We start from the raw sequence: 112,358 nt of genomic DNA, 5'->3' as shown, positions 1-112,358 counted from the left end.
GTGGACGAGACGCTGCTCGAAGGCATCGCCGACACCGCGCGCAAGTTCGAGCAGGAAACCATCGCCTACTGGCGCACCTGGAGCAAGCGTCTGGCCATTCCCTTCGAGTACCAGGACGCGGTGATCCGCGCGGCCATCACGCTCAAGCTCTCGCTGTACGAGGACACCGGCGCCATCGTCGCCGCCATGACCACCAGCATCCCCGAGGCGCCGGGCAGTCAGCGCAACTGGGACTACCGCTACTGCTGGTTGCGCGACGCCTTCTTCGTGGTGCGCGCGCTCAACTCGCTGAGCGAGGTGGGCACGATGGAAGACTATCTGCGCTGGCTCGGCAACGTGGTGATCGGCTCGCACGGCGAGCACATCCAGCCGCTGTATGGCATCGGGCTGGAGCGCGAGTTGCCCGAGTCCTTCGTCGAGGGCCTGCCCGGCTACCGCGGCATGGGCCCGGTGCGCGTGGGCAACCAGGCGCAGGAGCACTTCCAGCACGACGTGTACGGCAACATCGTGCTCGGCGCAGCGCAGGCTTTTCATGACCACCGGTTGCTGAGCCGCGCCGGCGTGGCGGAGTTTCCGCACCTGGAAGCGGTGGGCGAGCAGGCCGTGCGCGTGTACGGCACGCCCGACGCCGGCATGTGGGAGCTGCGCACGCGCGCCCGCGTGCACACCAGCTCGGCGCTCATGAGTTGGGCCGCTTGCGACCGCCTCGCCAAGATCGCGCGCACGCTGGAGTTGCCCGAACGCGCCGCGTACTGGCACGGCCATGCGGCACGCATGAAGGAAGAAATTCTTGCCAAGTCGTGGTGCGAAGAGCGCCAGGCCTTTGCCGAAAGCTTCGGCGGGCACGAGCTCGACGCGAGCATCCTGCTGATGGTCGAGGTGGGCCTGATCGATGCGCGCGACCCGCGCTTCATCTCCACCGTCGACGCGATGGAAAAGTCGCTGTGCGACGGCCCCTACATGCGCCGCTACGAAGCGGCCGACGACTTCGGCAAGCCCGAGACCGCCTTCAACATCTGCACCTTCTGGCGCATCGACGCGCTGGCCAAGATCGGCCGCAAGGCCGAGGCGCGACAGATCTTCGAGACCATGCTCGCCGCGCGCAACCCGCTGGGCCTGCTGTCGGAAGACACGCACCCGGTCACGGGCGAGATGTGGGGCAACTTTCCGCAGACCTATTCGATGGTCGGCATCATCAATGCGGCCGTGCGCCTGTCCGCTCCCTGGGATTCGTGCATATGAGTCGTCTCGTCGTTGTTTCGAACCGCGTGGCCGACCCGCGCAAGCCCGCCGCCGGCGGCCTGGCCGTGGCCCTGGGTGAGAGCCTGCAGCAAAGCGGCGGCCTGTGGTTCGGTTGGAGCGGGCAGATCGTCGAGGGCGGTCCCACGGGCGAAGGCGAGCTGCACAAGCAGCAGGCCGGCAAGGTGACGCTGGCCACGCTCGACCTGAGCCGCGACGACCATGACAGCTACTACCTGGGCTACAGCAACGACGTGCTCTGGCCGGTGTTCCACAACCGCCTGGACCTGGCGCATTTCGATGCCGGCTTCATCGGCGGCTACCGCCGCGTGAACCAGCTGTTCGCGCGCAAGCTGATGCCGCTGCTGAAGGACGACGACATCATCTGGATCCACGACTACCACCTGATGCCGCTGGCCGCCGAGCTGCGCGCCATGGGCTGCAAGCAGCGCATCGGCTTCTTCCTGCACATTCCGCTGCCGCCGCAGATCATCATCGCGGCCATTCCGCAGCATGAATGGCTGATGCGCTCGCTGTTCTCGTACGACCTGATCGGCTTCCAGGCGCAGCAGGACGTGCAGCACTTCGAGCACTACGTGCGCAACGAGGCCCATGGCGAGTACCTGGGCAACGACATGTACCGCGCCTACGGACAGACGGTGCGCTGCAACGCCTTCCCCATCGGCATCGACGTGGACGAGTTCGCGGCGCTCACGCACGCCAAGGAATCGCGCGACATGTACGAGACCATGAAGCGCGAGTACTCGAGCCGCCGGCTGCTGCTGGGCATCGACCGGCTCGACTACTCGAAGGGCATTCCGCAGCGCGTGCGCTCGTTCCGCGAGCTGCTGGCCAACTACCCCGAGAACCGCCGCAGCGCCACGCTGATCCAGATCGCCTCGCCCACGCGCGAGACGGTCGATGCCTACGCCGACATCCGCAAGGAGCTCGAGTCGCTGTGCGGCGCCATCAACGGCGACTACGGCGAACTCGACTGGATGCCCGTGCGCTACATCCACCGCATGGTGGCGCGGCGCCGCGTGCCCGGCCTGTGCCGCGCGGCGGCCGTGGGGCTGGTGACGCCGCTGCGCGACGGCATGAACCTCGTGGCCAAGGAATACATCGCGGCGCAGGACCCGGCCGACCCGGGCGTGCTGGTGCTGTCGCGCTTCGCTGGCGCGGCCGAGCAGCTGAAGGAAGCGCTGCTGGTGAATCCGTACGACACGCACGGCACCGCCGAGACGGTGCAGCAGGCGCTGCAGATGCCGCTGGAAGAGCGGCGCGAGCGGCACCAGAAGCTGCTGTCGCGCATCCGGGCGCAGGACATCCACTGGTGGCGGCGCACCTTCCTCGAAGCGCTGCGCGAGGCGGCGAGCGAGCGCTGATCGCGACCGGAGCCTGCGTCAGCCCAGTGGCACGCGGGCCCCGAACTTCGCGCGCTTCAGGCTGAAGAACGCCTTCACGTTGCGCACGTTGGCGTCGGCCGTGAACAGCCGCTGCGTCAGCGCGCCGTAGCCGGGCATGTCGCGCGCCACCACCACCAGCACGAAATCGGGCCCCGGCGACACGCGCCAGCACTGCTGCACCGCGTCGTCCGCGATCACGCGGGCCTCGAAGGCGTCGAGCGCGGCGGCGTCCTGCCGGTCGAGCGAAATCTCCACCACCGCCTGCAGCCCATGGCCCAGCACCGTGGCGAGGCGGTCGGGCGAGAGCAGGGCGACCTGGCGCTCGATGAGGCCTTCCTGCCGCAGGCGCTGCACGCGGCGCAGGCAGGTGGGCGGCGAGATGCCCACCTCGGCGGCCAGGCGCTGGTTGGTCTGCGAAGCGTCGTGCTGGAGCGCGTCGAGCAGCTTGAGGTCGATGGCGTCGAGGGAGATTGATTCCATATGAGTTGAAATTATGGAATAAAACTCCATCTATGGGTTTCAGTGAAATAAAAGTCCGAAATTGAGGAAATTTAGACGCCATATTTCTTGGTCGTCTCCCTACCATCGAGCCCTTCTGTTCTTCAAGACAAGGTACACCCCATGTGCGGCATCGTCGGCGCAGCCTCCCATCGCGACATCGTTCCGGTCCTGGTCCAGGGCCTTCAGCGGCTCGAATACCGCGGCTATGACTCCTGCGGCGTCGCGGTGCATGCCGGCGGCCTGAGCCGCGCACGCACCACCTCGCGCGTGGCCGACCTGCTGACGCAGGTGCGCGACGACAAGGTCGAAGGCCTCACCGGCATCGCCCACACGCGCTGGGCCACCCACGGCGCACCGGCCGTGCACAACGCCCATCCCCACTTCAGCCACGGCGTCGGCGCCGACGCGCCCGCCGCGCGCCCGGGCCGCATCGCGCTCGTGCACAACGGCATCATCGAGAACCACGAGCCGCTGCGCGCCGCGCTCGAGGCCAAGGGCTACGTGTTCGAGAGCCAGACCGACACCGAGGTCATCGCCCACCTCGTCGACAGCCTATACAACGGCGACCTGTTCGAAGCCGTCAAGGCCGCCGTGCTGCAGCTGCACGGCGCCTACGCCATCGCCGTCATCTGCCGCGACGAACCGCAGCGCGTGATCGGCGCGCGCGCCGGCTCGCCGCTGATCCTGGGCGCCGGCAAGGACGGCACCGAGAACTTCCTGGCCAGCGACGCGATGGCGCTGGCCGGCGTGACCGACCAGATCGTGTACCTCGAAGAAGGCGACGTGGTCGACCTGCAGCCCGGCAAGTACTGGATCGTCGACAAGAACCACAAGCCCGTCACCCGCACCGTGCGCACCGTGCACGCCCACAGCGGCGCGGCCGAGCTGGGCCCGTACCGCCACTACATGCAAAAGGAAATCTTCGAGCAGCCGCGCGCCATCGGCGACACGCTCGAAGGCGTCGAGGGCATCGTGCCCGAGCTGTTCGACGGCATCGGCCAGGACGGCGCCACGGGTGCGAGCGCGCACCGCGTGTTCCAGGACATCGACAAGATCCTCATCCTGGCCTGCGGCACCAGCTACTACAGCGGCTGCACCGCCAAGTACTGGCTCGAGAGCATCGCGAAGATCTCCACCCAGGTCGAGATCGCCAGCGAGTACCGCTACCGCGACTCCGTGCCCGACCCCAAGACGCTGGTCGTCACCATCAGCCAGTCGGGCGAAACCGCCGACACGCTGGCCGCGCTCAAGCACGCGCGCTCGCTGGGCATGGAGCAGACGCTGACCATCTGCAACGTCGCCACCAGCGCCATGGTGCGCGAGTGCAAGCTGGCCTACATCACGCGCGCCGGCGTCGAAATCGGCGTGGCCTCGACCAAGGCCTTCACCACCCAGCTCGCGGGCCTGTTTCTGCTCACGCTGGCCATCGCGCAGTCCAAGGACCGCCTGAGCGCGCTCGACGAAGCGCGCTACCTGAAGGAAATGCGCCACCTGCCCGTCGCGCTGCAGTCGGTGCTCGCGCTCGAGCCGCAGATCATCGGCTGGGCCGAAGACTTCGCGCGCAAGGACAACGCCCTGTTCCTGGGCCGCGGCCTGCACTACCCGATCGCGCTCGAAGGCGCGCTCAAGCTCAAGGAAGTGACCTACATCCACGCCGAGGCCTACGCCGCCGGCGAACTCAAGCACGGCCCGCTCGCGCTCGTCACCAGCGAGATGCCCGTGGTCGCCGTGGCGCCGAACGATGCGCTGCTCGAAAAGCTCAAGAGCAACCTGCAGGAAGTGCGCGCCCGCGGCGGCGTGCTCTACGTGCTGGCCGACGGCGACACGCAGATCGCCAGCGGCGAAGGCCTGCACGTGATCCGCATGCCCGAGCACTACGGCGCGCTGTCGCCGCTGCTGCATGTGGTGCCGCTGCAGCTGCTGGCGTATCACACGGCGTGTGCGCGCGGGACGGACGTGGACAAGCCGCGCAACCTCGCTAAAAGCGTGACGGTGGAGTGAGCGTGCGTGGGCGGCGTGATTCCAATGATCTCGCCAAATAAAGTCTTGAACGCGCAAATAGCGTCGTAAATACTCTGCATTTGTTGATTTCCGTTTACGAGTAATCCAGTCCTCCATGCGAACAACGGCCGCAAGACATTGCGGCCGGTCAGTTCGCGATGGAAAGGTGGATCAAGCGTCCACGGAAATCAACAGGGAGCGATCCGACGAGCTGGATATTTTCCAGCGCTGTCGTCGAATGCAACTCACAGAGGCGAAAGCACCCAAGGGCTCCGCGCATCGGTCATGAGATCTTCGGCAATACCGATGATTCCGCCCAGCGTCATATTCTGACCCGCCCAGCTGGCCCGGCCGATGATGTAGCTCTTTGCAAACTGCGGCCAGGACGAAAAATTCGAGCGCAATTCTTTGTCTGCATGGGCAAGAACTCGATCGAATTCGGCCTGCTCGATGTATTTGCAGTCCAATGACATCCTCGCAACCGTGACGAGGCGGCCCAGATCCCAGGCAAGGATGCCGGCGCTGTAATCCTTGGGAAGGTACGAGCCATTGACCTTGTCTTCGAGAAGACGAAAAACGGATCGCAGATTCTCCAGCATCTCCAAGGCCTGCTCCAAAGCCGAGAAAACGAGATCTTTTTTCTCACTCGGCCCCTGCACGGCAATCTGCTCGCGCACCGTTTCCGGGGAACCGTAGCGCCCACTGGCGATCAAGGCCTCGAGAACCTCCTGGCGCTCCTCTCCTGAAGCACCATCGCTGTAAATACGAAAAACAATGTCGTAAAAAAAGCGATGGCCATGGCGGCCGAGTGACGCCAGGGTTTCAGCAGCGTCCTGAGGCGAGCGTATGCCCCAATGCGAGCCAAGTCCCTCGGCGAGCGCATCGTCCGACAGCCCCGTTGCGTAGCTGTCGCAATACGCCATGATCTGTTCGGAGTTGATGAGCCCCGCTTGAAGTGCTCGCTGCGCCGCCGGATCCGCTGCGGCCCCATCGGGGCAATTTCTGTATTTTTTGCCAGAAACTATCTGGAGCAACTTCTTCAAGAAACCCATGGGTCAGATTTGCTTGAAGGTGGCATTGACGGCGCGATGCTTGAGCGCATTCACAAGAACTTCAAAGTCTGAATCCTTCACCATGTGAATGGCATCGAACTCGTGCTTCTTGGGGGCCATCGACGGCGTGCTGATTTCTATTGTTTTCTCCGCACTCGATGTGGAGGTTTCCGGGATGTCCGTGATGGTGACTTGATTGATGGCGTCATAGCCCACAGTGGTCAGTACGCCCGAGAATTTCTTGACGGTCGTGAAAGACATGCCCTTTTCATCAAGAACAATGCTGGCGCCCTGGCTGTTGGCTGCGCGCTTCTTGAAAAGTGTTCCGACCGTAAGGTACGTGACGTACACCCCGATCAACATGAGAACGCCATTGGCCACGCCGGTCGGCAGGTGAAGCCGAAGGGTGCCTATTTTCAGATCCGCAATCGGATAAAAAATGGCGGCAATGATAATTGCCGGGCCAATCAGGCCGAAAACGTACTCGAGAATCGAGTACTCCATCTTGTAATTGATGGTGTGCATGTAGCATTTTTCCTTATAGTTGATTTGGCCGGGCGATCGCCCGGTAGGTAGTCGGTCCTGCAAAATTCCTCCAACCCCCGGACTAATGTAACAAATCGCGTCTTGATGCCGCCGGCCTGCTTTACCTCTAATGCGCCTGCAGAGGCTTCGCCTGCCTTCGTGCGCAACACGTGCATCGCGATGGCGGTAAGCGCACTTCTGGCTGCTTGCGGTTCACACGATTCCCAGCCGCCCGAGCGAACGCGACCCGCGCCTGCTGCCTCCACCACGGTGGTGCTGCCGCCCGTCGCGTACGGGCATGACCAGGGCCGCCAGCTGTCCGAAGCCGATGACGCGTGCGGCGTGCCGGACCCGCTGCGTCAGGCCGTGCAAGATCAGTTGAAGGCGCGGTATGAGGTTGTGCGCCCTGTGCCGGGTCCCGGCAGGGAGGCCGCCCTTGTGCTGAAGATCGACATCATGGACATCGTGACCGTCAGCGCTGGCGGCCCCACGATCGTGGTCATCCATGCTGTGCTTGAACGACCGGGACTGCCCCCTGCGCAATTCAAGGCCCTGCGCCAGGTGCACACCCCCTACGCTGATATCACGGCGGAGACGACCGAATGCAGCGCAATGGATGCAGTGATTCACGGGTTGGGCGTGGACGTTGCGAAATGGATGCGCAAGCCGGCGGACGGGGTGTCTCTGGTGAACGGAGAGTGAGTGTGGTCTTCGACTGGATGGGGCCAGATCAGCTCCTCGCACACGCGACCGCGCGACCGCGCGGCCTTCATGGACAAACGGTAATGAAACGTGGGCTTTTCCCGCTTCCACCTGGGCTAGCATTTGCGTTGCAGGCCCCCGCATCCCAGGGGCCGCAATGTGAGCACAACCGCACCGCCATCCATGGGTATTTCTTGCCGTGGCCGCACCGACTGACGTGCTCGGCCCCACCGTCATCTGGAACTGCCTCATCGTCGAGGACGATGCCGACAACGCGCGCTACATCGCCGAAGGCTTCCGTTCGCTCGGCCATGTGGCGGTGATCAGCCGCGACGGCGCGGATGCGTTCGCGCGTGCCACGGGCGAGACGTGGGACCTGGTCATCCTCGACCGCATGCTGCCCAACGACGTGGACGGCCTGTCGATCCTCACCACGATGCGCGCCCTCGGCAAGAAGACGCCGGTGCTGGTGCTCAGCGCATTGAGCGCGCTCGACGAGCGCGTGCGCGGGCTCAAGGCCGGCGGCGACGACTACCTGGCCAAGCCCTTCGCCTTCTCCGAACTCGCGGCGCGCGCCGAGGCGCTGGTGCGCCGCTCGCGCACCGGGCCCGAGATCCGCACGCTGCAGCTGGCCGACCTCACGCTCGACCTGGCGCGCCGCCACGTGGAGCGCGGCGGCCGGCCGATCGCGCTGCAGCCGCGCGAGTTCAGGCTGCTGGCCTACCTCATGATGCATCCGGGCCAGGTGGTCACGCGCACCATGCTGCTCGAGGCCGTGTGGGACTACCAGTTCGATCCGCAGACCAACGTGATCGACGTGCAGGTGAGCCGCCTGCGCGGCAAGCTCGATGCGGGCGGCGCGCCGACGCTGATCCACACCGTGCGCGGCGTGGGCTACACGCTGGCCGCGCCGCAATGACCCGGGCCTTGCGCCAGCTGTGGCGCTCGGTCGGCTTCCGGCTCGCCTTCTACTACGGCCTGCTCGTGGCCATCACGATGCTGGCCGCACTGGCCATCGTCTACATGCAGACCGTGGGTGTGCTGCAGCAGCGCATGGTGCGGCAGGTGGCCGCCAGCATGCAGCAGCTGGTGGTGCGCTACGAAGCGCGCGGCGCCGAAGGCGTGGCGGGCGAGATCGCCCATGCGCTTTCCGACGGACGCAACTCCGACAACGAGATCTACCTGCTCACCGACCGCGACGGAAACAAGCGCGCGGGCAACCTCGACCAGATGCCCTCGCTGGCGCCCGATGCGGGCGACGGCGTGCACCGCCGCGTGGTGCGCGCGGGCCAGACTGTCATCGCCTACCTCGTGATGCGCCCGCTGCCCGACGGCGGCATGCTCGTGGTGGGGCACGACCTGCGCGACCAGGAGTCGATCGAATCATTGGTGGCCAGCGCCAGCGCGGCGGCGGGCATCGTGGCGGTGCTGCTGCTCATCGGCGGCACCTTCGTCTTCCGCCAGGAACTGGAGCGCAGCGTGGGCGCGGTGCGGCGCACGGCCGCGCGCATCGCGGCGGGCGAGCTGCAGGAGCGCGTAGCGCCCTCGGGCCAGGAAGACGAGTTCGCGCTGCTGGAAGGCGACATCAACGCGATGCTCGACCGCATCCAGTCGCTGATGGACGGCGTGCGCCATGTGTCCAACACCATCGCGCACGACCTGCGCACGCCGCTCACGCGCGTGCTGGTGCGCCTGCGTGCGGTGGAGGCGGGGCTCGGCGACGCCCACCATCCGCAGCGCGAGCCCGTGGCCACCGCCATCCGCGAGCTCGAGGAGCTGGCGGTGATGTTCGAGAAGCTGCTGCAGATCGCCGAGGTCGAGGCCGGCGCACGGCGCCAGCAGTTCGCGCCGGTGGCGCTGCACGTCATTGCCGACGACGTGGCGGAGCTGTACGAGGCGGTGGCCGAGGTGCGGGGCATCGCGCTGCTGCGCGAGCCTTCCGACCGCGCCATCGCGCTCGGCGACCGCGACCTGCTCGCGGGCGCTGCGGCCAACCTGCTCGACAACGCGCTGAAGTACGGCGGGGCCGGCGCCACCGTGCGCATCGGCACGCACACGGTCGACGGGCGTGCGCAGCTGTTCGTGCAGGACGACGGCCCCGGCATTCCGAGCGCCGAGTACGAGCGACTGGGCGTGCGCTTCCATCGGCTGGACCACAGCACGCCGGGCCACGGCCTGGGGCTCGCGAGCGTGCAGGCGGTGGTGGCGCTGCATGGCGGGCGCCTGCAGTTCGGCGATGCCCGACCGGGCCTGCGCGCCTGCATCGACCTGCCGACGGCAGACGCCTGAGCGGCACCTTCTTCGTCTCGTCGCGCCTCGAACATTGCCGAATGGCAATGCTTTGTTCATACACACCGTGGCGCTGAATTCCTAGGATCGCTGACGCACATCCTGTGCCGATCAACGCAGTTCCAGGAGACATCAACGGTGAGAATCAAGAGTCAGAGAGACTTCTGCTCGGGCGTGCTTTTCAGCGCCTTCGGCGTGGCCTTCGCATGGGGCGCCACGACCTACAACGTGGGCACCGGCGCCCGCATGGGCCCCGGCTACTTTCCGCTCATCGTGGGCATCCTCATCGCCTGCATGGGCGTGCTGATCACGTTCAAGGCCCTCACGGTCGAGACCGCCGACGGCGAACCCGTGGGCCGCATCGCATGGAAGCCGCTGCTGTTCATCATCGGCGCCAACCTGGTGTTCGGCGTGCTGCTCGGCGGGCTGCCGAGCATCGGCCTGCCGTCGATGGGGCTCATCGTCGCGATCTACGCACTGACCTTCATCGCGAGCCTGGCGGGCGACAGCTTCGGCTGGAAGGGCGTGACCCTCCTGGCGACCGTGCTCGCGCTCGGCAGCTACCTGGCCTTCGTGGTGGCGCTGAAGCTGCAGTTCCAGGTGTGGCCCACCTTCATCGCCGGCTGACCCGCGCAGAACAACAAGAAATCCAAGAGAACAATGGACCTGATTACCAACCTCTCGATCGGCTTCGGCGTGGCTTTCACCGCGCAGAACCTTGTCTATGCCTTCGTCGGCTGTCTGCTGGGCACGCTGATCGGCGTGCTCCCGGGCATCGGCCCCGTCGCGACCATCGCGATGCTGCTGCCCGCCACGTACGCGCTGCCGCCCGTGTCGGCGCTGATCATGCTGGCCGGCATCTACTACGGCGCCCAGTACGGCGGCTCGACCACGGCCATTCTGGTGAACCTGCCGGGCGAATCGTCGTCGGTGGTGACCGTGATCGACGGCTACCAGATGGCGCGCAAGGGGAGGGCCGGGCCGGCGCTCGCTGCGGCGGGCCTGGGCTCGTTCTTTGCAGGCTGCGTCGGCACCTTGATCCTTGCGGCCTTCGCACCGCCGCTGACCGAGCTGGCTTTCAAGTTCGGCCCGGCCGAATACTTCTCGCTGATGATCCTGGGCCTGATCGGCGCCGTGGTGCTGGCCTCGGGCTCGCTGCTCAAGGCCATCACGATGATCCTGCTCGGACTGGCACTGGGCCTCGTGGGCACCGACGTGAACTCGGGCGTGGCGCGCTACAGCTTCGACATTCCCGAGCTGACCGACGGCATCGGCTTCATCGCGATCGCGATGGGCGTGTTCGGCTACGGCGAGATCATCGCCAACCTGGCCGTGCCCGAGCATGAGCGCGAGGTGTTCACCGCCAAGGTCAAGGGCCTGTGGCCGACCAAGGAAGACTTCCGACGCATGACGCCCGCTGTGCTGCGCGGCACCGCGCTGGGTTCGGCCCTGGGCATCCTGCCGGGCGGCGGCGCGCTGCTGTCGGCCTTCGCGGCCTACACCATCGAGAAGCGGATCAAGCTCAAGCAGGGCGAGGTGCCCTTCGGCAAGGGCAACATCCGCGGCGTGGCGGGACCGGAGTCGGCCAACAACGCCGGTGCGCAAACGTCATTCATTCCGCTGCTGACGCTGGGCATTCCGCCCAACGCCGTGATGGCGCTGATGGTCGGTGCGATGACCATCCACAACATCCAGCCGGGTCCGCAGGTGATGACCAGCAACCCCGAACTCTTCTGGGGCCTGATCGCCTCGATGTGGATCGGCAACCTGATGCTCATCGTGCTGAACCTGCCGATGATCGGCATCTGGATCAAGCTGCTGACCATTCCCTACAAGTGGCTCTTTCCGTCGATCGTGCTGTTCTGCGCGGTGGGCGTGTACTCGGAGAACAACAACACCTTCGACGTGTGGATGGTCGCGATCTTCGGCATCGTGGGCTACCTGTTCCTCAAGCTCAAGTGCGAGCCCGCGCCGCTGCTGCTGGGCTTCATCCTCGGGCCGATGATGGAAGAGAACCTGCGCCGCGCGCTGCTGTTGTCGCGCGGCGACTGGAGCGTGTTCGTCATGCGCCCGCTATCGGCGGGGCTGCTGGCTGCCGCGGCGCTGCTGCTCATCGTGGTGCTGCTGCCTTCGGTGAAGGCCAAGCGCGAAGAGGCTTTTGTCGAGGAGTGACGCGGCGCGTCACCCGCCGAACAAGCGTCGCATCCAGCCCATCTTGACCTGCCCCGCGGCGCCGCCTTGCTGCACCGCCTTGCGCACCTGCGCATGCACCAGCACTTCCGCCGACGAATCCGTGGTGTGCAGGTGCGCCTTCACGGTCGGCACGTACGCGCCGTCTTCGTGGCGGATGTGGTTGAACAGCCAGCGCGAGAGCATGTCGTGCAGCTCGGCCAGCACCTCTTCGCCGTGCTCGAAGCGCGCGCGGAATTCGGTGACGCGGCGCACGAAGATCTCGTGCACCTTCCGGTGCGGGCCCGTGAAGGGGTAGCCCGCGTCCTCGATCATGGCCTCCTCGAACGCGAAGTGCGAGGCGGTGTAGTCGATGGTCTCTTCGATGATCCGGCCCACGGCCTGGCGGTCGTTCGTGCGCCGCGCATCGTCCAGCGCATTGATGTACTGCACGATGCGCTGGTGCTGCGTGTCGATCTCATGGATCCCCGTATTGAGCTCGGTCTTCCATACAAGGTGGGCCATGGTCTTCAGAACTTTGCAGGTGGATGTAAAAGTCCAGTATCGGCAGCCGAAAGCGGCGCGCGGTTGATCTGAATCAAGCGCGTCGGTGCGGTGAAAGAGAAAGAAAGACAATCGGCCCGTGACGCCCGCCGAAGACCCCCAGAACCCGCCCGCTGCCGTGGAGCCCCGGCCGTTGCCGCTGGTCGTGCGCTGGCTGCTGATGGTCTTCGCCGCGCTGTGCCTCGTGCTGGCCGCCATCGGCGTGGTCGCGCCGGGCATGCCGACCACGGTCTTCGTGCTGATGGCCGCCTGGGCCGCGGCGCGCAGCTCGCCGCGGCTGCACCGCTGGCTGCTGAACCACCGGCTCTTCGGGCCGCTGTTGCGCAACTGGGAAAACGGCCGCACCGTGAGCCGGCGCGCCAAGTGGAGCGCCACTGCGGCGATGGCGTTCTGCGCGGTCGTCATCGTGTTGACCGCGCACAAGCCGTGGCTCGCAGGCGTCGCCATCGGCTCGATGGCGGTCGTGCTGGCGTGGCTGTGGCGGCGGCCGGAGCCGCCGCCGGGCGGCTGATCGGCTGATCAGCCCTTGGCCAGCTCCGCGCAGATCGCCGGGTTCCAGTGGAAGCTGCGCGCCTTGTAGGCCGTGTCGAAGATCACCTTGTAGCGGCAGCTCGTCGCACCGCCGCCCGAGCGGAAGTGAAAGACGTAGTCCCACTCGCGCACGGCGGCCATGCCTTCGTCGAAGTGCGGGCGGCCGATGAGCGCGTACAGCTGGTCCTTGGTGGCGCCGGGGCCGATGGCGCGCAGGTTCTCGCGGTTCGGAAAGCTGCCTTCGGTCTGCCAGGTCTGCTGCTGGTCGGCGCCGGGCCAGACGAGTTCGGCGGCTTTGCCGTCGCTGTCGATGCCGCGGCTCACGTACGAGGTGCAGCCGGCGAGGGTGAGCAGGGCCAGCAGCGCGGCGGTGGGCAGAAAAAAGGTGCGTGTCATGAAGGAAGAATGCGTGGGGCCTGGAGCGATGTCGGTGCTGGGGTTCATGCGGCTCACCACTGGTAGCCCGCGCCGGCCGAGACGCCGACCTTGCCGCGCGAGTTGGCCGAGCCGGTGAACTTCATCACCCACTTGCCGTTGTCCGAGATGCTCGAGAAGCCGACCGCGAGGGCGCTCTGGCCCTCGTAGCCGGCGATGCCGGCCGCGATCATGTTCTTGCCCGGCATGTAGGCCTGCGGCATGCCGGCCATGGCCATCGCACCGGCGGTGCCGGCGTTGGCGTCGCGCTGGTTCACGCGGATGGCGTCGCGCCACTGCGCGCCCTGGGCGTTCAGCTGGTTGACGTTCACGGCGTCGGTGCCGGCCACGCCGGGCGCCACGTTGGACACGGTGGTGCCGTTGGGCGCCTGTCCGTTGCCCAGCACGATCTGGTTGTGGTTCACGCTGCCGTCCACGTTGGTCACGTAGTTGACCGCGCCGGCCTGCACGGCCTGCAGCTGGCGCACGTTGACCGCGTCGGTCGCCTGCGTGCCGCCCGCGACGTTCGTGATCTGCCGTTCGCCGCCCGCGCTGCCGACCGAGACCGCGCCCTGCGTGGAGCCCACGGCGACGTTCGAGAAGCGCTCTTGCTGGCCGTTCATGCCTGCGCGGTCGGCGGTGGCGCCGGCGCCGAGTGCCACGCCATTGACGGCGCTCGCCGTCGCGCCCGTGCCGATGGCGACGGCCGAGGCGGCCGAGGCCGTGCTCTGGCGGCCCACGGCCACGGCCGACTCGGCGCCCGCGGTGGCGCGGTCGCCCACGGCCACGGCGCTGTCGGCCAGTGCCTGCGTGTTCGCGCCCAGCGCGGCGGCGTTGATGCCGTCGGCAATCGCCTTGTCGCCGGCCGCCAGGCTGCTCTTCTTGCGCGCCTGCGTGTTGGCGCCGAGCGCGGTCGAATTGATGTCGCTCGCGGTGGCGCGGTCGCCCACGGCGACGCTGCTGGTGGCCACGGCCGTGCTGTTGGCGCCGATGGCGGTGGCGTTGGTGCCGAAGGCCTGGGCCACGTTGCCCACGGCCGTGCTGCTGACGCCCGCGGCCACGGTGGTGGAGCCGATGGCGGTGGCGTAGGTTTCGGTGGCGCGTGCGTCGGAGCCCGCCGCCACGCTGCCGAAGCCGGTGGCCTTGGCGGCGGTGCCGCCGAGCAGCAGCGCGTCGCCGCCGAGGTTGCCGCTCACCATGCCTTGCAAGGCCGCGGCATCGGGGCCGCCGTTCACGGGGTCGGTCGGCACGCCGGTGATGAGCGCGAAGCCGCCGCTGGCGTTGGGCACCTGGCAGGCCCACGTGGGACCGGCGCCGCCCGAGCTGCACACTGCGCCCGAGCCGGTGGTGTAGCTGGCACCGCCCAGGCTCACGTCGGCCCAGGCCGACGGGCCTGCGAGGCCGGCGGCCAGTGCGAGCACGGCGCCCGCGATGCCTCGGGTTTTCTTCTTGCAGACGAATGCGGCGCGCGCACCGCCCCCCACGTGCTGTGTGACGTGTTCCATGGTTCTCTCTTCTCCCTGAGATGGCGCCTGATGGCGCGCTTGATGTGTGACGCTTCGACTGTATGAACCGCAGGGCGCGTGAACCTAGGACCTAATTCACAATAAATGTGAAGGTACCGAAAGCAAATGTTGCTTTGCATCGCACATTCACACTTCAGGAGATCGCATGAAACCCCAGCCCATCGAGCACGCCGCCGCTTCCGACGAGGTCCGCGCGGTGTTCGACGACATCAAGGCGTCGCGCAACGTGCCCGACGTCAACAATTTCTGGAAGTACCTGGCCAACGATCCGGCCACGCTGAAGCGCACCTGGGCCAGCCTCAAGGAGGTGATGGCGCCGGGCGCGCTCGACCCGGTGGTCAAGGAAATGATCTATCTGGCGGTGAGCGTCACCAACAACTGCGGCTACTGCATCGCGAGCCACCACGCGGGCGCGGAAAAGGCCGGCATGACGCCGGCCATGTTCGCCGAGCTGATGGCCGTGGTCGGCATGGCGAACGAGACGAACCGGCTGGTGAACGGCTACCGCGTGCCGATCGACCCAGCCTTCGATCGTTGAACCTGCTCAGCCGATCGTCATCAGGCTCGCATTGCCGCCGGCCGCGGCCGTGTTGACGCTCAGCGCGCGCTCCAGCACCAGGCTTTCGAGCGGAATGCCGGTGTCGCCCGGCGCGAAGCCGCGCACGCCGACGAGGGGGCCGGGCCGCGCCGCCACCTGCTGCAGCACGCCGGCAAGGTGGCCGGCGTCGCCGTGGTGCAGCACGGCGTCGAAGACCACGGTGGGCGCGCGCCAGTCGTTGGCGAGCACGACCGCGTGGCGCGCCTCGTCGGGCAGCGCCGCCAACAGCGCGTGCGCGCCGGGCGCATCGGCGGGCCAGATGGCGGTGCTGCCGACCGACAGCACCGCCGCCAGTTGCACGAGCCGGTCGGCTTGCGCATCGGCGAGGCACAGCACGGCTTCGCGCGGCTGCAGCGTGTAGACGTTGCGCTCGCCGGTCGGGCCGGCCAGCGTGCGTGCACGGCCCACGTGGGCCAGGCCGGCGAAGCGGCGGCACTGCGCGGCGAGTGCGTCGCGGCCCGTGTCGCGCGCCCAGCCTTCGAGCGCCGCGAGGCCACTGGCAGGTGCCACGGGTCGGTCTTCGGCCACGGCGCGCGCCAGCACGTCGTCGGGCCGCGCCGACAGCAGGCGCGCCATGTACAGCGGCCCGCCGGCCTTCGGCCCGGTGCCCGACAGCCCTTCGCCGCCGAAGGGCTGCACGCCCACCACGGCGCCGACCATGTTGCGGTTCACGTAGACATTGCCGGCCTGCGCCTGTGCCACCACCTGCGCAATGGTCTCGTCGATGCGCGTGTGCACGCCCAGCGTGAGGCCGTAGCCGCTGCCGTTGATCTGGCCGATGAGCGCGCCCAGGTCGCGGCGGCGGTAGCGCAGCAGGTGCAGCACGGGGCCGAACACCTCGCGCTGCAGCTCGCCCAGGTGTTCCAGCTCGACCAGCGTGGGCAGCACGAAGGTGCCGTGGCGCGTGTCGTGGCCGAACTCGCGGCCCTGGCGGAACACGCGCCGGCCGCGCCCGCGCATGCCGGCGATGTGGCGCTCGATGCCGTCGCGCGCCTCGTCGTCGATGACCGGGCCCACGTCCACCGCGAGCCGCGCGGGGTTGCCGATGCAGCTCTCGGCCATCGCGCCCTGCAGCATCGCCACGAGGCGGTCGGCCGCTTCTTCCTGCACGCACAGCACGCGCAGCGCCGAGCAGCGCTGGCCCGCGCTGTCGAAGGCGGAGGCCATCACGTCGGCCACCACCTGCTCCACGAGCGCGGACGAGTCCACGATCATCGCGTTCTGCCCGCCGGTCTCGGCGATCAGCGGCACCGGCGCGCCGTGCGCACCGAGGCGCGTAGCCAGCGTCTTCTGCAGCAGGCGCGCGACCTCGGTCGAGCCCGTGAACATCACGCCCTGCACGCGCGCGTCGCCGACCAGCGCGGCGCCGACGGTCTCGCCGCGCCCCGGCAGCAGCTGCACCGCCGCGCGCGGCACGCCGGCCTCCCACAGCACGCGCACCGCTTCGGCGGCGACCAGCGGCGTCTGCTCGGCCGGCTTGGCCAGCACGGGGTTGCCGGCCGCGAGCGCCGCGGCCACCTGGCCGGTGAAGATCGCGAGCGGAAAATTCCACGGGCTGATGCACACCACCGGCCCGAGCGGGCGGTGCGTGGCGTTGGCGAAGTCGGTGCGCGCCTGCGCCGCGTAGTAGCGCAGGAAGTCGACCGCCTCGCGCACCTCGGCGATGGCGTTGGCGCCGCTCTTGCCGGCCTCGCGCATCAACAGGCCGAGCAGGCGCGGCTGCTGCGCTTCGAGCGATGCGGCGGCACGGTCGAGGGCGGCGGCGCGCTCGGCGGGCGGCGTGGCGGCCCACGCGGCGGCGACGGCTTCGGCCTGCGCAATGGCCGAGGCCACGTCGCCCGGCACCGCGTCCTGCACCTGGCCGACGAGGTCGCGGCGGTCGGCGGGGTTGCGCACCTCGGCCCAGCTGCGGCCGGCTTCGTCTTCTGCGCGTGGCGCGGCGAGCATCGGCGCCGCGCGCCAGGGCTCGCTCGCGCTGGCCTGCAGCGTGGCGGCGAGCGCATGCAGCGTGGCTTCGCTCGCGAGGTCGAGGCCTTGCGAGTTCGCGCGCTGTGCACCGTAGAGCGCGGCCGGCAACGGAATGGCCGCGTGCGGCAGGCCCATCGCGCCTTCCTGCGCAGCCATGCGCTCGACCGTCGCGACCGGGTCTTCCACCAGCGTGTCGAGCGGAATCGACGCGTCGGCGATGCGGTTCACGAACGAGGTGTTGGCGCCGTTCTCCAGCAGCCGCCGCACCAGGTAGGCCAGCAGCGTCTCGTGCGTGCCCACCGGCGCGTAGATGCGGCAGGGCCGCCCGAGCGGGCCCACCACCTGCTCGTACAGCGGCTCGCCCATGCCGTGCAGGCACTGGAACTCGTACTGGCCCGGCGTGTAGCGCGACGGGTCGGCCATGGTGTAGATCGCGGCCAGCGTGTGGGCGTTGTGCGTCGCGAACTGCGGGTACACCGCGTCGGGCGCATCGAGCAGCCGGCGCGCGCACGCGAGGTACGACACGTCGGTGTAGGCCTTGCGCGTGTAGACGGGGTAGCCCGCCAGCCCGTCGAGCTGCGCGCGCTTGATTTCGCTGTCCCAGTAGGCGCCCTTCACCAGGCGCACCATGAGCCGGTGGCCGCTGCGGCGCGCGAGGTCGATCACCCAGTCGATCACGAAGGGGCAGCGCTTCTGGTAGCCCTGCACCACGAAGCCGATGCCTTGCCAGCCCGCGAGCGCGGGCTCGAAGCACAGGCGCTCCAGCAGGTCGAGCGAGAGTTCGAGCCGGTCGGCTTCTTCCGCGTCGATGTTCAGGCCGATGTCGTAGTGCAGCGCCAGCAACGCCAGGTCGCGCAGCACCGGGTACAGCTCGGCCATCACGCGCGTGTACTGCGCGCGGCTGTAGCGCGGGTGCAGCGCCGAGAGCTTGATCGAGATGCCCGGCCCGCCGTACACGCCGCGCCCGTTCGAGGCGCGGCCGATGGCGTGGATGGCGTCTTCATACGCGGCGCGGTAGCGGCGCGCGTCGTCGGCCGTGAGCGCGGCCTCGCCGAGCATGTCGTACGAATAGCGAAAGCCCTGCGCCTCGAGCGTGCGCGCATGCGCCAGCGCCTGGGCGATGGTTTCGCCGGTGACGAACTGCTCGCCCATCATGCGCATCGCCATGTCCACGCCCTTGCGGATCAGCGGCTCGCCGCCCTTGCCGATCAGCCGCGTGAGCGTGGCCGACAGGCCCGTCTCGCTGTGCGTGGCCACCAGCCTGCCCGTGAGCAGCAGGCCCCACGTGGCGGCGTTGACGAACACCGACGGGCTGTGCCCCGCGTGCGCCTGCCACTGGCCCTGCGCGATCTTGTCGCGGATGAGCGCGTCGCGCGTGTCGGCATCGGGAATGCGCAGCAGCGCCTCGGCCAGGCACATCAGCGCCACACCTTCCTGCGACGACAGCGCGTACTCCTGCAGCAGGCCTTGCACCAGGCCCGAGCGGCCGCCGCCATTTTTGCGCTGGCGCAGCTGGTGGGCGATGCGATGGGCCAGGGCGTGGGCTTCGGCGGCCTGATCGGCCGGCAGCCGGGCCTGCGTGAGCAGCGGTGCCAGCGCTTCCGATTCGGGCGGCCGGCAGGCGGCCGTGATGCGGGCGCGCAGCGCGGACGGCGCGGCGGGCCCGTCGGCGAAGGTGGCGAAGGCCGAGGGCAGGGGGGCGGGATCGTTGGCGCTCATGGTGCGTCGGTGGTGGTGATGTGTTGGATGATTTCAGCGATCGGCATGAATATTTCTCCAAAGAACAGTCACTTCGACGAGCAAGTCTCTGCGGCCGAGACGGCCAGCTTTCAGCCCGGGGTTGACTGAATTTCTATTTCATTGGATATTTAATCCAATATGAAAGAAGAATCAGCGTCACCCCCCAGCCTCAACGACCGCATCGCCCAGCGTGTGCGCGCGCTGCGCGCCGCGCGCGATCTCTCGCTCGACGCCCTGGCCACGCACTGCGGCGTCAGCCGCTCCATGATCTCTCTGATCGAGCGCGGCGAGAGCAGCCCGACGGCCGTGCTGCTCGAAAAACTCGCGACCGGCCTGGGCGTGCCGCTGGCCTCGCTGTTCGAGTCCGACGCGCCCACCGCCAGCCCGGTGTCGCGCCGCGCCGACCAGCTCGAATGGCGCGATCCGCATTCGGGCTACCTGCGCCGCAACGTCTCGGCCGGCGGCGACGCCTCGCCGATCCAGATCGTCGAGGTGCTGTTTCCGCCCGGCGCGCGCGTGGCCTACGAAACCGGTGCGCGCGAGCCGCGCATCCACCAGCAGGTGTGGGTGCTCGAAGGCTGCATCGAACTCGCGGTCGGCGACGCCCAGCACCGGCTCGAGGCCGGCGACTGCCTGGCGCTCGTGCTCGACCAGCCGACGAGCTACTTCAACCCCACCCGCGAGACGGCGCGCTACGCGGTCGTCATCACCAGCGCGCCTTCTCACGCCAACCGGAAATGACCATGACTGCTGCCACCATCACCCCGCGCCTGCGCGCCCTTTCTTCCGTCAGCGAGGCCGAGCTGAACGCGCTGGCCGACGTGCTCATCGACTGCGTCGACGGCGGCGCCTCGGTGAGCTTCATGCAGCCGCTCACACCCGAGCGCGCGCGGGCCTTCTGGCGCCACGTGGCCGACGGCGTGGCGCGCGGCGAACGTGAGCTGCTCGTGGCCGAGGACGACGCCGGCATCGTCGGCACCGTGCAGCTGGTGCTGGCGCAGCCCGAGAACCAGCCGCACCGCGGCGAGGTCGCGAAGATGCTGGTGCACCGCCGCGCACGCCGCCACGGCCTCGGCGCGCTGCTGATGAAGGGCGCTGAACAGCGCGCGCGCGACCATGGCAAGACCCTGCTGGTGCTCGACACCTCCAGCCCCGAGGCCGAGCGGCTGTACACCCGCTGCGGTTGGCAGCGCGTGGGCACCATCCCCGGCTACGCGCTGCTGCCCGACGGCACGCCGTGCGGCACCACCTACTTCTACCGCGCGCTCGGCGACTGACGGCCGTGCGGTCTACAGTCGGCCGGTCCGTTCATTTCCCGTCGCCATGAAACACCCCTTCGCCGAACTGATCGACCTGCACTGCGAGCAAGCCACCGCCGGCGCCAGCACCATGACGCTGGTCGTCGCGCCGCAGCACCTGAACCCGCACGAGGTGGTGCACGGCGCCGTGCTGTATGCGCTGGCCGACACGGGCATGGGCACGGCGCTGTACCCCACGCTCGAGGCGGGCGAGATCTGCGCCACCATCGAGATCAAGATGAACTACTTCAAGCCCGTGTTCGAAGGCCAGGTCGTCTGCAGGACCACGCTGCTCAACCGCGGGCGCACCGTCGCCAACCTGGAATCGCGGCTGTACGTGGGCGAGGTGCTCGTGGGCATGGCGAACGGCAACTACGCGATCTTCCGGCGCAGCCGCGCCGAGGGCTGATGTTCATGGCGTGACGCCGCAGGTGCGTTGACCCGGCGCCGACGCGCGGACCGGCGCCACCGGCGTCGCCGCGCGCTTCGCTGCCGCCACATGCAGCAGCAGCGCCACCACCACCATCGCCACGCCGACGATCTCGTGCGTCGCGGGCGGCTTGCCCAGCGCCACGCCCATCAGCAACGCCGACACCGGCACGAAGTTCAGGAAGGCCGTGCCCGTGACCGCGCCGAGCGCGCGCACGCCGTGGTTGAAGGCCAGCACCGCGAGTGCTGACGGCACCAGCCCCACGTACAGCAGCACCTGCCACGACAGGCGCAGCCCCTGCGCGTCGGGCGCGGGCGATGCGCCCAGCACGGTCATGCCCACCGCCACGGCCAGCAGCAGCGGCCACGAAGCCAGCACCGTGAGCGCGGTGTAGTCCACCGTGTCCAGCGTCGGGAAGCGCGCCGCGCCGCGCGTGTAGACCACCCAGCCCAGCGTGCCGACGAAGGCGATGGCGTCGCCGAGCAGCGTGTCGTGCGACAGGCCTGCGCCACCCGGCGACAGCAGCCCGGCCACCGTGGCCACGCCGGCCAGCGCCAGCGCGGCGGTCAGCAGCGTCGTGCGCGTCGGGCGCACGCCGTCGAGCCACCAGCGCAGCAGCTGCGTGGTGATCGGCGTGGTGGCGATCAGCACCGCGCCGTGCGAGGGCACCGAGTGCGAGAGCCCGACGAACAGCAGGATGCTGAACACGCCGAAGCCCGCAAAGCCGTGCAGCGCCAGCGGCACCGCATGCCGCCGCAGCTTGTGCCAGCCGCCGCTGCCGCGCAGGCCCAGCAGCGCGGCGAACACCAGCGCCGACAGGGTGTAGCGGATGAGCGTGAGCCACACCGGCGCCACGTGCTGCAGCACGCCCTTGCCGACGAGGAACAGGCTGCCCCAGCTGGCGGTGGCGAAGAGCAGGGCCGCGATGCCCGGCAGGCGTGAGGAAGGGGAGGACACGGGAAAACCTTTCAAGAAAAAAGAGGGAGCGCGTGGCCTGAAGGATGGGGACGCCTCGCCGCGAAGGCCATTCGTTTCTTTGGACAGGGGCTTCCGAAAAAGCGAACGGACCGCTGCGCCGCACGCGCTCACAATCCGCGGTCATGGAGCTGTACCAACTGAAGACCTTCGTCGCCATCGCGAAGGAGGGCAACCTGACCCGCGCCGCCGAGCGCGTGTTCACCAGCGCCCCGGCCGCCAGCGCGCAGCTCAAGGCGCTCGAAGACGAACTCGGCGTGCGCCTGTTCGAGCGCACGCCGCGCGGCATGTCGCCCACCGCGGCCGGCCGGCGCCTGCTCGAAGAGGCCGAGCGCACCCTGGCCTCGGCCATGCGCATGCAGTCGGCCGCCGACCAGCTGCGCGGCGCGGCGCAAGGCGTGGTGCGCTTCGGCACGGTGGTCGATCCGGTGGCGCTGCGCCTGGGCAGCGTGCTGGTCACGCTGGCGCAGCAGCATCCGCAGGTCACGCTGCAGCTCAAGCAGGGGCTGTCGTACGAAACCCTGGCGGCCGTGCAGCGCGGCGAACTCGACTGCGCCTACGTGCTCAGCGATGCCGAGCGGCTCGAAGGCTTCGAGCTGCGGCGCCTGGGCGTGGTCGACCTGGCCGTGGGCCTGCCGCTGGCGGTGGCGCAGGCGCACCCCGAGCTCACGCTCGCGCAGCTCACCGACCTGACCTGGGTCGGCACGCCACCCTCGTGCATCCTTCGCGCGCACCTCGAAAAACTGTTCGCCTCGGCCGGGCGCGACTACCGCCAGGGCGTCACCGCCGACGGCGAGAGCGCCATCCGCAGCATGGTCGCCAGCGGCATGGGCGCGGGCCTGATGCGGCTGGACCAGGCCGAGCAGGGCGAACGCCAGGGCGAACTGAAGATCTGGAACGGTTGGCGCTCACACACGTGGCTGTGCTGGATCGCGCCGGCCGGTGGCCAGCGCTCGGCGGCGGTCGAGGCCGTGCGCGGCGCGGTGTTCGACGCCTGGGCCTGACCCGGGTCTGACCCGGGTCTGACCCGGGTCCGACGCCGCCCCGGATTTCCGCAGTGGCAGGCCGCGCCGTGGCCTGTCATCATTCGCGGCGCATGACTCACCAAGCTCCCGTCCCCCTCGCCGATCTGTTGAACCGCGCCAGGCAGGCCCTGGCCACCCCGGACGGGGCGCTGCCCCCGGCCCCGCCCGCCACCGACGAGGCCGGCTGCGTGGTGTTCCTCGCGATGGGCGAGGGCGAAAGCCGCGCCCGCGTCGTCATGGGCCGCGGCCCCGACACCGAGGCCGCGTGGCAGGCCGCGGCCGAGGCGCTGGCGGTGAAGGCGAAGCGCGCCGAGCGGCCCGCGCAACGGCTGCGCGCGGAGATCGTCGAGCACGCCACGCCCATGACCTGGGGCGAACTGAAGGCGCGGCTGGCGCAGACCAAGCGCAACTACTTCAACGAAGGCATCGCGCTCGACGCGCGCTTCGAGACCGCGCTGCTCGCGCAGGAGATGCACGGCAGCGCCGTGCTCTACAACGGCACGGTCGACCACGCGGAGCCCAACAACGGCAACCTGCGCACGCACACCAAGCGCCGCTTCGGCGACGAGCGCGACTTTCCCACCGACGACGCCGTGCCCGTGTGGTGCTTCACCACGTGCGCCGTGTACGTCGATGCCGAGGGCGCCTGGCCGCTCACGGCCGAAGGACAGGCCGCGGGCTTTCGCACGCTCACCGACTGGAACGCGGCGCAGGTGCGCGCGCTGGTCGATTCGGCGAGCGACTACCTGGCCGAGCAGGTCAAGCCCACGGGCGAGTTCCACTACGGCTGGTTCCCCTGCTTCGACCGCGCGATTCCCACCTACAACACGCTGCGCCACGCCAGCTCCACCTACGCCATGCTCGAAGGCTGGGAGCTCACGCGCAGCGACGTGCAGAAGGCCGCCATCGACCGCGCGCTGGCCTTCCTGAGCCAGCGCCTCATCCGCCGCGCCACGCTGGCCGACGGCACGCAGGCCGCGTTCCTGGTCGACATCGGCAACGAGATCAAGCTCGGCGGCAACGCCGTGTGCCTGCTGGCGCTGGTGAAGTACACCGAGCTCACCGGCGATGCGCAGTACCAGCCGCTGATGGAGCAGCTGGCGCTGGGCATCCGCTCCATGCAGGACCCCGAGACCGGCCGCTTCGTGCACGTGCTCAACCACCCGGGGCTCGACGTGAAGGAGCCGTACCGCATCATTTACTACGACGGCGAGGCGGCCTTCGGGCTGATGCGGCTGTACGGCCTCACGCGCGACGCGCGCTGGCTCGCGGTGGTCGAGAAGGCCTTCGAGCATTTCATCGCCGCGGGCCACTGGCGCGCGCACGACCACTGGCTGAGCTACTGCGTCAACGAACTCACGCGCTTCAAGCCCGAAACGCGCTACTACCAGTTCGGCCTGCAGAACATGGCGGGCCACCTGGACTTCGTGCTGGAGCGCATCACCACCTTCCCCACGCTGCTCGAGCTGATGATGGCCGCGCGCGAGATGGTGCTGCGGCTGGAAGCCGACCCGGCGCTGCGCCCGCTGCTTGCGGGGCTGGATCGCCACAAGTTCGACCGCGCGCTGGAGCACCGCGCGCGCTACCTCGCCAACGGCCACTTCTGGCCCGAGCTGGCGATGTTCTTCCGCCATCCCGACCGCATCGCGGGCTCGTTCTTCATCAAGCACCACAGCTTCCGCGTGCGCATCGACGACGTGGAGCACTACCTGTCGGGCTACGTGGCCTACCACCGGCTGCTCGAGGCGCGCGAGGCGCAGCAGCAGAGCGCGCAGCTCACGCAGGCCACGGCCGAGCCGGCCGCACTGCGCGGTGCCGAGGGCATCGTGCTGTGGGGCGGCGACGTCAACCTGGGCCGGCGCCAGCACTACCGCATGCACGACCTCGGCGGCCCCGCCCGCATGCTCGGCGACATCGCCGCGCTGCGCGAGGCCGACCTGCGCATCGTGAACCTCGAATGCGTGGTCGCCACCACGGGTGAGCAGGGCGTCGAGAAGGACGAGGGTGGCCCTTATTACTACCGTGCGCGGCCCGAGATGCTCGCGGTGCTGACCGAGGCCGGCATCGACATGGTCGCCACGGCCAACAACCACAGCGGCGATTACGGCCCCGAGGCGCTGCTGGAGCAGCACGGGCTGCTCAACGCCGCCGCCATCGCCTTCGCAGGCACCGGGCCTGATCTCGACGCGGCGCTGCGCCCCGCTTTCCGCCAGGCCGGTGGGCTGCGCGTGGCGCTGTTCTCGCTCGACGCCACGCAGCCGCGCTTCGCCGCCACCGCGCAGCGCCCCGGCGCGGCCTGGCTGTCGCTCGACGACCCGGCGGCATGGCGCGCCACGCTCGCGCCGCGCATCGCCGCCGCGCGCCATGAAGCCGACGTGGTGCTGGTGGCCGTGCATTGGGGCGAGAACCTGGAGACCGCGCCCTCGCGCGCCGAGATCGCCGTCGGCCATGCCATCGTCGAAGCCGGCGCCGACGCGGTGCTCGGCACCTCGGCCCACGTGCTGCAGGGCATCGAGGTCTACCAGGGCCGGCCGATCCTGCACGACGCGGGCGACCTGCTGTTCGACGCCATCCGCAACGACCTCGCGGACTCCGGCGTGTTCTCGCTGCGCCTGGGACCGCACGGCGTGGAAGAGGTGGTGTTCACGCCGGTGGGCGTGGGCTTCGGTTTCTCGCAGCAGCTCGCGGGCGAGGCGGCGCAGGCCGCGAGCGCGCGCTTTGCCGAGCTGTGCCGCGCGCTCGGCACCGAGATGACGGCGCGGCCCGACGGGCGTTGCGCGCTGCAGCTGTCGCCGCCCGAACGCACCGCGCCGGCCGGGCGCCCGCCGCTGGCGCCGCTGTCGGCGTCGCGCCCGCCCGCGCTGGTCGGCCCCGTGCTCGCGGCCCGGCCCGAGTGGTCGGTCGATGCCGTGCCCGAGGACGCCAGGATTCGCCCGCTGCAGTTCGGCCCGCTGCGCCTCGTGGGCATCCGCCTCGCGCCGACGCAGATCATCGGGCGGCGCCTGCTGTGGGTCGAGTCGTTCTGGACTGCCGATGCGCCCGTGAGCGCCGACCTGCGCGTGCAGTTCCGCGCGCTGCCGATGCGCAGCACCACCATGCCGGCCTGGGGCGAGGCCATGGACCACGACCCCTGCGACTGGATGTGGCCCACCAGCCGCTGGACGCCGGGGCGCATCTACCGCGACCGCTACGGCCTGCGCGCGCCGCGCCTGGGCCTGCTCGAGAACGACGTGCTGCAGATCGAGGTGCGCGTGCGCGGCAGCGTGCCCGACCTGCCGGGCGCGCGCCGGCTGCCCGTGTGGTGCGGCCTGCGCGTGCCGAAGTTTCCGACGCCGCTGCCCGAGCGCCCGGCGCCCGTGCTCGCGGCGCTGCGCCCCGGCGCCCCGGCGCAGCCGTCGCCCGTGTGGACCGCCGACGAGCTGCAGCGCGTGGTCGGCGGGCAGTGGCTGGTGTCGCCGCCGCCGGGCTGGTTCGTCAACGCGGTGGTGCGCGGGCCGACGCACATGGCGCGGCTGCCGAAGCCGGCGCTGTTCATTGCATCGGACTACCGCACGCTCGCCAAACACGAGAACTACAGCAAGCCGCGCGCCGACAACCCCGACCGCCACGAAGACGTGCCCGTGCTGCAGCACGCGCTCGCGGGCGCCGTGGTCGCGCACCCGGTGGACGGGCTCGACCCGTCGTTCCCGCTGCTGCAGGTGGACGACCCGATCCGCGCCATGATCGAGCTGGGCGTGGCCGCGCGTGCGCGCTTCCAGGGCCGCGTGGTGGGCGTGACCGGCACGGTCGGCAAGTCGTCCACCATCGCCATGCTGCGCGACCTGCTGCCCGAGGCGGCGCGCGTGCACACCACCATCGACAACTACAACTCGCGCGTGGGCGTGCCGGCGATGCTGGCCAACCTCGCGGCCGACGCCGACGTGTGCGTGCTCGAGATGGCGCAGAGCGCGCTGTGGATGGACCGCGGCCCGATCTCGCTCGTGGCGCGCCCGCACGTGGCCATCCTCACCGAGATCGGCCTGTCGCAGACCCGCCAGACCGCCACGCTCGAGCAGACGGCCGAGTTCAAGTCGCGCATCTTCCTCGGGCTGGAGCCCGGTGGCGTGGCCATCGTGCCTGACCACATCCCCTGCCTGCTGCAGGTGGTGCGGGCGGCCGCGCGCACGGCGGGCGCCATCTGGGTCGTGGGCAGCAGCCCCGACGCCAACATCCGCATCGTCGACACGCGGCCCGAGCCCGACGGCGGCTGCCGCGTGCGCATCGCGCTGCCGGGTCGCACGGTCGAGTACCTGTTCCCGATCGCGAGCGCCGGGCTGGTGCGCAATTCGGCGCTGGCCTTTGCGGCGCTGCTGGCGCTGGGCTTCGACGCCGAGGCCGCGTGCGCGCGCATGCCCTTCGTGCGCCTGCCGGCCTCGGTGATGCAGCTGCGCCCGCTGCGCACGCAGGGCGGCGTGCAGGCCACGCTGATCGACGACAGCTGGAACGCCGAGGTCATGTCGATGCGCAACGCGATGGAGTTCGTGCGCACCTGCCAGCATGCGGCGCACGGGCCGGTGACGCGCAAGATCGGCGTGCTCGGGCGCATCATCAACCTCGACAAGGAAGCCGAAGCGATGCACCGCAGCCTCGCCGCGCCGCTGCTGGCCTCGGGCATCCAGCACCTCGTGACGCACGGCGCCGAGATGCGCTGGCTGCGCGAGGAGGTGCCGGCCGAGCTGCTCGGCCCGCACTTCGAAGACGCGGCACAGCTCACCGGCTACCTCGGCGAGTTCCTGCGCGATGGCGACCTGGTGCTGGTGAAGGGCGACCGCCAGCAGTCGGACTTCGGCCTCATCTCCGAACTGTTGCAGAAGCTATGACCCCGAGCGCGCGCCTGGCCTGTGTGCTCCTTGCCCTCGTGCAGACGGCCTGCGCGCAGCGTGCCGATGCGCCGAAGGCCGCGGTGCCGCGCGAGCCGGCGGCCTCCGCGTCGGCCGAGGGCGCACTGCTGCACTGGAACCAGCCCGCCGTGCGCGCCAACTGCCCCGACCGCCCGGGCTTTCTCTGGGTGCTGGCGGTCGAGGGGCCGTCGTGCATCCGCTACTTCGCCAGCCGCGACATCGACGACGCGCGCATCGCCATCGTGCAGTTCTCGGGCGACCGCGACAGCGTGATGAACCTGTCGCCCACGCGCATCCCCGGCAACACCGAACCGCTGCGCACGCTCGACGCGCAGGCCGCGAGCGACCGCGCGGGCATGCCGTGGATCTTCATGGCGCGCCCCGGCACCTACGGCTCGTCGGGCGACCACCGCCGGCGGCGCGAGGCGGTGGAGTTCCATGCGCTCGATGCGGCCCTGGAGGCGCTGATGCAGCGCCACCGGCTGCAGCGCGTGGTGCTCTTCGGCCACAGCGGCGGCGCCACGGCCGGCGCCGCGCTGCTCACGCTCGGGCGCACGCGCGTGGCCTGCGCGGTGCTCACCTCGGGCGCCTTCGACCTGCTGGAGCGCGCGCGGCTGCTCGGCCGCTCGAAGAACGGACGCACCGACACCACGGGCAGCGCGCAGGTCTACGACCCGCTGGACCATGTGGCCGGCATCCCGCGCGACCCGCAGCGGCGCATCGTGCTCATCGGCAATCCCGGCGACCGCAACACGCCGTTCGCGCTGCAGCAGCGCTTTGCCGACGCGGTGGGCAAGGCGGGCCACCGCGTCGAGGTGATGACGCACGACGCCGAGCCACCGACCTTCCACGACCTGAAAGACCGCATCGGCCTGCGCACCGCATCGCAGTGCGCGCGCGAGGCGCTGCAGTCGCAAGCCCGATGATCGAACCCCTCACTTCGCGCCCCTTCGGCGCCATGCCCGACGGCCGGCCCGTCACCGAGTACACGCTCGACAATGGCCACGGCCTGCGCCTGAGCGCCATCAACCTCGGCGGCATCGTCACCGCGCTGCACGTGCCTGATCGGCAGGGGCGCAGCGCCAACGTGGTGCTTGGCTTGCCCTCGCTCGATGACTACCTGAAGCCGCACCCGCACTTCGGCACCATCGTCGGCCGCTACGCGAACCGCATCGCGGCGGGCCGCTTCACGCTCGATGGCACCGCTCACCAGCTGGGCCTGAACGACGGCGTGAACACGCTGCACGGCGGCGCCACGAGCTTCGGCAAGCGCTACTGGGAGATCGTGCCGGTGCCTCACGAACTCGCCCTCGAGCTGCGCTACACCAGCGCCGACGGCGAAGAGGGCTACCCCGGCGAGGTGCAGCTGACGGTGCGCTACACCTTGAGTGCCACGGCCAACACCTGGCGCATCGACTACCGCGCCACCACCGACCGGCCCACGGTGCTGAACCTGAGCCACCACGACTACTTCAACCTCGCCGGCAGCGGCTCGGTGATGGACCATGTGCTGACGCTGCCCGCGAGCCGCTACTGCCCGGTCGATGCCACGCTCATTCCGCTCGGGCTGGGCGAGGTGGCCGGCACGCCTTTCGATTTCCGCACGCCGACACGCATCGGCGCGCGCATCCGCGAAGGGCACGAGCAGCTGCTGCGCGCGCATGGCTACGACCACAACTGGGTTCTCGACGGCGATCGCAGCGGTACCGGGCTGGCCCTGGCCGCACGCCTCGCCCACGAAGTCTCGGGCCGCGTGATGGACGTGCACACCACCGAGCCCGGCGTGCAGTTCTATTCGGGCAACTTCCTCGACGGCAGCCTGCTCGGCAGCGCGGGCGCGAGCCTGCGCCAGGGCGACGGCCTGTGCCTGGAGACGCAGCACTTTCCCGATGCGCCGAACCGACCGGAATTTGCATCGACCGTGCTGCGCCCCGGCGAGGTGTTCGCCAGCGCGACCGAGCACCGCTTCGGCATCGGCTGACCACGGATCAGCGCTGCGGGCTCTGCACCGTCGCCGCGACGATCCGGCGCACCACCGGCAGCACCACGAGCAGCGAGGGAAACGCGGCCAGCCATGACACGCCCCATGCGGCCATCCACATCTGGAAGAGGCCCGAGGCCAGCCCCACGCTCTTGAGCGTGGAGATGCCCGCCACGATGCACGACATGAAGATCGACAGCAGGAAGGGCATGGCGATGCCCGCATAACGGGCCGGCAGTTTTCGGGTGGTCATGATGGGGCAAGCTCCTGGATGTAGGGGGTCAAGGTGCGCGGACGAGGTTGCAGCCCATCTGTGCCGTCGGCGCCGACCACCCGCACGGTGGGTCTGTGTCGTTGTTTCATGGAATGATTCCTTCGTTTTTTGGCAATGCGGCCTGCGACCGCGAGGCCTCGAAGATACGAACGGCAGGCGCCATCGGGAATCCACGCGCGCCGCCATAGACCTTCATCCAGACCGAGAGAATCCATGGACCAGATTCAGGACATCCGGGCCTTCGTGGCCATCGTCGACCACGGCAGCCAGAGCGCGGCGGCACGGCACCTGGGGCGCTCGGTGCAGTCGATCAGCCGCTCGCTGAGCGTGCTCGAGCGCAGCCTCGGCGTGCAACTCCTTCGCCGCACCACTCGGCAGTCGTCGGTCACCGAAGTGGGGTTGGCCTACCACCGGCGCGTGCGGGCCGCGCTGGCGGAGTTCGATGCGGCGGCCGTCGAGGCCAGCAGCCAGCTCGACTCGCCACGGGGGCTGCTGCGCGTGGCCGCGCCGGTGCAGTTCGCGCCGGCCTTCGTGGTGCCGCTGATCGGCGCGTTCATGCAGCGCTACCCGGACATGGAGGTCGAGCTCACGGCCTCCGACCGTTTCGTGGACCTGATCGAAGGCGAGCTGGACCTGGCCATCCGCATCGGCGAACTGCCCGATTCCGAACTGGCGGCCAAGCCGCTCGGCGAGCTGCGGCTGGTGGTGTTCGGCTCGCCGGCGTACTTCGCGCGCCACGGGCGGCCGCAGCGGCCCGAAGACCTGGCCGACCACCAGTGCGTGGTGCGCACCACGCACGGCAGCGACGCGCACTGGCCCTTCACGGTCGACGGCACGCTGCAGCGCGTCAAGGTGACGGGGCGCTTCCGGGCCGACAACACCGCCGCGATCTATGCGGCCGTGCTGAGCGGGCTGGGCTTGTTCTTCACGCCGCTGTGGCAGATCCGCGACCTGCTCGACAGCGGGCAGGCCGAACTGGTGCTGACCGAGTTCGAGTCGCCGAGGATTCCGGTCCACGCGGTGTGGCCTTCATCCCGTGGCAGCTTCGCGCGGGCCAGGCTGTTCGCCGATTTCGCGGCGGCGCACCTGCCGTCGCTGCAGCCGCGCGAGGGGCCCGGGGCGGCCTAGCCCGCGAACAGCGCCGCCGGCACGCCCGGGCTGTCGATGCGCACCGAGAAGAGCCCACCGGCCAGTGGTTCGCTCTGCAGCTGTGCTTCGGTGCGGCTGTTGCGCGCCGTCGTGATGTAGAGCGTCTGCATGTCTGCACCGCCGAAGGCGCAGTCGGTCACGTTGCTCGCGGGCAGCGCGATGCGGCACAGCTCGGCGGCGCTCACCGGGTCGTGGCAGGTGACGCAGGCGCCGTCCCAGTGCGCGATCCACAGGCGGCCGGCCGCGTCGGTGGTCATGCCGTCGGGCAGGCCGTCGCCCTTCGGGAAGCGGTGCCACACGCGCTTGTTCGACACTGCGCCGGCTTCCATGTCGAAGTCGTAGGCGTACATCGTGTTGATCGCGGTGTTGTTGAAGTACATGGTGCGGCCGTCGCCCGACCACGTCGGCCCGTTGGTCACCTCGAAGCCGTCGTCGTGCCGCGTGCAGTGGCCGTCGGCGTCGAAGCGGTAGAGCGCGCCGGTGGGCGCCTTGCAGTCGAAGTCCATGCTGCCGGCCCAGAAGCGGCCGCGGCTGTCGCACTTGCCGTCGTTGAAGCGGTTGCCGGTGCGCTCGGGCTCGGGCTGGTGCAGGTAGCGCGGCTTCGTGGTGTCGCCGGGTGCGGTGGTGTCGAACAGCGCGAAGCCGCGGCGCAGCGTGAGGAACAGGCCCGGCGCCGACGCGCGCTCGGAAATCGCGGTGATCTCTTCGTCGAAGTGCCAGGTGCGCTGCGCGCCCGTGGCCGGGTCGTAGCGAAACAGGCGGGGCTGGAGGATGTCGATCCAGTACAGCGCCTGCTCGCGCACCGACCACAGCGTGCCTTCGCCGAGGTCGGCGGCGGCCGGCCAGAGGCATTCGGGCGTGCCGAGCACGCGGGGCGCTGCGAGCGGCGAAGAAGGGGCGCTTGTCTCTTGCATGTTCATTTGTTCTTTCTGTAGGTCATGTCGCCTTGACGCGGCGGATCGTATCAAGGCATATTGATAATAGAAATTGAAAATAACTGCATCGATTGATATTTATTTTGCAATGTCATGAGATGCCCCCTGGAGACCTTTTCCTTGAATTCCCCTCAGCTTTCCATCCATCCCAGCCTGAAGGGCCGCACCGTGTTCGTCACCGGCGGCGGCAGCGGCATCGGCGCGGCCATCGTCGCTGCTTTCGCAGCGCAGGGCGCGCGCGTGGCCTTTGTCGATATTGCAGAAGCTGCCAGCGCGGCGCTCGCCGCGCAGATCGCCGAAGCCGGCCACGCCGCGCCGTGGTGGCGCGCCTGCGACGTGCGCGACATCGGCGCGCTGCAGCAGGCCGTGGCCGATGCGGCCGCCGAGCTCGGCGACTTCGCGGTGCTGGTCAACAACGTGGCCAGCGACGACCGCCACACGCTCGCATCGGTCACGCCCGACTACTACGACAACCGCATGGCCATCAACGAGCGGCCCGCGCTGTTCGCGATCCAGTCGGTGGTGCCGGGCATGAAACGCCTGGGCTTCGGCTCGGTGATCAACCTCGGCTCCACGGGCTGGCAGACCAAGGGCTCGGGCTACCCCTGCTACGCGATCGCCAAGTCGTCGGTGAACGGCCTCACGCGCGGGCTCGCGGTGGAGCTGGGCAAGGATCGCATCCGCATCAACACCGTGTCGCCCGGCTGGGTGATGACCGAGCGGCAGGTGGCACTGTGGCTCGACGAGGAGGGCGAGAAGGCGCTGCACCGCAACCAGTGCCTGCCCGACAAGCTGATGCCGGAAGACATCGCGCGCATGGTGCTGTTCCTCGCATCGGACGACGCGAAGATGTGCACCGCGCAGGAGTTCACGGTCGACGCGGGCTGGACCTGATCAGTCCATCTCGAGTTTGCGTCCGTAGACGCTCATGCTCGCCGTCTTCAGCGCCTTCATCATCACCTTCGCGGCGGGCGACAGCAGCCGGTCGGTGCGCGTGATGATGCCGAAGGCGTCCATGTGGCAGGGCATGTCCAGCGGCAGCAGCGACACGATGCCGTGCGCCGCGTAGTAGCGCGCCACGTCGGTCGCCAGCACCGCGACCATGTCGCTTTGCTGCAGCATGCGCGTGATGAACAGCAGCGCCGGGCTTTCGATGATGTTGCCCGGCGGTGCCAGGCCTTCCTCCTGGAACATCAGCTCGAAGCGGTGGCGCAGCACGCTGCCCGCGGGCGGCACGATCCAGCCGGCGCCCACCACGTCGCGCAGCGTGAGGCCGCTCACGCCCAGCAGCGGATGGCCGGGGCGCACCAGCGCGCACACGGGTTCCTCGGTGAGCGCCTCGTAGCGCAGCTGCGACTTGTCGTGCTCGGCGAACAGCCGCGCCACGAGGATGTCGAGCTTGCCCTGCTCGAGCCGCTCGAGCAGCACCGGGCTGGTCTCGATCTCCAGTGACACGCGCAGGTCGGGCTGCTCGCGCTTGACCATCGCCACGGCCGGCGGCATCAGCGTGAGGCCCGGCGCGGTGATGGCGCCCACGTTCACCTGGCCGAGGCGCCCGGCCTTCAGCGCCGTGAGCTCGTCGTGCGCCTGGTTCAGGCTGGCCAGCGCCACGCGGGCGTGGCGGATCATGGTCTCGCCGTACCAGGTGGGGCGCATGCCGCGCGGCAGGCGCTCGAACAGCGGCACCTCGAGCACGTCTTCCAGGTCCTTCAGCAATTTCGACGCGGCGGGCTGCGTCATGTTGAGCACCTGCGCCGCGCGGTGGATGTTGCCTTCCTCGGCCAGCGCCACCAGCAACAGCAGTTGGCGGGTCTTGAGGCGGGCGCGGATGAACCAGTGGTTGTAGGTGTTCATGAAGAGGGTGCGAACGAAGGTCTGACGGGGTTTTCCAGAATCCATCGATTGATATGCATTTTGTCTAAAAAACGATTGGATCGATATCGAAATCGTTTCTAGACTTCCGCCCCAGTCCCATAACAACAGAGACAAGGCAACGCCACGGTGATCCACGGCGAGCTTCGGCAGAGCGTGCGCCAGTACATCAACGGCCGCTGGGAAACCAGCGCGACCACCGGTGTCAGCGTCAATCCTTCCGACACCAGCGAAGTGGTGGCCGAGTACGCACGTGCCGACCGGCGCCAGGTCGAGCTGGCGATCCGCGCGGCCAGCGAAGCCTTCGTGCACTGGAGCCACAGCACGCCGCAGCGGCGCGCCGACGTGCTCGACCGCATCGGCGCCGAGCTGCTGGCCCGCAAGGACGAGCTGGGCCTGCTGCTGGCGCGCGAGGTCGGCAAGACGCTGCCCGAGGCCGTGGCCGAGGTGGCGCGCGCCGGCCAGATCTTCAAGTTCTTCGCGGGCGAGGCCCTGCGCGGCGGCGGTGGCGAGAACGTGGCCTCGGTGCGCGCCGGCGTGCAGGTCGACGTGACGCGCGAGCCGGTCGGCGTGGTGGGCCTCATCACGCCGTGGAACACGCCCTTCGCGGTGCCGGCCTCCAAGATCGCCGCGGCGCTGGCGCACGGCAACAGCGTGGTCTTCAAGCCGGCCGAGCTGGTGCCGGCCTGCGGCTGGGCGCTCACAGACATCATCGGCCGCGCCACGCTGCCGGCCGGCGTGTTCAACCTCGTGATGGGCAGCGGCCGCGAAGCGGGCCAGGCGCTGGTCGACAGCCCGCTGGTCGATGCGCTGAGCTTCACCGGCTCGGCCGCCAACGGCGAGCGCGTGCTGCAGGCAGCCGCCGCACGGCGCGCCAAGGTGCAGCTGGAGATGGGCGGCAAGAACGCGCTGGTGGTGCTGGCCGATGCCGACCTGGACCGCGCCGTCGACTGCGCGGTGCAGGGCGCCTACTTTTCCAACGGCCAGCGCTGCACCGCGTCGAGCCGCCTCATCGTCGAAGCCGCCGTGCACGACGCCTTCGTGGCGCAGCTGCGCCAGCGGTTGAAGACACTGAAGATCGGCCACGCGCTGGAACGCGGCATCGACATCGGCCCCGTGGCCGACGAAGAGCGGCTGGCGCAGAACCTCGCGTGGATCGACATCGCGCGCGAAGAGGGCGCAGAGCACGTGTGGGGCGGCGAGGCGCTGCAGCGCGCCACCGCCGGCCACTACATGAGCCCCGCGCTCTTCCTGGCCCAACCCGAACACCGCATCGCACGCGAAGAGATCTTCGGGCCGCTGGCCTGCGTGCTGCGCGCCGGCGACTACGACGAAGCGCTCGCGCTGTGCAACGACACGCCCTTCGGCCTGTGCGCAGGCATCTGCACCAATTCGCTCAAGCACGCGATGCACTTCAGGCGCCATGCCGTGGTCGGCATGACGATGGTCAATCTGCCGACCGCGGGGGTGGACTTTCATGTGCCCTTCGGCGGCCGCAAGGGGTCGGGCTACGGGCCGCGCGAACAAGGGCGCCACGCCGCGGAGTTCTACACGACGGTGAAGACCGGCTACATGCTGGCCTGACCGAACACATCACAGACTCATCAAGAAGGAGACAACCATGACCATGAATCGCCGCACCCTCAACACCGCGCTCGCCGCCGCAGCCCTGGGCAGCATGCTGCCCGTGTCCGCCCTCGCGCAGAAGAAACTCGTGCTCGGCTTCGCGCAGGTGGGCGCCGAGAGCGAATGGCGCACCGCCAACACCGAGTCGATCAAGTCCTCGGCCAAGGAGGCGGGCATCGAGCTCAAGTTCTCCGACGCGCAGCAGAAGCAGGAAAACCAGATCAAGGCCATCCGCTCGTACATCGCGCAGAAGGTCGACGTGATCGCGTTCTCGCCCGTGGTCGAGTCGGGCTGGGAAACCGTGCTGCGCGAAGCCAAGGCCGCCAAGATCCCGGTCGTGCTGACCGACCGCTCCGTGAACACCAAGGACGACTCGCTCTACGTGACCTTCATGGGCTCCGACTTCACCGAGGAAGGCCGCAAGGCCGGCCGCTGGCTGGTCGAGAAGATGAAGGACCAGAAGGGTGACGTGAACATCGTCGAGCTGCAGGGCACCGTGGGTTCGGCCCCCGCCATCGACCGCAAGAAGGGCTTCGAGGAAATCATCAAGGCCGACCCGAAGTTCAAGATCACCCGCTCGCAGACCGGCGACTTCACGCGCGCCAAGGGCAAGGAGGTGATGGAAGCCTTCCTCAAGGCCGAGGGCAAGAAGATCAACGTGCTCTACGCGCACAACGACGACATGGCCATCGGCGCGATCCAGGCGATCGAAGAGGCCGGCATGAAGCCCGCGAAGGACATCACCATCATCTCGATCGACGGGGTGAAGGGCGCCTTCGAAGCGATGATCGCCGGCAAGCTCAACGTGTCGGTGGAATGCAGCCCGCTGCTCGGGCCGCAGCTCATGAGCGCGGTGAAGGACATCAAGGCCGGCAAGACGCTGCCCAAGCGCATCGTCACGGAAGAAGGCATCTTCCCCATGGAAGTCGCCGCCAAAGAGTTTCCGAACCGCAAGTACTGAGGACCGACCGACATGAAACGCAACTTCCTCAAGGCCTCGCTCGCGGGCCTGGCCTTCGCCGTCGTCGGCTTTACGCCGCTGGCCCATGCGCAGGACAAGGGCCTCATCGCCATCTCGATGCCCACCAAGTCATCGGCACGCTGGATCGCCGACGGCGCCAACATGGTCAAGTACTTCAAGGACAAGGGCTACAAGACCGACCTGCAGTACGCGGACGACGACATCCCGAACCAGCTCGCGCAGATCGAGAACATGGTGACCAAGGGATCGAAGGTGCTGGTCATCGCGGCCATCGACGGCACCACGCTGTCCGACGTGCTGCAGAAGGCCGCTGACAAGGGCGTGAAGGTCATCGCCTACGACCGGCTCATCAAGGGATCGAAGAACGTCGACTACTACGCCACCTTCGACAACTTCCAGGTCGGCGTGCTGCAGGCACAGTCCATCGAGGCGGCGCTGGGCCTGAAGGGCGGCAAGGGTCCGTTCAACATCGAGCTGTTCGGCGGCTCGCCCGACGACAACAACGCCTTCTTCTTCTACAACGGCGCGATGTCGGTGCTCGACCCGTACATCAAGAGCGGCAAGCTCGTGGTGCGCAGCAAGCAGATGGGCATGGACAAGGTCGGCACGCTGCGCTGGGACGGCGCGGTGGCGCAGGCGCGCATGGACAACCTGCTGTCGGCCTACTACACGAAGGACCGCGTGGATGCGGTGCTGTCGCCCTACGACGGCCTCTCCATCGGCATCCTGTCGTCGCTCAAGGGCGTGGGCTACGGCTCGGGTTCGCAGGCGATGCCGATCGTGTCGGGCCAGGACGCCGAGGTGCCGTCGGTCAAGTCGATCCTGCGCAAGGAGCAAAGCTCCACCGTGTTCAAGGACACGCGCGAGCTGGCCAAGGTGACGGTGGCCATGGTCGACGCCATGCTCTCGGGCAAGGCGCCCGAGGTGAACGACACCAAGACCTACAACAACGGCATCAAGGTCGTGCCCTCGTACCTGCTCAAGCCGGTGAGCGTGGACGGCTCCAACTGGAAGCAGGTGCTGGTGGACAGCGGCTACTACAAGGAAAGCCAGGTCAAGTGAGCCCGACCGGCGAAGCGCGCACGATCCTCGAGATGCGCGGGATCACCAAGACGTTCCCGGGCGTGAAGGCCCTGAGCAACGTCAACCTCGCCGTGCGCGCGGGGGAGATCCACGCGGTGGTCGGCGAGAACGGCGCGGGCAAGTCGACGCTCATGAAGGTCTTGAGCGGCGTCTACCCGTGCGACTCGTACACCGGCGAGATCCATTTCGAGGGCGAGCTGCGCCGCTTCAAGGGCATCGCCGACAGCGAGAAGCTGGGCATCATCATCATCCACCAGGAGCTGGCGCTGGTGCCGCTGCTGTCGATTGCCGAGAACATCTTCCTGGGCAACGAGATCGCCAGCGGCGGCGTGATCGACTGGTTCGCCGCCTACGCGAAGACGCGCGAGCTGCTCGCCAAGGTGGGCCTGAAGGAGCCGCCCACCACGCTGGTGACCGACCTGGGCGTGGGCAAGCAGCAGCTGGTGGAAATCGCCAAGGCGCTGGCGAAAGAGGTGAAGCTCCTGATCCTCGACGAGCCCACCGCGAGCCTGAACGAGAACGACAGCGATGCGCTGCTCGCGCTGCTGCTCGAACTGAAGCGCCAGGGCATCGCGTCGATCCTCATCTCGCACAAGCTCAACGAGATCGCCAAGGTGGCCGATTCCATCACCGTGCTGCGCGACGGCGCGACGGTGGAGACGATGGACTGCCGCAGCGCGCCGATCAGCGAAGACCGCATCATCCGCGGCATGGTGGGCCGTGACATGGAACACCGCTATCCGCAGCGTTCGCCGAAGATCGGCGAGACGGTGCTGGAGGTGCGCGACTGGCGCGTGCACCACGCGCTGCATGCCGACCGCGAGCAGATCAAGGGCGTGAACCTGCAGGTGCGCCAGGGCGAGATCGTCGGCATCGCGGGTCTCATGGGCGCGGGGCGCACCGAGCTCGCGATGAGCGTGTTCGGCAAGTCGTACGGCCAGCGCATCAGCGGCTCGGTGCTGATGCACGGCAAGCCCGTGGACGTGAGCACCGTGCGCAAGGCCATCGACCACGGCATTGCCTACGTCACCGAAGATCGCAAGGGTCTCGGGCTGGTGCTGGAGGAAGGCATCCGCAAGAACATCAGCCTCGCGAACCTCGACGCGATCTCCGAACGCGCGGTGATCGACGACGGCCGCGAGTTCAAGGTGGCCAACGACTTCAGGAAGGCGCTGAACATCCGCTGTTCGGGCGTCGAGCAGCTGGTGGTCAACCTGTCGGGCGGCAACCAGCAGAAGGTGGTGCTGAGCAAGTGGCTCTTCACCAAACCCGAGCTGCTGATATTGGACGAACCCACGCGCGGCATCGACGTGGGCGCCAAGTACGAGATCTACACCATCATCGACCAGCTCGCGAGCGAGGGCAAAGGCATTCTCATGATTTCTTCCGAACTGCCCGAGCTGCTGGGCATGTGCGACCGCATCTACGTGATGAACGAGGGGCGCTTCGTGGCCGAGTTCACCGCGGCCGAGGCGTCGCAGGAGCGCATCATGCATGCGATCGTGAGCGCAGGGAGCACCGTCCATGTCGCAGCCTGAAGCCAACGCGGTGCAAGGCGCCGCACCCGCCGCCACCCCGAAGCTCCATGTGGGCTTCCTGAAGAACAACCTGCGCGAATACGGCATGCTGATCTCGCTGGTCGCGATCATGGTGCTGTTCCAGGTGCTGACCGACGGCACGCTCTTGCGCCCGCTGAACCTCACCAACCTGCTGCTGCAGAACAGCTACGTCGTCATCATGGCGCTGGGCATGCTGCTGGTGATCGTGGCGGGGCACATCGACCTGTCGGTGGGTTCGGTCTGCGGCTTCGTCGGCGCGCTCGCGGCGGTGCTGATGGTGGAGTACGAGTGGCACTTCGTGCCGACCGCGATCATCAGCATCGCGGCAGGTGCCGTCATCGGCGCCGCGCAGGGCTGGTTCGTCGCGTTCCGAAAGATTCCGTCGTTCATCGTCACGCTCGCGGGCATGCTGGTGTTCAAGGGGCTCACGCTGGCACTGCTGGCCGGGCAATCGGTGGGGCCGTTTCCGGTGGAGTTCCAGCGCCTGAGTTCGGGCTTCATTCCCGATCCGCTCGGCGGCGACACGGTGCGCACCACCTCGCTGATCGTGGGTGCGCTGGCGGCCGCGGCGCTGGTGTTCTTCAAGCTGCGCGGGCGCGCCAAGCTCAAGGCGCACGGCATGGAGCAGGAGCCGTACGCCTTCTTCCTCGTGAAAAACCTGTTCTTCGCGGCGATCATTCTTTTCTTCAGCTACCTTCTCTCCACCTACAAGGGCCTGCCCAACGTGCTGGTGGTGATGGCGGTGCTGATCGTGGTGTACGACTTCGTCACCAACCGCACCACCATCGGCCGGCGCATCTATGCGCTGGGCGGCAACGAGAAGGCCGCGCGGCTGTCGGGCGTGAAGACGCAGCGGCTCGCGTTCCTCACCTTCGTGAACATGGGCGCGCTGGCCGCGTTGGCGGGGCTCGTGTTCGCGGCGCGGCTCAACACGGCCACGCCCAAGGCGGGCCTCGGTTTCGAGCTCGATGTGATTGCTGCCTGCTTCATCGGCGGCGCCTCGGCCTCGGGTGGCGTGGGCCGCGTGATGGGCGCGGTGATCGGCGCCTTCATCATGGGCGTGATGAACAACGGCATGTCGATCCTGGGCATCGGCATCGACTACCAGCAGGTCATCAAGGGGCTGGTGCTGCTGGCCGCGGTGTTCATCGACGTCTACAACAAGAACAAGTGAACGCATGACCGACAGCGGCGTCACCCCCGTGCTGGAGTTGCGGGGCATCCACAAGCAGTTCGCCGGCATCCCGGTGCTCAACGGCGTGCAGCTCAAGCTCTACCCGGGCGAGATCCACGCGCTCATGGGGCAGAACGGCGCGGGCAAGTCCACGCTCATCAAGGTGCTCACGGGCGTGTTGCCGTCCAGTGGCGGCGAGATGTTCCTGGGTGGCGAAGCCATCCGGCCCGGCTCGCCGCTGGAGGCGCAGAAGCTGGGCATCAGCACGGTCTACCAGGAGGTGAACCTGTGCCCGAACCTCTCGGTGGCGGAGAACGTGTTCGCGGGGCGCTATCCGCGCTGCGGCGCGCTGCAGGGCTTTCGCATCGACTGGGCCGCGGTGAACCGCCGGGCTTCGGAGCTGCTGGCGCGCATCGGGCTCGACATCGACGTGACGCGGCTCTTATCGAGCTATTCGGTCGCGGTGCAGCAGATGGTGGCGATCGCACGGGCGCTCGGCGTGTCGTCGAAAGTGCTGATCCTCGACGAGCCGACGTCGAGCCTCGATGACGACGAAGTGGAAAAGCTGTTCGAGGTGCTGCGGCGCTTGCGCGGCGAGGGCCTTGCCATCGTCTTCGTGACGCACTTCCTGAACCAGATGTACGCGGTGTCCGACCGCATCACCGTGCTGCGCAACGGCAACTGGGTGGGCGAATGGAAGGCTGCGGACCTCGGCCCGCAGGCGCTGATCGCGGCGATGCTGGGTCGCGAGTTGGCTGCGCAGTCGGCACGACCCGCCGCGCTGCCCGCGTTCGATGAAGCGGCGCCCGCGCTGCTGCAATCCGAAGGACTGGGGCAGGCCGGGCAGTTGCAGGCGACCGATCTGCGCGTGCGTGCCGGCGAGGTCGTCGGCATCGCCGGCCTGCTCGGCGCGGGCCGCACCGAACTCGCGCGCCTGCTGTTCGGCCTCGAATCGCCCGACCGTGGTGTGCTGAAAATCGACGGCCGCTCCGTCAGCTTTTCGAATCCCGCCGACGCGATCCGCGAAGGCCTTGCGCTGTGCCCCGAAGAGCGCAAGACCGACGGCATCGTGGCCGAGCTGTCGGTGCGCGAGAACATCGCGCTCGCCCTGCAGGCCCGCCTGGGCACGCGGAAATTTCTCTCGCACGCGGAGCAGACCGCGATGGCCGAGCGCTTCGTCGCCTCGCTGGGCATCAAGACCGCGAGCGTCGAAACCCCCATCGGCCTGCTCTCGGGCGGCAACCAGCAGAAAGCCATGATCGCGCGCTGGCTCGCGACCGAGCCGCGCCTGCTGATCCTGGACGAGCCCACGCGCGGCATCGACGTGGCGGCCAAGCAGGAAATCATGGAAGAGATCCTGCGGCTCGCGCGCGCCGGCATGGCGGTGATCTTCATCTCGTCGGAGATGAGCGAAGTGGTGCGTGTGGCGCATCGCATCGTGGTGCTGCGCGACCGGCAGAAGGTGGGCGAACTGCCGGGTGGTTCGACCGAAGACGAGGTCTACGAAATGATCGCAGCAGCATGAACCGCCTCTCGTCCCTCATGAGCCACCGGCTCGCCTGGCCGGTCATCACGCTGCTGTTGCTGCTCGCCATCAACACCGCGTTCAACGCGAGCTTCCTGCACCTCGAATGGCGCGAAGGCCATCTCTACGGCAGCCTGATCGACATCGTGAACCGCGCGGCGCCGCTGGTGCTGGTCTCGCTCGGCATGACGCTGGTGATCGCCACGCGCGGCATCGACATCTCGGTGGGCGCGGTGGTGGCCATCGCGGCGGCGGTCGCGGCCTGGATGATCGGCGGCTCGGTGTCCAGCGACGTGAGCCGCTTCCCGATGCCGCTCGCGATCCTCGCGGCGCTCGGTGTCGCGCTGCTGTGCGGCCTGTGGAACGGGTTGCTGGTCGCCAAGGTCGGCATGCAGCCGATCATCGCGACGCTGATCCTCATGGTGGCGGGGCGCGGCATCGCGCAGCTGGTCGCGGACGGGCAGATCATCACGATCTACTACAAGCCCTTCTTCTTCCTCGGCAGCGGCTACCTGCTGGGGCTGCCGTTCTCGCTGTTCATCGTGGCGGCGGTGTTCGCGCTGCTGTACCTGGCGATCACGCGCACGGCGCTCGGCCTGTTCATCCAGGCGGTGGGCATCAACCCGACGGCCGCGCGCGTGGCGGGCATCCAGGCGCGGCGGCTGGTCGTCGGTGCGTATGCGTTCTGCGGCGTGTGCGCGGGCGTGGCGGGCCTGCTGATCAGCTCGAACGTGAAGAGCGCGGACGGCAACAACGCGGGCCAGCTGCTGGAGTTGGACGCGATCCTCGCGGTCACGCTCGGCGGCACGGCGCTCACGGGCGGGCGCTTCAGCCTCGTGGGCAGCGTGATCGGCGCGCTCATCATCCAGACGCTGACCTACGCGATCTATTCGCTGGGCGTGCCGCCGGAGATCAACCTCGTGGTGAAGGCGGTGGTGGTGTTCGTGGTGATGCTGATGCAGTCGCCGGAGTTCCGGGCGGAGGTTCGCACGCTGGTGCAGCGGCCGGTGCATGACGGGAGCAGGGCATGAGCGCGGTGATCGAGGCGGCGCCTGCTGCCCAGCCCACTCCCGCGCGCGGGAGCAAGGCAAGGCTCAATCCGAAGTACCTGCCGCTCACCGCGACCATCTCGCTGTTCGTGCTGATGGCGACGCTGGGCTCGGTGTTCTACGACGGCTTCTTCTCGGCGCAGGTGTTCCTCAACCTGCTGATCGACAACGCCTTCCTGATCGTCGTCGCGGTCGGCATGACCTTCGTGATCCTCTCGGGCGGCATCGACCTGTCGGTGGGCTCGGTGATCGCGCTCACGACGATGGTGTCGGCCTCGCTGGTCGAGAAGCACGGGTGGAGCCCGGCGGTGGTGATTCCGCTGGTGCTGGCGATGGGCACGGCCTTCGGCGCGTTCATGGGGCTGCTCATCGAGCGCTTCCGGCTGCAGCCTTTCATCGTCACGCTCGCGGGCATGTTCCTCGCGCGCGGGCTGTGCTACCTCATCAGCATCGACTCGATCAGCATCACGAACGCGTTCTATTCGGAGGTCTCGCAGATCCGCATTCCGATCTGGGGCGAGGCCTCGGTGTCGGTCAGCGCGGTGATCGCCATCGCCGTGCTGCTGGCTGCGATCTTCATTGCGCATTGCACGCCGTTCGGGCGCGCGGTGTATGCCATCGGCGGCAGCGAGCATTCGGCGATGCTCATGGGCCTGCCGGTGCGGCGCACGCTGGTGGGCGTGTACACGCTCTCGGGCTTCTGCTCGGCGCTCGCGGGCGTGATCTTCACCTTCTACATGCTCTCGGGCTACGGCCTGCATGCGCTCGGGCTGGAGCTCGACGCCATCGCGGCGGTGGTGATCGGCGGCACGCTGCTCACCGGCGGCGTGGGCTACGTGGCGGGCACGCTCTTCGGCGTGCTGATGCTCGGGATCATCCAGACGCTGATTTCCTTCGACGGCACGCTGAGCTCGTGGTGGACGCGCATCGTGGTCGGCGCGCTGCTCTTCGTGTTCTGCCTGCTCCAACGCTTCTTCACCTCGCGCGCCCCGCGCCGCTGACCATTTCCCCATGACAAAGAAACTGCGCTCGACCGAATGGTTCGGCTCCGCCGACAAGAACGGCTTCATGTACCGCAGCTGGATGAAGAACCAGGGCATCCCCGACCACGAGTTCGACGGCCGCCCCATCGTCGGCATCTGCAACACCTGGTCGGAACTCACGCCCTGCAACGCGCACTTCCGCAAGATCGCCGAGCACGTGAAGCGCGGCATCTCGGAGGCGGGTGGCTTCCCGGTGGAGTTCCCGGTGTTCTCGAACGGCGAATCGAACCTGCGGCCCACCGCGATGCTCACGCGCAACCTCGCGAGCATGGATGTGGAAGAGGCCATCCGCGGCAACCCGGTCGATGCGGTGGTGCTGCTCACGGGTTGCGACAAGACCACGCCGGCGCTGCTGATGGGCGCGGCCAGCTGCGACATCCCGGCCATCGTGGTCACGGGCGGGCCGATGCTCAACGGCAAGCTCGACGGCAAGGACATCGGCTCGGGCACGGCCGTGTGGCAGCTGCACGAATCGCTGAAGGCGGGCGAGATCAACCTGCACCAGTTCCTCTCGGCCGAGGGCGGCATGTCGCGCTCGGCGGGCACCTGCAACACGATGGGCACGGCCTCCACCATGGCCTGCATGGCCGAGGCGCTGGGCACCTCGCTGCCGCACAACGCGGCGATTCCGGCGGTCGACGCGCGGCGCTATGTGCTCGCGCAGATGTCGGGCGCGCGCGCGGTGCAGATGGCCAAGGACGGGCTCACGCTGTCGAAGATCCTCACGCGCGAGGCCTTCGAGAACGCGATCCGCGTGAACGCAGCCATCGGCGGATCGACCAACGCGGTGATCCACCTGAAGGCGATCGCGGGGCGCATCGGCGTCGAGCTCGAACTGGAAGATTGGACGCGCATCGGCAGCCACACGCCGACGATCGTCGACCTCATGCCCTCGGGGCGCTTCCTGATGGAAGAGTTCTATTACGCGGGCGGCCTGCCCGCCGTGCTGCGCCGCCTCGGCGAGCACGGACTGCTGCCGCACCCCGGCGCGCTCACCGTCAACGGCCAGTCGCTCTGGGACAACGTGCGCGAGGCGCCGAGCCTGAACGACGAGGTGATCCGCCCGCTCGACAACCCGCTGATCGCCGACGGCGGCATCCGCATCCTGCGCGGCAACCTGTCGCCGCGCGGCGCGGTACTCAAGCCCTCGGCCGCCACGCCCGAGCTGCTCAAGCACCGCGGCCGCGCCGTGGTGTTCGAGAACCTGGAGCACTACAAGGCGCGCATCGTCGATGAAGACCTCGACATCGACGCGAGCTGCGTGATGGTGCTGAAGAACTGCGGCCCCAAGGGCTACCCCGGCATGGCCGAGGTGGGCAACATGGGCCTGCCGCCGAAGCTGCTGCGCCAGGGCGTGAAGGACATGGTGCGCATCTCCGACGCGCGCATGAGCGGCACGGCGTACGGCACGGTGGTGCTGCATGTCGCACCCGAAGCCGCCGACGGCGGGCCGCTCGCGGCGGTGCGCGACGGCGACTGGATCGAGCTCGATTGCGATGCGGGGCGGCTGCACCTGGACATCAGCGACGAAGAGATGGCGTCGCGCCTGGCCTCGTTGTCCGCGTCCGATGCGCAGCCGATGAGCACGCGCGGCGGCGGCTACCAGAAGCTCTACGTGAACCACGTGCTGCAGGCCGACGAAGGCTGCGACTTCGATTTCCTGGTCGGCTGCAGAGGCTCGGCCGTTCCCCGTCACTCCCACTGATCACACGCCATGACCCCCCGATACCGCGGCATCTTCCCGGTGGTGCCCACCACCTTCACCGAACAGGGCGCGCTCGATCTCGAAAGCCAGAAGCGCTGCGTCGATTTCATGATCGACGCGGGCTCCGACGGGCTGTGCATCCTCGCGAATTTCTCCGAGCAGTTCGTGCTGTCCGACGAGGAGCGCGAGGTGCTCACGCGCACGATCCTCGAGCACGTGAAGGGCCGCGTGCCGGTGATCGTGACCACCACGCACTACAGCACCCAGGTCTGCGCCGAGCGCAGCCGCCGCGCGCAGGACATGGGGGCGGCGATGCTGATGGTGATGCCGCCGTACCACGGCGCGACCTTCCGCGTGCCCGAGCCGCAGATCTACGAGTTCTACGCGCGGCTCTCGGATGCGGTGACGATTCCGATCATGGTCCAGGACGCACCCGCGAGCGGCACGGTGCTGTCGGCGCCGTTCCTCGCACGCATGGCGAAGGAGATCGAGCAGGTCGCGTACTTCAAGATCGAGACGGCCGGCGCCGCGTCGAAGCTGCGCGAGCTGATCCGCCTGGGCGGCGATGCCATCGAAGGGCCGTGGGACGGCGAAGAAGCCATCACGCTGATGTCCGACCTCGATGCAGGCGCGACCGGTGCGATGACCGGCGGCGGCTACCCCGACGGCATCCGCCCGATCATCGAGGCGCACCGTTCAGGCGACCGCGACCAGGCCTTCGCGCTGTACCAGCGGTGGCTGCCGCTCATCAACTGCGAGAACCGCCAGGCGGGCCTGCTGGCTTGCAAGGCGCTCATGAAGGAAGGCGGCGTGATCGCCTGCGAGGCGCCGCGGCATCCGCTGCCCGCGCTGCATCCCGAGACGCGCGCCGGCCTCATCGAGACCGCGCGGCGGCTCGATCCGTTGGTGTTGCGCTGGGGGAAATGAAAAAGGCGGGCCCGGGTACGCCAGGTACCGGACCGCCATGGGACGGGCTCAGGAAGCGGCGCTGTTGCCCGCTTCGAGCTCGGTGACTTGCAGCGAGAGATCGAACAGCTTGGACTTGCTGGCGTAGTAGCGGTCCAGGCGCCACTCCTTCAGGATGTCCATCGCAAGCTGGAAGCTCTTGTAGTCGAGGCTGTAGAGCGTGATCAACTCGAAGCTGCGTTCGGCTTCGAGCGCCAGCACGAGTTGGGCAAGGATCTTGGCCGATTCGTTGGCCGGGTCCGTTTCAATGAATCGGCGAGCGACCTTGATGGCATTCATGGGAAAGTGTTCCTCGGTTGGCAGGGACCGGGAACTATAGCTAGCACATGCCTGTATTTTGTGACGATTTGATGACAAACGAGGGCATCGCCCGCGAACGTGTCGTCGGTGTTATCACCGAGGCGCATTCCGGGCGATGCGCACCGGGTCACTGCACCGGCACGGGGCGCGGCATGGGCATCGGCATCGGTTCCGCAGGCATCGGTGCCGGCATCGGGGCGGCCATCGGCGGCGGCAGCGTGGCGGCCGGTATGTTCACCACGCGGGTCGAGACCGATTCGCGGATCACGCCGCCACCCATCACGCTGCCATCGACATTGCTGCGGATGTTGCCTGCGCTGCCCAGCACGCGGGCCTCGCAGTCGGCACGCTCGGCCGGCGGCTGCAGGCCGCAGCGGGCCACGGCGTTGGCGCGGTAGTCGGGCGCGGAGGTGAGGCCGCCGCGCGCCGCGGCCTGGCGCGCGGCCCCGGCTTCGCGGATGCAGGCGGCACGGTCCTGCTGGTTGTGGCCGCAGACCGCAACCTCCTGCTGGTAGGTGCTGCCGCCGCCGTCGCCACGGGCGGCCGTGGCGATGGTGGTGGTGGCCAGCCCGCTGAGTGCGAGCAGGGCAAAGATCATCGAACGCGCATTGTCTGGCATGGTGTGCTCCTTGTTGGCGTATCGGGGTGAAGGCCGGCCTCGCTCGGTCAGCGCGCCGGCTGCACGGGCTGCGGCGGCAGCGGGGTGACGGTTTCGCGGATCACGCCGCCGCCCATCACGCTGCCTTCGGTGGAGGTGCGCGCACCGCCGCGGATGCGCGCTTCGCAATCGGCGCGGTCGGCCACGGGTTGTTCGCGGCAGCGTGCGAGTGCGTTGGCGTCTTCGCGTTCCGCACCGGGGGTGGTCAGGCCGTGGCGACCGGCTTCCTGGCGCGCGGCGCCGGCTTCGCGCAGGCAGGCCGCGCGATCCTGTTGCACGCCGTCACAGGTGGCGCGTTCCTTTTGCATCCGCGCATCGCTGCCGGGCGCCTGGGCCGAGGCCAGCGGCGCACAGGCCATGAAGAAGCCGCCGAACGCCACGAGGGCGGCGGTCGACACGGTGGAACGGAGGGAATGGGTCGTCATCGGGGCTCCTGGAAAGGCGCGCCGTGCGAGCGGACAAGAGGAAGACAAAAGCACGCAGGGCGCGACCGGTCCCCAGTGTGGGCCGGGCGCCCGGGCCGGGCTGTGGGACAAGCCGCATGCCGTGGAGCGGGCCGGACGCGCCCCTGCGTGTGGGACACGTCCGTCAGCGCAAGGAGGGCGGGCCTCCTGCGCTGCGGGGCGGGTGGATCAGCCCTGCGCGATGCGCTGCGCGAGGTGGGCCAGCGCCTCTTCGACCTGGTCGACGAGGATGAGCGACAGGTCGCCCGGCTGCAGCCGCGCCAGCGCGGCGTCGATGGCGACGAACTCGCCGCGGATCTCGTCGATCTGGCGCGTGCGCGAGGCACCCTGCAGGCCCTGGCGCAGCAGCGCCATGACTTCGCCGTCGGCCCGGCCGCGCTGCGCCGCGTCCTGGTACAGGATCACGTCGTCGAAGGCCTGGCCGAGGATCGCGGTCTGGTCGCGGATGTCGGAGTCGCGCCGGTCGCCCGCGCCGCTGATGACCACCGAGCGCTTGTTGGCGGGCATGGTGTCCACGGCCGACACCAGCGCCTTCATGGCGTCGGTGTTGTGGCCGTAGTCGGCGATCACGGTGGCGCCGCGGTAGTCCATGACGTTGAAGCGCCCGGGCACGCCGGCCGCGTCGTTCATGAAGCTCGACAGGCCGCTGCGGATGGTGTCCCAGTCCAGGCCCACGGCCCACGCGGCGGCCACCGAGGCCATCACGTTGTCGACCTGGAAGCCGATGGTGCCGCCGCGCGTGATCGGCACGTCGCGCAGCGCGATGCGTTCGCGCCACGAGCCTTCGGCGGCCACCAGCGTGTCCTGGTCGACGTACACGGTGCGCTTGCCCTGCGCGCGGTGCGTGGCCATCACCGGGTGCATGCGGTCGGCGGTGAAGAAGATCACGTTGCCGGGGCAGCCAGCCGCCATGGCGGCGACGTTCACGTCGGCCGCGTTGAGCACCGCGTAGCCGTCGGGCGCCACGTTGCGCACGATCACGCGCTTGAGCACCGCCAGGTCTTCCACCGTGGTGATGTAGTTCAGGCCCAGGTGGTCGCCGCTGCCGATGTTGGTGACCACGGCCACCTCGCAGCGGTCGAAGCCCAGGCCCTCGCGCAGTACGCCGCCGCGGGCCACTTCGAACACGGCCGCGTCGACGTCGGGGTGCATCAGCACGTTGCGCGCGCTCTTGGGGCCGCTGCAGTCGCCGCTGTCGGTCTGGCGGCCGTTGACGTACACGCCGTCGGTGTTCGTCATGCCGGTGCGCAGGCCGCTGGAGGCAATGATGTGGTTGATCAGGCGCGCGGTGGTTGTCTTGCCGTTGGTGCCGGTGACGGCCACCACGGGAATGCGGCCGTCGTCGCCGGGGGCGAACAGCGTGTCCATCACGGCCTCGCCGACCGCACGGCCGCGGCCGAACGAGGGCGAGATGTGCATGCGCAGGCCGGGCGCGGCGTTCACTTCGACCACGCCGCCGTGCTGCTCTTCGAGCGGACGCAGCACGTTCTCGCAGACCATGTCGACGCCGCAGATGTGCAGGCCGACCATCTGCGCCGCATCGACCGCGCGCGCCGCCACTTCGGGGTGCACGGTGTCGGTGACGTCGGTGGCGGTGCCGCCGGTCGAGAGGTTGGCGTTGTTGCGCAGCACGACGCGCTGGCCCAGCTCGGGCACGCTCTCGGGCGTGAGGCCCTGCGATTCGAGCCGGCCGATGGCGATGTCGTCCAGGCGGATCTTGGTGAGCGAGGTGGCGTGGCCCTCGCCGCGGCGCGGGTCGAGGTTCACGGTGTCGACCAGCTGGCGCACGGTGGAGCTGCCGTCGCCGATGACCTGCGGCGGGTCGCGCCGCGCGGCGGCCACGAGGCGGTCGCCCACCACCAGCAGGCGGAAGTCGAAGCCGGGCAAGAATTTCTCGACCATCACCTCGCCGTACACGGCGGCCGAGTCGTAGGCCGAGTTCAGCTGCTCGCGCGTGGTGATGTTCACCGTCACGCCCTTGCCCTGGTTGCCGTCCTGCGGCTTCACCACGACCGGCAGGCCGATTTCTTCGGCGGCAGCCCAGCCGTCGTCGGCGCTGGTCACGGGGCGGCCCAGCGGCACCGGCACGCCGGCGGCGTTGAGCAGCTGCTTGGTGAGTTCCTTGTCCTGCGCGATCGATTCGGCCACGCCGCTGGTGCTGTCGATCTCGGCGGCCTGGATGCGGCGCTGCTTGGAGCCCCAGCCGAACTGCACCAGGCTGCCGCTGGTGAGGCGGCGGTACGGAATGCCGCGCGCCACGGCGGCGTCGACGATGGAGCCGGTGCTCGGGCCCAGGCGCTCCGATTCGTCGAGGTCGCGCAGCTCGGTGATGGCGGCGTCGGCGTCGAAGGCGGTGTCGGCCAGCGCGGCCTGGATCAGCTCTTCGGCCAGCGCGAGGGCGCGGCGGCCCACGTCTTCCTCGGTGTACTGCACGGTGACCTGGTAGACGCCTTCTTCGGTCGTGGGCGCGGTGTTGCCGAAGTTGACGGCGCAGCCGGCCTGGGCCTGCAGCGCTACGGCGGCGTTCTCGAGCACGTGGGCCAGCGCCAGCGGCTGGCCGAGCACCATCGGATGCAGCTCGCCGATGGTCGGGAAGCGGGCGCGCAGGCGGGCTTCGAACCCGTCGAGCTTGCCGACGGCGTTCTCGTCGCCTTCGCAGGCCACGACGGCCTCGATGGTGGTGTGGCGGCTCCAGAGATTGGGGCCGCGCAGGGCGCGGATGCGGGTGACTTTCATGGGGCTACGGCACGGGGCGCGCGGTTGCGGTGATCTTGCGGTGTGACCAGGGCGCCGGCCCCGCGGGTGGCGGGGCGGCGCATCGTGTCATGCCAGTTGTAGTTGGGGCGAAAGGGGCGAGGCCTGCGACAGCTGCAGCGAGGCCAGGGCCGCCTGCAGGTCGGCTTCGAAGGCTTCGACACCGGCGCCGATCAGGTTGAGCGGAATGCCCATGGCCCAGGCGGCGGCCACGGCGGCCAGCAGGCTTTCGAGGCTCACGCCGACGTGGGTCGCGCGCCAGATGGTCAGTCGGCCCAGGCCGGGCAGGAACGATTCGCTCGTGCCGTTGGCCAGCACCACGCGGTCCTGGCGCACCAGCACGGCCTTGCCGCCTTCGGCCTGGTGCGCGGCGAGCGCGGCGGCCTGCGGGTCGGCCGCATAGAGGATGACGGCGCCATCGCACAGCGGCGCCAGCGCGGCGATGCGCGGCTCGTCGGCGTTGAGCACGGCCGTGCCTTCGCCCAGCACCACGTCGACCTGGGTGCGCAGCACCTTGACCATCTGGTCGCTCTCGGTGATGTCGTAGTCGGCCAGGGCTTCGCAGCCTTCGAGGTCGGTCACGATGCCGACTTCGCAGCGGTCGTAGGCCAGGCCGTCGCGCAGGATGGTCTCGGCGCCGTTCTCGATCACCACGGCCTCGACGGCGCGGTTCACGAGCAGGCGGTGGCCGGCGTCCCAGTTGGCGCTGTCGCGTGCGTCGACGCGGCGGCGTTCCAGGAACAGGCCGTCGCGGCAGGCCAGGCCGGTGTGGCGCCCGCCGAGGTTGATGAGCCAGGCCACCAGCCGTGCGAGCACGGCGGTGTCGCGCGAACCGGCCACGCCCACCACGGGGATGCGGCCGGGCGCGTCGTTCGGGAACAGGTGGTCGCAGATGGCGCGGCCCACGGGGCGCGGCGAGCCGATGGCCGGCTTCAGGTGCATCAGCAGGCCGGGGCCGGCGTTCACTTCGACGATCGCACCGCCCTGCGGGCCCAGCGGCTTGGAAATGTCTTGCGCGACCATGTCGATGCCCGCGATGTCCAGGCCGACCACGCGGGCGGCGAGCACGGCAGCGTGCGCCACCTCGGGGTGCACGAGGTCGGTGCAGTCGTAGGCCATGTTGCCGTTGCGCTGGATCGTGACCACGCGGCCGGCGGCGGGCACCGAGTTGCCGTCCAGTTCCTGGCGCTTGAGTTCGAGCTGCAGCTTGGCGTCGGTGGCCAGCACGATCACGTCGAGCGGGAATTCTTCTTCGGCGCCGCGGCGCGGGTCGCTGTTGAGCTGCTTGTCGATCAGCCCGGCCACGGTGTTCGTGCCGTCGCCGGTCACGGTGATGATCTCGCCGCGCGCGGCCGCCACCACCTCGCCGCCCACCACCAGCAGGCGGTGTTCGTGGCCGCGGATGAAGCGCTCGACCATCACGTCGCTGCCCTCGGGCTCGGCGACCGCGAAGGCGGCCATGACTTCCTCGCGCGTGGTCAGCTCGAGCGACACGCCGCGGCCATGGTTGGCGTCCGACGGCTTCACGACCACGGGCAGGCCGATGTCCTCGGCGGCTTCCCAGGCTTCTTCGGGCGACTCCACCACCTGGCCGTGCGGCACGGGCACGCCGCAGCTGGCGAGCAGCGACTTGGTCAGTTCCTTGTCGCTGGCGATCGATTCGCCGATGGCGCTGGTGTAGTCGGTTTCCGCGGTCCAGATGCGCTGCTGGTTGGCGCCGTAGCCCAGCTGCACCAGGTTGCCGCTGTTCAGTCGCATGTGCGGAATGCCGCGGTCGGTGGCGGCGGACACGATGGCCGCGGTGCTCGGGCCGAGGTAGCAGTCCTCGACCTTGGCCTTGACGGCCTCGACGGCGGTCTGCACGTCGGCCGCGGTGAACGGGTCGTTGTTGATGGCTGCCATCAGCAGGCGGTGGCCTTCGGCCAGCGCCACGCGGGCGACCTGCTCGTCACGCGCGCGGAACACCATGCGGTACACGCCGTGCTCCGAGGTGCTGCGGGTTTGCCCGAAGCCGGTCGGCATGCCGGCCAGGTTCAGCAGTTCGATCACGACGTGCTCCAGCACGTGGCCCGACCAGGTGCCTTCGGTCAGGCGCTGGATGAACCCGCCGCGCTCGCCCACGCCGCAGTGGTGCTCGATGAGCGCCGGCAGCAGGGTGGTCAGCCGGTCGGTGAAACCGTCGATCTTGTTGGAGGGGAAGTCTTCCAGTTGGCCCAGGTCGAGCCAGACTTCGAGCACCGGACGGTAGGTCCAGAGGTTGGGACCGCGCAAATAGTTGATGCGCAGCAATTGGATGTCGTCGAAACGGGTCATGCAAACGTTCGATGTGCTTTGGCCGAGCACCACGGCGCCTTCAAGCGCACCCATGGCGATCAGTCAGAATCGGCGCCCGACCAAGGACGCCATGACGCGGTCCCTGCGGCCCGCGACGGGCAAGAGTCAAATAAACACAATGCAACATCACGATCCAGTCGGCGCCCAGGCGGGCGAAACGGAGGCGGTCTCAGGCGTGCTGAAAAGCCGACTCGCAGGCGCTGAAAACGTTTCGGTAACACTTGCGGTTGACCTCGACGACCAACTTCGCTTCGCCACGGGCCTCGTCGCCCTGACCGACCAGCGGCTCATCGCCCTGGAACCCGGCGGCGAGTGGCGTGAGTGGCCACTCACCGATCAAGCCTTGGAAATGCGTCTTTCCGACCACGCAGGCGTCGGAACCCTCGACCTCATCGGCCCCGCCGGACAGCTCGCCCGCTGGCGCTACACCCTGGCCGGCCAGCCGGCGGCGCTGAAGCTGCTCAAGCTGTTCGGCCAGCGCGCCGCGCCCGCTGTCGCGAAGGCGACAGAAGAGGTGCCCGAACTTCTCGACGTGGACGGCACCGACACCGAGCTCCAGACCCCGCCCTCGACCTGGGTGCTGCTGCGCCTGGGCCGCTTTGCCGGGCCGTACCGCAAGCAGCTGATCCTCGGGTTTGTCCTGACCCTGATTTCCACGGCCGCCACGCTGGTCCCGCCGTACCTGACCATCCCGCTGATGGACGACATCCTGATTCCGTTCCAGAACGGGCAGAAGATCGATTCCGGCCGGGTCGGCCTGTACCTGGGCGGCCTGCTGATTGCGGCGCTGGTCGGCTGGGGGCTGGGCTGGGCGCGCACCTACCTGCTGGCGCTGGTGTCCGAGCGCATCGGCGCCGACCTGCGCACCACCACCTACGAGCACCTGCTGACCCTGCCGCTGGACTACTTCGGCGGCAAGCGCACCGGCGACCTGATGGCGCGCATCGGCTCGGAAACCGACCGCATCAACGTCTTCCTGTCGCTGCACGCGCTCGATTTCGCCAACGACGTGCTGATGATCGTCATGACGGCGGCCATCCTCATCTCGATCAACCCGCTGCTGGCTGTGGTCACGCTGGTGCCGCTGCCCTTCATCGCCTGGATGATCCACGTCGTGCGCGACCGCCTGCGCACCGGCTTCGAGAAGATCGACCGCGTCTGGTCCGAAGTGACCAACGTGCTGGCCGACACCATTCCCGGCATCCGCGTGGTGAAGGCCTTTGCGCAGGAGCGCCGCGAAGCCGAGCGCTTCCGCGTCGCCAACGCCTACAACCTGCAGGTCAACGACAAGCTCAACCGCACCTGGTCGCTGTTCACGCCGACCGTGTCGCTGCTGACCGAAATCGGCCTGCTCGTGGTCTGGGCCTTCGGCATCTGGCAGGTGGCGCGCGGCAGCATCACGGTGGGTGTGCTCACCGCCTTCATCGCCTACATCGGCCGCTTCTACACGCGGCTCGATTCGATGAGCCGCATCGTCTCGGTCACGCAGAAGGCCGCTGCCGGCGCCAAGCGCATCTTCGACATCCTCGACCACGTGAGCAACGTGCCCGAGCCGGCCAACCCGGTGAAGGTGGAGCGCGTGCAGGGCCGCATCGAGATGAGCGGCCTCGGTTTCCGCTACGGCTCGCGCGCCGTGATCCACGACCTCGACCTGACCATCGAGCCCGGCGAGATGATCGGCCTCGTGGGCCACAGCGGCTCGGGCAAGAGCACGTTGGTCAACCTGATCTGCCGCTTCTACGACGTGACCGACGGCGCCATCAAGGTCGACGGCACTGACATCCGCCGCTTCGCCGTGGCCGACTACCGCCGCCACGTCGGGCTGGTGCTGCAGGAGCCGTTCCTGTTCTTCGGCACCATCGCGCAGAACATCGCCTACGGCAAGCCCGACGCCACGCGCGAAGAGGTGGTGGCCGCAGCCCGCGCGGCCCACGCGCACGACTTCATCCTGCGCCTGCCGCATGGCTACGACTCGCTGGTGGGCGAGCGCGGCCAGGGCCTTTCGGGCGGGGAGCGCCAGCGCATCAGCATCGCGCGCGCACTGCTCATCGACCCGCGCATCCTGATCCTCGACGAGGCCACCTCGGCCGTCGACACCGAGACCGAGAAGGAAATCCAGAAGGCGCTCGACAACCTCGTGCAGGGCCGCACCACCATCGCCATCGCGCACCGTTTGTCCACGCTGCGCAAGGCCGACCGCCTCGTGGTCATGGACCGCGGCGAGGTGGTCGAGGTCGGGCCGCACGACGCGCTCATGGCCAAGCAGGGCGCCTACTGGCGCCTGTACCAGGCGCAGCTGCGCCAGGGCGACGAAGACGATGTGAGCGAAGGCGCCGCCGACGAGCGCGCCAACGCCCAGGCGCCGCTGGCCGTGAGCCATGCCGCCCATCCGGCAGGGGACGTGTGATGAGCAGCACCAATACCAACATCAGCTTCGAACTCGCACGCGACACCTTCGGGCGCCTCGTGCTGACCGACGCGCAGGGCGAGCACCACGTGGGCGTGACACCCGTGCGCGCCTTTCCGCTGAGTGCGCCCAACGAGGGCGTGTCGCTGGTCGGCAGCGAAGGCCGCGAACTCGTGTGGGTCGACCGCGTCGACCAGCTGCCCGCGCCCACGCAGGCGCTGCTGACCGAAGAACTTGCCGTGCGCGACTTTGCGCCCACCTTGCTGAAGCTGCACGGCGTGTCGAGCTTCGGCGTACCCAGCACCTGGACCGTGAGCACCGACCGCGGCGACACCAGCTTCGTGCTCAAGGCCGAGGAAGACATCCGCCGCCTCGACGGCGGTGCGCTGCTCATCGCGAGCGCGCACGGCGTGCAGTTCCGCATCCCCGATGCGAAGGCGCTGGACCGCGCGTCGCGCAAGCTGCTGGAGCGCTTTCTCTAGAAGCACCGCAGAACAGGGCGGCCCGCAGCATCGATCGGCTGCGAAAATCATGCATTTGCACTACAACGGCCCCGCCGTTGACGGACATGCCCCTGCACACCACCGCCCTCGTTCTCTTCTCCGGCGGCCAGGACTCGGCCACCTGCCTGGCCGAGGCCCTGTCCAAGTACCAGCGTGTCGAAACGCTGGGCTTCGACTACGGCCAGCGCCACCGCGTCGAACTCGACGTGCGCGGCACCGTGCTCGCGAAGATGCGCGAGCGCTTTCCCGAATGGGCGCCGCGCCTGGGCGAAGACCACGTGCTCACGCTGGCCGCGCTGGCGCAGCTCGGCGGCTCCTCGCTCACCGAAGAAGTCGCCTTCGCCATGCAGGCCGACGGCCTGCCCAACACCTTCGTGCCGGGGCGCAACCTGCTGTTCCTCACGCTCGCGGGCGCGCTGGCCTACCGGCGCGGGCTGCAGGTGATCGTCACGGGCGTGTGCGAAACCGACTTCTCGGGCTACCCCGACTGCCGCGACGACACCATGAAGGCCATGCAGCTGGCGCTGTCGCTCGGCCTGGAGCGCCGCCTCGTGATCGAGACGCCGCTCATGTGGATCGACAAGGCCGAGACCTGGGCGCTGGCCCACCGCCTGGGCGGCCAGCCGCTGGTCGACCTGATCGTGGAAGAAACCCACACCTGCTACCTCGGCGACCGCGAACACCGCCAGGCCTGGGGCTACGGCTGCGGCGAATGCCCGGCCTGCGACCTGCGCAAGAAGGGCTGGGAGCGTTACGTCGCTGCGGCCTGAGCCGCTGTAGAGGTATCGAGCCGGTAGCGCGCGCCGCCGGCTGCGCTTTCGTCCTGCGGCACCAGCGTCCACCGCTGGCCATGGAAATCGCCCACCGCCGGACGGTGCGCGATCGACACCATCGCACCGCCGCCCGCGCGCACCGTGTCGGCCAGCCGCTGGTAGAGCACGGCTTCGGCCGGTGCATCGAGCGCGCTGGTCACTTCGTCGGCGAAGAGCCACGCCGGCTTCTTCAGCAGCACCCGCGCGATGGCCAGCCGCTGCTGCTCGCCGCCCGAGAGCTTCTGGCTCCAGGCGTCGCTGTCGTCGAGCCGGTTCACCAGGTCGGGCAGCAGCGCATCGGCCAGGGCCTGGCGCAGCTGGTCGTCGCTGAAGCCGGCGGCCGGGTGCGGGTAGGTCAGCGCCTCGCGCAGCTTGCCGTCGGGCAGGTAGGGGCGCTGCGGCATGAAGACCGCGTCGGCCGGGGCCTGCACCTTGCCGCGCGCAAACGGCCAGATGCCCGCGAAAGCGCGGAACAGCGTCGACTTGCCGCTGCCCGAGGGGCCCTGCAGCAACACGCTGTCGCCGGGGCGCACCGCCAGCGCGGCGCCGGCCAGCAGCTGCGTGCCGTTGGGCAGCGCGAGCGTGAGGTCGCTGGTGCCCAGCGCGGCGGCGCCTTCTTCGCGCTGCAGGGCGTCCTCGCGCGCGGCGTGGGCGCGCATCGCGTCGTCGAAGCTGATCAGGCGGTCGGTGGTGGCGCGCCAGACGGCCACGCGGTCGTAGTTGGCGACGAACCAGCTCAGCGACTCCTGCACCTTGTCGAAGGCCGATGAAATCTGGATCAGCGCGCCCAGCTGGATGGCGCCGCTGAAGAAACGCGGTGCCGACACGATGAACGGAAAGATCACCGACGCCTGCCCGAACATCGCGGTGAAGGTGACCAGGTTCTTCTGCTTCTTGATCAGTTGCAGGTAGTTGCGCAGCACCGCGCCGAAGCGCGTGTCGAGCTGGCCGCGCTCCACCGTCTCGCCGCGGTCGAGCGCGATGGCTTCGCTGTACTCGCGCACGCGCACCAGATGGTGGCGGAAGTCGGCCTCGAAGCGCTGCTGGCGAAAGTTCAGGCCGATCAGCGGCCGGCCGATGAAGTGCGTGATGACCGTGCCGACCACGCAGTAGACCAGCGCCAGCCACACCATCGAGCCGGCGACCTGGTAGGTGCTGCCGCCCAGCGACAGGTCGAAGGTGCCCGACAGGCCCCACAGGATGCCGATGAAGCTCAGCAGCGTGACCACCGCGTTCAGCAGCTCCATTGACAGCGTCATCGTGGCGTTGGTGAACATCTGCATGTCTTCCTGGATGCGCTGGTCGGGGTTGTCGGGCGTGGCGCCGTCGGCCTGCGCGTAGCGCGCCAGCTCCAGGTGATAGAAGGTCCGGTCGGCCATCCAGCGGCCGAGGTAGTGGCGGGTCATCCACGAACGCCAGCGCAGCTGCAGCAGCTGCGTCAGGTAGAACTTCGCCACCTGGATCGCGATGTTGAAGAAGGCCAGCCAGGCGAACACGCGGATCTCGCGCCAGAAGACCACCGCGTCCTTGTTCTGCAGCCCGTCATAGAAGCGCCCGTACCACTGGTTGAAGAGCACCAGCGCGTACACGTACGCCAGGTTCAGCGCCACGATGCCCGCGAACATGAGGCGCGCCCGCCATTTTTCTTCGTCCGAACTGAAGTAGGGCGCCGCGAGCCGCAGCACGCGGCGCAGGACCTGGACGAACGCGCCGGCACGCGCCGCGATGGTGGGGGATGGAGCAGATGACATGCGGATTTCCTCGCAGGCGCCGATGCGCCGGACCTCGTGAGGCGCCCATCGTAGACAAGTGCGTCTTAAGCGGGGCTGAAGGCGGCTCCCGCCGCCCCGCCAGCCCTCAGCGCAGCATCACGCGCGCCGCCGTCGCCAGGAAATGCGCGAGCGGCGGCGTTCGCAGCCCCTCGGCCTTGGCGGCCTCGTCCCACAGCCGCAGCCGCACCGCGTCGCCCGACCACGGCAGGCCCGCAAAGCGCTGCGCCGCCTCGTCGTCCATCACGCCGCCCTGCAGCGCCAGGCTGCGCACCGAATCGGGCGAGAGCATCGACACGTAGCCCGGTCGCGTCGCGCACAGGTAGCGCTTGGCGTCCACGTGCAGGCGGATCGGTTCGCGCACTGCCACGTCGAAGGCGCCGCGCAGCAGCGGCAGCGCGATGTACTGGTGGCGGTCGTCAATGCCCAGTTCGGTGGGCGAGAGCGACAGCGTCTGGTGCTCGGCGATCAGCAGGTGCCCCAGGTCGTGCAGCAATGCGGCCGTCACGAGCGTGTCGCCGGCGCCGGCCTGTTCGGCCAGCCAGGCGCATTGCAACGCGTGTTCGAGCTGCGACACCGGCTCGCCCGCGTACGCCAGCGCGCCGCGTTCGGCGAACAGGCGAGCGATCTCGGCGAGGTCGAGTGTCATGAAATTGCAAAAGAACGGGTGCGACAGCCTGTACAGGCTCGCGCCGCTCGATGACAGCCGTGTGACGAAAGTGCAAACGCCGCAGCGCGGGTACGGCCGTGTGACAAACCTTTGTCACATAGCGCTGCGAGCATCGCTGCGTTCACGGCCCCGGCCGTGTTTTCTTTTTGCGTACACCGCCTGTTCTTACCTCGAGGGAATCTCCCATGCTGCATCGTCGTCTGATGTGGGCCGCCGTGCCCGCCGCCTTGTTCTCGCTGGCTTTCGCCGCCTCGGCCCAGGGCCGCACCGAGCTGCTGGTCTACACCGCGCTCGAAGCCGACCAGGTGCAGGCCTACAAGGCCGCCTTCGAAAAGGAGAACCCGGCCATCGAGCTGAAGTTCGTGCGCGACTCCACCGGCATCGTCACCGCCAAGCTGCTGGCTGAAAAGGCCAACCCGCAGGCCGACGTGGTGTGGGGCCTGGCCGCCACCTCGCTGATGCTGCTGGACAAGGAAGGCATGCTCCAGCCCTACGCCCCCAAGGGCCTGGACGCCATCAAGCCCACCATGCGCGACACCGCCAACCCGCCCAAGTGGGTCGGCATGGACGTGTGGTCGTCGGCCATCTGCTTCAACACCGCCGAAGCCACGAAGAAGAACCTGCCCAAGCCCACCAGCTGGGCCGACCTCACCAACCCGGTCTACAAGGGCCAGATCACCATGCCCAACCCGGCCGCCTCGGGCACCGGCTACCTCATGGTGTCGGGCTGGATCCAGATGATGGGCGAGGACAAGGCCTGGAAGTACATGGACGCGCTGCACCAGAACATCGGCGTGTACAGCCTGTCGGGCAGCAAGCCCTGCCGCCAGGCCGGCGCCGGCGAGTTCGCGCTGGGCATGTCGTTCGAATACCGCGCCAACAAGACCAAGCGCGACGGCGCCCCCATCGACATCGTGCTGCCCAAGGAAGGCCTGGGCTGGGACATGGAAGCCACCGGCATCATGAAGACCAGCAAGAAGCAGGACGCCGCCAAGGCCCTGGCCGACTGGGCCGTGACCAAGCAGGCCAACGAGCTGTACGCGAAGAACTTCGCCGTGCTCGCGCTGCCGGGCATCCAGGAAAAGCTCGAGTTCGTGCCGGGTGACGTCGAGAAGCTGCTGGCCAAGAACGACTTCAACTGGGCTGCCGCCAACCGCGACCGCATCCTGACGGAATGGTCGAAGCGCTACGACGCCAAGGCTGAAAAGAAGCCGATGTAATGGGCTCTCCCCCAGTCTTCGCGCACTTCGTGTCGCTACGCCAACCCCCTCACCGGGGGCAACACCAGCGGCCCGGCAAAGCCGGTTCCGCGGTGTTTCTCGACTGGGGCCACTGAACATGACCAGCTTTCTTTCCCTTCGCGGCATCGGCAAGTCCTTTGGCGCCACGCGCGTGCTCGACGGCATCGACCTGGACATCGAGCCCGGCGAGTTCGTCTGCCTGCTCGGTCCTTCGGGCTGCGGCAAGACCACGCTGCTGCGCATCGTGTGCGGCATCGAGCGCGCTGACAGCGGGCAGATCCTGCTCGGCGGCCAGGACATCGCGGGCCTGCCGCCGGCGGCGCGCGGCTTCGGCGTGGTGTTCCAGTCGTACGCGCTGTTCCCCAACCTCACGGCGGCGCAGAACATCGCCTACGGCCTGCACCCCACGGGTGCCTTGGCGCGCGAGATGGCCAAGCGCTCGCGCGAAATGCTCGATCTTGTCGGCCTCACCGCGCATGCCGACAAGTACCCCGTGCAGCTCTCGGGCGGCCAACAGCAGCGCATCGCGCTCGCGCGTGCCCTGGCGCCCAACCCGCGCCTGCTGCTGCTCGACGAGCCGCTCTCCGCGCTCGACGCGCAGGTGCGCGCCACGCTGCGCAGCGAAATCCGCGCGCTGCAGAAGCGCCTGGGCATCGTCACCATCATGGTCACGCACGACCAGGAAGAAGCCCTCTCGATGGCCGACCGCGTGGTGCTGATGCACAACGGCCGCATCGAGCAGGCCGGCACGCCCGACGAGCTGTACCGCAAGCCGCGCACCCGCTTCGTGGCGGGTTTCGTGGGCCGCATGAACATGCTGCCCGCCACCGTGCTGGCCGACGGCAAGGTGCGCGTGCGCGACAGCGAACTGTTCTGCGCGCCCGGCAGCCTCAGCGTCGGCTCGCAGGCCACCGTGGGCATCCGCCCCGAGCATGTGGTGGTGAAGCGCTTCGGTTCCGAGCTCGGCACCAACAGCTTCGCCGCGCGCCTGCTCGACACCGAGTTCTTCGGCAACCGCACCTCGGCCCGCCTGGCCTGCGAGCCACTGGGCATCGAGATCGAGGCCGAGCTGCCCGCCGATGCACGCAGCGGTGGCGAAGAGCCGCTGGTGCCCAGCAGCATGGTGCACATCCAGCTGCCTTTGAACGCGCTGTCGGTCCTGGCGCAATGACATGACATCGCGCGTGCGATGCCCTTGTCGCGCGGGGCGCAGTCTTTCGGGACGCGCTCCCGCCGACGGGGTACCTTGCTCCGCGAATGTCCCCCGCCCTTCGGGCTCCTCCTTGATTTCGCTGCGCAAGGCACCCCATCGGTGTGAGCGTTGGGCAGTGCGGCTGTTGATCGAACAGCGCAACGACCGCGCCCATCGTGCGCAGGACACCGGGTGCTTCCCGCAGCGAAATCAAGGAGGAGGGGCGAAGCCCCGGGGGACATTCGCGGAGGGAAGTACCCGGTGGCCTGTGCACGCGCCCTGAACAACGAAACCAAAACAAGAACAACATGAGCAGTTCAACAGAAGCCCTCGCCCCGATCGCGATCCCGCGTTCGAATCACTTCGACCGCGAACGCTGGCTCACCGGCGCCGCCGTGTTGCTGGTCGTGCTGTTGCTCGTCGTGATCGTCGCGCTGCCCGTCGGCGCGCTCGTTGGCCAGAGCTTCTACGACCGCGCCGGCGCATTCGTCGGCCTCACCAACTTCGCGCGCTACCTCGAGAGCCCCGCGCTCGTGCAGTCGGCCTTCAACAGCGTGCTGCTCGCGGTGATCAGCGCCGTGCTGTGCACCGCCATCGCCTATGTGTACGCCTACGGCCTCACGCTCTCGTGCATGCCCGCCAAGGGCCTGCTGCGCGCTGTGGCGCTCATGCCGCTGCTGGCGCCCTCGCTGCTGCCGGCCATCAGCCTGATCTACCTGTTCGGCAACCAGGGCCTGTTCAAGGGGCTGCTGGGCGACCTGTCGATCTACGGACCGCTGGGCATCGTGCTCGGCTCGGTGTTCTGGACGCTGCCGCATGCGTTGCTGATCCTCACCACCGCCATGGCCACGTCCGACGGGCGTTTGTACGAAGCCGCGCAGACGCTGGGCGCTTCGCGCTGGCGCATCTTCCGCACCGTCACGCTGCCCTCGTCGCGCTACGGCCTCATCGTGGCCGCGATGGTCGTGTTTGTGCTCGTCATCACCGACTTCGGCGTGCCCAAGGTCGTGGGCGGGCAGACCGGCGTGCTCGCGACCGACATCTACAAGCAGGTGGTCGGCCAGCAGAACTTCCAGATGGGCGCGGTGGTCGGCCTCGTGCTGCTGATTCCGGCCGTGCTGTCGTTCCTCGTCGAGCGGCGCGTGCGGCGCAAGCAGGCCGCCGCGTTGTCGGCGCGCGCCACGCCCTACCAGCCCGAGCCCGTGAAATCGCGCGACCGCGCACTGCTCGTGTTCTGCACGCTCACCGCCATCGCCATCGTCGTGATGATCGGCATGGCCGTGTTCGCCTCGCTCGCCAGCTACTGGCCCTACAAGCTCACGCCGTCGCTGAAGAACTACGACTTCAGCAACATGGACGGCGGCGGCTGGGGCAGCTACGGCAACTCGCTGCGCCTGGCGCTGTGCGCGGCCGTGGCGGGCGCGCTCGCCACCTTCGTGTCGGCCTACTTCGTGGAGAAGCCACGCCACTTCGGCCTGCTGCGCGAGCTGCTGAACCTGCTGGCCAACCTGCCGCTCGCCGTGCCGGGGCTCGTGCTCGGCGTGGGCTACATCTTCTTCTTCAACTCGGCCGCGAACCCACTGCACGGGCTGTACGGCGGCATGGCGATCCTCGTGATCTGCACCGTGGCGCACTTCTTCTCGGTGGCGCACCTCACCTCGCTCACCGCGCTGCGCCAGCTCGACCGCGAGTACGAGCTGGTGTCCGAGTCGATGGGCGTGCCGTTCTGGCGCACGCTGTGGCGCGTGCACCTGCCGGTGGCGCTGCCCACCGTGCTCAACGTGGCCGGCTACTTCTTCGTCAACGCGATGACCACCGTGTCGGCCGTCGTGTTCCTCTACTCGCCGCAGACCACGCTGGCCGCCATCGCCGTGCTCAACATGGACGACGCCGGCGACGTGGCACCTGCCGCCGCCATGGCCTCGCTCATCATGCTCACGGCCGCCGTCGGCCGCGGCCTGTTCGCGCTGGCCGGGCACTGGGCGCTGAAGCGCACGCAAGCCTGGAGACAACGTTGATGAACCCCAGCATGTCCGTCGACAGCTTCGATGTGATCGTGGTCGGCGCCGGCATCGTCGGCCTGGCCCATGCCTACACCGCCGCGCAGCGCGGCCTGCGCGTGTGCGTGGTCGAGCGCGATGCGGCGTGCCTGGGCGCCTCGATCCGCAACTTCGGCTTCATCACCGTCACCGGCCAGGCGCCGGGCGACATGTGGCGCCGCGCCATGCATTCGCGCGATGTGTGGCAGGCCGTTGCGCCGCAGGCCGGCATCGACATCGTGCACCGCCACCTCTGGCTCGCGGCCTACCGCCCCGAGGCGCATGCCGTGCTCGAAGCCTTCCTGCGCACGCCGATGGCCGAGGCCTGCGCGCTCATCGACGCCGCCGATGCGCAGGCGAGGGCGCCCGGCCTCAACCTCGCGCAGGCGCGCTCCGTGCTGTTCAGCCCGCACGAGCTGCGCGTCGAATCGCGCACCGCCGTCGGCCTGCTCGCGCGCTGGCTGGCCGAAGTGCACGGCGTGGTGTTCCGCTTCGGCGAGACCGTGCACGAGGTCGAAACCCCGCGCGTGCGCACCTCGCGCGGCACCCTGCGCGGCGAGCGCGTGGTGGTCTGCACGAACACCGAATTGCACGGCCTGTTCGCCGGCCGCATCGCCACGCACGACCTCACGCTGTGCCGCCTGCAGATGCTGCGCGTGCAGCCCGAGGCCGGCTTTCGCCTGCCGGGCGCGGTCATGACCGACCTGAGCCTGGTGCGCTACGAGGGCTACAGCAGCTTACCCGAAGCGGCGGCGCTGCGCGCGCGGCTGATGCAGGAAGAGCGCGCTTCGCTCGACCACGGCATCCACCTCATCGTGGTGCAGAGCGCCGACGGCTCGCTGGTGGTCGGCGATTCGCACCACTACGGCGATGCGCCCGAACCCTTCGCCATCGAAGCGGTCGACCAGCTCATCCTGCGCCACCTGCGCAGCACGCTGAATCTCGAGACCGCGCAGGTCACGGAACGCTGGACCGGCGTGTACCCGTCGTCGAAGACCACGCCCTGCGTGATCGACGCGCCCGACGACGCCACGCGCGTGGTGCTGGTCACCAGCGGCAGCGGCGCGAGCACGGGCTTCGGCATTGCCGCCGACGTGTTCGACGCGTGGTGAGCATCACCGCCTTCTTCATCCCTTTTCTTCTTTCGTCGCCATGAACGCCCATCACCATGCCAGGCTGCAGGCCGTCGTCTTCGACTGGGCCGGCACCATCCTCGACTTCGGTTCCTGCGCGCCCATGGGCGCCTTCGTGAAGCTGTTCGCACAGTCCGGCATCGACATCACCATCGACGAGGCGCGTGCCCCGATGGGCATGGCCAAGTGGGACCACATCAAGGCCCTGGGCACGCAGCCGCGCATCGCCGCGCAGTGGGAAGCCAGGCACGGCCATGCCTTCAGCGACGCCGACGTCGACCGCCTGTACGAGGTGTTCACGCCCATGAACGCGGCCAGCGTGCGCGACCGCACCGACTTCATTCCGGGAGCGATCGAGGCCGTCAGCGCGGCGCGCGCGCGCGGCCTGAAGATCGGTTCGACCACCGGCTACAACCGCCCGATCATGGACGTCGTCACGCCCATCGCCGCGGCCGGCGGCTATGCGCCCGACAACCTCGTGTGCGCGGGCGACCTCGCGGCGGGGCGTCCGTCGCCGCTCATGATGTACCGCTGCTTCGCCGACCTCGGCGTGTGGCCGCCGCACACCGTCGTCAAGGTCGACGACACCGGCGTGGGCCTGCAGGAGGGCCTCAACGCCGGCACCTGGGCCGTCGGCGTGTCGGTCAGCGGCAACGTCAACGGCCTGACGCTGGCCGAATGGCAGGCGCTCGACGCCGACAGCCAGCAGGCCCGCCGCGCCCGTGCCACCGCCGAGCTGCAGGCCGCCGGCGCGCACTACGTGATCGACAGCGTGGCCGACCTGCCGAACGTGCTCGAAGACATCGAGCGCCGCCTGCAGGCCGGCGAGCGGCCGGAAGTCCTCTTGCGCTGAAGCAGAAAGTTCGTTTTACCGACGGTGGCTGGCGCTGCCGTCCGACTTGACGAGCCACTTCGCGGGCTTAGCATGCGCCGCATGCGAAGCACAGCCCTTGTTCTTCTGCTCTGTCTCGGCCTGCTGACCGCGGCCTGCGACGGCAAGCGCAAGCCCGGCATTCCGATGCCGAAGGCCTTCTTGTCGTCGAGCGTCGTGGTGGTGATGGCACCTGCGCCGTTCGTGGGTTGAGGCTGCCGGAGCGTTCAGCGCACCGGCCGCGGCGAACGTCTCAGGACGGGACGTACGCCAGCACTTCATCGCCCGCCGCGTCGAAGGCGCCCGTGGGCTTCCAGCCCAGGTGCCGGTAGAAGCCGTGCGAGCGCACCCGTGGATCGGGCGAGCAGCCCAGGAAGAGCCGCTGGAAGCCCAGCCCTTTGAACTCCTCGACCATCCGCGCGAGCAGCGCCTTGCCGATTCCCAGACCTTCGTACGCGGGCAGCAGGGCCAGCACGGCGATCTCGCCGGTGTCGCGGTCGCCGAAGCAATAGCCCGCCAGCTCGCCGTCGACGAGCGCGACGTAGCCGGGCAGGGAACCGTCGGCAATGCCGGCCCGCCAGCTCTCCAGGGTGATGCCGAGCGCCTCGAGCTCGTCGACTGAGAAGGCGTTCTCTCGCGTGCGGCCTCGCAGGTCGAGGCACGCGGACGTGTCTTCGGGAATGGCTTGTCTGTAGGTGATGGGCATGCGTCGGGTGCTCGAGGGCGCACGCAGCAGGCGGCGCGGCCTTCCGCGAGAATGCCACACGACGTGCGCCACCCGATGCACGCGTGGAGACAAGAAGAATGAAGACCCCAGAGACAACCATCGTCCATCAGCCCGACTCGCGCTACGCCATGGTGCGCCTGGCGCTCACGCTGCTGGTCATGACGGTCGGCAGCAGCGGCATGTACGTGGTGTCGGTCATGCTGCCCGCGGTGCAGGCCGAGTTCGGCGTGGCGCGCGCCGATGCCTCCATGCCCTACACGCTGCTGATGCTGGGCTTCGGTTTCGGCGGCGTGCTCATGGGCAAGCTGGCCGACCGCATCGGCGTGATGAAGCCGCTGCTGATGGGCTCGGTCTTCCTGGCCGCCGGCTACATCGCCACGGGCCTGTCGCAAGGCATCGTGTCCTTCACCATCGCGCAGGCGCTGCTGGTCGGCCTGCTCGGCAGCTCGGTGGCCTTTGCGCCGCTGGTGGCCGACACCTCGCTGTGGTTCGTCAAGCGGCGCGGCATCGCGGTGGCGGTGTGCGCCAGCGGCAACTACCTCGCAGGCGCGGTGTGGCCGCCCATCGCACAGCACTTCGTCGAGCAGGTGGGCTGGCGCCAGACCTACATCGGCATGGGCATCTTCTGCGGCGTGACGATGGCGCTGCTGGCGCTGTTCTTCCGCGCACGGCCGCCCGCACTGGCCGAGGTGGCGCCGGTGTCGCAGGTGGCGGGCAGCACCCTGGTGCGCGACATGACGCGCCCCTTCGGCCTGAGCATGGGCACGGCGCAGGGCCTGCTGTGCGTCGCGGGCGTGGCCTGCTGCGTGGCGATGGCGATGCCGCAGGTGCACATCGTGGCCTACTGCGGCGACCTGGGCTACGGCCCGGCGCAGGGCGCGATGATGCTGTCGCTGATGCTGGGCTTCGGCATCGTGAGCCGGCTGGTGTCGGGCGCCATCTGCGACCGCATCGGCGGGCTGCGCACGCTGATGCTGGGCGGCGTGCTGCAGTGCGTGGCGCTGCTGCTGTTCCTGCCCTTCGACGGGCTGGTGCCGCTGTACGTGATCTCGGCGCTGTTCGGCCTGTTCCAGGGTGGCATCGTGCCCTCGTACGCGATCATCGTGCGCGAGCACTTCCCGCCCAGGGAAGCCGGCGCGCGCGTGGGCACGGTGCTGATGTTCACGCTGTTCGGCATGGCGCTGGGCGGCTGGATGTCGGGCAAGGTGTTCGACCTGACGGGCAGCTACCACGCGGCCTTCCTGAACGGCATCGGATGGAACCTGGTGAACGTGAGCATCGCGGCGTTCCTGCTGTTCAGGGTGAGCCGGATGCGGCGGGGTGGGGTGGCGGTGGCGGCTTGAGGCCGAGAAAGATCGCGCCGCCTAGCTCTCGCACCACGTGATCGATTCGGGCCGCGCGCCGTCGCGGTCGCGGAAATCGACGAGGGCCTGAAGGCACTGTGCAAGATCGATGCACCACGCGCGCGGGTACTCGTCGACCTGTCCGTTGCCCAGCGTGAAGACTTCCACGCCCGGCCGGTGCGTGTCGCCCACCGATCTGAAGCCGCTGTCACCCGGCTCTCGGAGGTACATCAGCCATGCGTTCTCGCCGTTTCGCAGCATGCACATCGACGGGCCGTCGGGCACGGAGACCCACAGCTCGAACCGGGAGGTCGACTGCATCAGATCGAGCGCACGGGCCCATGGGCCCGGCGCCGAAATGTCCAGCAAACGATCGTCGAGCGTCATCTGAATCACGTGCGGCATCTCGTGTCTTGCGTCCGGACGGGCGTTCCTAATTCATCGTCGGCTGCTGCGGCGGCGACGTGATGAAGAACCGGATCGGCACCTCGCGCCACACCACCGTGCCATCGTCCGGCGTCGGCTTGAAGCGCCACGTGCGAACGGTCTCGACGGCCGAGCGGTCCAGCCGTGCGTGGCCGCTCGACTCTTTCACCTCGACGCTCGCGGGCAGGCCGGCCGGCGTGGTGCGCACGCGCAGCAGCACCATGCCTTGCTCCCCGTTCATCCGCGATTCGGCGGGGTAGGGCGCGTTCGGGTTGGGGGGCTGCGGCGACCATTCGCCGGGCGGCGGCGGCGGCGGCGGCGGTGCCGCGCAGGCGGCGAGCAGCGCGGCGGTGGCAGCGACCGCCAGGAGCGCGTGTCGGGCAGCGTGGCGTGGTGTCTTCATCGGTGTTCCGCAATCCTTCGAAAGGAGGCCCCGCGCATTGTGACCCGGGCGCGTTCACCGCCTTCGCGCCCGGTACGTAGTTCCCCTCGCGCCTGCGTCAGATTCCGATCAGCTTGCAAAAAGAGCATCGATCCGTCCGGAACTTCCCTCCGGACGGAGACACGCCCGCGCCGGTTTTGCCGGTCGCGGGCGCATTCGAATCACAACACTCCGTGAGCGTATGAATGAAAAATAGAAACCTTGTCAGAGGTCTGTTCCTCATGGCGATCGCGCTGGCCTTCGGCCTGACCGCGCTGCGCTATCCCATCGGCGACTTCAGCCGGGCGGGGCCGGGCCTGTTCCCCGTGATGGTGAGCAGCCTGCTGCTGCTGATCGGCGTGGCCACCGTGGTCCGGTCGTTCGTGGTGGCGCCGGTGACGCTGGACCTGAACTTCAAGAACATCGGACTCATCCTGTCGAGCCTGTGCGGGTTCGCGCTGATCTCGATGTACGTGAACATGATCGCGGGCATCGTCTTCATGGTGTTCTGTTCGGCCTTCGCGGGCAGTTCCAACTCGTGGCTGCGCAACGTGAAGATCTCGGCGGGCCTGATCGCCATGGCGCTGGCGCTGCAGAAGCTGCTCGGCCTGAACCTGCCGCTTTTCTGAGGCCACGACCATGACGGAAGTCCTGAACAACCTGGCGTTCGGTTTCTCGCACGCCCTGACACTCCACAACCTGATGTACTGCGCCATCGGTTGCACGGTGGGCACGCTGGTCGGCCTGCTGCCCGGCCTGGGCCCGCTGGCCACCATCAGCCTGCTGCTGCCGCTGACGTATTCGATTCCCACCACCGGCGCACTCATCATGCTGGCCGGCATCTACTACGGTGCGCAGTACGGCGACAGCGTGAGCGCGATCACGATGAAGATCCCGCACGCCAGCAGCATCGTGGCCTGCATCGACGGCTACGCGATGACGCTCAAGGGCAAGACGGGCCTGGCACTCTTCACGGCGGGTTTCTCCAGCTTCATCGGCGGCACGGTCGCGATCCTGGTGCTGTCGTTCCTGGCGCCGACGCTGGGCGAGGTGGCCTTCCTGTTCGGCCCGGCGGACTACGTCGCGATGATGCTGGTGGGCTTCGTGTGCGTGAGCTTCGTGACCACGGGCAGCCTGCTGAACGGGCTGGCGATGTGCATGATCGGCGTGCTGCTGGGCACCATCGGCACCGACGTGAACAGCGGCATGGCGCGCTTCACGATGGACATGCCGGTCCTGACCGACGGCGTGGGCATCGTGAGCATTGCGCTGGGCTGCTTCGGCATCGCCGAGATCACCAAGAACCTCGACTCGCGCGAGGAGCGCTCGCCCTTCAACGGCAAGATCAACCTCATCCCGACCTGGGCGGAGTTCAAGCGGATCATTCCGAGCGCGCTGCGCGGCAGCGTGGTCGGCTCCATCCTGGGCATCCTGCCCGGCGGCGGCCCGACCATTGCGCAGTTCGCGGCGTACGCGCTGGACAAGAAGGTCAGCAAGTACAAGCACGAGATCGGCACCGGCTGCATCGAAGGCGTGGCCGGCCAGGCGGCGGCCGACGAGGCGGCGGCGCGCACGAGCTTCATTCCGCTCATGAGCATCGGCATTCCCGAGAACGCGGTCATGGCGCTGATGCTGGCGGCCTTCATCATCAAGGGCATCCAGCCGGGCCCGAACATGATCGCCAGCCACCCCGAGCTGTTCTGGGGCCTGGTGGCCAGCATGTGGATCGGCAACGTGTTCCTGCTGGTGCTGAACGTGCCGCTGGTGCGCTACTGGCTCTCGGTGTTCAAGATCCCGTACAGCGTGCTGTTCCCGTCGATTTTGTTCTTCTGCTGCATCGGCACCTACAGCGTGAACAACAACCTGCAGGACGTGTTCATCACCGCCGCGTTCGGCTTCATGGGCTACATGTTCATGCGGCTGGAGCTCGACGCCGCGCCGCTCATGCTGGGCTTCATCCTCGGGCCGATGCTCGAGGAGAACTTCCGCCGCGCGATGCTGCTGAGCCGCGGCGGCTTCGGCACCTTCGTGTCGCGGCCCATCAGCGGCACGCTGCTGGGGCTGATCGCGATCTTCGTGGTGTGGCAGCTGGTGGCGTTCGTGCTGCAGGCACGCAAGAAGAACGGGGCACAGGCGTCTGTCGCGCTGGAACCGCAAGAGTAGGTCGACATGCCCGAACAACGCCCGCCCCTTCGGCGGGCGTTGTCGTTTCAGCTTGCTTCTGCCACCAGCCGCCCCAGGGTCTGCAAGGCCTGCTCGCTGTGCGCGTCCCACGCGTGGCCGTAGTTCAGCCGCAGGCAGTTCGAGAACGCGCGCGTGGCCGAGAAGATCGGGCCGGGCGCGACGCTGATGCCGCGCTCCAGCGCGAGGCGATGGATCTCCAGCGCATCCACCTGCGCCGGCAATTCCACCCACAGGAAGTACCCGCCCAGCGGCCGCGTGGCGCGCGTGCCGGCCGGAAAGTAATGGCCCACGGCCTGCGTGAAGCTGGCCTGCTGCATCGCCAGCGTCTGGCGCAGCTTGCGCAGGTGCTTGTCGAAGCCGCCCTTCTCGAGGTAGTCGGCCAGCGCCAGCTGCGCGGGCACCGCGGTGCTGAGCGTGGTCGTGAGCTTCTGGCGCGCCACCGTGCGCGCGAAGCGCCCGGCCGAGGCCCAGCCGATGCGGTAGCCGGGCGCGAGGCTTTTCGAGAACGACGGGCAGTGCAGCACCAGCCCCTGCGTGTCGAAGGCCTTGGCCGGCGGCGGGCGGCGCTCGCCGAAGTAGAGCTCGGCGTACACGTCGTCCTCGATGAGCGGCAGTTCGTGCCGCGCGAGCAGTTCGACCAGCGCCTTCTTCTTCGCGTCGGGCATGAGGCTGCCCAGCGGGTTCTGGAAGGTGGTCATGAGCCAGCAGGCGGTCGGCTTGTGCGCAGCGATGGCCTGCGCCAGCGCGTCGAGGTCGATGCCTTCGCCCGGGTGCGTGGGCACCTCGATGGCGCGCAGGCCCATGCGTTCGAGCGCCTGCAGCGCGGCATAGAAGGTGGGCGACTCGACGATCACCGCATCACCCGGCCGCGTCACGGCCGAGAGGCACAGGTTGAGCGCTTCGAGCGCACCGTTGGTGACCACGATCTCCTCGGCGGGCACGGGCAGGCCGTCGGCCAGGTAGCGCAGCGCGATCTGCCGGCGCAGCGCCGCGCTGCCGGGCGTGAGGTCGTCCACGGTGCGCCACGGGTCGAGTGACTTGGCGCTGGCCGCCATGAACTGGCCCAGCCGCGCCAGCGGAAACAGCAGCGGGCTCGGAAAGGCCGAGCCGAAGGGCACGACCTGGCGCGACATGCTGGCTTCGAGGATGTCGAACACCTGGTCGCTCACCTCGAGCGCGCGCGGTCCTTCGGCGGGGCGCGAGGTGAGGGTGGTCTCGGGCGGCGCGTCGCGCAGGCCGCCGCCGGCCACGTAGTAGCCCGAGCGGTCGCGCGCGCGCACCAGCCCGCGCGCCTCCAGCAGGTAGTAGGCTTGGAACACGGTGGAGGCGCTCACGCCGCGGCTGCTGCCCGTGTGGCGCACGGAGGGCAGGCGGTCGCCGGTCTTGAGGGTGCCGTTGCGGATCGAGGCCTCGATGTCCGAGGCCAGGGCTTCATAACGCTTCATCGGTGGGCCGTTGTCATTCGCGGGGACTCTAATCTGATATGGTGAATCGAGCTGGATCTGCATCTGTTTTTTTTGACCCGTTTGCGCGACAGTGGACCCATGTTCAATCTGATGCGCGCGGTGCGCGCCGTACTCTGGAGCTTCATCGGGCTGGGCGGCCGCCGGGCCGACGCCGACAAGCGGACCGCCCAGCTGGGCATCCTGCCGCTGATCGGCGTGGGGCTGTGCATGGCCCTGCTGCTGATCGCGGGCCTGCTGGCCCTGGCGCATTTCGCGGCAGGCACGTGATGAAGGCCTTGCTCCAACGGGCAGCGCTGGCCCTGGCGCTGCTGTTGCCGCTTGCCCCGGTTGCGGCGCAGGCTGCCACCACCACCGTGCCCGACACCATCGAGCAGCGCGTGGCCGCCTGCATCGCCTGCCACGGGCGCGAGGGCGCCACCACCAACGCCGGCTTCTTCCCGCGCCTGGCGGGCAAGCCGGCGGGCTACCTGTTCAACCAGCTCGTGAGTTTTCGCGACGGGCGCCGCTTCAACAGCGACATGACCTACATGGTCCAGCACCTGTCGGACGACTACCTGCGCGAGATGGCCGACTACTTCGCCAACCTGTCGCTGCCGTACGCGGCGGTCTCGCCGCAGAGCGACGCTTCGCCCGAGCAGCTGCGCCGCGGCCGCCAGCTGGCGCTCGAAGGCGATGCCGCGCGCCAGATCCCGGCCTGCGTGCAGTGCCACGGCGCGGCGCTCACGGGCGTGCAGCCGGCCATTCCGGGCCTGCTGGGCCTGCCGCGGCTGTATGTGTCGTCGCAGCTGGGCGCCTGGCTCACCAAGGAGCGCCATGCACCCGCGCCCGACTGCATGGCGCAGATCGGCCAGCGCATGACCACCGCCGACATCAACGCCGTGGCCAGCTGGCTGGCCGTGCAGCCGATGCCGGCCGACACCCGCCCGGCGGCCTCGCTGCCCGCGCCGCTGCCCGTCACCTGCGGCGGCATGCCCACCGCAGCGAAACCCTGAGAACCCGATGACCGCGCGACTGAGACATTTCGGCTGGGCCCTGCTGGGCCTGGTCACCCTGGCGGCCGTGTTGGCCGGCGTCGTGCTGGCGCTGAACCTGCGCGGCGAAGACCCGCTGCCCGAGCGCGCCGAAGCCTTCGACGCCACGCCGCAACTCGTCGAGCGCGGGCGCTACCTCGCGCTGGCGGGCAACTGCGCCGGCTGCCACACCACGCGCGGCGGCCAGCCCTATGCGGGCGGCGTGCCGCTCGAAACGCCGTTCGGCACCATCTACGCGACCAACCTCACGCCCGATGCGACGCACGGCATCGGCGGCTGGAGCAGCGCGCATTTCTGGCGCGCCATGCACAACGGCCGCAGCAAGGACGGGCGCCTGCTGTACCCGGCCTTCCCGTACCCGAACTTCACGCAGGTTACGCGCGAAGACTCCGACGCCCTGTACGCCTACCTGCGCAGCGTGGCGCCCGCCACCACGGAAAACAAGGCGCACCGCCTGCGCTTTCCGTACGACACGCAGGTCGCGCTCGCGGTGTGGCGCGCGCTCTCGTTCAAGCCGCAGCCCTTCGTGGCCAACGCGAACAAGCCGGCCGAATGGAACCGCGGCGCTTACCTCGTGGGCGGACTGGGCCATTGCATCGCCTGCCACGGCAGCCGCAACTCGCTGGGCGCGACCGAAACCAAGCTGGGGCTCTCGGGCGGACTGATCGCGGTGGAGAACTGGTACGCGCCCTCGCTGGCCGACCCGCACGAAGCCGGCGTGGCCGACTGGCCCGCGGCCGATGTCGTGGCGCTGCTCAAGTCGGGCACCTCCCCGCGCGGCTCGGTGATGGGCCCGATGGCCGACGTCGTGTTCCGCAGCACGCAGTACCTGAGCGACGCCGACCTGGGCGCGATGGCCATCTACCTCAAGGACCTGCCCGAGGCCGTGAAGAAGGACGCCCCCGAAGCAACCAAGGCCCCGGCCGCGTCGGTGCGGCGCGACGCCGGCGCGATGGTGCGCGGCGCGAAGATCTACGACCAGCGCTGCGCCTACTGCCACGGCGACCAGGGCCAGGGCGCGGCCGGCGCCTACCCGCCGCTCGCCGGCAACCGCGCGGTGACGATGGCGCGGCCCACCAACCTGATCCAGGTGGTCGCGCACGGCGGCTTCCTGCCCGCGACGGCCGGCAACCCGCGCCCCTACGGCATGCCGCCGTTCGGGCACGCGCTCGACGCCACCGAGGTGGCCGAGGTGCTCACCTACATCCGCGGGTCGTGGGGCAACAACGCCGCGCCGGTCACGCAGCTCGACACCATGCGCCGCTGACGCGCACGGCGCACCGCTTTTTCAGGCGGTGTGCGGATGCCGCGCACTCTCGTACAGCGTGCGCGCCAGGTCACGGTGCGTCGCCAGCAGCGGCGCCAGCTCGAAGCCCGTGAAGCGCCCGTCGCGGATGCGGACCACGCCGTCGATCACGCTCAGCGCGGCCGCCACCGGCGTGCAGAACACCAGCGCCGCGACCGGGTCGTGCCAGGCGCCCGCGTGGTCCACGCCGCGCATGTCGAAGGCCACGAGGTCGGCCGACATGCCCGGTGCCAGCGCACCGATGTCGTCGCGCCCGAGCACGCGGGCGCCGCCGAGCGTGGCGATCTCCAGCGCCTCGCGCGCGGTCATGGCGGCGGGGCCGTAGCCCACGCGCTGCAGCAGCATGGCCTGGCGCGCCTCGCCCAGCATGTGCGCGCCGTCGTTCGACGCGCTGCCGTCCACGCCCAGGCCCACGGGCACGCCCGCGCGCCGCATCGCGCCGATGGGCGCGATGCCCGAGGCCAGCCGCATGTTCGAGCACGGGCAGTGCGCCACGCCGGTGCCGGTGCGACCGAAGAGCGCGATGCCGGCGTCGTCGAGCTTCACGCAGTGCGCGTGCCACACGTCGCGGCCCACCCAGCCCAGGTCTTCGGCGTACTCGGCCGGCGTCATGCCGAACTTCTCGCGCGAGTACGCCACGTCGTTGTCGTTCTCGGCCAGGTGCGTGTGCAGCGACACGCCGCGTTCGCGTGCCAGTTCGGCCGACAGCCGCATCAGGTCGCGCGACACCGAGAACGGCGAGCAGGGCGCCAGCACGATGCGGCGCATCGAGTGGCGCGCGGGGTTGTGCCAGCGGTCGATGAGGCGCTCGCTGTCGCGCAGGATCGCCGCTTCTGTCTCCACCACCTCGTCGGGCGGCAGGCCGCCGGCGCTGCGGCCCACGCTCATGCTGCCGCGCGCGGCGTGAAAGCGCATGCCCATGGCGTCGGCGGCCTCGATCGAGTCGTCGAGCCGCGAGCCGTTCGGAAACAGGTAGAGGTGGTCGCTGGTGGTGGTGCAGCCCGAGCGCATCAGCTCGGCCATCGCGGTCTGCGTCGACACGCGGATCATCTCGGGCGTGAGTCGCGCCCACAGCAGGTACAGGTTCGTGAGCCACCCGAAGAGCTCGGCGTCCTGCGCCTCGGGCACGGCACGCGTGAGGCCCTGGTACATGTGGTGGTGCGTGTTCACCAGCCCGGGCATCACGACATGGCCGTGCATGTCGATGGCCTCGGCCTGACCGCTGCGCAGCGCGTCGAGGTACGCCGCCGGCAGCTCGGCCGTGGCGCCCACCCAGGCGACAGCGGGGCCGTCCATCACCACGGCGCCGTCGGCGATCTCGCGCCGGGCGGCGTCCATGGTGACGAGCACGTCGGCGTGGCGCACGATCAGCAGCGGCGGGCGCTGCGGTGAAGAGGACGAAGGGTTCTGGAAGGTCATTCGGTACCGTGCGAAGTGCGCGCCGCCATCGCGAAGGACCGTTCCTTCGACAGCACGCCGTTGTAGAAAAGATTGAGCAGCACCGCGGCCAGCGTGCCCAGCACGATGCCGCTGTGCGTCAGCGGATGGGTCCAGGCGGGGAAGTGCTGGAAGAAATTGGGCGACAGCGTGGGGATCAACCCGAGCCCGATCGAAATGGCGATCACGTACAGCGCGTGGCGGTTCTGCGCATAGTCGATCGCGCCCAGGATGCGCACGCCCGTGGCCGCCACCATGCCGAACATCACGATGCCCGCGCCGCCGAGCACGAACTGCGGCACCGAGGCCACGATGTGCGCGATCTTCGGAAAGAGCGCCAGCGCGATCAGCATCAGGCCACCGCCCGCCGCCACGTAGCGCGAGCGCACGCCCGTCACCGTGACCAGCCCCACGTTCTGCGAGAACGAGGTGTAGGGAAAGGTGTTGAACACACCGCCGATGACCGTGCCCAGCCCGTCGGCGCGCAGCCCGCGCGTGAGCGCGTCGGTCGTCACCTTGCGGCCGGTGATCTCGCCCAGCGCGAGGAACATGCCGGTCGATTCGACCAGCGTGATGAGCATCACGATGCACATCGAGGCGATGGCCGTGAGCTCGAAGCGCGGCAGGCCGAAGTGGAAGGGCGTGGTCACGGCCATCCAGCTGGCTTCCTCGAGCCCGTCGAAGTGCATGCGCCCGAGCGCCAGCGACAGGCCCACGCCGAACACGATGCCCAGCAGCACCGCGATGTTGGCGATGAGGCCTTTGCCGAAGCGCGTGATCGCGATGATCACCGCCAGCACGGCCGCGGCAATCGCGAGGTTCACCGGCTCGCCGTAGGCCGGGTTGGCCACCGCGTGCGCCACGCCGTCGACCATGCGGGTCGCGGTGGGCTGGCCGCCGGCGGCCCAGTTGATGGCCACGCCCATGAGCGACACGCCGATCAGCGTGATGACCGTGCCCGTGACCAGCGGCGGAAACACGCCCAGCACGCGCCCCATGAGCGGCGCGACGAGCATGCCGAACACGCCCGCCACGATGGTCGCGCCGTAGATCGCGGGCAGCCCGAGCGACGGGTCCATGCCGATGGCGATCATCGGTCCGACGGCCGCGAAGGTCACGCCCATCATCACCGGCATGCGGATGCCGAAGCGCCAGAAGCCGATGGCCTGCACCAGCGTGGCGATGCCGGCAGCGAACAGGTCGGCGTTGATGAGGAACGCGATGTCGGCCTTCGAGAGGCCGAGCGCGCTGCCCACGATGAGCGGCACGGCCACCGTGCCCGCGTACATCACGAGCACGTGCTGCAGGCTCAATGCGCCGCAACGGGCGAGCGGAAGCTTCTGGTCGACCCCTTCGCCGTCTCCTGCGGGGGTCTTTTTATCGTTCGAGAACATGGGAACCTTTCCTGCCGATGAACCGGCGCGGCAGTCTAGGAGCGATGTCTTTGCCCATGCAAAGTCAATAAATGACGCGCCCTGTGCACAAAAAGTGGACGGTCATCGAAGGGAGAATTTCAGGGCGCCAGCAGGTCGTCCAGGCAGGCCACGACATGGTTCGCGAACAGTTCGGCCGTCGCGCTCGGTGCCTGGGCGGCGCGGGTCTCGAGCGTGAGCGTCTGCGCGCGCAGCGTGGTGTCGCGCAGCGGCACGAAGACCAGGCTGCCGTCGTTGCGCTCCTCGTCCACGTCCAGGCGGTTGAGCAGCGTGATGCCGCCGCCGTCGCGCACCAGCCGGCGCATCAGCGCGGTCGAGGTGGTCTCGACCACCGGCGACACGCGGATGGCCGAGCGCTCGAACGCGGCGTCGAGGATCGGGCGGATCGACAGCGACGGCGCGGGCAGGATCAGCGGGTAGCCCACGCACTCCGCCAGCAGCGCGGTCGCATGCGCCGTGAGCGGATGGCCCGGCGGCACCACCGCGCCGATCGGCCATTCGCTGCTGAACAGCGTGCGAAAGCCGGCCGTGCCGGGCACGTCGTAGGCCAGCGCCAGGTCGGCGTCGCCCTCGGCCACGCTGCGCAGCACGGCCGCGATGGGCAGCCCCAGCAGCTTCAGCTGGATGCCCGGGTGCGCCGCGCGAAAGCGCTGCACCACGGCCGGCAGGAAGGCGTCGGCCAGGCCGGCCGTGGTGGCCAGCGTGACCTCGCCCTGGCGCAGGCCGCGCACGTCCTCGATGCGCTGGCGCACGAGGTCGAACTCGCGCAGCGTGCCGCGCGCGTGCGCCAGCACGATCTCGCCCACGGGCGTGAGCTTGAGCGTGTTGTGGATGCGCTCGAACAGCGGCGCGCCCAGCTCTTCCTCGAGGTTGAGGATCTGGCGGTTGACTGCCGTGGGCACCACGTGCAACTGCTCGGCCGCCTTGCGGATCGAGCCCGCGCGAACCACCTCGACGAAGTACCGAATGACCTTGGCGTGCATGAATTCCCCCGCGCCGCTGGCGGGCGCGGGGGGATCATGCCTACGTCTTCAGAGGTCGGGCAAGCCCATCGCCGGATCGCTCACCGTGTGCTTGCCGGTTTCCACGCGGCCGGCGAAGCGGCGGTAGAAGGCCGGGTCGCTGTCGCAGGTGACGGCGAAGTCGTACCACTGGCCGCTGGCGGCCAGTTCCCAGTGCTGCTCGGCCTGGGCGCCGCCGTTCACCGTGGCGTTCCACGGACCGTCGTCGCGGTAGGCCTTGGCGCGCACCGTGAACTTGCACGCGGCCTTGCCGTCGTTGCGCATCTGCAGGTAGACGTTGCCGTTGGCGATGTCGTAGCAGACACGCACCTCGGGCGCGGCCACGCCGCCGGCGCGCAGGCGGTTGAGGTCGCCCTTGAAGTGGCGGTGGTAGCCGTTGGGGCCGAGCACCCAGAGGTCGTAGAAGCCGCTGTTGTCGATCGCAGCGGTCCAGCTGTCGTCGAGCGTCTTGCCGGGCTCGACCATGTAGCGGCGCGGCAGGCGGTCGAGGTTGAGCTTGTCGTACACATGGAACACGGCGGCGGCCTTGCCGGTGTTCGAGAAGACCAGCTTCACGGTGCCGGCGAGGGTGTCGGCCCTGGCGCTCGTGTGCAGCTCGTAGGGCAGGGCACGCGACGGGCGCGTGCCGGTGGCCTGGCGCGGCAGCTGCGGATCGAGTGGCAAGGGGACTGCCGCTCGCTTGGTCGTGCCATCCGCCTCGAACTCTTGCGATTTGTTCTGCGCAACGGCTTCGTCCAGGCTCTTTCGTCCCGCGAGTTGAGGCCGTGGCTCATTGTTCGGGTTGGCGAAATTGAAAGCGCTGGTCAGATCGCCGCACACCGCGCGGCGGAACGGGCTGATGTTGGGCTCCGTCACGCCGAAACGCGCCTCGATGAAGCGCAGCACCGAGGTGTGATCGAAGGCTTGCGAATTCACCCAGCCACCACGGCTCCATGGCGAGACCACGTACATGGGAACACGCTTGCCCGGTCCGAAGACCTTGCCATCTGGTGGATATTTGTTCTGGTCGGTGGTGCCGGGCGGTGCAGGGTAGTTGTGGTATTCGAAGGCGAGATCGGCATCGCTCAGTGTGGTCTTGCCGGCGGCGGTGCCGTCCGGATTGATGGAAGGTGCGGCCGGCGACGGGTAGTGGTCGAAGATGCCGTCGTTCTCGTCGAAATTGATGAACAGCACGGTCTTGCTCCACACCTCGGGCACGGCGGTGAGCGCATCCAGCACTTCCTGGATGTACCAGGCGCCCAGCACCGGGCTGGAGGGCCCCGGATGCTCAGAGTAGGCGTCGGGGGCCACGATCCAGGACACCTGCGGCAGCTTGCCGTTCTTCACGTCGTTTCGGAAGGTGTTCAGGTACTCGTCCACCTTGGTGCCGGGCATGGTGTTGGCAATGCCCTTGTACAACGGGTTGCCGACGTCGTCGCTGGCTGGATCGTAGATCGGCACCGGATTCTGGCTGGTGATCTGCTTTGCCTTTGCTGCTTCGTTGGCCAGGCGGTACTGCTTGAAGCCCGTGAGCGGGTTGTCGCCGTAGTTGTCGGGTATGTTTTCATACACGATCCATTTGACTTTGGGCGTTGCCGCTTCCAGGCGCTCGGGGTAGGTCTTCCACTCATAGCCGGAGGTCGAAGCGGGAGGGCGTCTGTCGTCCCATTCGTTGGTGACCGTGGCCACGCCGGCGCCGGTGGGGCCGTTGGTGCCGGTCCAGAGGAACATGCGGTTCGAGTTGGTGCCTGCGTGCATGCTGCAGTGGTAGCCATCGCACAGGGTGAAGGCGTTGGCCAGAGCCGTTTGATACGGCAACTCCGCTTCCTTGTAGTAGCCCATGGAAAGCGGGCGCTTGTAGCGAGGCCACTGATAGTTGCGACCGCCATCCCAGGCGTCCTGGCCATCGGACCAGTCGTGCGGTGTCTGACCTGCGCGCAGCGCGTTGCCTTTGGTCTGGTCCAAGTGGTAGGGCAGGATCGGTGTGTCCGTCTTGTCGACTTGCTGCCAGACGTTGCGTCCCTTGGGCAGCGGAATCGTGAAGCGATCGCCGAAGCCACGCACGCCCATGAGCGTGCCGAAGTAGTGGTCGAACGAACGGTTCTCCTGCATCAGGATGACGATGTGCTCGACATCGTTGATGGTGCCGGTCTTGTTGTTGGCCGGAATGGCCAGTGCGCGGCGGATGCTCGGTGGGAATGCAGAGAGCGCGAGGGCGGCAGCGCCGGTGGTGGCGGTGCCCGTGAGGAATTTGCGGCGTGAATTCATGGTCTTGTCGTGGGATGTCATGTGTTCGCGTGTCACGGTGCGCAGCGCATCTCGGGCTTCACGCCGGTTTCGGGTTGGGGCTGCGGGGGCGGCGTGGTGACGGGCGGAAAGCCGGCGAAGCCGCCGCCGTTGTCGCTGCCGCCGCAGGCTGACAGCGTGCAAGCCAGGATGAAGGCGGCCAGCAGCCGCGTGGGGAGCGAGGCTTGAACAAGCATGGGGTGATCCTCTCTTTGTGATGTCGTGGAGATCGGGGGGAGATCAGGGCGCGAGCGCGAAAAGCGGCTGGCCCGATGTGCGCACCGGACAGGCGACAAGACTAGGGAGAACCCGTTACTCGGCAGTGAACGAGCGATGACAGTGGGACGAAACGCGTGTGACAACGCGCTGGTCTGCGGCTTCGTGGAGACCGCGAAAGAGGGGCTGGGGCGCGTGCCCAGGCCACCGGGTACTTCCCTCCGCGAATGTCCCCCGGCCTGCGGCCTCCTCCTTGATTTCGCTGCGGGAAGCACCCAGTGCCCTGGGCACGGGAAGCAGCGCGGGTGTGCGGCCGATCAACGACCGCACGGCCCATCGATCATGTCGATGGGGTGCCTTGCGCAGCGAAATAAAGGGGGAGCCCGAAGGGCGGAGGACATTCGCGGAGCAAGGTGCCCCGTCGGCGTGATCGCGCCCTGAACAGCGTCAGGGCTCGTTGCTGATGCCGCTCGATACATGCCCCGCAGGCACATGCCGCGAGGCCGCATCGACGTGGCCGGTCTGGTCGTCGAAGAAGAAGTCGGGCTCGAACTCGCGCAGGAACTCGCCCTTGGGCAGGCCGCCGAGGAACATCGCTTCGTCGACGCGGATGTTCCACTTCATGAGCGTGCGGATCGCGCGCTCGTGCGCCGGTGCGCTGCGCGCCGTGACCAGCGCGGTGCGGATGCGCATCTGCGCATTACCCGCCATCTGCAGGCGGTGCAGCGCCATCAGCAGCGGCTTGAACGGGCCTTCGGGCAGGGGCAGGTCGGCCTTGCTGAGTTCGTGCGCCTGGAAGGCGTCGAGGCCCTCGGCCTGGAACACGCGCTCGGCTTCGTCGCTGAAGAGCACGGCGTCGCCGTCGAAGGCGATGCGCACTTCGTTGGGCCACGCGTCGCTGGCCTTCACCGATTCGACCAGCACGCGTGCGGCGGGGAAGCCTGCGGCGAGTGCCTCGCGCACGTCTTGCGCGTTGACCGACAGGAACAGGTGCGCGCGCAGCGGGCGCAGGTAGCCGAAGGGCGGGCGGCCTTGGGTGAACACGCCGCGCTGCAGCTTGATGTCGGCCGCGGCGCTTGACTTGAAGATGCGCATGCCCGACACCGGGTCGTTGCGCGAGAGGATGACCACCTCGACGCGCTGCACGCCGTCTTCGTTGAAGCGCAGCAGCTTGCGGATCAGCGACGACGCGATGCCGGGCGCGGCCGGTTCATCGATGCGGTCGAGCTGCAGTTTCATGTAGCCCTCGTTGTCGCCGGCCTCGAAGATCTTGTTTTCTTCTTCGAGGTTGAACAGGGCCCGCGAGGAGATCGCGACCACGAGTTTGTCTTCGAGCGTTACGGGCATGTGAGGGGCTCCCCGTCCGTCGTCACTTGACGAACTGGTTCAGCTGGATGATCGGCAGCATCACGGCCAGCACGATGAGCATGACCACGCCGCCCATGGCGACGATGAGAAGCGGCTCGAGGATGGTGGCCAGGTGCATCGCGCGGCGCTGCACTTCGGCGCCCAGCTGGTTGGCGGCGCGTTGCAGCATCACGGGCAGCGTGCCGGTCTGCTCGCCCAGGCGCGCGAACATCGACACCAGCCCCGGGAAGCGCTTCTTCTGCGCCAGCGCCGAGGCCAGCGGCGCGCCTTCGCGCACCAGCACCAGCGCATCGAGCGCGTCGGCGCGCATGGCGCGGTTGCCCAGCGTTTCGGAGGCTGCCTGCAACGCACGCAGGATCGGCACACCGGCCGTGGCCAGCATGGCGAGCGTGCTGGCGAAGCGCGCCGCGTTGTAGCCGCGCGCGAGCTTGCCGACCAGCGGCAGCTTGAGCCAGGCGGCGTCGAACTTGAGGCGGAAGGCTTCCTGTGCCAGCGCGACACGCACACCGATGGCCGCGAGTACCACGGCACCCAGCATCCACCAGCCGTAGTTGCGCACGGCCGCGCTCAGCGACAGCATCACGGTCGTGAGGAAGGGCAGCGAGCGCTTGGTGCCCGCGAACACCTGCGCCACCTGCGGCACCACGTAGCTCACGAGGAAGATCACGATCACGATCGCCACCAGCGTGACGATGGCCGGGTACAGCGCGGCGCCGATCAGCTTCTGCTGCAGCACCTGGCGCTCCTCGAGGTCGTCGGCGAGGCGTTCGAGCACGAGCCCGAGGTTGCCGCTTTGCTCGCCCGCGCCGATCACGGCGGTGTAGATGGGCGAGAACTCGCGCGGGTGCGCCGACAGCGCGCGCGCAAAGGGCGAGCCCGCGTTGACCTCGGCGCGCAGCGAGGCGACGAGGTTGCGCTGCGGTTCCGATTCGGCTTCGTCGGTGAGCGCCGTGAGCGCGCGTTCCAGCGGCAGGCCGGCGGAGATGAGGCCGGCGAGCTGGCGTGTCCACACGGCGAGGTTCGTCGAATTGAAGACCCGCTTGCCGCCGCCGAGCCAGCGCGTGAGCGTGCTGCCAGCGCTGCCGCCACCGCCGGCCGCATCGCCGCCGCCGACCGGTTTGACCGACAGCGGAATGAGCGCTTGTGCCCGCAGCAGGCCGCGTGCGGCGCGCGCGGTGTCGGCCTCGAGCACGCCTTCGCGCGACTGGCCGCTGGCATCGATGGCTTCGAAGGAATAGGCGGGCATCGCGGGTCGCTACTCGCGGGTGACGCGCAAGAGTTCGGCGCGCGAGGTGATGCCGGCCTGCACCAGCCGTTCGCCGTCTTCGCGCATGGAGCGCAGGCCACCGCGTGCGCCGGCTTCGAACAGCGCGCTCTCGGCGGCCTTGCCGTGGATGAGTGCCTGCACCTCGTCGTCGGCCACCAGCAGCTCGAAGATGCCGGTGCGGCCCTGGTAGCCGGTCTGGCCGCAGGCCTCGCAGCCCGCACCGCCGCAGGCCGTGCAGACCTTGCGCACGAGGCGCTGGGCCAGCACGCCGAGCAGCGACGAGCTCAAGAGGAAGGGTTCCACGCCCATGTCGGTCAGGCGCGTGACGGCGCTCACCGAATCGTTGGTGTGCAGCGTGGCCAGCACGAGGTGGCCGGTGAGCGAGGCCTGGATGGCGATCTGCGCGGTTTCGAAGTCGCGGATTTCGCCGATCATGATCACGTCGGGGTCCTGCCGCAGGATGGCGCGCAGGGCCTTGGCGAAGGTGAGTTCGATCTTCGCGTTGATCTGCGTCTGGCCCACGCCCGGCAGCTCGTACTCGATGGGGTCTTCCACCGTCATGATGTTGCTGCGGCTCGCATCGAGGCGGGCCAGCGCGGCATACAGCGTGGTGGTCTTGCCCGAGCCGGTGGGGCCGGTCACGAGGATGATGCCGTGCGGCTGCGCAATGAGCTTTTCGAAGCGCGCCAGCGAGTCGCCCTGCATGCCCACCGATTCGAGCGTGAGCTTCGATTCGCTCTTGTCCAAAAGGCGCAGCACAGCGCGTTCGCCGTGCGCGCTGGGCAGCGTCGACACCCGCACGTCGACCGCGCGCGTGCCGATGCGCAGGCTGATGCGCCCGTCCTGCGGCAGCCGCTTTTCGGAGATGTCGAGGTCGGCCATGATCTTCAGGCGCGAGATCAGCGCGGCGTGCAGCGCGCGGTTGGGCTGCACCACTTCGCGCAAGGTGCCGTCGATGCGAAAGCGCACGGACGACGTGCGCTCGTAGGGCTCGATGTGGATGTCGCTGGCGCCGTCGCGCGCGGCCTGCGTGAGCAGCGCGTTCAGCATGCGGATGATGGGCGCGTCGCCGGCGCTGGCCAGCAGGTCTTCGACCGCGGGCAGCTCCTGCATCATGCGCGAGAGGTCGGCGTCGTTCTGCACTTCGCTGACCACCGCGGCGGCGCTCGATTCGCCCTGCGCGTAGGCGGCGCTGATGCGCTGCGCGAGCGGGCCGTCGTCGAGCACCTCGAAGGCCTGCACGCCGTACTTGCGGGTCACTTCACCGACCGCGCTGCGTGCCGGGTGGGAAGACATCCACAGCGTGTGGCGGCCGTCGTCCGTGGCTTCGAGCAGCAGTTGCTGGCTGCGTGCGAACGCGTAGGGCAGGGGATAGCGCATGGGGGGGGCTGGCGTGTGCGAAACGGGGCTCAGGGCAGCTCGCGCGAGCTGGTCGGGTCGGCGGTGGGCGGCAGCGCGCCGCGCAGCGGGCTGGGCGCAAGCCGGCGGTTGTCGGTGGCGGGGCGCGGCGGCGGGATGAGTTGCGTGCCTTCCATGCGGGTCTCGCTGCTCTTCTTGCCGCTGTCGTTGCTGTTGAGGCGGTTGATGCGCACCAGCGGCGCCTCGGGCAGCACGGGCGCCGAGTCGACACCGCGCAGCATGATGTTGTCGGTGTTGGGCTGCGTGCGCTGCTGCATGCCGCGGATCTCGTCGTAGCGGTCGTAGGCGAAGGCCTCAGTGGAGGCGCCGTCGCGCATCACGGCGGGGCGCAGGAACATCATGAGGTTGCTCTTGTCGCGCGCGCGCACCTCGTTCTTGAACAGGTTGCCGAGCACGGGGATGTCGCCGGCCACCGGCACCTTCTCGACGTTGTTGCTGTAGTTGTCCGACAGCAGGCCGCCGAGCATCACGAGGCCGCCGTCTTCCACCAGCACGCTCGACTCGATGGAGCGCTTGTTGGTGGTCGGGCCGTTGGGGTCCTTGGCCGTGTTCTGGTCGACCGTGGAGGTCTCCTGGAAGATGGTCATCTTCACGGTGCCGTTCTCGTTGATGGTCGGGCGCACGCGCAGCGTGAGGCCCACGTCCTTGCGCTCCACCGTGGTGAACGGGTTGATGCCGACCGAGCCCGAGGTGCTGGCGTACTGGCCGGTCACGAAGGGCACGTTCTGGCCGATGACGATCTTGGCTTCTTCGTTGTCCAGCGTCAGCAGGTTGGGCGTGGACAGCACGTTGGCGTCGCCGTCGCTGTTGAAGAAGTTGGCAATGGCGCCCAGGATGTACTGGCCGCCGATCTTGCCGGCGATGCCCAGGTTCAGGCCGGTGGACGGGCGGATGCCGGCCACGTCGCGCGTGGCCAGGGCCTGCGTGAGCGCCAGGATGTTGGCGCTGGCCAGGCTGGAGTTGGTGCCGATGACGGCGTTGTTGCCCAGCGCGCTTTGCCACTGCACGCCGAAGTTGGCGGCCTTCTTGGCGCTGACTTCGACGATGAGCGCCTCGATCATCACCTGCGCGCGGCGGCCGTCGAGCTTGTCGATCACGGCGCGCATCTGGCGGTACTGCGGCTCGGGCGCGGTGATGATCAGCGAGTTGGTGCTCGGGTCGGCCTGGATCTGGCCGCCAGTGGAGGGCTGGTTGGCGTTGTTCAGCGGCGCGTTGGCCGCGGCCGAACCGCCGCCCTGGGTGTTGTTGCCGCCGAAGCCGGCCTGCGTCATCGGCATGCTGGCCGGCGGCACCGACGAGCCGGAACTGCCCGCGGCCCCGGGCGCACCCGGCACCTGTGACTGCTGCTGGCTCGCGGCCATCGCGGCGCGCAGCGTGGCTGCGAGGCGCACCGCATCAGCGTTCTTCAGGTAGACCACGTAGATGTTGCCGGCCGCGCCGTTGCTGCTTTCGGCCGGCGCACGGTCGAGCTTCTCGACCAGCGTGCGCACGAGTTGCGCGCGCGCGGGGTTGGCGGCGCGCAGGATCAGCGAGTTGCTGCGCGGGTCGGCCATCAGCGTGGTGCGGAACGAGGCGTCGGCCCCGCCCGGTGCGGCCGCGCCCGGCGCACCCGCACCGCCGCCTTCGACCAGCCGCGTGACCAGCGGCACCATGTCGGTGGCCACCGAATGCTTGAGCTGGATGACTTCGATGTCGGACGCGTTGGGCACGTCGAGCGACGCGATGATGCGCGCCAGCCGGCGCATGTTGTCGGCGTAGTCGGTGATCACGAGCGAGTTGTTGCCCGGGTTCACGTTGATGGTGTTGTTCGGCGGGATCAGCGGGCGCAGCACCGGCAGCAGGCTGTTGGCCGACTCGTAGTTCAGGCGAAAGATCTGCGTGACGATCTGGTTGCCCGCGGCCGCGCTGGCGCCGCCGATGGAGGTGTTGACGGTGCTGGTCTGCAGCTTGGCGTCGGCCTCGGGCACCACCTTGTACAGGCCGTCGGCTTCCACCACCGCGAAGCCCTGCAGGCGCAGCGCGGCGGCGAACTGGTTGAAGGCGGCGGCCGGCGCCAGCGGGCGGTCGGTGACCAGGTTCATGGTGCCCTTGACGCGCGGGTCGACCACCACGTCGCGCCCGGTGACCACGGCCATGGTGCGGGCCACGGCCTCGATGTCGGCGGCGGCGAAGTTCAGCGTGATCGGTTCGCCGCGTCGCGGGGCGTCGCCGGTCTGCGCGTAGGCGGGCGGCAGCACCGGCACGAACGACGCCGCGATCAGCAGGCGTACCGCGAGCGCGACGAGGCCGGGGCGGGCGCCGGACGAGGACAGAGGCTTCTTCATGGTCGGATCAACCCAGGGTGATGATCGAGCGCGCACCGTCGCGCCGCCCGATGATGTTCAACAAATTGGAAAGTGCGTCTTCGCGGCCCGGTGCCGCGCTGGCTTCGCCGTTGAAGCGCAACGCGGTGCCGCTCCAGTCGCCGCTGCCGTTCAGTTCGAGGCTGCCTTCGCGCGTGCTCAGCAGCAGCGTGGGGCGCGTGCCGCCTTCGAGCGACAGGCGGTAGCTGCCCATCGGCCGCAGGGTCGACAGGGCGGATGACACATCGGTGGCGTCGAGCGTGGCCTGGCCCTCGATGCGCAAGGCGGGGCCGTCCCACTGCATGGCGAAGGCGCGGGTGTTGAGGTCGAGCGCGCCTTCGAGCTTGAGCGTGTTCCAGGGCGCGCCCAGGCCGGTGAGCAGCGTGGCGGGCCAGCGCGAGCGGGCGTCCTGCCAGGCGAGCTGCAGGCCGTTGGCGCGCGGGCTGGCCTGAAGACCAAGGGGCTGCGCCGCGCAGCAGGAAAGATCGAGGCGTGCCGACAGGCCGCGCCAGTTCGGCCACATGCGCCAGTTCAGCAGACCCGGCAACGAGACGGCCTGCGTGCCGCCGGCGCCGCTGGCGAACACGACGGCGGCGGTGCCGTTCCAGACCGTGCCGCGCGGGTTGACCAGCAGCAGGCGGCCCTGCGTCCAGCCCGAGAGCGCCGAGGCCAGCCATCGTGCCGGTGCGAACAGCACGACCGCGACCAGCAGGCCGGTGGCGGCGCCGAGCACGGCCCAGCGCCAGCTGCCGCGGCGCGGCTGGAGGTCGGGGACCGGGGGACGTCTCGCCATGCCGTGCGGTGCGTGGGGCTGCTTCAGCGCGGGGCGGGCAGCGCCATCACGAGCGTGCCGTCCCAGCGGGGTTGCGGAGGTTGGTCGGGCGTGGCGGGCGCGGGCTTGGCGCCCGGCGGCGGCGGTGCGATGGGCGCGCGCGTCAGGTGCACTTCGCGCGGCACGGCGTGGGCATTGCCGCGCGCCTGTGCGAGCCATTGCGCCAGGTTCTGGGCGGGCGCGCCGCGCAGCGTGACGGTGGCGGCGCCGTCGCCACCGGCCGTCATGAGCTGGGCATTCGTGACGCCGAGGCCGTCGCGCACCGAGGTCTCGAGCGCGCGCAGGGCGTCGTCGCGCGCCAGGCGCGGTTGCGACTGCAGCGCCTTCGCGCGGTTCTGCAAGGTGGCCATCTGCTGGAGCTGGGCGTCGAGTCGTGCGTGTTCGGCCGGGGCCGCGGCCAGCGTGCGCAGCGCGGGGGCGAGCGCGATCCACCAGAGCAAGGCCAGCGCCACCAGCGCGACGGCGCCGATGACGAGGCGGCGCTCGCGCATCCCGAGGACGGCCCAGCGGGCCTTGAGTTGTTCGCTGAAGTTCATCGGTTGGCCTCGGCCTGTACCAGCAGCAGATCGCCTTCGGTGCGCACCTGGTAGCCGCGCGGCGACAGCGCGGCGGTGATCTGCGTGACCTCCTGTGGCTGCAGCCCGAGGCCGCGCAGGCGCAGCTGGCCGGCGCTGAAGTCGATGGCGCTCGGCGAGCGCCCGGGCGGCAGGGCGGTGGCGATGGCGCCGACCATGGGTTCGAAATCGCTCGGCGCCACGTCGCCCACGGCCTGCTGCAGCGCGGCCACTTCGCGGCCCATCTGCAGCGGCGCGTCGACCACGATCTTCACCGAGGGGAAGGTCTGCGTCAGGATGGCGCGCGTGGCCTGGCGCTTGGACTCGAGCGCGTTGCGCTCCTTCCAGGCCCAGGCGTTCAGGCCGATGAGCTGGGTCAGCAGCAGCACCACGACGCCCCAGCGCGCGGCGCGCCATTCGGGTGCGAAACGCAGCGTTTGAAGCACCGAGGCGAACTTCTTGCCGGCGCGCGCGCGGCCCGTCACGGCCAGGTCGAACTGCGCGAGCTCCCAGGGCGTGCGCGTGGCGTGCAGCCAGCGCTGCGGCGCCTGCACGATCGGCACGCGGCGCTGCAGCAGGTGCTCGGCCGCTTCGGCGACGGCGGGTTCGGTGGTGATGACGGCGGTGTCCAGCGGCAGGCCGTTCGACAGGGCCAGGCCCGCGCCGGCCAGCGGCAGCGAGACCACGCCGTCGCCGTCGCACACCGTGAGTTGCGGCGCCTCGGGCTCGCCCGTGACCTGCAGCAGCGGCGGCGCGTCGGCCGGCTGCGGCGTGAATTCGGGAACGATGCGCACCACGCGCCGGCCGGCGGCTTCGAGCCCCTGCACGACGCTGCGCAGCCAGATGCGGTTGCAGGCCGCGACCCACACCGGCTCGCCGGCCTTGGCATCGGGCGCGAGCGCGAAGTGCAGGGCTTCCGGGTCGTCGAGCAGGTGCTCTTCGAGCAGGCCGTCGAGCACGGCGCGCAGCTTCGAGGTGCTGCCCATGCTGCCCTTGGGCAAGGTGACGCGGTGCCACGACAGCGCTGAGGACGGGATGCCGAGCGTGACCTCGGGGCCCGACGGCAGCAGCGTCAGCAGCGCGCGGCCCTGGTCGCGCAGGGCGATGCCGTCCTCACCGGCCTGGGCCCAGTCGTACTCGCCCGCGGCATCGGCCGGAGGGAGGGGGGCAAGGAGCAGCAGCGGGGTCATGTCGGGGGATGTCGGAAAAGCCGGTGATTGTAGGAGGGTGGCTTACAAGTTGTTGCTATTGTTTGAATAGCATACCTTGCAGAGACTACGTGCGTTTGACGGTGTTTTGATCAGAGAAAAGGAAACCGGCGTCAGGGTTTTGCCGGGGGCATGGTGGCGCCCGCGCCACGGGTGCGCCAGACGGTGGTCACGGCCAGGCCCTTGCGAAAGAGCAGCGAGTGCTCCTCGACCCAGGTGCGGTCCAGCCGCAGCCGGCCGTACACCTCGAAATACTGGGTGCCGACGCCGTGCTGGGCCGCGTTGAAGCGCGAGCCGCCACTGGGCAGGCCGGCGTTGGCTTCCTCGATGTTCTTGAAGAAGGAGCGGGTGCGCCGCTCCACCAGCTGGCGCGCGCTGGCGATGCCCAGCGATTCGACGCTCGCGCTGATGGCCTCGGCGCTGGCCGTGTTGAGGTTGAGCGTGGTGCGCTCCGGCAGGATCGTCACGTAGGGCTCGAGCGTAGCGGCGGTGGCGGGCGAGAGGCCGAGCCACACCAGCTGCGCGACCTCCTGCGGCATCAGCGGGGCGGCGCCGGTGTCGGCGCTGGCGTCGCCACCGCCGCTGCTGCCGCCACCGCCGCTACCGCCTGAGGCGGCGTCGGTGCTGCCGGTGTGCAGCGCGCTCGCGAGCCGCGCGGTCATCTGGGTCAGCTCGCCGGCCGGCAGGCCCAGCAGGTTGAAGAGGCGGGTGAAGGTCGCGACGCTGGCCGGCACCGGCTTGCCGGCGTCCACCAGCGACAGCACGTTGAGCTTGGACTGCGCGTCGACGATGCGGCCCGACAGGAAGGCGTCGGGCAGGCCTTCGAGGTTGTCGCTGGCCACGTTCTTTTCGGCCGACAGGAAGCTGGTGAGACGGGCCTCTTCGAGCGGCACGGCCCACGGCTCGCCGAGGTGGTCGGGGCCGCCGGCGCGGCCGTCTTCGCCGAGGATCAGGCGCGACCAGTCGAGCGCGCCGATCAGCACCCAGGCCGCCTGCACGCGCGCGCGCTCGGCGCCTTCGACCTCGGCGGAGCGCCACTGCTGCCAGAGCGCGGCTGCGGAAAAGGTGGCGACCAGCATCACGGTCAGCATGGCGGCGAGCAGCGCGGCGCCGCGCTGGCGGCGTGTGCTGGTCACGCGATGGCGTTGCGGCGCCGTCATGAGCGCGGCCCCCCGAGCGTCGGGCGCACCCAGTCGCGCGTGAGCGTGCCCGAGAGCCCGTCGCCGGGCGGCAGGGTCAACACCAGCCGCACGCCGTCGGGCATGGCGATGAGCGCGCCGGCCGGGTTGGACGGGTTCGCCGCCGCCACGGGCAGCGGCTCTGCCGGCACCCAGGCGTTGTTGCGGAAGTACGCGAGCTGCCAGCTGTTGACCGGCATCAGCGCCACATCGGTGGCACCGCCGGTGGGCGCGGCGCCATCTTGTGCCCACGCCGCCGCGAGGTTCCAGGCCTGCACCCATTCGCCGCGCGTGGCGAAGGGCGCCGACTGCCAGCGCCGCCAGCGCGTGCCGTCGGCACCGGGGCGCAGCGTCCAGGCGACGACCTGCACGGTCGGCGTGCTGGTGTCGCTGCCGCGGCGCGTCATGCGCAGCACGCGGCCGTCCCAGTCGATCGGGCGGGTCTGCGCGAGCAGGGTGATGGCGTCGAGGTCGGCGCTCCACTGCGCGAGCGTGGCCTGCAGCGTGAGCACCGCGTCGGCGCGCTGCTGGTTCTGCGTGGTGGCGCGCGACATGCTGTCCAGGCCGCGCCAGCTCACCAGCGCGAGCAGCGCCATCACGGCGATGGCGACCAGCAGCTCGATCAGCGTGAAGCCGCGTGCGCGCGAAGGCCTCGTCATCAGACGCGCCCCACCACGGTCGACACGCGCAGCAGCGGTGCGCTGCCTTCGTCGCGCACCTGCACGTCGACGCGCCGGAAATTCGGATTGAGCGTGGGCACCGTCGTGGTCGTCACCAGGAAGGTGAGGCCGGCCTGCAGGCAGATGGAGCCCGAGTCGCCGATGGCCGGCATCTGCCGCGACAGGCGCGCCTTGGCGAGTTCGTTTTCCGCGCACAGGCCGGCCAGCACGAGGTCGGACTGGCGCTGCGCATTGCGCGTGAGCGACATCGTGGCCTGCGAGCCGGCCGCGAGCGCGAGCGCAACGATGCCCAGCGCGATCAGCACCTCGACCAGCGTGAAGCCATGGCTGGAGCCGGCGCGCCGCAGCCGTTGCGTCATGGCACGGCGAACACGGTGAAGGGCCGCAGCCCGTCGGTGGCGACGCGCAGCACGCGCGCGGGTGGGCCGTCGCTGTGCAGCATGACCTGCTGCGCCGGAATGATGGGGTCGGGCCCGAGCTGCAGCGCCGCCACCGGCGTGTCGCCGCCCAGCATGGGCTGGGCCGTGATGCCTGCGTGGGTCCAGCCGGTGGGCAGTGCGTCGGCGGGCAGGCCGTCGAAGACGAAGCCGCTGCCTTCGACGAGGCGCCAGCGCACCATGACGCCGCTGGCGCGCGACTGGGCGCGGGCCGATTCGAGCAGGGCGGCGAGGCGGTCGGCCTCGCGGTCGAGCGCGGCGGCGTTGGTGTCGCGCATCGCGAAACTCACGCTGGCGGTCGCGATGGCGATGATCGCGATCACCACGATCAGCTCCAGCAGCGTGAAGCCACGCGCTGCGCGAGGCGGTGGCAGCACCACGCGGCCGGGGGCGATGCGCTTACTGCCAGCTGCCGATGTCGGCATTCTTGCCCTCGCCGCCGCTCTGTCCGTCGGCGCCGAAGGAGAGCACGTCGATTTCGCCCTTGATGCCGGGGTTCATGTACTGGTACGGATGGCCCCAGGGGTCGTTGGGCAGCTTCTCGACGTAGGGCTTCCAGTTGGGCGCGGCCGGGCCCGCGGTGGGGCGGGTCAGCAGCGACTGCAGGCCCTGCTCGGCGGTCGGGTAGCGCTGGTTGTCGAGGCGGTAGAGCTTGAGCGCCTGCATCAGGTTGTTGATGTCGGTGCGGGCGGCGGTGACGCGGGCGTCGTCGGCGCGCTCGATCACGTTCGGCACGATCAGCGCAGCGAGCACGCCGATGATGACAAGCACCACCATGAGTTCGATCAGCGTGAAGCCGCGTTGTGCGGTGCGGGAGACGGAACGAAGGAGTTTGTTCATAGCTTGCGGGGACATGAGGCAGTAAGCGCGCTGCATGATAATCCGCGGCCATGACAAGTCCTTACTCAGCAGCCCGCTGGCATGCCCCACTTGCAACGACGGGGCTTTGGGCGTTGGCCGCGGGCGCCGCGGTGTTCTGGGTGCTGCGGCTGGCCTCGCCGGCCGACGCCGTGGCCGCTGCGGCCACGATGCCGCGCGCGCCGGTCGCGGCCGATGCCGAGGCGGTGGCCCGGTTGCTGGGCGTGGTCACGGTGACGTCGAACGCCCCCGTGGCGCCGGAGGCCGCGAGCCGCTTCGCGCTGTCGGGCGTGGTGGCGGACCCGTCGAACCAGGGGGCGGCACTGATCTCGATCGACGGCAAGCCGCCGCGGCCGTTTCGTGTCGGCTCGAAGGTCGGCGAGAGCTATGTGCTGCAGTCGGTGGGCGTGCGCGCGGCGACGCTCGGTGCCCAGCGCGACGGGCCGGCGGCGTTCACGCTGCAGCTGCCGGTGCGTGCGCCGCTGAGCATGGGACTTCCGACGCCGCCTGCTGGTCTGTCGTCGGTGCAGTCACCTGCGCCAGCCGGGCCGTTGCCGGCCACGATGCCGACGATGGTGATGCCGCCGCCGCAGCAGCAGCAACTTCCCGCCACGGCGGGCGCCGCGATGGAGCCACCACCGCAGGCGCAGACCCCTGCGCAGTAAGCGCAGCGGTCTCTTTCTTTCTCTTTTCTTCTTTTCTTCAGGCCTGGAGGAACAGGCGGTAGGCCGGGTTGGCCGTTTCCTCGACGCAGGGATAGCCCAGCGTTTCGAGGAAGCTGTCGAAAGCGGCTGACTCTTCGGCCGGCACCTGCAGGCCCACGAGGATGCGCCCGTAGTCGGCGCCCTGGTTGCGGTAGTGGAACAGGCTGATGTTCCAGTTCGGCCGCATCAGGCTCAGGAACTTGAGCAGCGCACCGGGACGCTCGGGGAACACGAAGCGCAGCAGGCGCTCGTCGTGCGCCAGCCCCGTGCGGCCCCCCACCAGATGGCGCAGATGCTCCTTGGCGAGCTCGTCGTGCGTGAGGTCGAGCGCGTCGAAGCCGTGTTCGATGAAGACCTTCGCGATGGTGGCCGACTCGCCACGCGCCGAGGTCGTGAGGCCGACGAACACGTGGGCCTTGGCGGCATCGCTGATGCGGTAGTTGAACTCGGTCACGTTGCGCGGCGCGCCACCGGCCGGCAGCTGGCTGATGAGTTCGCAAAAGCGACGGAAGCTGCCGCGCTCTTCGGGGATGGTCACGGCGAACAGCGCCTCGCGCTCCTCGCCGACCTCGGCCCGCTCGGCCACGAATCGCAGCCGGTCGAAGTTCATGTTGGCGCCGCACAAAATCGCCGCGTAGGTCTCGCCCTTGCGGCCGTGCTCGGCGGTGTACTGCTTGATGGCCGCCACGGCCAGCGCACCGGCCGGCTCGACGATGCTGCGTGTGTCGACGAACACGTCCTTGATGGCGGCGCACACCGCATCGGTGTCGACCGAGATGTAGCCGTCGACCAGGTTCTGCGCGATGCGGAAGGTTTCCTCGCCGACCAGCTTGACGGCCGTGCCGTCGGAGAACAGGCCGACGTCGGGCAGGTTCACGCGCTGGTGCGCGGCGACCGATTGCATCATCGCGTCGGAGTCGTTCATCTGGACGCCGATCACCTTGATCTCGGGCCGCACGGCCTTGATGTAGTTGGCCACGCCGGAGATGAGGCCACCGCCGCCGATCGCCACGAACACCGCGTCGAGCGGGCCCTGATGCTGGCGCAGGATTTCCATCGCGATGGTGCCCTGGCCCGCGATGACGTCGGGATCGTCGAAGGGATGGACGAAGGTGAGGTTCTGCTGCGTCTGCAATTCGAGCGCATGCAGGTAGGCGTCGGAATAGCTGTCGCCGTGCAGCACGATCTCGCCGCCGAAACCACGCACTGCATCGATCTTCAATTGCGGCGTGGTGACGGGCATCACGATCACTGCGCGCGTGCCGAGCTTGCGCGCGCCGAGCGCAACGCCTTGCGCGTGATTGCCGGCCGATGCGCAAATCACACCGCTCGCCAATTGCGCTTTGCTCAGGTGCGCCATCTTGTTATAGGCACCGCGCAGTTTGAAACTGAATACGGGTTGCTGGTCCTCGCGCTTGAGCAACACGGTATTGCCAAGCCGCTCGCTGAGCGCGCGCGCCTTCTCCAGAGCGGACTCGACGGCCACGTCGTAGACCCGCGCATTGAGGATTTTTCTGAGATAGTCGGCGGGCGTTAACGCCGCAGTAACGGGTGCATTGCGCAAGATCTTTTCCAGGGAGTTTTCATTTGCTAACCATCAATCATAAGAGGCATCGGTATTGCATGCGGGGAATGGCATGGACACAAATGTCATAAACCTATTCCGCAAGGCTCCTGCTGCAAATGATTCCGGTTTTTTTGCGCGCACCTATCCCGCGATTCATACGCCCGCTAATTCACTAACAGTTGGGCATAATTTGTTATCAGTTTCTGTCAGTGACCTTTCGAAGGGACTGATGCAGGCCGAGGCCGCGCGCGTGCAACGCGGCGAAATCGGACGGCCCACATGGCAGGTCATGGGCAACAGATTGCGTGCGCACATCGTTCCGTTGCTGGGCGATGTGCCGGTGGCTGTGTTCACGACTACGGACGTGCAGCGCCTGATCGATCACCTCGGCGAACAAGGCTTTACGAGCACGACGATCGCGCAGTACCTCGTCTTGCTCCGCAAGGTGGTCATGCATGGCGTGCACGTCGGTGCGTTGCGCGAGGCCCCCGTGTTCCCGAAGGTCAAGGTGCGCAGCCAGCCGCGCGGCAGCTTCAGCGTGGCGGAGTACCGTGCGCTGATTGCGGCGGCGCGCAGCTTGCGCGGCCATTCGCACCCGGTGCTGGACCGGTTGACGGCCGGCGAACGTTTCTGGATCGCTCGCGAATTGCTCGTCATGCCCGACGAGCTGCCGTGGCTGATCCGCTGGATGGTCAACACCTTCGTGCGCCCCAGCGACATCAAGCTCATGAAGCACAAGCACATCGAAGTGGTGCGAGGCAAGCATGTCTACCTGCGGATGAACCTGCCGGAGACCAAGCGGCACAGCCAGCCCATCGTGAGCCTGCGACCTGCCGTTCGTGTCTATGAATGTCTGCTCGCGTACCGCGAGACGCATGGCTTCGGCGGGGCGGAAGACTACATCTTCATGCCGCACCTGAAGAACCGCGAGCACGCGCTGGCGGTTCTCAATTTCTTCTTTCACTGGGTGCTCGAAAAGACCGGTCTCGAGAAAGGACCGCTGGGTCAGTCGAGGACGCTGTACTGCTTGCGCCATACGGCCATCACGTTGCGGCTCTTGTATGGACAGGGGATCGACATGCTGACGCTGGCGCGCAATGCACGAACGAGTGTCAACATGGTCGAGCGTTTCTACGCATCGGTGCTGAGCGGAGAAATGAATGTGGGGCTGCTGCAGAGCAGGCGTGGCCGGATGAATTGAGGAAGGACAAAAAGCCGCCCGGCTTGAGCCGGGCGGCTTGAGCGTTTGCAGATTCAAACTGGCGTGGGCCAGCATGTGAATCGACAGTGAACGATCAGAAGGCGTGACGGATGCCGAAGTCGTAGCCCGTCGAGGTCTTCGGCGTGAAACCGTTGCCGGTGCCCTGGAAGCCCGGACCACCGACGGTCAGCGATGCGCCGTTCTTGTTGCTCACGCGAGCAACGGTGGCGTACAGGGCCGTGCGCTTCGACAGGTTGTGCACGTAGCCGATCGCCAGCTTGTTGGCCTTCTTGTCGGCGGGCAGCACTTCCCACGGGTTGCGGGCAACCAGGTTCTCGTCGTACTTGACGCTCGAGTACGAAGCGCGGATCAGGCCAGCACCGACCGGCACGGTCACGCCGAGCAGGTAGCCGGTCAGGTCGATGTCGGGACGGCCGCCGAGGTACGGCTCGACTTCGTAGTCGATCTTGTTCTTGGCGCGCGACAGTTCACCGAACAGTTTCACGGGACCGAAGTCGTACGAAGCGCCCAGGTTCAGCGTGTTGACCTTGGTGGTCGTGCCGACGTAGAACTGGTCACCCACGGTGCTGCTGCCATAAGCCAGCGCAACGTCCAGGGGGCCGTTGGCGTAGCCGAAGCGACCGCCGACATAGCGACCGGTGCGCGATGCGTTTTCCGCGAGGGGCGTTGCGGTGCCGGGGCTGTACTTTGTCTTCTCGTGGAAGCCGTACATCACCTGGCCGTAGAAACCACCCAGGTTCGGGGGCAGGAAGTAGCCGATGCTGTTGCCGGCGCGAACGTAGTTGCTGCCACCAGCATCGGGGAGTTGCGGAACGTTCTTGAGGGCATCGGGGAGCTTCTTGCCGTCGGCATAACCGGTGAAGCCGCCGAATGCGCCATTGGCTGTGTTGACCAGGTTGGAGCCGACGCCATTGGTGCCGAACGGGTCGAACACGGTGTCGTTCCAGAACGTCGGGGTGTAGTCGCGGCCGAGGCGGACTTCACCGAACCCGCCCGACAGGCTCACGGTCGAACGGCGCGTGAATGTCGAGACGCCCGTCTGGCCATCGTCGTTGCTGATCGGGGCTTCGAGCCAGAAGCTGGCGGCCAGGCCACCACCGAGGTCTTCCGTGCCACGGAAGCCCAGACGGCTGGAGTTGTAGCCCGAGTGGGCCAGTTCACGGCGGCTCGCCTTGATGCTGCCGCGGTTCAGGTAGAACGGGTTGTAGATGGGGAAGCCGAGCCTGTCGTACGTGACGCCATTGCCCAGGTCTCGCGAGGTGGACGAGTAGCCGCTGATCGACGCGTCGACCACACCAAACAGCGTGACGGACGACTGAGCCGAGGCAACACCGGCAACAGCCAGGGCAGCCAGAGCAGCTGCCCTTTCGCAGTGGACGGCTAGAGTGGTGCGGCCATCGAGGCGCACAAAGAAAAAAGCCCCGAGTCTTGCGACTCGGGGCTAAATCCACCAATTGGAAGGGTGGAGGAGACAACTGGGTGCGCACCATGAAGTGCGCAGCAATGAAATAGAGTATACCCACCCTTTGTTGCGATGCAACAAGCAGGCGATGCTTTTCCCACACACAAGTTGATGTTTGGTGCGCATTTTTCCGCACGAATTCATCCCAATTGGAGCTGAACACCATGGAATGCACAGTAAGTTGGACCGGTGACGCAGGCACCCGATCGGCCATGGGCTTCGTGGCCGAGACCGGCAGCGGCCATGTCCTGATGATGGACGGTGCCCCGGATGCGGCCAAGCCCGAGAACGGCGGCCAGAACCTGGCGGCGCGGCCGATGGAAACCGTGCTCGCGGGCACGGGCGGTTGCACCGCCTACGACGTGGTGCTCATATTGAAGAGGGGGCGCCATCGCATCGAGCGCTGCAGCGTCAAGCTGACCAGCGAGCGCGCCGAGAAGGATCCCAAGGTCTTCACGAAGATCCACATGCACTTCACCGTGGCGGGCAAGGGTATTCCGGCCACCGCCGTGGAGCGGGCGATCGCGCTCAGCCACGAAACCTACTGCTCCGCCAGCATCATGTTGGCGAAGACGGCGGAAATCACGACCAGCTTCGATCTGATCGAGACCTGAAAACCCCGTTGGATGGCGACCGAAGGCCCTAGATTCGGTGGGCGACGGTCGTCATGACCCGCGATGCCAGGCGCATCAGGGCCTTGGCCGGGGCCGGCAGTTCCGCTGCGCCCGCGTCGACGGCCTGCGTGGCATGGCGGGCTTCGTCAACCTTCATCTGCTCGACCACGGCGCGGGACGCGTGATCGGTCGGCGGCAGCCGGTCCAGGTGGCTTTCAAGGTGCGCTTCCACCTGCCGTTCGGTTTCGGCGACAAAGCCGAGGCTCAGGGGATCGCCCAGGCGTCCGGCAATCAGGCCAAGACCGAAGGCGCCTGCATACCAGAGTGGATTCAGGAGGGACGGGCGGGCGCCCAAGTCGTCCAACCGCTGCCGGGTCCAGGCCAGGTGATCGGTTTCTTCATGCGCGGCTTCCAGGAAGTGCGCGCGCAACGCCGGGTCCCGCGCCACGGCGGCCTGGGCGGTGTACAGCGCCTGTGCACAGACTTCGCCGACATGGTTCACGCGCATCAGCGCACCGGCCTCGCGGCGCTCCGATTCGCTCAATTCACCTTGCGGCTGGATCGCGGGCGGAAGCGCCCGGGTGGCGTGAGATCGGGCAAAAAGCGTGCGCAAAGCCGCATCGGCGGCAGTCAGGGCGGGGTCGAGCAGGGCAGTCATAGGTCTATTTGAACGCACCTGTCCGGCGATGCAAGGACAGCACATTTCGTTTCATATCGTGGCAAAACCACCCGTCTAAGTCCTTTGTTGCACGACTGCAACGAAACACACGGGGCTTCCAAGATTTAGGGCGATTTGTTTTGCCCTGCCGCAGCGGCTCTGGTGCAATAGCATCAACTTCCCAAAAGGAGGTTGGCCCGGGGTCCGGTGGGAGCACAAAAGTGCCAGTCACGGTGAGCCCTTCGCACCGGAGCCCTATGTTTAACCTTGGAGAAACTTGCAATGAAAAAATCTCTAGTTGCTCTGGCTGCCCTGGCTGTTGCCGGTGTTGCCTCGGCTCAGTCGTCCGTCACGCTGTTTGGTGTGGTCGACGCGTCGATCAGCGGCTACTCGTCCACCTCGCGTGACCTGAACGGCGCCACCTTCCTGAACCCGTTCTACCTGAACCGTGGCAGCGTCAAGGTCAGCCGCACGGCTCTGGCTAACTCGGGTTACAACTCCAGCCGTCTGGGCTTCCGTGGTACGGAAGACCTGGGTGGTGGCCTGGCAGCCAGCTTCTGGCTCGAAGCCCCGATCACCAACGACGACGGCGCAACTGGCGTTTCGACGTTCGCTCGTCGCTCGACCGTGAGCCTGTCGGGTGGTTTCGGTGAAGTTCGTCTGGGCCGTGATTACACCCCGACGTTCTGGAACGACACCGTGTTCGATCCGTTCGGCACCAACGGTGTTGGCACCAACCTGATCTCGACGGCCAGCGGTTTCAACACCACCGGCGGTTCGGGTGGCTTTGGTGGCAACCCGAACTACGTTCGCGCCAGCAACACCATCGGCTACTTCCTGCCCCCGAACCTGGGCGGCTTCTACGGCCAAGTGCAGTACGGCTTCCACGAGAAGGACAAGTTCAGCCCTGGTACCGCTACGCCTAACGTCGCGAACAACTCGCGCACCGGTCGTTACGTCGGTGGCCGCTTCGGCTACGCCAACGGTCCTCTGGACGTTGCGCTGGCCTATGGCAGCAGCACCTCGGGTGACCAGTTCTACGCTGGCGTGACCAACAAGGTCAACACGCTGAACCTGGGCGCTTCGTACGACTTCGGTCCCGTGAAGCTGTTCGGTGAAGTGTCGCGCGTCAAGAACAAGGTCGACTACGAAGTCACCCCCTTCGTCGGCGCTACGCCTGACACCGACCTGACCGGCTACCTGCTCGGCGTGACCGTGCCCGTCGGTGCTGGCCTGATCCGCGCTTCGTACTCGAGCGTCAAGTACGACCTGAACCAGCCGCAAGTGCTGTTCCAGCCGCGTATCGCTGACCCGAAGGCTAACAAGCTGGCTATCGGCTACGTGCACAACCTGTCGAAGCGCACGGCTCTGTACGCTACCGTTGCTCGCGTGAGCAACAAGAACGGTGCAGCCCTGACCGTTGGCGGCCCGGCCTTCATCAACAGCGGTGTCTTCACCCCGAAGAACTCGACCGGCTACGACTTCGGTATCCGTCACGCTTTCTAATTTGATGCTGGCGCAAGCCAGCTTCGAATCGAAAGACTGAAAGCCACCCGGCGCAAGCCGGGTGGCTTTTTCTTTTGGCGCGCGCCTGTTCTCACTCGTAAAAATTGCGCCTCCACCCCCGGGGAACCCCCGTGCGGGCACGCTGCTTGCACTGCTAGCATGCCGCGATCACTCTTGTTGCTGAATGACTGCCTTTGTACTGCGCCGCCTGATCCAGGCCGTGATCGTGATGATCGCGGTTGCGTTCATTGCCTTCCTCCTCTTTCAATATGTCGGCGACCCGGTCGTGTTCCTGCTGGGGCAGGATGCCAAGCCCGACCAGATCCGTGAAATGCGCGCCGCATTGGGGCTCGACCGACCCTTCTTCGTGCAGTTCTGGCACTTCCTCGTCAACGCCGCGCAAGGCGAATTCGGACTGAGCCTGCGCCAGGGAGCCAAGGTGTCGCGCCTGATCGGCGAGCGCTTCCCGGCCACGCTTGAACTGGCACTCGTGGCCGCGGCCCTGGCCCTGTTCGTCGGCATTCCGATGGGCGTGTACACCGCCCTGCGCCGTGGCACCTTCATGAGCCAGGTGTTCATGACCGTGTCGCTGCTCGGCGTGTCGCTGCCCACCTTCCTCATCGGCATCCTGCTGATCCTCGTCTTCGCCGTGACGCTGGGCTGGTTCCCGAGCTTCGGGCGCGGCGACACGGTGCAGTTCGGCTGGTGGACCAGCGGGCTCTTCAAGGCCGACGGCTGGCACCACATCATCCTGCCGGCGGTGACGCTGGCGATCTTCCAGCTCACGCTGATCATGCGGCTGGTGCGCGCCGAGATGCTCGAGGTGCTGCGCACCGACTACATCAAGTTCGCGCGCGCACGGGGCCTGTCGAACCGCGCGATCCACTTCGGCCACGCACTCAAGAACACGCTGGTGCCGGTCATGACCATCACCGGCCTGCAGCTCGGCGGCCTGATTGCTTTTGCCATCATCACCGAGTCGGTGTTCCAGTGGCCCGGCATGGGGCTGCTCTTCATCCAGGCCGTGACCTTCGCGGACATCCCCGTGATGGCCGCCTACCTGTGCCTGATCGCGCTGATCTTCGTGGTGATCAACCTCGTGGTCGACCTGTTGTACTTCGTGGTCGATCCCCGGCTGCGCGTGGGCAAGGCGGGAGGCCATTGAGGTGAGTGTCGCAACCGCTGCCGCAACGCCGCGCCTGCAGGCCTCCGGCCGGGCCTTCGCGCACATCGCCAGCTTCTACCCCGAGATCACGGCCTTTCGCCGCGATCTGCATGCCCACCCCGAGCTCGGCTTCGAAGAGGTCTACACGGCGGGCCGCGTGCGCGAAGCGCTGCGCGCCTGCGGCGTGGACGAGATCCACGAGGGCATCGGCAAGACCGGTGTCGTCGGCGTCATCCGCGGCAAGTCGACGGCCAGCGGCCGCATGATCGGCCTGCGCGCCGACATGGACGCGCTGCCCATGCGCGAGGACAACGACTTCGGCTGGCGCTCCGCCAACGACGGCCTGATGCACGGCTGCGGCCACGACGGCCACACCGCCATGCTCGTCGGCGCCGCACGCTACCTGGCCGAGACGCGCGACTTCGACGGCACCGCCGTGCTGATCTTCCAGCCCGGCGAAGAAGGCTTGGCCGGTGCGCGCGTGATGATCGAAGACGGCCTGTTCGACCGCTTCCCGGTGAACGCCGTCTACGCCATGCACAACTGGCCCGCGATGCCGGCCGGTACCGTCGGCATCAACCGCGGCGCCATGATGGCCGCGGCCGATCGCGTGACGATCGAGATCAAGGGCAAGGGCGGCCACGGCGCGCATGCCTACCAGACCATCGATCCCGTCGTGGTGGCCGCGCACATCATCACCGCGGCGCAGACCATCGTGTCGCGCAGCGTGCGCCCCATCGACGCGGCCGTCGTCAGCATCTGCGCCGTGCAGGCCGGCGACCTTGGCGCGATGAGCGTGATCCCGGGCGAGGCCACGCTGGTCGGCACCGTGCGCACCTTCAGCGCGCGCGTGCAGGCGCAGGTCGAGCAGCGCCTGAGCGAGCTGTGCACGGCCATTGCCACCGGCTTTGGCGCGACCGCGACGATCAAGTACGAACGCATCTACCCGGCCACGATCAACACCGCGCCCGAAGCGATGTTCGCGGCCGACGTGGCGCAGGCGTTGGTCGGCGCGAAGAACGTCGATCGCAACCTGGAGCCCAGCATGGGCGCCGAAGATTTTTCCTTCATGCTGCAGAAGAAGGCCGGTGCCTATCTGCGCATCGGCCAGGACGCCCGCAGCGGCGCCTTCCTGCACAACAGCCGCTACGACTTCAACGACGAGATCCTGCCGCTGGGCGCCGCATTGCATGCGGGCCTGATCGAGCAGGGCATGCCGCTGGCTGCTACCCGCAGCCTGCAGCCAGGGAAAGCCGCCGCCACCGCGGCGCCGTGATGTGTTCGATTTCAACCCGAGGAGTGTTCCCATGAGTTTCAAGAAGCAAGCGGCTGCGGTCGCTGTCCTGTGCGCCTTGGGCGCCGTCAGCATGGTCGCCAGCGCGCAGACCATCCGCATCGCGAACCAGGGCGACGCCCTGTCGCTCGACCCGCACTCGCTCAACGAGTCGCTGCAACTGAGCGTCACCGCCAACGTCTATGAAACTCTCGTGGGCCGCAACAAGGACCTGAGCCTGGCACCGCTGCTGGCCACGAGCTGGAAGCAGACCTCGCCGAACGTGTGGCGCTTCGAACTGCGCAAGGGCGTGGTGTTCCATGACGGCACGCCGTTCAGCGCCGACGACGTGGTGTTCAGCTTCGCGCGTGCGCAGGGCGACGGCTCCGACATGAAGGCCACGCTCAGCGAGATCAAGGCCGTGCGCAAGGTCGGCGACCTCGCCGTCGAAATCGAAACCAACGGCCCGTTCCCGATCCTGCCCGACGTGATCTCGCTCACCATGATCATGAGCAAGAAGTGGTGCGAGGAAAACCAGGCCACCAAGCCCGTCGACCGCCGCAAGGGCATCGAGAACACCGCCTCGTTCAAGGCCAACGGCACCGGCCCGTTCCGCGTGCGCGAACGCCAGCCCAACGTGCGCACCGTGTTCACGCGCAACGGCACCTACTGGGGCAAGATCGACGGCAACGCGCAGGAGATCGTGTTCACGCCCATCGCCAACCCCGCGACCCGCGTGGCCGCGCTGGTCTCCGGCGAAGTCGACGTGATGGAGCCCGTGCCCGTGCAGGACATCGCGCGCATCAACGCCGCGCCCAACGCCCGCGTCATCACCGGCCCCGAGATGCGCACCATCTTCCTGGGCATGGACCAGAAGCGCGACGAGCTGCAGTACTCGAACGTGAAGGGCAAGAACCCGTTCAAGGACAAGCGCGTGCGCCAGGCCTTCTACCAGGCCATCGACATCGCCGGCATCCAGCGCACCGTGATGCGCGGCGCCTCCAAGCCCACCGCGCTGCTCGTCGGCCCGGGCATCAATGGCTGGACCGCCGACCAGGACAAGCGCTTGCCTTTCGACGTCGATGCCGCCAAGAAGCTGCTGACCGAAGCCGGCTACCCCAACGGCTTCGAAGTCTCGATGAACTGCCCGAACGACCGCTACGTCAACGACGGCCAGATCTGCCAGAGCGTGGCCGCCAACCTCGCGAAGATCGGCGTCAAGATCAACCTCGTGGCCGAGACCAAGGGCACCTACTTCCCGAAGATCCTGCGCCGCGACACCAGCTTCTACATGCTGGGCTGGACCCCGACCACCTACGACTCGCACAACGCGCTGAGCTCGCTCACCTCGTGTCCCGACGACAAGGGCACGGGCCAGTTCAACCTAGGCGCCTACTGCAACCCGAAGCTGGACGAGCTGACCAAGAAGATCCAGTCCGAGTCGGACAAGGCCAAGCGCAACGAGATGATCAAGGAAGCCTTCAAGGTCCACACCGACGACATCGGCCACCTGCCGCTGCATCAGCAGTCGCTGGCCTGGGGCGTGAGCAAGAAGGTCGAGCTGGTGCAACTGGCCGACAACTTCATGTACTTCAAGTGGATGAGCATCAAGTAAGTCGACCGTGGGCCGCTGCCTGAGCGGCCCGACCATGGGCCCGCTTCTTGCGGGCCCATTCCTTTTTTGCTTTCACGATGAAAAAAAACTTGGCCCGCTGGCTCGACAGCGATGTCGGCTACAGCTTTCGCACCTCGCCGGTGGCGATCGCCGCCGCCGTCATTGCGCTGGTGTGCGTCTTCTGTTCGGTGTTCGCCGGATGGGTGTCGCCGCACAACCCCTTCGACCTCGCCACCCTCGAACTCGGCGACGCCCGCCTGCCGCCGGCGTGGAGCGCTGAAGGCTCCACCAAATACATCCTCGGCACCGACGACCAGGGCCGCGACATTCTTTCGGCCGTGATCTACGGCGCGCGCATCTCGCTGATCGTCGGCGTGGTGTCGGTGGTGCTGTCGGTCGTGGTCGGCGTGGTGCTCGGCCTGCTGGCCGGCTTCTTCGGCGGCTGGCTCGACTCCTTCCTCATGCGCGTGTGCGACGTGATGCTGTCGTTCCCGCCCATCCTGGTTGCGCTGCTCATCGCCGGCGTCGGCCGCGCGCTCTTTCCGGGCGCGCACGAGTCGCTGGCCTTCGGCGTGCTGATCATCTCGATCTCGCTCACGGGCTGGGTGCAGTACGCGCGCACCGTGCGCGGCTCCACGCTGGTGGAGCGCAACAAGGAGTACGTGCAGGCCGCGCGCGTCACCGGCGTGGCGCCGCTGCGCATCATGCTGCGCCACGTGCTGCCCAACGTGATGGGGCCGGTGATGGTGCTGGCCACCATCCAGGTCGCGACCGCGATCATCACCGAGGCCACGCTCTCGTTCCTGGGCGTCGGCGTGCCGCCGACCTCGCCTTCGCTGGGCACGCTCATCAGCATCGGCAACCAGTACCTGTTCTCGGGTGAATGGTGGATCACGGTGTTCCCGGGCCTGATGCTGGTGCTGATCGCACTCAGCGTGAACCTGCTCGGCGACTGGCTGCGCGACGCGCTGAATCCGCGCTTGCGCTGAACAGAAAAGGAGAACGCCTCATGACGCTGCTCCAGGTCAAAGACCTCGTCGTCGAATTTCCGAACCGCCGCGGCACGCTGCGCGCGCTCGACCGCATTTCCTTCGACATCGCGCCCGGTGAAATCCTCGGTGTGGTGGGCGAATCGGGTGCGGGCAAGTCGCTCACCGGCGCGGCCATCATCGGCCTGCTCGAACCGCCGGGCCGCGTGGCCGGCGGCGAAATCCTGCTCGAAGGCCAACGCATCGACAACCTCGGTTTCGATGCGATGCGCCCCATCCGCGGCCGCAAGATCGGCGCGATCTTTCAAGATCCGCTGACTTCGCTGAACCCGCTGTACACCGTGGGCCGCCAGCTCATCGAGACCATCCGCACCCACCTGCCCGTGACCGAGTCGGAAGCGCGCAAGCGTGCCATCGGCCTGCTGCAGGACACCGGCATTCCCGCCGCCGAACAGCGCATCGACCACTTCCCGCACCAGTTCTCGGGCGGCATGCGCCAGCGCGTGGTGATTGCGCTTGCGCTCGCGGCCGAGCCCAAGCTCATCGTGGCCGACGAGCCGACCACCGCGCTCGACGTGTCGATCCAGGCGCAGATCATCCAGCTGCTCAAGCAGGTCTGCAAGGAACGTGGTGCGGCAGTGATGCTCATCACGCACGACATGGGCGTGATCGCCGAGACCTGCGACCGCGTGGCCGTGATGTATGCCGGCCGCATCGCCGAGATCGGCCCGGTGCACGAGGTGATCCACCAGCCCGCGCATCCCTACACCTCGGGCCTGATGGCGTCGATCCCCGACATGACGAGCGACCGCGAACGGCTCAACCAGATCGACGGCGCCATGCCGCGGCTCAATGCCATTCCGACCGGCTGTGCCTACAACCCGCGCTGCCCGCGCACCTTCGCACGCTGTCTGACCGAACGGCCCGAGCTGATGCACGCGGGCGCCACGCGCGCTTCCTGCTGGCTGCACGACGCCGCCGACCCGCATGCGGGGCAGGCCGAGATCGCCGCGCAGCACCACGACGCCCTGGCGGCCGGCGAGCGCGCCACGCCCGAGGCGGCCGAACCCCTGGCGGAGGTGACCCGATGAGCGCCGTGATCGAACCCCGCAAGGACGCTGCGGCAGCAAAGACCAAGACCGGCGAGCCGCTCGTGGTCGCGCACGACCTCGCGCGCACCTTCGACGTGTCGCCGCCCTGGCTCAACCGCGTGCTCGAACGCAAGCCGCGCGTGCTGCTGCATGCCGTGGACGGCGTGAGCTTTTCCATCGAGCGCGGCAAGACGCTCGCGCTGGTCGGCGAATCGGGCTGCGGCAAAAGCACCGTGGCGCGCCTGCTGGTGGGCCTGTATGCGCCCACGCGCGGCGGCCTGCAGTTCGACGGGCAGGACGCGCACGCCGCGTTCAAGACGCCCGAAGGCCGGCAGCTGCGCCGCCGCATCCAGATGATCTTCCAGGACCCCTACGCGAGCCTCAACCCGCGCTGGATCGTCGAGGACATCATCGGCGAGCCGCTGCGCGAGCACGGCATCCTGAGCGACAAGGACGCGCTGCGCCAGCGCGTGGGCGAGCTGCTGCAGTCGGTCGGCCTCTCGCCGCTGGACATGAGCAAGTACCCGCACCAGTTCTCGGGCGGCCAGCGCCAGCGCATCTCCATCGCGCGCGCGCTCGCCACGCAGCCCGAGTTCCTCGTGTGCGACGAGCCCACCTCGGCGCTCGACGTGAGCGTGCAGGCACAGGTGCTCAACATCATGAAGGACCTGCAGCGCGAGCAGGGCCTGACGTACCTGTTCATCTCGCACAACCTCGCCGTGGTGCGTCATGTGGCCGATCAGGTCGGCGTGATGTACCTGGGCCGGCTGGTCGAGGTGGCGGACAAGCAGAAGCTCTTCGCCGAGCCGCAGCATCCGTACACCCGCATGCTGCTCGACGCGATCCCGCAGATGAAGCACACCGGCCGTGCGCGCACGCCGGTGCAGGGCGAAGTGCCGAATCCGCTGAATCCGCCGACCGGCTGCGCCTTTCATCCGCGCTGCCCGCATGCGAATGCGCGCTGCTCGACCGAGCGGCCGCAGCTGCTGAGCCTGAAGGGCGTGCAGGTGGCCTGCCATGCGGTGGAGGAAGGCCGTGTGTGAGTGAAGGCGGCAGCCCGCAGGGCTGGCCGACGGACTTTCCGTACCGGCCGCACCTGCGCCTCTGCTCGCTGGGCAACGAGAACGTGCGGGAGGTGATGGAGGGCTTTCGCCTCGCCTGCGAACGCCTCGGCTACACCACAAGCATCGCCCCGGGCCCGGGTGTCGACAACGAGGACATCAACCTCTTCTTTTTCGCGATGGGCCTGAGCCTGCCCTCGGACGACGAGCTGCCGCCGAACGCGATCGTCGTCAACTTCGAGCCGGCCCTGCTCGCGTTGCTCGCGGAGATGCCCGGCTACCAACGGCTGCTGCAGCGCGCCCATGTGTGGGAGTACAGCCTCGAGAACATGGTGCACCACCCGGCGCTAGGCATCCATCGGTCGGATTACGTGGGGCCGGGCTTCGAGCCGCTGGCCACGCCGCTGCTGCCGGAGTCCGAAGTGCTGGACGACGCACAGCAGGACATCGACGTCATCTTCTTCGGCGAGACGACGCCCCGGCGGCTGCAGGTGCTGGAGGCGTTGACGGCTGCGGGGCTGCGGGTGGCCTACCCCTTCGGCACCGCCTGGACGCCGGCGCAGCGCGACGCCTTGCTGCCGCGCGCCAAGGTCGGGCTGAACATGCGCAAGGCCGATCACTCCAGCACCGTCGAGCTGCCGCGCCTGTCGATCCTGCTGCGGCATCGCAAGGCCGTGGTGTCGGAGCTGTATCCCCATTCCGAAATTCCGCAGGTGCTGCGTGACGCGGTCGAAGGGTGCACGAAGGACGAGCTGGTCGACCGCGTGCGCGCGCTGGTGGCCGATGCGCCGCGGCGGCGCGCACTGGAAATCGCCGGGCCGCGGGCGCTGCAATCCTTGCCGTCGCAGCATGAGGTGCTGGCGGGTGCGATGCAGCGCTACCTTGCGGCGGCTCGGCAGCGATGGGTGGGGCAGCAGGCACGGAATACGGCTGAGCCTGCCGCGCAGGTGTCCGTCCTGATGGTGACGCGAGACGACGAGGCGAACGTCGCGGAGGCTTTGGCATCGATCGCCGAGCAAAGCCTCGCACCGCACCAGCTCATCGTGGTGGACGACGACTCCACCGACGCCACCGTCGACGTGGTTCGCGCGCGGATGACCGCCGACCCGCGGCTGGCCGGGCTGCTGCTGTTGCAGGCGCCCGTCCCGATGGGCTGGGCGGCGGCCGCGCAATGGGGGTTGATGCAGGCGCACGGCGATGCGCTGGCGCTGTGGGCACCGACCGTGCGCTGTGCGCCCGAGCGCCTGCAGGTGCAGTCCGCGTTCCTGCGGGCGTCGTCGGAGATCGGGGTGGTCGGCGCCTGGTACACCCGCGACGGCGGCGCAGAACCGCCGACGCAGCGCCTGCCGGAGATGCACGACCAGATCCTGGCCGCGCTGCTTGCCCACTTGCCGCACGAACAGCCGTTGCTGATGGGCGGCCTGATGCTGTCGCTGCCCCGCGTTCAGCAACGCGGGCTGGGCTTCGACGCCACGCTCGGCCGGTTCGCATGGCTCGGCCTGCTGCTGGAACTGGTGCGCGGCGGTGCGCGGCTCGCCAACCTCGGCATCAGTCTCAGCCAACTGACGACCCGCCACGCTGCGGGACTCGTGGAAACCGATGTGACGGCGCTGACCCGTGTGCGCGAACGCCTGCTGCCGCTGGTCTTCCCCGACATGCCGTCCGCCGATGCGCAGCGGCTGGCCCGGCTCTACGGCCAGCAATGGGCGCCCGATGCCGACGATGCCACGGCGCTGCTGCGCGACATGGCGGGCGCCTGCGAGCGGCGGGGCGACGTCCACGCGACCACCGTGTTGCGCGGCGAGAGCCTGCGCGTGCTGGCGGTGTATGCGGAGAACGGGCGACTGGCGCCGGGCTACCTCGACACGCTGATGCGCGAGCCCTTGCTGCGCGATTTCCTGGCGCCGCTGGGCGAACGCCTGCGTGCATTCGTGCCGTGAACCATGGTGCTTGCGCCGGGCGGTGTGCGTAAACGCACTTTCCCAGCCCTCACTCTGTTGCACAGTCCCGGGTTGGCCCCGAATCCACACCCCCTGACACGATGACCTCCACCCCGATGACCCGCCTGCTCGGCCGCCGCGGCTTTCTCATGGGCTCGGCGCTGGGCGCGACCGCCGCGCTCGCGTCGATGACCGAGATCGCGCACGCGGCCGGCGCTCAACCTGCGCGCCGCATGCCCGTCATCTTCATCGGCCACGGGTCGCCGATGAACGCGCTGGCGGACAACGCCTTCACCCGCCGCCTCGCCGCCTGGGGCCGCGAATTGCCGCGCCCCACGGCGATCCTCAGCGTGTCGGCGCACTGGCTCAGCCAGGGCGCGACCGGGGTCACGGTGCAGACGCGGCCCAAGACGATCCACGACTTCGGCGGCTTTCCGCAGGCGCTGTTCGACATCGAGTACCCCGCGGCTGGCCACCCTGCACTCGCGCGCGAAGCGATCGGCGCCGTCAAGCACGCGCCGGTGATCGCCACCGAGCAGTGGGGGCTGGACCACGGCACCTGGACCGTGCTGAAGCACCTGTACCCGAAGGCCGACGTGCCGGTCTTCCAGCTCAGCATCGACTACGACAAGCCGGCGGCGTTCCACCATGCGGTGGGGCGCGACCTGACGGCCTTGCGGGACCAGGGCGTGCTCGTGATGGGCAGCGGCAACGTGGTGCACAACCTGCGCGCCACCGACCGCGGCACGCCCGATGGGCTCAAGGCCAGCCGCCCGTGGGCGCAGTCGTTCGACGAGGCGGTGAAGGCCGCGCTGGCCGGCCGGGACGACCGCGCGCTGATCGGCTACGAGAAGCTCGAAGGGGCGTCAACCGCCGTGGCCACGCCGGACCACTACTTTCCCTTCCTGTATGCCCTGGGCGCTGCGGCGCCGGGCGAGCGTGCGAAGACGGTCTACGAAGGCTTCCAGTCGGGCACGCTCGGCATGCGCTGCCTTCAGTTCGGTTGAAGACAGCGCAGTCTTGGCGTCCTACTGCTCTTCGCCCCAGGCGAAGCCGTCGCGCGCGATCATGGCGCTCGACGCGCTGGGGCCCCAGGTGCCGGCCGCATAGGGGCGCGGGCCGCCGTCGGATTCCCAGGAGTCGATGAGCGGCTCGACCCAGCGCCAGGCTTCTTCCTGCTCGTCGCTGCGCACGAACAGGTTGAGGCGCCCGTCGATCACGTCGAGCAGCAGGCGTTCGTAGGCACCCACGCGCTCGGCGCCGAAGCGCTTGTCGAAGTCCAGGTCGAGCTGCACCGGCGCCAGTTGCGCGGCACTGGCGTGGCCGTTGCCGCCGCGCTGGCGGTTGTCCTGCGCCTGCGCGAGCATGTGCAGCTCCAGGCCGTCTTTCGGCTGCAGGTTGATCACCAGCTTGTTCACGTTGCCCGCCGGTGCGCGGTAGATGGCGTGCGGCGTGGGGCGGAAGTTGACCTCGATGCGCGCGTCGCGCGAGGCCAGCCGCTTGCCGGTGCGGATGTAGAAGGGCACGCCGGCCCAGCGCCAGTTGGCGATCTCGGTGCGCAGCGCCACGAAGGTCTCGGTGCGGCTGTCGGGGTTCACGCCCGGCTCGTCGCGGTAGCCCTGCACCCGCTCGCCGTAGGCCGTGCCGGCCGTGTACTGGCCGCGCACCGCGTGCAGGCCCAGGCTCTCGGGCGTCCAGGGCTTGAGGGCGCGCAGCACCTTGAGCTTCTCGTCGCGGATGGCGTCGGCGTGCGCGTTGATGGGCGGCTCCATGGCCACGGCGCACAGCAGCTGCAGCGCGTGGTTCTGCACCATGTCGCGCAGTGCGCCGGTCTGGTCGTAGAAGGCGCCGCGCTTTTCCACGCCCAGGTCCTCGGCCATGGTGATCTGGATGTTGGCGATGTGCTCGCGGCGCCAGATGGGCTCGAACAGGGCATTGCCGAAGCGCATCGCGAACAGGTTCTGCACCGAGGGCTTGCCCAGGTAGTGGTCGATGCGAAAGACCTGCTTCTCCTCGAGCACCTTGCCCACCGCGGCGTTGATCGCGCGGTTGGAGGCCAGGTCGTGGCCCAGCGGCTTCTCGAGCACGACGCGGGTGCGTGGGCCGTTGAGCCCGGCGGCGGCGATCTGCTCGACCACCTGCGTGAAGAGCGCGGGCGCCGTGGCCAC

99 protein-coding genes (2 of these 99 cut by a window edge) are annotated in these 112,358 nt (G+C 68.6%); 56 read left to right on the top strand and 43 right to left on the bottom strand.

Going from position 1 to position 112,358, the window contains the following annotated elements; all coding sequences use genetic code 11:
* Both AC1RLW_RS30125 and otsA read left to right on the top strand, forming a co-directional pair.
* Nucleotides 1–1,242, top strand: partial view of a glycoside hydrolase family 15 protein gene (locus AC1RLW_RS30125; protein WP_492732225.1) — the 3' portion only. It extends 681 nt beyond the left edge of the window; 1,242 of the gene's 1,923 nt are visible here — the last part of the coding sequence; its start codon lies beyond the left edge, outside the window; its stop codon occupies nt 1,240–1,242.
* A complete protein-coding gene (otsA, locus tag AC1RLW_RS30120; RefSeq protein ID WP_062481194.1) occupies nt 1,239–2,624 on the top strand; it encodes an alpha,alpha-trehalose-phosphate synthase (UDP-forming) in 1,386 nt (461 codons plus the stop codon). Before AC1RLW_RS30125 ends, otsA begins: the two co-directional genes overlap by 4 nt.
* A gap of 18 nt (nt 2,625–2,642) precedes the next feature.
* Here otsA and AC1RLW_RS30115 read toward each other — a convergent pair whose 3' ends face one another.
* Nucleotides 2,643–3,125 (bottom strand): Lrp/AsnC family transcriptional regulator, encoded by a 483-nt coding sequence (locus AC1RLW_RS30115; protein ID WP_192195033.1) that lies wholly within the window; start codon nt 3,123–3,125, stop codon nt 2,643–2,645.
* 141 nt (nt 3,126–3,266) lie between these two features.
* On the opposite strand from AC1RLW_RS30115, the gene glmS reads away from it, so the two are divergent.
* Nucleotides 3,267–5,147, top strand: coding sequence for a glutamine--fructose-6-phosphate transaminase (isomerizing) (glmS, locus tag AC1RLW_RS30110; protein WP_070060065.1), 1,881 nt, complete (start codon nt 3,267–3,269; stop codon nt 5,145–5,147).
* Nucleotides 5,148–5,392: 245 nt separating this feature from the next.
* Here the strand turns inward: glmS and AC1RLW_RS30105 are convergent, their stop codons facing one another.
* Both AC1RLW_RS30105 and AC1RLW_RS30100 read right to left on the bottom strand, forming a co-directional pair.
* On the bottom strand, nt 5,393–6,199 hold the full coding sequence (locus AC1RLW_RS30105; RefSeq protein ID WP_493196116.1) for a DUF1266 domain-containing protein: 807 nt from the start codon (nt 6,197–6,199) through the stop codon (nt 5,393–5,395).
* A 3-nt stretch (nt 6,200–6,202) separates the two neighbouring features.
* Nucleotides 6,203–6,724 (bottom strand): hypothetical protein, encoded by a 522-nt coding sequence (locus AC1RLW_RS30100; protein ID WP_493196115.1) that lies wholly within the window; start codon nt 6,722–6,724, stop codon nt 6,203–6,205.
* A 270-nt stretch (nt 6,725–6,994) separates the two neighbouring features.
* On the opposite strand from AC1RLW_RS30100, the gene AC1RLW_RS30095 reads away from it, so the two are divergent.
* The 5 genes from AC1RLW_RS30095 to AC1RLW_RS30075 all read left to right on the top strand — a co-directional run bounded on the left by AC1RLW_RS30095 (nt 6,995) and on the right by AC1RLW_RS30075 (nt 11,887).
* Nucleotides 6,995–7,426, top strand: coding sequence for a hypothetical protein (locus AC1RLW_RS30095; RefSeq protein ID WP_493196114.1), 432 nt, complete (start codon nt 6,995–6,997; stop codon nt 7,424–7,426).
* Between the two features lie 235 nt (nt 7,427–7,661).
* Entirely contained in the window at nt 7,662–8,345 is a 684-nt protein-coding gene (locus AC1RLW_RS30090) for a response regulator transcription factor (RefSeq protein WP_062481198.1), read from the top strand.
* Entirely contained in the window at nt 8,342–9,715 is a 1,374-nt protein-coding gene (locus AC1RLW_RS30085; protein WP_493196113.1) for a sensor histidine kinase, read from the top strand. Before AC1RLW_RS30090 ends, AC1RLW_RS30085 begins: the two co-directional genes overlap by 4 nt.
* 138 nt (nt 9,716–9,853) lie before the next feature.
* Nucleotides 9,854–10,342: a tripartite tricarboxylate transporter TctB family protein gene (locus AC1RLW_RS30080; protein ID WP_062481184.1), complete on the top strand. Its 489-nt coding sequence runs from the start codon at nt 9,854–9,856 to the stop codon at nt 10,340–10,342.
* A gap of 33 nt (nt 10,343–10,375) precedes the next feature.
* A complete protein-coding gene (locus tag AC1RLW_RS30075) occupies nt 10,376–11,887 on the top strand; it encodes a tripartite tricarboxylate transporter permease (protein ID WP_070060062.1) in 1,512 nt (503 codons plus the stop codon).
* A 9-nt stretch (nt 11,888–11,896) separates the two neighbouring features.
* On the opposite strand, the gene AC1RLW_RS30070 is transcribed toward AC1RLW_RS30075, so the two are convergent.
* Nucleotides 11,897–12,409 carry a bacteriohemerythrin gene (locus AC1RLW_RS30070; RefSeq protein ID WP_493196112.1) on the bottom strand — a complete coding sequence of 171 codons (513 nt, stop codon included), beginning with the start codon at nt 12,407–12,409 and terminating at the stop codon, nt 11,897–11,899.
* 118 nt (nt 12,410–12,527) lie between these two features.
* Between AC1RLW_RS30070 and AC1RLW_RS30065 the strand changes: the two genes are divergently transcribed.
* Entirely contained in the window at nt 12,528–12,959 is a 432-nt protein-coding gene (locus AC1RLW_RS30065) for a YbaN family protein (RefSeq protein WP_493196111.1), read from the top strand.
* Between the two features lie 8 nt (nt 12,960–12,967).
* On the opposite strand, the gene AC1RLW_RS30060 is transcribed toward AC1RLW_RS30065, so the two are convergent.
* Nucleotides 12,968–13,375, bottom strand: a complete 408-nt coding sequence (locus tag AC1RLW_RS30060; protein WP_493196110.1) for an outer membrane protein assembly factor BamE — start codon at nt 13,373–13,375, stop codon at nt 12,968–12,970.
* A gap of 53 nt (nt 13,376–13,428) precedes the next feature.
* A complete protein-coding gene (locus AC1RLW_RS30055; RefSeq protein ID WP_493196109.1) occupies nt 13,429–14,898 on the bottom strand; it encodes a YadA family autotransporter adhesin in 1,470 nt (489 codons plus the stop codon).
* A 166-nt stretch (nt 14,899–15,064) separates the two neighbouring features.
* Between AC1RLW_RS30055 and AC1RLW_RS30050 the strand changes: the two genes are divergently transcribed.
* Complete coding sequence (locus tag AC1RLW_RS30050) at nt 15,065–15,457, top strand: carboxymuconolactone decarboxylase family protein (protein ID WP_159273919.1); 393 nt, start codon at nt 15,065–15,067, stop codon at nt 15,455–15,457.
* Nucleotides 15,458–15,463: 6 nt separating this feature from the next.
* Here the strand turns inward: AC1RLW_RS30050 and putA are convergent, their stop codons facing one another.
* On the bottom strand, nt 15,464–19,204 hold the full coding sequence (putA, locus tag AC1RLW_RS30045) for a trifunctional transcriptional regulator/proline dehydrogenase/L-glutamate gamma-semialdehyde dehydrogenase (RefSeq protein WP_493196108.1): 3,741 nt from the start codon (nt 19,202–19,204) through the stop codon (nt 15,464–15,466).
* A gap of 159 nt (nt 19,205–19,363) precedes the next feature.
* Between putA and AC1RLW_RS30040 the strand changes: the two genes are divergently transcribed.
* Genes AC1RLW_RS30040 through AC1RLW_RS30030 form a run of 3 tightly spaced genes read left to right on the top strand, consistent with a single transcriptional unit; the run spans nt 19,364 to nt 20,932 of the window.
* Nucleotides 19,364–19,966, top strand: coding sequence for a helix-turn-helix domain-containing protein (locus AC1RLW_RS30040; RefSeq protein WP_493196107.1), 603 nt, complete (start codon nt 19,364–19,366; stop codon nt 19,964–19,966).
* Entirely contained in the window at nt 19,963–20,502 is a 540-nt protein-coding gene (locus AC1RLW_RS30035; RefSeq protein ID WP_493196106.1) for a GNAT family N-acetyltransferase, read from the top strand. The genes AC1RLW_RS30040 and AC1RLW_RS30035 overlap by 4 nt, the downstream gene beginning before the upstream one ends.
* A gap of 46 nt (nt 20,503–20,548) precedes the next feature.
* Nucleotides 20,549–20,932: a PaaI family thioesterase gene (locus AC1RLW_RS30030; RefSeq protein WP_095743667.1), complete on the top strand. Its 384-nt coding sequence runs from the start codon at nt 20,549–20,551 to the stop codon at nt 20,930–20,932.
* 3 nt (nt 20,933–20,935) lie between these two features.
* On the opposite strand, the gene AC1RLW_RS30025 is transcribed toward AC1RLW_RS30030, so the two are convergent.
* On the bottom strand, nt 20,936–21,910 hold the full coding sequence (locus AC1RLW_RS30025; protein WP_493196105.1) for a DMT family transporter: 975 nt from the start codon (nt 21,908–21,910) through the stop codon (nt 20,936–20,938).
* A 143-nt stretch (nt 21,911–22,053) separates the two neighbouring features.
* Between AC1RLW_RS30025 and AC1RLW_RS30020 the strand changes: the two genes are divergently transcribed.
* The 4 genes from AC1RLW_RS30020 (at nt 22,054) to AC1RLW_RS30005 (ending at nt 29,814) form a co-directional block, all read left to right on the top strand.
* Nucleotides 22,054–22,932 carry a LysR family transcriptional regulator gene (locus AC1RLW_RS30020; RefSeq protein ID WP_095948241.1) on the top strand — a complete coding sequence of 293 codons (879 nt, stop codon included), beginning with the start codon at nt 22,054–22,056 and terminating at the stop codon, nt 22,930–22,932.
* A gap of 92 nt (nt 22,933–23,024) precedes the next feature.
* Complete coding sequence (locus AC1RLW_RS30015) at nt 23,025–27,812, top strand: CapA family protein (protein WP_493196104.1); 4,788 nt, start codon at nt 23,025–23,027, stop codon at nt 27,810–27,812.
* A complete protein-coding gene (locus tag AC1RLW_RS30010) occupies nt 27,809–28,759 on the top strand; it encodes an alpha/beta hydrolase family protein (RefSeq protein WP_493196103.1) in 951 nt (316 codons plus the stop codon). The genes AC1RLW_RS30015 and AC1RLW_RS30010 overlap by 4 nt, the downstream gene beginning before the upstream one ends.
* Nucleotides 28,756–29,814, top strand: coding sequence for an aldose epimerase family protein (locus AC1RLW_RS30005; protein ID WP_493196102.1), 1,059 nt, complete (start codon nt 28,756–28,758; stop codon nt 29,812–29,814). The genes AC1RLW_RS30010 and AC1RLW_RS30005 overlap by 4 nt, the downstream gene beginning before the upstream one ends.
* A 7-nt stretch (nt 29,815–29,821) precedes the next feature.
* Here AC1RLW_RS30005 and AC1RLW_RS30000 read toward each other — a convergent pair whose 3' ends face one another.
* Nucleotides 29,822–30,067 carry a DUF2798 domain-containing protein gene (locus AC1RLW_RS30000; protein WP_070060049.1) on the bottom strand — a complete coding sequence of 82 codons (246 nt, stop codon included), beginning with the start codon at nt 30,065–30,067 and terminating at the stop codon, nt 29,822–29,824.
* Nucleotides 30,068–30,301: 234 nt separating this feature from the next.
* On the opposite strand from AC1RLW_RS30000, the gene AC1RLW_RS29995 reads away from it, so the two are divergent.
* Nucleotides 30,302–31,216, top strand: a complete 915-nt coding sequence (locus AC1RLW_RS29995) for a LysR family transcriptional regulator (protein WP_493196101.1) — start codon at nt 30,302–30,304, stop codon at nt 31,214–31,216.
* On the opposite strand, the gene AC1RLW_RS29990 is transcribed toward AC1RLW_RS29995, so the two are convergent.
* Nucleotides 31,213–32,157, bottom strand: a complete 945-nt coding sequence (locus tag AC1RLW_RS29990; RefSeq protein ID WP_493196100.1) for an SMP-30/gluconolactonase/LRE family protein — start codon at nt 32,155–32,157, stop codon at nt 31,213–31,215. The genes AC1RLW_RS29995 and AC1RLW_RS29990 overlap by 4 nt on opposite strands.
* 108 nt (nt 32,158–32,265) lie before the next feature.
* Here AC1RLW_RS29990 and AC1RLW_RS29985 point away from each other — a divergent pair, with 108 nt between their 5' ends.
* Nucleotides 32,266–33,066, top strand: coding sequence for an SDR family NAD(P)-dependent oxidoreductase (locus AC1RLW_RS29985; protein ID WP_493196099.1), 801 nt, complete (start codon nt 32,266–32,268; stop codon nt 33,064–33,066).
* Here the strand turns inward: AC1RLW_RS29985 and AC1RLW_RS29980 are convergent, their stop codons facing one another.
* Nucleotides 33,067–34,026: a LysR family transcriptional regulator gene (locus tag AC1RLW_RS29980; protein WP_062480583.1), complete on the bottom strand. Its 960-nt coding sequence runs from the start codon at nt 34,024–34,026 to the stop codon at nt 33,067–33,069. It abuts the gene before it with no gap.
* Nucleotides 34,027–34,173: 147 nt separating this feature from the next.
* Here AC1RLW_RS29980 and AC1RLW_RS29975 point away from each other — a divergent pair, with 147 nt between their 5' ends.
* Genes AC1RLW_RS29975 through AC1RLW_RS29930 form a run of 10 tightly spaced genes read left to right on the top strand, consistent with a single transcriptional unit; the run spans nt 34,174 to nt 46,717 of the window.
* Nucleotides 34,174–35,628, top strand: a complete 1,455-nt coding sequence (locus AC1RLW_RS29975) for an aldehyde dehydrogenase family protein (RefSeq protein WP_307695533.1) — start codon at nt 34,174–34,176, stop codon at nt 35,626–35,628.
* 37 nt (nt 35,629–35,665) lie between these two features.
* Nucleotides 35,666–36,631 (top strand): ABC transporter substrate-binding protein, encoded by a 966-nt coding sequence (locus tag AC1RLW_RS29970; RefSeq protein ID WP_159278503.1) that lies wholly within the window; start codon nt 35,666–35,668, stop codon nt 36,629–36,631.
* A 12-nt stretch (nt 36,632–36,643) separates the two neighbouring features.
* Nucleotides 36,644–37,714 (top strand): multiple monosaccharide ABC transporter substrate-binding protein, encoded by a 1,071-nt coding sequence (gene chvE / locus AC1RLW_RS29965; RefSeq protein ID WP_493196098.1) that lies wholly within the window; start codon nt 36,644–36,646, stop codon nt 37,712–37,714.
* Between the two features lie 32 nt (nt 37,715–37,746).
* Complete coding sequence (gene mmsA / locus AC1RLW_RS29960; RefSeq protein ID WP_493196136.1) at nt 37,747–39,273, top strand: multiple monosaccharide ABC transporter ATP-binding protein; 1,527 nt, start codon at nt 37,747–37,749, stop codon at nt 39,271–39,273.
* Complete coding sequence (gene mmsB, locus AC1RLW_RS29955; protein ID WP_493196097.1) at nt 39,260–40,468, top strand: multiple monosaccharide ABC transporter permease; 1,209 nt, start codon at nt 39,260–39,262, stop codon at nt 40,466–40,468. Before mmsA ends, mmsB begins: the two co-directional genes overlap by 14 nt.
* Before the next feature lie 4 nt (nt 40,469–40,472).
* Complete coding sequence (locus AC1RLW_RS29950; RefSeq protein WP_493196096.1) at nt 40,473–41,993, top strand: sugar ABC transporter ATP-binding protein; 1,521 nt, start codon at nt 40,473–40,475, stop codon at nt 41,991–41,993.
* Nucleotides 41,990–43,024, top strand: coding sequence for an ABC transporter permease (locus AC1RLW_RS29945; protein ID WP_493196094.1), 1,035 nt, complete (start codon nt 41,990–41,992; stop codon nt 43,022–43,024). The genes AC1RLW_RS29950 and AC1RLW_RS29945 overlap by 4 nt, the downstream gene beginning before the upstream one ends.
* Nucleotides 43,021–44,043 (top strand): galactofuranose ABC transporter, permease protein YjfF, encoded by a 1,023-nt coding sequence (gene yjfF / locus AC1RLW_RS29940; protein WP_493196093.1) that lies wholly within the window; start codon nt 43,021–43,023, stop codon nt 44,041–44,043. The genes AC1RLW_RS29945 and yjfF overlap by 4 nt, the downstream gene beginning before the upstream one ends.
* A 10-nt stretch (nt 44,044–44,053) precedes the next feature.
* Nucleotides 44,054–45,790 carry an IlvD/Edd family dehydratase gene (locus AC1RLW_RS29935; protein WP_493196091.1) on the top strand — a complete coding sequence of 579 codons (1,737 nt, stop codon included), beginning with the start codon at nt 44,054–44,056 and terminating at the stop codon, nt 45,788–45,790.
* 9 nt (nt 45,791–45,799) lie between these two features.
* On the top strand, nt 45,800–46,717 hold the full coding sequence (locus tag AC1RLW_RS29930) for a dihydrodipicolinate synthase family protein (protein ID WP_492742335.1): 918 nt from the start codon (nt 45,800–45,802) through the stop codon (nt 46,715–46,717).
* Between the two features lie 48 nt (nt 46,718–46,765).
* Here the strand turns inward: AC1RLW_RS29930 and AC1RLW_RS29925 are convergent, their stop codons facing one another.
* From AC1RLW_RS29925 to AC1RLW_RS29905, 5 genes are all read right to left on the bottom strand, one after another.
* A complete protein-coding gene (locus AC1RLW_RS29925; protein ID WP_062480564.1) occupies nt 46,766–47,035 on the bottom strand; it encodes a hypothetical protein in 270 nt (89 codons plus the stop codon).
* Nucleotides 47,036–47,183: 148 nt separating this feature from the next.
* Nucleotides 47,184–47,675 (bottom strand): hypothetical protein, encoded by a 492-nt coding sequence (locus tag AC1RLW_RS29920; protein ID WP_493196090.1) that lies wholly within the window; start codon nt 47,673–47,675, stop codon nt 47,184–47,186.
* A 47-nt stretch (nt 47,676–47,722) separates the two neighbouring features.
* The gene (locus AC1RLW_RS29915) at nt 47,723–48,139 is read right to left on the bottom strand and encodes a hypothetical protein (protein WP_095743684.1); all 417 of its coding nucleotides are present in this window, start codon (nt 48,137–48,139) and stop codon (nt 47,723–47,725) included.
* 207 nt (nt 48,140–48,346) lie between these two features.
* Nucleotides 48,347–50,914: a cyanophycin synthetase gene (gene cphA, locus AC1RLW_RS29910; protein ID WP_493196089.1), complete on the bottom strand. Its 2,568-nt coding sequence runs from the start codon at nt 50,912–50,914 to the stop codon at nt 48,347–48,349.
* An 87-nt stretch (nt 50,915–51,001) separates the two neighbouring features.
* Nucleotides 51,002–53,245, bottom strand: coding sequence for a cyanophycin synthetase (locus AC1RLW_RS29905; protein WP_307583196.1), 2,244 nt, complete (start codon nt 53,243–53,245; stop codon nt 51,002–51,004).
* A gap of 139 nt (nt 53,246–53,384) precedes the next feature.
* Here AC1RLW_RS29905 and AC1RLW_RS29900 point away from each other — a divergent pair, with 139 nt between their 5' ends.
* The 3 genes from AC1RLW_RS29900 to queC all read left to right on the top strand — a co-directional run bounded on the left by AC1RLW_RS29900 (nt 53,385) and on the right by queC (nt 56,946).
* Complete coding sequence (locus AC1RLW_RS29900; RefSeq protein ID WP_492686239.1) at nt 53,385–55,673, top strand: cyanophycin metabolism-associated ABC transporter; 2,289 nt, start codon at nt 53,385–53,387, stop codon at nt 55,671–55,673.
* A complete protein-coding gene (locus tag AC1RLW_RS29895) occupies nt 55,673–56,155 on the top strand; it encodes a cyanophycin metabolism-associated DUF1854 family protein (RefSeq protein WP_493196088.1) in 483 nt (160 codons plus the stop codon). Before AC1RLW_RS29900 ends, AC1RLW_RS29895 begins: the two co-directional genes overlap by 1 nt.
* 86 nt (nt 56,156–56,241) lie before the next feature.
* Nucleotides 56,242–56,946 carry a 7-cyano-7-deazaguanine synthase QueC gene (queC, locus tag AC1RLW_RS29890; protein ID WP_095743689.1) on the top strand — a complete coding sequence of 235 codons (705 nt, stop codon included), beginning with the start codon at nt 56,242–56,244 and terminating at the stop codon, nt 56,944–56,946.
* On the opposite strand, the gene AC1RLW_RS29885 is transcribed toward queC, so the two are convergent.
* Complete coding sequence (locus AC1RLW_RS29885; RefSeq protein ID WP_493196087.1) at nt 56,928–58,739, bottom strand: ABC transporter ATP-binding protein/permease; 1,812 nt, start codon at nt 58,737–58,739, stop codon at nt 56,928–56,930. The genes queC and AC1RLW_RS29885 overlap by 19 nt on opposite strands.
* 106 nt (nt 58,740–58,845) lie before the next feature.
* The gene (locus AC1RLW_RS29880) at nt 58,846–59,406 is read right to left on the bottom strand and encodes a phosphonate degradation HD-domain oxygenase (RefSeq protein WP_095948257.1); all 561 of its coding nucleotides are present in this window, start codon (nt 59,404–59,406) and stop codon (nt 58,846–58,848) included.
* A gap of 206 nt (nt 59,407–59,612) precedes the next feature.
* Between AC1RLW_RS29880 and AC1RLW_RS29875 the strand changes: the two genes are divergently transcribed.
* The 6 genes from AC1RLW_RS29875 (at nt 59,613) to AC1RLW_RS29850 (ending at nt 66,116) form a co-directional block, all read left to right on the top strand.
* Nucleotides 59,613–60,647: a putative 2-aminoethylphosphonate ABC transporter substrate-binding protein gene (locus tag AC1RLW_RS29875; protein ID WP_095948258.1), complete on the top strand. Its 1,035-nt coding sequence runs from the start codon at nt 59,613–59,615 to the stop codon at nt 60,645–60,647.
* A gap of 118 nt (nt 60,648–60,765) precedes the next feature.
* Nucleotides 60,766–61,839 (top strand): ABC transporter ATP-binding protein, encoded by a 1,074-nt coding sequence (locus tag AC1RLW_RS29870; RefSeq protein WP_070060031.1) that lies wholly within the window; start codon nt 60,766–60,768, stop codon nt 61,837–61,839.
* A gap of 329 nt (nt 61,840–62,168) precedes the next feature.
* Nucleotides 62,169–63,878 carry a putative 2-aminoethylphosphonate ABC transporter permease subunit gene (locus AC1RLW_RS29865; RefSeq protein ID WP_493196086.1) on the top strand — a complete coding sequence of 570 codons (1,710 nt, stop codon included), beginning with the start codon at nt 62,169–62,171 and terminating at the stop codon, nt 63,876–63,878.
* Nucleotides 63,878–65,011 (top strand): TIGR03364 family FAD-dependent oxidoreductase, encoded by a 1,134-nt coding sequence (locus tag AC1RLW_RS29860; RefSeq protein ID WP_493196084.1) that lies wholly within the window; start codon nt 63,878–63,880, stop codon nt 65,009–65,011. Before AC1RLW_RS29865 ends, AC1RLW_RS29860 begins: the two co-directional genes overlap by 1 nt.
* A 40-nt stretch (nt 65,012–65,051) precedes the next feature.
* On the top strand, nt 65,052–65,885 hold the full coding sequence (gene phnX / locus AC1RLW_RS29855; RefSeq protein WP_493196083.1) for a phosphonoacetaldehyde hydrolase: 834 nt from the start codon (nt 65,052–65,054) through the stop codon (nt 65,883–65,885).
* An 81-nt stretch (nt 65,886–65,966) separates the two neighbouring features.
* The gene (locus tag AC1RLW_RS29850; RefSeq protein ID WP_493196082.1) at nt 65,967–66,116 is read left to right on the top strand and encodes a hypothetical protein; all 150 of its coding nucleotides are present in this window, start codon (nt 65,967–65,969) and stop codon (nt 66,114–66,116) included.
* Nucleotides 66,117–66,156: 40 nt separating this feature from the next.
* Here AC1RLW_RS29850 and AC1RLW_RS29845 read toward each other — a convergent pair whose 3' ends face one another.
* Nucleotides 66,157–66,609, bottom strand: coding sequence for a GNAT family N-acetyltransferase (locus AC1RLW_RS29845; protein WP_493196081.1), 453 nt, complete (start codon nt 66,607–66,609; stop codon nt 66,157–66,159).
* A 98-nt stretch (nt 66,610–66,707) separates the two neighbouring features.
* On the opposite strand from AC1RLW_RS29845, the gene AC1RLW_RS29840 reads away from it, so the two are divergent.
* Entirely contained in the window at nt 66,708–67,973 is a 1,266-nt protein-coding gene (locus AC1RLW_RS29840; RefSeq protein ID WP_493196080.1) for an MFS transporter, read from the top strand.
* A gap of 21 nt (nt 67,974–67,994) precedes the next feature.
* Here the strand turns inward: AC1RLW_RS29840 and AC1RLW_RS29835 are convergent, their stop codons facing one another.
* Both AC1RLW_RS29835 and AC1RLW_RS29830 read right to left on the bottom strand, forming a co-directional pair.
* A complete protein-coding gene (locus AC1RLW_RS29835) occupies nt 67,995–68,360 on the bottom strand; it encodes an Imm1 family immunity protein (protein ID WP_493196079.1) in 366 nt (121 codons plus the stop codon).
* Nucleotides 68,361–68,406: 46 nt separating this feature from the next.
* The gene (locus tag AC1RLW_RS29830; protein WP_493196078.1) at nt 68,407–68,802 is read right to left on the bottom strand and encodes an energy transducer TonB; all 396 of its coding nucleotides are present in this window, start codon (nt 68,800–68,802) and stop codon (nt 68,407–68,409) included.
* 224 nt (nt 68,803–69,026) lie between these two features.
* Here AC1RLW_RS29830 and AC1RLW_RS29825 point away from each other — a divergent pair, with 224 nt between their 5' ends.
* Together AC1RLW_RS29825 and AC1RLW_RS29820 are read left to right on the top strand one after the other, a co-directional pair.
* Entirely contained in the window at nt 69,027–69,449 is a 423-nt protein-coding gene (locus AC1RLW_RS29825; protein ID WP_354345540.1) for a tripartite tricarboxylate transporter TctB family protein, read from the top strand.
* Between the two features lie 10 nt (nt 69,450–69,459).
* Nucleotides 69,460–70,983: a tripartite tricarboxylate transporter permease gene (locus AC1RLW_RS29820; protein WP_493196077.1), complete on the top strand. Its 1,524-nt coding sequence runs from the start codon at nt 69,460–69,462 to the stop codon at nt 70,981–70,983.
* Nucleotides 70,984–71,030: 47 nt separating this feature from the next.
* On the opposite strand, the gene AC1RLW_RS29815 is transcribed toward AC1RLW_RS29820, so the two are convergent.
* Complete coding sequence (locus AC1RLW_RS29815; protein WP_493196075.1) at nt 71,031–72,449, bottom strand: aminotransferase-like domain-containing protein; 1,419 nt, start codon at nt 72,447–72,449, stop codon at nt 71,031–71,033.
* A gap of 99 nt (nt 72,450–72,548) precedes the next feature.
* Here AC1RLW_RS29815 and AC1RLW_RS29810 point away from each other — a divergent pair, with 99 nt between their 5' ends.
* From AC1RLW_RS29810 to AC1RLW_RS29800, 3 genes are read left to right on the top strand one after another with little or no spacing between them, the layout of a single operon-like run.
* Nucleotides 72,549–72,737, top strand: a complete 189-nt coding sequence (locus AC1RLW_RS29810) for a DUF2970 domain-containing protein (protein WP_056573062.1) — start codon at nt 72,549–72,551, stop codon at nt 72,735–72,737.
* Nucleotides 72,737–73,462: a c-type cytochrome gene (locus AC1RLW_RS29805; protein ID WP_493196073.1), complete on the top strand. Its 726-nt coding sequence runs from the start codon at nt 72,737–72,739 to the stop codon at nt 73,460–73,462. The genes AC1RLW_RS29810 and AC1RLW_RS29805 overlap by 1 nt, the downstream gene beginning before the upstream one ends.
* A 7-nt stretch (nt 73,463–73,469) precedes the next feature.
* Nucleotides 73,470–74,768, top strand: coding sequence for a c-type cytochrome (locus AC1RLW_RS29800; RefSeq protein ID WP_493196072.1), 1,299 nt, complete (start codon nt 73,470–73,472; stop codon nt 74,766–74,768).
* Between the two features lie 21 nt (nt 74,769–74,789).
* On the opposite strand, the gene AC1RLW_RS29795 is transcribed toward AC1RLW_RS29800, so the two are convergent.
* The 17 genes from AC1RLW_RS29795 to gspG form a co-directional block, all read right to left on the bottom strand.
* A complete protein-coding gene (locus tag AC1RLW_RS29795) occupies nt 74,790–76,226 on the bottom strand; it encodes an 8-oxoguanine deaminase (protein WP_493196071.1) in 1,437 nt (478 codons plus the stop codon).
* Nucleotides 76,223–77,638: a nucleobase:cation symporter-2 family protein gene (locus tag AC1RLW_RS29790; RefSeq protein ID WP_493196070.1), complete on the bottom strand. Its 1,416-nt coding sequence runs from the start codon at nt 77,636–77,638 to the stop codon at nt 76,223–76,225. Before AC1RLW_RS29790 ends, AC1RLW_RS29795 begins: the two co-directional genes overlap by 4 nt.
* Nucleotides 77,639–77,757: 119 nt before the next feature.
* A complete protein-coding gene (locus AC1RLW_RS29785) occupies nt 77,758–78,660 on the bottom strand; it encodes a LysR substrate-binding domain-containing protein (RefSeq protein ID WP_062472603.1) in 903 nt (300 codons plus the stop codon).
* A gap of 48 nt (nt 78,661–78,708) precedes the next feature.
* The gene (locus AC1RLW_RS29780; RefSeq protein WP_493196069.1) at nt 78,709–80,946 is read right to left on the bottom strand and encodes a phosphocholine-specific phospholipase C; all 2,238 of its coding nucleotides are present in this window, start codon (nt 80,944–80,946) and stop codon (nt 78,709–78,711) included.
* Between the two features lie 32 nt (nt 80,947–80,978).
* The gene (locus AC1RLW_RS29775; protein WP_070060018.1) at nt 80,979–81,161 is read right to left on the bottom strand and encodes a hypothetical protein; all 183 of its coding nucleotides are present in this window, start codon (nt 81,159–81,161) and stop codon (nt 80,979–80,981) included.
* A gap of 466 nt (nt 81,162–81,627) precedes the next feature.
* The gene (locus AC1RLW_RS29770; protein ID WP_070060017.1) at nt 81,628–82,527 is read right to left on the bottom strand and encodes a 5'-nucleotidase; all 900 of its coding nucleotides are present in this window, start codon (nt 82,525–82,527) and stop codon (nt 81,628–81,630) included.
* Between the two features lie 22 nt (nt 82,528–82,549).
* Nucleotides 82,550–83,794 carry a type II secretion system inner membrane protein GspF gene (gene gspF / locus AC1RLW_RS29765; protein ID WP_493196068.1) on the bottom strand — a complete coding sequence of 415 codons (1,245 nt, stop codon included), beginning with the start codon at nt 83,792–83,794 and terminating at the stop codon, nt 82,550–82,552.
* Nucleotides 83,795–83,803: 9 nt separating this feature from the next.
* Nucleotides 83,804–85,195: a GspE/PulE family protein gene (locus AC1RLW_RS29760; RefSeq protein WP_062472610.1), complete on the bottom strand. Its 1,392-nt coding sequence runs from the start codon at nt 85,193–85,195 to the stop codon at nt 83,804–83,806.
* 29 nt (nt 85,196–85,224) lie between these two features.
* Nucleotides 85,225–87,558, bottom strand: a complete 2,334-nt coding sequence (gspD, locus tag AC1RLW_RS29755; RefSeq protein ID WP_493196067.1) for a type II secretion system secretin GspD — start codon at nt 87,556–87,558, stop codon at nt 85,225–85,227.
* Between the two features lie 7 nt (nt 87,559–87,565).
* A complete protein-coding gene (gspN, locus tag AC1RLW_RS29750; protein WP_070060014.1) occupies nt 87,566–88,369 on the bottom strand; it encodes a type II secretion system protein N in 804 nt (267 codons plus the stop codon).
* Nucleotides 88,370–88,392: 23 nt separating this feature from the next.
* Nucleotides 88,393–88,944, bottom strand: coding sequence for a type II secretion system protein M (locus AC1RLW_RS29745; protein ID WP_493196066.1), 552 nt, complete (start codon nt 88,942–88,944; stop codon nt 88,393–88,395).
* The gene (gene gspL / locus AC1RLW_RS29740) at nt 88,941–90,152 is read right to left on the bottom strand and encodes a type II secretion system protein GspL (protein WP_159278469.1); all 1,212 of its coding nucleotides are present in this window, start codon (nt 90,150–90,152) and stop codon (nt 88,941–88,943) included. Before gspL ends, AC1RLW_RS29745 begins: the two co-directional genes overlap by 4 nt.
* Before the next feature lie 131 nt (nt 90,153–90,283).
* A complete protein-coding gene (gene gspK / locus AC1RLW_RS29735; RefSeq protein ID WP_493196065.1) occupies nt 90,284–91,330 on the bottom strand; it encodes a type II secretion system minor pseudopilin GspK in 1,047 nt (348 codons plus the stop codon).
* Nucleotides 91,327–92,007 carry a PulJ/GspJ family protein gene (locus AC1RLW_RS29730; protein WP_493196064.1) on the bottom strand — a complete coding sequence of 227 codons (681 nt, stop codon included), beginning with the start codon at nt 92,005–92,007 and terminating at the stop codon, nt 91,327–91,329. The genes gspK and AC1RLW_RS29730 overlap by 4 nt, the downstream gene beginning before the upstream one ends.
* A complete protein-coding gene (gene gspI, locus AC1RLW_RS29725; RefSeq protein ID WP_492686218.1) occupies nt 92,007–92,387 on the bottom strand; it encodes a type II secretion system minor pseudopilin GspI in 381 nt (126 codons plus the stop codon). The genes AC1RLW_RS29730 and gspI overlap by 1 nt, the downstream gene beginning before the upstream one ends.
* Entirely contained in the window at nt 92,384–92,890 is a 507-nt protein-coding gene (locus AC1RLW_RS29720; protein ID WP_493196062.1) for a prepilin-type N-terminal cleavage/methylation domain-containing protein, read from the bottom strand. The genes gspI and AC1RLW_RS29720 overlap by 4 nt, the downstream gene beginning before the upstream one ends.
* A complete protein-coding gene (gene gspG / locus AC1RLW_RS29715; RefSeq protein WP_056573020.1) occupies nt 92,865–93,305 on the bottom strand; it encodes a type II secretion system major pseudopilin GspG in 441 nt (146 codons plus the stop codon). The genes AC1RLW_RS29720 and gspG overlap by 26 nt, the downstream gene beginning before the upstream one ends.
* 50 nt (nt 93,306–93,355) lie before the next feature.
* Between gspG and AC1RLW_RS29710 the strand changes: the two genes are divergently transcribed.
* Entirely contained in the window at nt 93,356–93,988 is a 633-nt protein-coding gene (locus AC1RLW_RS29710) for a type II secretion system protein N (protein ID WP_493196060.1), read from the top strand.
* Nucleotides 93,989–94,025: 37 nt separating this feature from the next.
* Here AC1RLW_RS29710 and ilvA read toward each other — a convergent pair whose 3' ends face one another.
* Nucleotides 94,026–95,591, bottom strand: coding sequence for a threonine ammonia-lyase, biosynthetic (gene ilvA, locus AC1RLW_RS29705; protein ID WP_493196059.1), 1,566 nt, complete (start codon nt 95,589–95,591; stop codon nt 94,026–94,028).
* A 73-nt stretch (nt 95,592–95,664) separates the two neighbouring features.
* Here ilvA and AC1RLW_RS29700 point away from each other — a divergent pair, with 73 nt between their 5' ends.
* Entirely contained in the window at nt 95,665–96,795 is a 1,131-nt protein-coding gene (locus AC1RLW_RS29700) for a site-specific integrase (protein ID WP_493196058.1), read from the top strand.
* 94 nt (nt 96,796–96,889) lie between these two features.
* On the opposite strand, the gene AC1RLW_RS29695 is transcribed toward AC1RLW_RS29700, so the two are convergent.
* Nucleotides 96,890–98,170, bottom strand: coding sequence for a porin (locus AC1RLW_RS29695; RefSeq protein WP_493196135.1), 1,281 nt, complete (start codon nt 98,168–98,170; stop codon nt 96,890–96,892).
* 272 nt (nt 98,171–98,442) lie between these two features.
* Here AC1RLW_RS29695 and AC1RLW_RS29690 point away from each other — a divergent pair, with 272 nt between their 5' ends.
* Nucleotides 98,443–98,892: an OsmC family protein gene (locus tag AC1RLW_RS29690; RefSeq protein WP_493196057.1), complete on the top strand. Its 450-nt coding sequence runs from the start codon at nt 98,443–98,445 to the stop codon at nt 98,890–98,892.
* A gap of 28 nt (nt 98,893–98,920) precedes the next feature.
* Here AC1RLW_RS29690 and coq7 read toward each other — a convergent pair whose 3' ends face one another.
* Nucleotides 98,921–99,550, bottom strand: coding sequence for a 2-polyprenyl-3-methyl-6-methoxy-1,4-benzoquinone monooxygenase (gene coq7 / locus AC1RLW_RS29685; RefSeq protein ID WP_139700940.1), 630 nt, complete (start codon nt 99,548–99,550; stop codon nt 98,921–98,923).
* Nucleotides 99,551–99,832: 282 nt separating this feature from the next.
* Between coq7 and AC1RLW_RS29680 the strand changes: the two genes are divergently transcribed.
* The 9 genes from AC1RLW_RS29680 (at nt 99,833) to ygiD (ending at nt 111,197) form a co-directional block, all read left to right on the top strand.
* A complete protein-coding gene (locus tag AC1RLW_RS29680) occupies nt 99,833–101,056 on the top strand; it encodes a porin (protein ID WP_070094987.1) in 1,224 nt (407 codons plus the stop codon).
* Between the two features lie 184 nt (nt 101,057–101,240).
* Complete coding sequence (locus tag AC1RLW_RS29675) at nt 101,241–102,221, top strand: ABC transporter permease (protein ID WP_056573001.1); 981 nt, start codon at nt 101,241–101,243, stop codon at nt 102,219–102,221.
* Between the two features lies 1 nt (nt 102,222).
* Complete coding sequence (locus AC1RLW_RS29670; protein ID WP_070060001.1) at nt 102,223–103,497, top strand: M20 aminoacylase family protein; 1,275 nt, start codon at nt 102,223–102,225, stop codon at nt 103,495–103,497.
* A gap of 31 nt (nt 103,498–103,528) precedes the next feature.
* Nucleotides 103,529–105,109 (top strand): ABC transporter substrate-binding protein, encoded by a 1,581-nt coding sequence (locus AC1RLW_RS29665; protein ID WP_070060000.1) that lies wholly within the window; start codon nt 103,529–103,531, stop codon nt 105,107–105,109.
* Nucleotides 105,110–105,186: 77 nt separating this feature from the next.
* Complete coding sequence (locus AC1RLW_RS29660; RefSeq protein ID WP_070059999.1) at nt 105,187–106,098, top strand: ABC transporter permease; 912 nt, start codon at nt 105,187–105,189, stop codon at nt 106,096–106,098.
* A 20-nt stretch (nt 106,099–106,118) separates the two neighbouring features.
* Nucleotides 106,119–107,189, top strand: coding sequence for an ABC transporter ATP-binding protein (locus tag AC1RLW_RS29655; RefSeq protein WP_062472640.1), 1,071 nt, complete (start codon nt 106,119–106,121; stop codon nt 107,187–107,189).
* Nucleotides 107,186–108,232, top strand: coding sequence for an ABC transporter ATP-binding protein (locus AC1RLW_RS29650; protein ID WP_070059997.1), 1,047 nt, complete (start codon nt 107,186–107,188; stop codon nt 108,230–108,232). Before AC1RLW_RS29655 ends, AC1RLW_RS29650 begins: the two co-directional genes overlap by 4 nt.
* Nucleotides 108,229–110,190, top strand: a complete 1,962-nt coding sequence (locus tag AC1RLW_RS29645) for a glycosyltransferase family 2 protein (protein WP_493196056.1) — start codon at nt 108,229–108,231, stop codon at nt 110,188–110,190. The genes AC1RLW_RS29650 and AC1RLW_RS29645 overlap by 4 nt, the downstream gene beginning before the upstream one ends.
* A gap of 101 nt (nt 110,191–110,291) precedes the next feature.
* Complete coding sequence (gene ygiD, locus AC1RLW_RS29640) at nt 110,292–111,197, top strand: 4,5-DOPA-extradiol-dioxygenase (RefSeq protein ID WP_493196055.1); 906 nt, start codon at nt 110,292–110,294, stop codon at nt 111,195–111,197.
* A 21-nt stretch (nt 111,198–111,218) separates the two neighbouring features.
* Here the strand turns inward: ygiD and zwf are convergent, their stop codons facing one another.
* A protein-coding gene (zwf, locus tag AC1RLW_RS29635; RefSeq protein ID WP_062472648.1) for a glucose-6-phosphate dehydrogenase crosses the window boundary here: on the bottom strand, nt 111,219–112,358 show its 3' portion. It continues 333 nt past the right edge of the window; the window shows 1,140 of its 1,473 coding nt (coding positions 334–1,473); its start codon lies off the right edge, out of view; the stop codon is at nt 111,219–111,221.

Source organism: Variovorax sp. GW822-FHT04A09, assembly GCF_058801005.1.
This window is presented reverse-complemented; position numbering and strand designations above follow the sequence as displayed.

What these genes read in the sequence shown, in the direction of transcription:
- phnX (WP_493196083.1), top strand. Translation starts at nt 65,052, where the DNA reads ATGAACGCCCATCACCATGCCAGGCTGCAGGCCGTCGTCTTCGACTGG.
- gspI (WP_492686218.1), bottom strand. Translation starts at nt 92,387, where the DNA reads ATGACGCAACGGCTGCGGCGCGCCGGCTCCAGCCATGGCTTCACGCTG.
- AC1RLW_RS29780 (WP_493196069.1), bottom strand. Translation starts at nt 80,946, where the DNA reads ATGAATTCACGCCGCAAATTCCTCACGGGCACCGCCACCACCGGCGCT.
- AC1RLW_RS29810 (WP_056573062.1), top strand. Translation starts at nt 72,549, where the DNA reads ATGTTCAATCTGATGCGCGCGGTGCGCGCCGTACTCTGGAGCTTCATC.
- AC1RLW_RS30070 (WP_493196112.1), bottom strand. Translation starts at nt 12,409, where the DNA reads ATGGCCCACCTTGTATGGAAGACCGAGCTCAATACGGGGATCCATGAG.
- AC1RLW_RS29925 (WP_062480564.1), bottom strand. Translation starts at nt 47,035, where the DNA reads ATGAATGCCATCAAGGTCGCTCGCCGATTCATTGAAACGGACCCGGCC.
- ygiD (WP_493196055.1), top strand. Translation starts at nt 110,292, where the DNA reads ATGACCTCCACCCCGATGACCCGCCTGCTCGGCCGCCGCGGCTTTCTC.
- AC1RLW_RS29655 (WP_062472640.1), top strand. Translation starts at nt 106,119, where the DNA reads ATGACGCTGCTCCAGGTCAAAGACCTCGTCGTCGAATTTCCGAACCGC.
- AC1RLW_RS29930 (WP_492742335.1), top strand. Translation starts at nt 45,800, where the DNA reads ATGACCCCCCGATACCGCGGCATCTTCCCGGTGGTGCCCACCACCTTC.
- AC1RLW_RS29985 (WP_493196099.1), top strand. Translation starts at nt 32,266, where the DNA reads ATGAGATGCCCCCTGGAGACCTTTTCCTTGAATTCCCCTCAGCTTTCC.
- otsA (WP_062481194.1), top strand. Translation starts at nt 1,239, where the DNA reads ATGAGTCGTCTCGTCGTTGTTTCGAACCGCGTGGCCGACCCGCGCAAG.
- AC1RLW_RS29845 (WP_493196081.1), bottom strand. Translation starts at nt 66,609, where the DNA reads ATGCCCATCACCTACAGACAAGCCATTCCCGAAGACACGTCCGCGTGC.
- AC1RLW_RS29875 (WP_095948258.1), top strand. Translation starts at nt 59,613, where the DNA reads ATGCTGCATCGTCGTCTGATGTGGGCCGCCGTGCCCGCCGCCTTGTTC.
- AC1RLW_RS30085 (WP_493196113.1), top strand. Translation starts at nt 8,342, where the DNA reads ATGACCCGGGCCTTGCGCCAGCTGTGGCGCTCGGTCGGCTTCCGGCTC.
- AC1RLW_RS29690 (WP_493196057.1), top strand. Translation starts at nt 98,443, where the DNA reads ATGGAATGCACAGTAAGTTGGACCGGTGACGCAGGCACCCGATCGGCC.
- AC1RLW_RS29730 (WP_493196064.1), bottom strand. Translation starts at nt 92,007, where the DNA reads ATGACGAGGCCTTCGCGCGCACGCGGCTTCACGCTGATCGAGCTGCTG.
- AC1RLW_RS29950 (WP_493196096.1), top strand. Translation starts at nt 40,473, where the DNA reads ATGACCGACAGCGGCGTCACCCCCGTGCTGGAGTTGCGGGGCATCCAC.
- AC1RLW_RS29665 (WP_070060000.1), top strand. Translation starts at nt 103,529, where the DNA reads ATGAGTTTCAAGAAGCAAGCGGCTGCGGTCGCTGTCCTGTGCGCCTTG.
- mmsA (WP_493196136.1), top strand. Translation starts at nt 37,747, where the DNA reads ATGCGCGGGATCACCAAGACGTTCCCGGGCGTGAAGGCCCTGAGCAAC.
- AC1RLW_RS29795 (WP_493196071.1), bottom strand. Translation starts at nt 76,226, where the DNA reads ATGACCTTCCAGAACCCTTCGTCCTCTTCACCGCAGCGCCCGCCGCTG.
- AC1RLW_RS29775 (WP_070060018.1), bottom strand. Translation starts at nt 81,161, where the DNA reads ATGCTTGTTCAAGCCTCGCTCCCCACGCGGCTGCTGGCCGCCTTCATC.
- gspD (WP_493196067.1), bottom strand. Translation starts at nt 87,558, where the DNA reads ATGAAGAAGCCTCTGTCCTCGTCCGGCGCCCGCCCCGGCCTCGTCGCG.
- chvE (WP_493196098.1), top strand. Translation starts at nt 36,644, where the DNA reads ATGAAACGCAACTTCCTCAAGGCCTCGCTCGCGGGCCTGGCCTTCGCC.
- AC1RLW_RS29760 (WP_062472610.1), bottom strand. Translation starts at nt 85,195, where the DNA reads ATGCGCTATCCCCTGCCCTACGCGTTCGCACGCAGCCAGCAACTGCTG.
- AC1RLW_RS30035 (WP_493196106.1), top strand. Translation starts at nt 19,963, where the DNA reads ATGACCATGACTGCTGCCACCATCACCCCGCGCCTGCGCGCCCTTTCT.
- AC1RLW_RS29710 (WP_493196060.1), top strand. Translation starts at nt 93,356, where the DNA reads ATGACAAGTCCTTACTCAGCAGCCCGCTGGCATGCCCCACTTGCAACG.
- AC1RLW_RS29970 (WP_159278503.1), top strand. Translation starts at nt 35,666, where the DNA reads ATGACCATGAATCGCCGCACCCTCAACACCGCGCTCGCCGCCGCAGCC.
- AC1RLW_RS29945 (WP_493196094.1), top strand. Translation starts at nt 41,990, where the DNA reads ATGAACCGCCTCTCGTCCCTCATGAGCCACCGGCTCGCCTGGCCGGTC.
- AC1RLW_RS29770 (WP_070060017.1), bottom strand. Translation starts at nt 82,527, where the DNA reads ATGCCCGTAACGCTCGAAGACAAACTCGTGGTCGCGATCTCCTCGCGG.
- AC1RLW_RS29900 (WP_492686239.1), top strand. Translation starts at nt 53,385, where the DNA reads ATGCAACATCACGATCCAGTCGGCGCCCAGGCGGGCGAAACGGAGGCG.
- AC1RLW_RS29895 (WP_493196088.1), top strand. Translation starts at nt 55,673, where the DNA reads ATGAGCAGCACCAATACCAACATCAGCTTCGAACTCGCACGCGACACC.
- AC1RLW_RS29830 (WP_493196078.1), bottom strand. Translation starts at nt 68,802, where the DNA reads ATGAAGACACCACGCCACGCTGCCCGACACGCGCTCCTGGCGGTCGCT.
- AC1RLW_RS30010 (WP_493196103.1), top strand. Translation starts at nt 27,809, where the DNA reads ATGACCCCGAGCGCGCGCCTGGCCTGTGTGCTCCTTGCCCTCGTGCAG.
- AC1RLW_RS29870 (WP_070060031.1), top strand. Translation starts at nt 60,766, where the DNA reads ATGACCAGCTTTCTTTCCCTTCGCGGCATCGGCAAGTCCTTTGGCGCC.
- AC1RLW_RS29815 (WP_493196075.1), bottom strand. Translation starts at nt 72,449, where the DNA reads ATGAAGCGTTATGAAGCCCTGGCCTCGGACATCGAGGCCTCGATCCGC.
- AC1RLW_RS30005 (WP_493196102.1), top strand. Translation starts at nt 28,756, where the DNA reads ATGATCGAACCCCTCACTTCGCGCCCCTTCGGCGCCATGCCCGACGGC.
- AC1RLW_RS29745 (WP_493196066.1), bottom strand. Translation starts at nt 88,944, where the DNA reads ATGAACTTCAGCGAACAACTCAAGGCCCGCTGGGCCGTCCTCGGGATG.
- AC1RLW_RS29865 (WP_493196086.1), top strand. Translation starts at nt 62,169, where the DNA reads ATGAGCAGTTCAACAGAAGCCCTCGCCCCGATCGCGATCCCGCGTTCG.
- gspF (WP_493196068.1), bottom strand. Translation starts at nt 83,794, where the DNA reads ATGCCCGCCTATTCCTTCGAAGCCATCGATGCCAGCGGCCAGTCGCGC.
- AC1RLW_RS29880 (WP_095948257.1), bottom strand. Translation starts at nt 59,406, where the DNA reads ATGACACTCGACCTCGCCGAGATCGCTCGCCTGTTCGCCGAACGCGGC.
- AC1RLW_RS29980 (WP_062480583.1), bottom strand. Translation starts at nt 34,026, where the DNA reads ATGAACACCTACAACCACTGGTTCATCCGCGCCCGCCTCAAGACCCGC.
- AC1RLW_RS29935 (WP_493196091.1), top strand. Translation starts at nt 44,054, where the DNA reads ATGACAAAGAAACTGCGCTCGACCGAATGGTTCGGCTCCGCCGACAAG.
- putA (WP_493196108.1), bottom strand. Translation starts at nt 19,204, where the DNA reads ATGAGCGCCAACGATCCCGCCCCCCTGCCCTCGGCCTTCGCCACCTTC.
- AC1RLW_RS29805 (WP_493196073.1), top strand. Translation starts at nt 72,737, where the DNA reads ATGAAGGCCTTGCTCCAACGGGCAGCGCTGGCCCTGGCGCTGCTGTTG.
- gspN (WP_070060014.1), bottom strand. Translation starts at nt 88,369, where the DNA reads ATGGCGAGACGTCCCCCGGTCCCCGACCTCCAGCCGCGCCGCGGCAGC.
- AC1RLW_RS30000 (WP_070060049.1), bottom strand. Translation starts at nt 30,067, where the DNA reads ATGACCACCCGAAAACTGCCGGCCCGTTATGCGGGCATCGCCATGCCC.
- AC1RLW_RS29700 (WP_493196058.1), top strand. Translation starts at nt 95,665, where the DNA reads ATGGACACAAATGTCATAAACCTATTCCGCAAGGCTCCTGCTGCAAAT.
- AC1RLW_RS29835 (WP_493196079.1), bottom strand. Translation starts at nt 68,360, where the DNA reads ATGACGCTCGACGATCGTTTGCTGGACATTTCGGCGCCGGGCCCATGG.
- AC1RLW_RS30105 (WP_493196116.1), bottom strand. Translation starts at nt 6,199, where the DNA reads ATGGGTTTCTTGAAGAAGTTGCTCCAGATAGTTTCTGGCAAAAAATAC.
- AC1RLW_RS29825 (WP_354345540.1), top strand. Translation starts at nt 69,027, where the DNA reads ATGAAAAATAGAAACCTTGTCAGAGGTCTGTTCCTCATGGCGATCGCG.
- AC1RLW_RS29860 (WP_493196084.1), top strand. Translation starts at nt 63,878, where the DNA reads ATGAACCCCAGCATGTCCGTCGACAGCTTCGATGTGATCGTGGTCGGC.
- AC1RLW_RS29920 (WP_493196090.1), bottom strand. Translation starts at nt 47,675, where the DNA reads ATGCCAGACAATGCGCGTTCGATGATCTTTGCCCTGCTCGCACTCAGC.
- gspK (WP_493196065.1), bottom strand. Translation starts at nt 91,330, where the DNA reads ATGACGGCGCCGCAACGCCATCGCGTGACCAGCACACGCCGCCAGCGC.
- yjfF (WP_493196093.1), top strand. Translation starts at nt 43,021, where the DNA reads ATGAGCGCGGTGATCGAGGCGGCGCCTGCTGCCCAGCCCACTCCCGCG.
- queC (WP_095743689.1), top strand. Translation starts at nt 56,242, where the DNA reads ATGCCCCTGCACACCACCGCCCTCGTTCTCTTCTCCGGCGGCCAGGAC.
- AC1RLW_RS30015 (WP_493196104.1), top strand. Translation starts at nt 23,025, where the DNA reads ATGACTCACCAAGCTCCCGTCCCCCTCGCCGATCTGTTGAACCGCGCC.
- AC1RLW_RS29660 (WP_070059999.1), top strand. Translation starts at nt 105,187, where the DNA reads ATGAAAAAAAACTTGGCCCGCTGGCTCGACAGCGATGTCGGCTACAGC.
- gspL (WP_159278469.1), bottom strand. Translation starts at nt 90,152, where the DNA reads ATGACCCCGCTGCTGCTCCTTGCCCCCCTCCCTCCGGCCGATGCCGCG.
- AC1RLW_RS29840 (WP_493196080.1), top strand. Translation starts at nt 66,708, where the DNA reads ATGAAGACCCCAGAGACAACCATCGTCCATCAGCCCGACTCGCGCTAC.
- AC1RLW_RS29995 (WP_493196101.1), top strand. Translation starts at nt 30,302, where the DNA reads ATGGACCAGATTCAGGACATCCGGGCCTTCGTGGCCATCGTCGACCAC.
- AC1RLW_RS30040 (WP_493196107.1), top strand. Translation starts at nt 19,364, where the DNA reads ATGAAAGAAGAATCAGCGTCACCCCCCAGCCTCAACGACCGCATCGCC.
- AC1RLW_RS29785 (WP_062472603.1), bottom strand. Translation starts at nt 78,660, where the DNA reads ATGCACGCCAAGGTCATTCGGTACTTCGTCGAGGTGGTTCGCGCGGGC.
- AC1RLW_RS29885 (WP_493196087.1), bottom strand. Translation starts at nt 58,739, where the DNA reads ATGTCATCTGCTCCATCCCCCACCATCGCGGCGCGTGCCGGCGCGTTC.
- AC1RLW_RS30020 (WP_095948241.1), top strand. Translation starts at nt 22,054, where the DNA reads ATGGAGCTGTACCAACTGAAGACCTTCGTCGCCATCGCGAAGGAGGGC.
- AC1RLW_RS29915 (WP_095743684.1), bottom strand. Translation starts at nt 48,139, where the DNA reads ATGACGACCCATTCCCTCCGTTCCACCGTGTCGACCGCCGCCCTCGTG.
- AC1RLW_RS30115 (WP_192195033.1), bottom strand. Translation starts at nt 3,125, where the DNA reads ATGGAATCAATCTCCCTCGACGCCATCGACCTCAAGCTGCTCGACGCG.
- AC1RLW_RS30030 (WP_095743667.1), top strand. Translation starts at nt 20,549, where the DNA reads ATGAAACACCCCTTCGCCGAACTGATCGACCTGCACTGCGAGCAAGCC.
- AC1RLW_RS30050 (WP_159273919.1), top strand. Translation starts at nt 15,065, where the DNA reads ATGAAACCCCAGCCCATCGAGCACGCCGCCGCTTCCGACGAGGTCCGC.
- AC1RLW_RS29650 (WP_070059997.1), top strand. Translation starts at nt 107,186, where the DNA reads ATGAGCGCCGTGATCGAACCCCGCAAGGACGCTGCGGCAGCAAAGACC.
- AC1RLW_RS29820 (WP_493196077.1), top strand. Translation starts at nt 69,460, where the DNA reads ATGACGGAAGTCCTGAACAACCTGGCGTTCGGTTTCTCGCACGCCCTG.
- AC1RLW_RS29800 (WP_493196072.1), top strand. Translation starts at nt 73,470, where the DNA reads ATGACCGCGCGACTGAGACATTTCGGCTGGGCCCTGCTGGGCCTGGTC.
- AC1RLW_RS29990 (WP_493196100.1), bottom strand. Translation starts at nt 32,157, where the DNA reads ATGAACATGCAAGAGACAAGCGCCCCTTCTTCGCCGCTCGCAGCGCCC.
- AC1RLW_RS30075 (WP_070060062.1), top strand. Translation starts at nt 10,376, where the DNA reads ATGGACCTGATTACCAACCTCTCGATCGGCTTCGGCGTGGCTTTCACC.
- cphA (WP_493196089.1), bottom strand. Translation starts at nt 50,914, where the DNA reads ATGAAAGTCACCCGCATCCGCGCCCTGCGCGGCCCCAATCTCTGGAGC.
- AC1RLW_RS29790 (WP_493196070.1), bottom strand. Translation starts at nt 77,638, where the DNA reads ATGTTCTCGAACGATAAAAAGACCCCCGCAGGAGACGGCGAAGGGGTC.
- AC1RLW_RS29905 (WP_307583196.1), bottom strand. Translation starts at nt 53,245, where the DNA reads ATGACCCGTTTCGACGACATCCAATTGCTGCGCATCAACTATTTGCGC.
- AC1RLW_RS29850 (WP_493196082.1), top strand. Translation starts at nt 65,967, where the DNA reads ATGCGAAGCACAGCCCTTGTTCTTCTGCTCTGTCTCGGCCTGCTGACC.
- mmsB (WP_493196097.1), top strand. Translation starts at nt 39,260, where the DNA reads ATGTCGCAGCCTGAAGCCAACGCGGTGCAAGGCGCCGCACCCGCCGCC.
- AC1RLW_RS29720 (WP_493196062.1), bottom strand. Translation starts at nt 92,890, where the DNA reads ATGCCGACATCGGCAGCTGGCAGTAAGCGCATCGCCCCCGGCCGCGTG.
- AC1RLW_RS29680 (WP_070094987.1), top strand. Translation starts at nt 99,833, where the DNA reads ATGAAAAAATCTCTAGTTGCTCTGGCTGCCCTGGCTGTTGCCGGTGTT.
- coq7 (WP_139700940.1), bottom strand. Translation starts at nt 99,550, where the DNA reads ATGACTGCCCTGCTCGACCCCGCCCTGACTGCCGCCGATGCGGCTTTG.
- AC1RLW_RS30060 (WP_493196110.1), bottom strand. Translation starts at nt 13,375, where the DNA reads ATGACACGCACCTTTTTTCTGCCCACCGCCGCGCTGCTGGCCCTGCTC.
- AC1RLW_RS30055 (WP_493196109.1), bottom strand. Translation starts at nt 14,898, where the DNA reads ATGGAACACGTCACACAGCACGTGGGGGGCGGTGCGCGCGCCGCATTC.
- AC1RLW_RS30100 (WP_493196115.1), bottom strand. Translation starts at nt 6,724, where the DNA reads ATGCACACCATCAATTACAAGATGGAGTACTCGATTCTCGAGTACGTT.
- AC1RLW_RS29675 (WP_056573001.1), top strand. Translation starts at nt 101,241, where the DNA reads ATGACTGCCTTTGTACTGCGCCGCCTGATCCAGGCCGTGATCGTGATG.
- glmS (WP_070060065.1), top strand. Translation starts at nt 3,267, where the DNA reads ATGTGCGGCATCGTCGGCGCAGCCTCCCATCGCGACATCGTTCCGGTC.
- gspG (WP_056573020.1), bottom strand. Translation starts at nt 93,305, where the DNA reads ATGAACAAACTCCTTCGTTCCGTCTCCCGCACCGCACAACGCGGCTTC.